Source organism: Bacillus arachidis (assembly GCF_030285945.1).
Classification (GTDB): domain Bacteria; phylum Bacillota; class Bacilli; order Bacillales; family Bacillaceae_G; genus Bacillus_A; species Bacillus_A arachidis.
The window spans coordinates 2,077,814-2,193,156 of sequence record NZ_CP127376.1; the positions used below are offsets into that span (position 1 = coordinate 2,077,814).

Consider the following 115,343-nt stretch of genomic DNA (forward strand, 5'->3'; position numbering starts at 1 on the left):
TGTCGCTGCAATTGGTAGAACGTTAGGGGTACATTTATTACTGGCAACGCAGAAACCATCTGGAGTTGTCAACGATAAAATTTGGAGTAACTCTCGTTTTCGTATTTGTTTGCGCGTACAAGATGACGCAGATAGTCGTGAAATGCTAAAAATTCCAGATGCATCTAAAATTAATGTTCCTGGACGTGGATATTTACAAGTTGGTAGTAATGAGATACTAGAACTCTTCCAATCAGCTTGGAGTGGAGCACCATATAGTCCAGATGAAGAGAAGGTTGTAGCGATCGTTGATTTCACAGAAGTAAAGCTTTCGGGTAAACGAATAAAAGTGAAAAAGCGACCGAAACCTATGACGAATAGTCCAAAGCAATTACAAGCATTTATTCGATATATACAAACAATATCTGAGAAAGAAAATATTAAACCATTGCCAGGACCTTGGTTAGCGCCTTTACCAGAGAAATTATTATTAAATCGATTCTATGAAATAGAGAATTGGAACATGGATTTATGGAAACAAAGAGAAGAAGATTTGCAGTTAACGGTAGGATTGATTGATGATGTCGCAAACCAAGCGCAATATCCTTTGAAATTGGATTTACAAGAGGGACATTTAAATATTTATGGCATGCCAGGAACAGGGAAAACCACTCTGTTACAAACAATTATTATGTCTCTAGCATTGTCTCATACACCAGAGGAAGTAAACTTCTATGTGGTTGATTTCGGTCGCATGTTTTTAGACTTTAGAGATTTACCACATGTGGGTGGAATTGTACAAGAAGACGAAATTGAAAAAATGAAACGGTTGTTCAGCTTTTTGAGGAAGGAAGTCACATATCGAAAAGAATGTTTTTCTGATATGGGAGCAAAATCTTTCGCGATGTATAACCGAATGGTAGAAACAAAGATTCCAGCTATTGTCATCATGATAGATGGTTATATTAGATTCCGAAGTGAGTATGAGAAGGAAAATGAAATTTTAGAGCAATTATTACGTGAATCAAGTACGTATGGTATTTATTTTTATTTTTCGCTCAACCAAACAACCGACATGTTTGACCGTGTTCGTAACAACATTCCGATGGCAATTTCGTTTGAATTACAAGATAGAACTGAATATTATAGCTTAGTTGGAAGACCGAACTTCCCATTAATTGATGTGCCATCTGGTCGTGGTTTAACAAAAGGACAACCGCCAGAATTATTCCAAGCAGCATTACCTTTCATTGGGGAGAATGAATTAGAATATTCCCAGCAGTTAAAAACAATTATTCAAAAAATGGATAGAGCTTGGAATGGAGAGAAAGCAAAGGCAATTCCAATGGTTCCAAAAGAGTTGTTCGTTGAAGAAGTGCTAGAGCAATCAGAACCTTCACAAATTTGTGTTGGTATTGAAACAGAAGATATTCGTTTACAAAGCTTTTCATTAGAAGAAATGACAAATATTTTTATTGGTGGAAGAATTGAAGGTGGTAAGACATCATTATTACAAACACTGATTTTTTCTCTTACCTACCAATATGCACCTGAAGAAATTGAATTAATAATGATTGATTTAAGCGAAAGAACAACAGGTATTTTGGCTTTAGGAGAATTACCTCATGTTAAAAAGCGCATAACTGATGACATGCAATTAAAAGAACTGTTAGATGAGTTACTTGAAATAATAAATAGCAGAGATGTCGTAACACCACCTTTGAATCCAAATGAAAAAATAGAGCTTCCATACTCGAGGATTATGATTGTTATTGATGATATTGATCAAATATTGGCGTTATTATCTGTTGATTTTGATGCGAAAAATAAAATGGAGCAAATTGTCCAAAACGGAAGAAATAAAGGAATTCATTTTATTACAGCTGCTACGACTTCAAGTGTAAATAGTTACTCTCATGAAAAATGGTTTGCAGAAATTAGAAAAAGAAGCTTTAGCTACTTATTAGGTACTACGCAAAATAACGACTTGTATTTCTTTAATATAAAACTACCACATGTAGAAATGGACCGAGAGCTAAGTAGCGGTGAAGGGTATTTTGTACGTAGGAAGCAGATTAAAATAAAATGTGCTTTTACGCCTTTACATTTGCTTCAAGATTTAAAGCAAAAGATTGCTAGAAAATGGATAGAATCGACAAGAAGAGTGTAAAACTTGGGTAATTTACAAAAAAATAGTATTTTTTTGTAAATTACCCCTTTAAATATTGTGTGAATATAGTTTATAATCTAATTGTTACAATATTAATTGATTGAAAGGGGAAATACAGGATGGAAATTAAAATTACGCCTGAAGAACTTGATCGAATTGCTGGTAACTTTATAAAAGCAGCAGGTGAAGCACAACAACAAATCAATAACCTTGGAAATGACATTGGTAATTTAAATGGTCAATGGTCAGGGTCAACACAAGCAAAATTCAATGCGAATTTTAATGAAGCTAAACAAGAAATGAACAAATACATTCCAATTCTACAACACATTTCTGATGAATTGAAAAAGATTGCTACTAACTTCCGTAACGTGGATAACTCATATTAATAGTAGAACAATTGCAAAAGGCCAGGAGCTATTGTTCCTGGTCTTTTCTTTAAAAATCGTCATATGAGAGTAAGGGGATAAAATGGGATTTCGACCAGAAGTAGGAGAAAAAATATCTTTTCATACAGATGTTTATTGCTTTACAAAACATCCAGCAGTTATTGGTATTGAAATGCCATATGGACAAGAAGGTAGACAAGGGATTGTATACCAGCTTCAGCATGAAAATAGTCCAGAAAGAATTGCATTAAAAGTTTTTAAAGAACGCTATCGTGATGAAAAACACCAGCTGGCATTTTTAAAGCCGCTTTCTCATCTAGTAGGGCTTAAAGTATGTTCACGTTACATTGTTACGAAAGAGGAACACACAGCAGCTATTGAGAAGTCAGAAGAACTTGCTAATAGTATTGTGATGCCGTGGATCGAAGGACCAACTTGGGCAGATATTTTACAAGAACAAAAATTCTTATCAAAGCAACAATGTTTTTCGATTGCCGAGGCGTTTCTTACAACGTTAAAAACAATGGAAGAGAATGAAATTGCACATAATGATTTATCATCTAGTAACATATTAATTCCTTATTTAAGTGAGAATCCAATTGAAGGTCAACATCATATTGAACTTGTTGACGTTGAGCAAATGTATGGTCCAAAAAGCAAAAGGCCTTCTCTGTTACCGGCAGGTTCAGCAGGCTATGCGCCAAAATTTTTAAAGGGTGGTGTATGGCAAAAAGAAGCAGATCGCTTTGCTGGAGCCGTTTTACTAAGTGAAATATTAGGTTGGTGTAGTGAAGAGGTACGAAATAAGAAATGGACAGATGCGAGCTATTTTAAAACGGAAGAAATGCAGACAGAATGTGAACGATATACATTGATTAAACAGGTATTACGTAATCAATGGAATGAGCAACTTGCGCAGTTATTTGATCAAGCATGGAATAGTAAGAATTTCATAGGATGTCCGAGTTTTGCACAATGGTACGATGCATTTAATAGTGTTAGAGATATGATTAAAATTGATGCGGAGAGAAAACTAGAAGAAGAGCAGTCTCTTTTTGTATCGAAATGTTTGGAAATTGCAAGATTACTAGAAGAGAAAGGCTTTAAACAAGCAGCGTTATTTGAGTATAAAACGATTTTCAATTCATCACATCCATCAACTGCTCTAAAACAAGAACTAGCTTATATCATTCGGACGATAGAGAGTCAAGAACCTGAAATGAATCACAAACGGGTGCTACATGGTTATTTGGAATTAGCTACTGAATTGGAGAGAGAAAACAATGCACATTTTGCTTGTTTCGTCTATTCACGAATCGTACAATTTCCAAACATTGATCAAGCGCTAAAACAGGAAATTGAGAGTATCATTGAAGAGATAACAGAACAACAAGAGGCAAATGTAACTGAAGAAGTAGCTGCTACAACAGTTCCAAATAGCATTTTGCAAAACCGTAAACAGACAAAGAAACAAGTTGAATATGATATAGATGATGAAATTTTAAATGCCAAAGCATCGAATCAACCGCTCACATTAACACATGAACAAAGAGAACCATCTGCATTCTCAAAATGGTGGGGGAAAAATAAAAAGCGTATACTCATTGTTGGATCCATTGTAATTGTAGTTGTTGGGGGGACATTGTCGTATTATTTCTACACAAAGAACTCAAAATACCAACAATTTATGGAACAAGCACAGCAAGCGTATCACGATAAAAAATATAAATTAGCAGAAGAAGCTGTAACCCATGCTATCGCAGTAAAAGGAAAAGATGAAGCGCATCTTCAATTAGCGACAGTTTATGTTGCGGAAGGAAAAAATAAAATCGCTATCGACTATCTTACTAAATTAATAAAAGATAGAGAAATTGATAAAGACAATAAAGAAGCAGCATATTTATTAGCCACAGCAAACTTTCGGATTGGAAAATACCAAGAAGCAGTACCGAATTTTGAACAGGCACTTGCGAACAATGCAAAAGGAATTGAAATGTATAAAAAAGATGCGATGCGTGACTTAGCCGTTAGTCACATGAAAATGAAAGAGTTTGAAAAGGCGGAAAATGTAATCGTTAAAATGAGTACAAATACAGACGAAGATAAGGCAATCGTTTCTTATTTAAAAGGACAGTTAGCAACTGTAACCGTCCAATTAGATAAAGCTGAAGCATTCTTTAAAGAAGCTATTAAGCAAGATGATAAAAATACTACATATGTAGTTGAACTTTCCAATCTATATGTACTTTGGAATAAGACGAATTTAATTGATAGTGCAAAAAAAGAAGGCAATTACCAGCAAGCATCACAAGTATTGCAAAATGCAATCCAAAAGAATCCCCAAAATATTGAGTTATTAAATCAATTAGGAATCGTTTACTACGAGGCGGGGCAGTTTTATGAAACGCGTGATGGTGGTAAGAGTAATGCTGCATATCAGGAGGCCTTAAAGGCATATAACGGGGTTGTAACTAGCGGTATGCGCGACATAAATACACTTGTTAATATAGGGATTTTATACGACAAAATAGGACAAGGAAATGAAGCAGAACGTTTTTTCTCTGAAGCATATTCGCAAAATGATGAAGACCCACATGTGAATTTTGCGTATGGAATGTTTAAAATTAAGCAAAAGAAATATGAAGAAGCAAGTCGATTCCTAAGAAAAACTGTACAAGCTAATGAAAACCAAGCTGAAGTACAAACGGCACAAGAAAAGTTAGCAGAAATGAAAACAAATGGCTGGATCCAATAAAGATGGGGAATGGGGAGAAAAGCGATATGGAAGAGAATAATAATTTAGGTAAGAAAGTAGCAATATCTATTATGTCAGCAGCTTTATTAGGTACATCCGGATATCTTATTTATGATAAAGGTTTCAATAAAGCTGACAAAGAAGCAGTAAAATTAGCAAGTAATACAGAAGAGAAAAAGGATGATCGTATTACTGGTGGAAACGGTTTACAATCTATGTTTCCTAATTTAATTAGTGACCCAGCAAAAAAAGATGAAAAGCCAGGAGAAAAACCAAATTTTAACTTAGCAGACCTAATTGGAAATAATAAATCACCAATTACACCAGTAACCTATAATCCAAACGAAGTGCAGATTGAAAAAAAAGATCCTGATATTAGGTTATCAGATGCGCCAGCACCGCCAAAGCCTGAGCTACCGACTAATATGGGAGGACCGGTGGTAGATCCGAATAAGAATTTGCCGGATCCAGTGAAGAATCCAACTACTATAGAGCCGCCGAAAGAACAAGAGGGTAATGGTAAACAACCAGGTGAAGATAAACCAGGAGGCGAAGATAAACCAGGAGGCGAAGATAAACCAGGAGGCGGTGGAACTACCGGGGGCGGTGGAACTACCGAAGGCGGTGGAACTACCGGAGGCGGTGGAACTACTGGAGGCGGTGGAACTACTGGAGGCGGTGGAACTACTGGAGGCGGTGGAACTACCGGAGGCGGTGGAACTACGGAACCAGAGAAACCAAAACCAGAGCCAGAGCCTACACCACGTCCAACGATAACAGTATCACCAAAAACAGGTGATATTTTAGTTGAGTGGATTGCTGGAGATGGAGAATATTACTCATCTGTATTCTTTAATGATTATTATGGCGGTCAAAAAGGACAGAATTCAAATGCATTAAATAATCTGACTAACTACAATAGCACAAAGAACGACTGGACGCTCGTTAGCCAATTGAATACACAATCAGAAGCAAAGGCGGTAGCTGAACATAAGTTAGCATTAGATAATTTGGACCAAATTCTGAATAATAATGACTACTCAAATCATAGAGAGTTATTCTATTTACGCAATCAAATTAATGTATTGAATGAATCGGTTACAACACAAACAGAGCTGCAATCTTATTTAAATGACAATAAGAAAGCGTACATTCAATCAGTTGCAAAAAAAGTGTATGAAACAGCGACAATAGAAGAACAGGATTGGCTTGATAATGGGAATACAGCATCTTTAGAACAAGCTTTAAGTAAATATTATTTGATTACATCAGTTTTTGAAAGTGTGGATCCTGAATTAGTAAAAGATGCAAATCAACGTGTAGAGAAGATTTTCTACAAGCTACTCGAAGAAGAATTGAAGAATATGGACATTCAAACGCCAGTGGTAGAAGAAACTTCAAAAGAGGCTGCTAAAGAAACAGGTAGCAACGAAGAAACAAAAACAAAAGAAGATAATACGGCAAAAACAGAAGCAATCGAAGCGTCTAGTGGGCATGAGGCAAAAGGGGAACTTGCGAAAGGAAAGACAGAGAACGAAGAGAGTAAAGGTACTAAGGAAGAAAAAGGTAACAAAGGCACAAGTGACCAAAAGAAACCAGAAAAACCAGATCCAATTCAGCAAGTAATTGAACAAATTGAAACATATTTCAACCCTGAAAATTTACAATATGAAAATGCTTTATTATTAGCGGATAAATGGATTGATAAAGCAAAAGATGAACAACAAGAGAAACTAACTGAGCAATTTAATACAGCTGTTGCGGGTCTTCAAGGACAAATGAAAGATCCTAACGTTTCCGCTACAGATGCGTTAAAGAAAGCGAATTTATTATATGGTACAGCAAGAATAGAAAAATCTGTTCAAGATGAAGCAAAACAATTGTTGATGCCACTTATGTTTGAAAAGAAAGCAAATGAGGCTGCAGCTAAAGGAGAATATTATACCGCTGTATTAAATATCGCGAATGCAATTCGTACACAACATCCATTTGAGCGCTCAAGAGAAGAAATGGTAAGTTATGCGAATCAACTATGGGAAAGTACAGAGAAAGACTGGAATGAAATTAATGGAACAACAGGCTGGCAAAAGAAAGTAGAGAAAACGGTGCTACCATCATACACATTACTGGCACAGTTAAAAGATATTGATAAAACAATTGAACAAATTAGCGGCATGAATATGATTGATCCTGCATCTAAAAGAGTAGAGGGAATTCAACTTATCCAAATAGCGAGTGCTGAAGCAAATAAAGAGGAACAAACGCATCTTAATAATGCTTTACATTATTATGGTCAAGCAGCTTCCCGTGGCGTTATTGAGACAAAAGGATTTACTAATGTTACAAATCGCGTATTAGATAAAGCGAAGCAGGCAGAAAAAACTAACTATGTATCAGCTTTAAACATTTATCAAAATGTATATAAAACACCTGGAATTGAAATAACTGGAGTTAAAGATCAAGTGAAATATGCGATTGAGTATTTGGGCACATTTGATGCTGCGAATAAAAAGGCAGTGAAAATAACTACTATTGAGGATTTAGCTTCAGTAATTGAATTAACTGATCAAGCAATGAAGCGAGGGTACCAAGAAAAGCCAGCAGTAGAATTTATGGCATCGGCCGCTACTACTATGCTGAAGACGGGAGAAACAGCCTTTGAAGGAAAAAATTTCAATGAAGCATATAAATGTTTTGAGTTTTTAACTCGTCCACAATATGCAACAACTATTGATGGAACATTACGTGAAAATGCAATGAAATATGTGGAACAAATTAAAGCCATGGATGCTCAAAAGTAAATGTTTGTGAAGTTCGCCATCTTATCTCAAGTAAGATGGCGAACCTATTCTCATTAAGGGGTGAAAGAAAATGAGTTTACTAGAAATTTGTCCGTTAGATGAGGCGCTAGTAGAAGCATTGCAGAACGAAGAAAAAAGAGGACATTTTTACGATGTTTTACAAAAATCAAATCTATACGTTGTCGCTTCTGTAGAAGGGGATACAAATACAGATGAAGATGGCAATTTGATTTCTACAGACAATACACAATTACAAATTCATTATTTTGAAATGGAAGAGGGATTAATGTTACCGCTTTATTCAGATTTAAAGCATTTAGAAACGGTGATTCCAGAAGAATGCCCTTATGTTTGTATGAATGCTGTTGAATTATTACAGACAGTAGATTTAGAGGCGAATGTGATTTTAAATCTAGGGACACCATTTCAAAAGTTATTTGTAAAGGAAGAAATCGAAGCCATTTGTGATGGTAGTATCTTTGATATTTTTTCTAAAGAAGTATAAGTAATAATGGATGCAGTTCCTGCTCTTTTTGGTATAAAATAGAGGAAGGTGGGAGAAGGTTTGGAGATTAAAGTCAAACCCGAACAACTCGAACAAATTGCCAAAAACATCTCAAAAATGCAGAGACACAGCCAGAATGTACAACAAGATCTTAATCAAGCGATGTTCAGTATTCAAATGCAGTGGCAAGGAGCAACGAGTCAGCGTTTTTACGGGGAGTATGTGCGATCGACGAAACTAATGGAAAGGTATATACATAACTTACAAGAAACAGAAAAAGATTTACGGCGCATTGCCCAAAAGTTTCGTCAAGCAGATGAAGAATATAAAAAGAAACGAGCAGAAAAGGTAAAAGAAACACCGAAAAAGAAAAAGAAAGAAGAAAAATCGTGGTGGGAAAAAGGGTTAGATGAAGCAGCTGAATTTTTCGGTGTAAACGATGCGATTAGAGCAGTTACAGGAAAAGACCCTAGCACTGGCAAAGAGCTATCTACAAAAGAAAGACTCATTGCAGCAGGCTGGACGATTTTGAACGTTATTCCGGTTGGAAAAGTCCTTAGTACTGCTGGAAAAGGAATTAAGTATGGCGGGAAAATAGTTATAGAAGCAATAGAAAAAGGCGGAAAAGCCCTTCTTGATGTAGCGAAGAAAGTACCAAGTAAAGTAAAAGAAGGCGTATCTTTCGTTGCTTCTAAAACGAAAAGTCTGGTTGATAAAGTAGGAGACCTGTGGAATAAAGGGAAAACGAAAGTTAAAAACGATTTTATAGAAGCTGGTAAGGCATTCCGTTATGGGCTGAAAAAAATGGGAGAGTATGTGCCGAAATTTGGTGGAGGCCCTATTCCTGTAATGGAAGGTGCAGGCAAGATTCCTAGTGGAGGAAAGAACCTGCTGAAAGATGCTTATCAGTATATGAAGGAGACTGGGGAGAAGGTTTTTGGTGGTGGAGGTAGTAATACTAACCGAACTATTATTAGTTCTGAAATGGAAGAGAAGATATTATATGGTCAAAGGAAAGCGCCACCTAAAAATGATTTCATAGGTGGACATTCCCCAAACATAAATAATACACATCCTAACTATGCAGTTGAAGAGATAACAGTTAATGTAGATGGAACGAGGAGTGTTAAATTCACTACCCAATTTTCTGATGGGAATTTAGCGAAAATTAAATCAAGCACTTTATTTCCAAGTACATGGAGTAATCAGCAAATTATTAATAGTATAAAAGAGGTTGGACGTATGCCTGCAATTGGACAAAGAGCAAGAGATGGTGCCACCCTTCATAGAGATACAATTAATGGTGTTCAAATAGAAGTGATTAAAATAGGTGATGAAGTTGTATCTGGATATCCAACTGGTGGAGGTGCTACACAGCTTTTAACCGGTTTTACTACACCTTAATATTATAGATAATTAAAGGAGATTTTTAAATGTATAAAGAATTTGAGGAGTATCTTTTTGGATATTTTACAGACGGCTATTGGTATGATCAAGGATTTTCAATTGCTCAAGAAATGTTACTGGAATTCTCTTCTCATGATTGGGAAGAATTACTTAATTCAGCAGTAACCAAACCTTTAGAGTGGCAGCGAAAATTAGCCTACTGTCTGGATAATGAATGTAGTATGAATGAATTGAAAGTGCTATTAAGAATGTTGGATACAGACGATAAAGAACTATTCGAAATATGCGTAGATACGTTGAGAAGTTTCACGAGTCCAGAAAGTAAACAGCTTATATTGGAAAATCCATCAATTATGCAGCGAGTAAGTGATTTAATTCCACAAGTTGGTGTGGCAACTAGAAAAATATTAGAAGACTTCCTTAGTAAGGTTCAATCGTAGTAACATAAGGGCCACGCTGCACATAGACAAAAGAAAGAGAATCCATGGAATTAATCCTCCTATGGGTTCTCTTTTTCAAGTAGACCGTATGCTGGCTTGTTGAAAATAGCTTACCTGTATTAAAATGCGGATTATATTAATTATCCAGAGAAATTAGAAGCTTTGTATTCATTAGGAATCCAACTTAAATTACTTGGAGCTACCTTGGCTATTTTTGAGGATGATAGAGAAATATCTTTAGAAATAGTGGAAAATCAGATTGAATCACATAAAAAAATATTGAAAAGATACAATGGTGATGGGAAAATTAATGGTAGGAGTGTAACAAGAGGTTCTGATGTGATTGATAATGTTACAAATGCAAAAATTATACTTAAAAAAGAAAAATGGTGAATTTCTTTTAACAGGTTATTCAATAAAATAAAGGAGGTTGTTGTATGGATGGCAGTTATGATGTTTTTGAAGAATTGGGCGATTTCTTAGGTGGAACATTTCATCAAGATATGAATTCGCCTGAAGAAGCATTGGAAGAGTTTATATGTGAATCTAGTAAGGAATGTTTGTTGTTTACAATTAAGTATTGTGAAGAGTTTTTAAACAGTGAAATAACAGTGCAAGAAAAGGGGGATTTTATAGAATCAAATGCGGAAATTTATTTTCCTGCAATCGGATTAACTCCGGTGCAATGGTTAATAAGTACAGTGGAACAAATGAAAAAAAGCTTATGATTTTTAATTTGAATATAAAAAAACATGTAAAGATGCATGGAAAATAAAGTATAGTTGAAGTGTACAGATAAAGAAATGATCATTTTGAGGAATATACTCCATGATAGTTATACCATCATAGAGTATATGTTGTAGGCCTATAAGAAAACAAGACACACGAGTCTAGGCGAGATGACATTTTACTGAACGACGAATATAAAGACATGGAATGAACATAAAACTAATGAACTCGTATAAGCTCGTAAGTTTTAATGTAATACTTGTCACGATATATATAAGGCGCCATACTGTTACTATAAAACTTACAAATTTAATGTTATTTAAAAGCATATGAACGTAAAGCACTTGATTATCTACAATAGAAAAAACGAGTGCTTTTTTGTATTTTAGAATGAAAACTGAAAATAGTATTATAATTTTATAAGTGCACTAAGGGTACGGATGATGCTACAGTAAAAAAACAAACTCCAAATCAAAGGAAATCGGAAATTATTCAAAATAATTTTGTTAAAGTTACATCTCGTACTAATATTTATAGTCCAAAAGATATTCCTAGTGTAAGAGATGGTGAATTTATTAAGTGGTTTGACAATATAACTTTAGATGAATTAGAGATAGCGTGGGCTAATCCTGAAGTGAAAAAAGTAATTTCTTCAAGATTGAGATCGCCTGGAAAATTACATGAATGGTTAATGATTGCAAGAGCACCTACTTTTAAAAGATGGGGTATAAGTGCTAAACAAATTCAAGAATTGAGAACACCAACAAAAGATGTTGAGTTTATTAATCCACCAGGAAAACATCATCGTGCACCGGGTTCTAAGCGAGCGCATAATGAGATATTAGAGATAATAAACACCATCACTTGACTATGATACATTTGTAAGAAGGTTACAGATGTGGTCTCATTATAGATACAAAGGTGGAGTAGAAGGGTTACCAGGTACTCTAAAAAAATGAGGAGTGATAATATGGAATATAGTGGAATGGTTTCAGTGTGGTTTGGAGTTTCTAAATCGTTTGAGAATCTTGAGGAGTATGTTGACATAGAATATACGGAAGATGGAGATTCAATAGACTCAAAGTTTGGGACAAACTTTGAATTTGGTTATTATGATGAAGATAACATTGAAATTTGTTTTTATGAAGATCCTAAAAATAATGTAGACGATATTTTAAATGATTTTTCTTATAGTGAACTAATTATCCCAAAAATAAAAGAGTTAATAAATGGTGATAATTTAGCATACAGTATTAATTCTGTGATTGTACTCTATGATTTTAAATACAATGAAGTGAAAAGTGGAGATGAATCCGAAAATATAGAAATTAAATTTATTGGTACTGTACCATACAAGTAGTTTGTACAAGTTCGTTAGTTTAAACGTACTATTTACCATGAAATACAAAAGATTTCATATTATCAGTATCAAATGATTGTACGTACAAACTTAAAGTGACTAGTGACTTGAAAACTTAGAAAACATGTGAACTTAAAGCACTTGATTGCTATGATAGGCAACAAGTGCTTTTTATTTTAAGATTACAACAAAGGGTACGGGTGAAGGTAGTAGGATTATTCCTGGTACTCCGGGTGTTGTAACAGGAGGAAACTCTACTAAATTAGGAAAAAATATGATGACAGAAATGGGGCTTAAACGTTCAACAAAATGGAGTGGATATCAAGCACAGCATATTATTCCTTCTGAAATGGCAGATAACCCTGTAATTAAAAAGATAGGTATGAACTTTGATGACTCATCAAACGGTATTTTTCTAAGGGTACCAGATGATAATATAAGTACAATGGCTAGACACAGAGGATATCATTCTGTTTACAATGAAGTAGTTGCAAGAGCGTTAAATAAAATGGATATTAACCAAAGTATTGATAGTTTACAACAGCAGGTATATAATTTGCAAAAAAATTTAAGAAAATTACAGGGGAATGGTTTACCATTGTACCCAAGCCAAGGTGCAACAGTAGAACTTTGGGAAAGAAAGCTAAAACAATTGGAAATACAAAATAAGTGAATATCAGTAAGGCGGTAAGGTGTAATGGAAAATAAAGATATTAGTTTGCTTGAAGAATTACTTTATAATACAAATAAAGAGGATACAATTAGCCGAATAAAGAATATAGATAATCCAATAATCCTTCATTGTTTTGCAGCAAATTATAATTGGAATAGTGGATTTGATATACCAAATGCAATTCTTGAAAATAAAGATTGCGACTTAGGAACGGGATTACTAATGTTTCATTATGCGGATGGATATCGACTATTAGAAAGTCCAGAGGAAGTTTCGAATTCTCCATTACAAGAATGGAAGGTATTTATATTAAAACTTCAAAATAAAATTATGAATTTGGAGTTTAAAACACAAAATATATCATTTAACCCTGAATTAACAAAAATTCAAATATTCAAGTTGAAAAAAAGTAACCCAAGTATTTCAGATATTCTTATTAGTGAGTCACCAGGAAATATAATTGATATTCCTAAAATATAAATAAACATTAAAAACTCATTACAGTAAATAAATGAGTTTGGTTATAGTGAGTTTATAAAGCTTACTAGACTAATTTGTATATATATGTACGGATATGATAAAGTTCGTGGTGCTAAATTTAAATACGCACAAGTGTATATGAATAAAAAATAAAGTATATGTGAAGTAGATAGAAAAAATAAAAGGGTGTTTGAAAATATATACTCCATGATGGTTGTACCATCATGGAGTACTGTGTGCAATGATAGGGTAGAAAAACGAAGTACAAGCTTGGGCGAGATGACATTTTACTGGGTGATGAATATAAACACATGGAATGTATATTAAACTAACGAACTCGTACAAACTCGTAAGTTTTAACGTAGTAGTTGTCATGATATACAAAAGGCGTCATACTGTTACTACAAAACTTACAAATTTAATGCTACTTAAAAGAAGATAAACTTAAAGCACTTGATTGTCAACTAAAGGCAACGAGTGCTTTTTTGTGTTTTAGCGTAGAAATAAGTTGGTACACGTATAATTTTATAAGTGTATTAAGTGTTAAATTTTATAGACTGTAATGGCTTTGTACAGTGTACGACAATACTAGAGAAAAAATGACGAAAATCAAACTGTTTTACATGTTTTGTTAGGGCAACGTAACAATGACCTAGAGGCAACCTATAAATTGTGCCAGAGGTTTATAGAAAAAGGTGTTAATATTAATGAAAAGGATAAAAATGGACAAGTAGCACTATACTATATAATCTGAATGAATAAAACTAATGAAGCATTGACTAATCTTTATGATTTATGGTTTTCTCAATTTAATCTAGATATAATCTCTAAAGATAAGACAGATTGTTCACCTTTGAAATATGCTGAGAAATATCCCTATAGGTCAAAACTAGTTGAAAAGATGAAAAGCTATGCCTCAAAATGAACCTGTTGAATTTATAAAAAATGCTGGTGCCTCTATTGTCTCTAAAAATATTTTAAGTGGTAAGGGGCATTTGAAATGGATACTGAGAGAAGAATCTATAGATAAAGTTGATAATGGATGGCGTTTTTTTCAGATATTGATAATAATGAATTTATTAATAATCTAGACAACCTAGCAGTATGTGATTTTAACACAGTTGCTAATATTGAGCCGGCAATAATTGGAATCTATTTATTACCAGTAGGTAGTGATTTACAATTAGTTTCTGAAGAAGGAAAAATAACTTTTTGGGACAATATGTCTGGTGAAGAAGTGGAACTAAATACCAGATATAATCTTTGCACCTGTATTGCAAATTTACTAGATTTTCAGGGTGAAGAATGTTTTAAAAGAACAAGATGAAATATTAAAGCAAACGGTGGGCATGTTAAGCTAGAGGTGCTAGAGGAACTGACTAAGGTTTAGCTATTTTGTGAGTTTCTCGATCAACGGTAAAGAAACATATCCATTTTAGAACGTTATTTAATGAAGTTTTTGTCTATACAATCTGAATTGGAAGATGTAATTAATCTTCCAGTTTTTTATTTTAAATAAAAAAATATATAATGAGTAGAAAGAAATATAAAAAAACTAGAAAAGCTATAAAACATTATTCAAAAGTTTCATCAAGCAACTGAATTTTTCTATGTAAACGACAGTATCAGGGTATTTACTGGTAGAGATCCCGTTATTGGAAATTGTAATTAAGTATGGCGGAAAAAAGCTGGAAAAGCCCTTCTTGATGGAGCGAAGAAAGTATCAAATAAGCTACATGAAGGCGTATCTTTCTTGGCATCAAAGACAAAAGGGCTAAGTAATAAAATAGGGGATCTATGAAATAAAGGGAAGACAAAGGTTAAAAATGATTTTCTAGAAGCTGGTAAGGCATTCCGTTATGGGCTGAAAAAAATTGGAGAGTATGTGCCGAAATTTGGTGGAGGCCCTATTCCTGTAATGGAAGGTGCAGGCAAGATTCCTAGTGGAGGAAAGAACCTGCTGAAAGATGCTTATCAGTATGTGAAAGAGACTGGTGAGAAGGTTTTTGGTAGTGGTGAGAAGGATGTTGTTAAGGGAGCTAACGGACTTAATAGTATTGTTAAGAATGTTAATCCTTCAGAAATTAGATTCAGCCAAACTTCTGTAAATGGTTCAGAAGAGATTATCGCTAGTATGAAAGTTAATGGCTGGAAAGGAGATCCGATTGATGTTGTTAGAATGACAGATGGAAATCTTACGACTATTGATAATACTAGGGTTGCTGCGGCTAGAGAAGCTGGAATAGAAGTTCAAGCAACGATTAGAAATTATAATGATCCACTTCCAGTAAACATGATTGATAGACTTACAACCAAAAAAGGTGTTCCTAAAACATGGGGAGAAGCATTAGATTTAAGAATTCAAAAACAAAAGTCAAGTTTTAGAAATAACAATCCAATGGGATCATATGACTTAGAAAAAATGAAATAGAAAGAAGTGATGACTACCATGAAAACTTTTTATATTGATGAATCTATTTATAAATATCCTGAATCTTATGAAAAGTTAATTGAGTTAAACTTAGTTGACTTTGATGTATGGTATTTAATTGAATCAGGACAAGCTACTAGAAGATACTATGATTTGAAGGAAAGATATCCTAATCGAAGTTTGATTCCTTTCGCTAGAAGAGATGATAGTGATGATATTGCTTGTTTTGAAATTGGTAAAGGAAGCAAGGTTCAACTTATTCACGATTTTACTTCTGAAGGTTTTGAACAAAGAAAAGAATTTAGTGATTTTTGGGAGTGGGTTGAAGTTGCTATGAAAGAAATGATTGATTATAATCGGGGTGAAGAAATTGAATGAAGAAAAATTCTATACAAATTTGAGCAAAGAAATTTCATACGCTCTACGTCATGCACCATGGGAATATGAATTAGAGTTAGACGAAAATGGTTGGGTATCTGTAGACCAGTTATTACATGCACTGCATCAATCAATTAAATGGAAAGGTGTAAGTGTAGAGGATTTAAAGACGATGATAGATAAATCAGAGAAAAAAAGACATAAGATAGAAGGAAATAAAATCTGTGCGATGTATGGACATTCTATTCCTATGAAAATAGTAAAAGAAGAAGCTATACCGCCTAGATTTCTTTATCATGGAACTTCTTCTCGATTTATAAATTCTATTGAATTGAATGGGTTATCTCCCATGTCTCGGCAGTATGTTCATCTTTCCGAGGATGTTGAAACTGCAAACTTGGTAGGAAAAAGGAAAGATAATCATCCTGTTATTCTGGTAGTAGATACTGAAAAAGCTAGAGAGAAAGATATTAAGTTTTACTTAGGAAATGAAAAAGTTTGGTTAGCAGACAGAATTCCTAGTGAATTTATCAAAATTTACAAGGATTGATTTAGCCTATTTTGCTAGATTCTGGGGATGAAGAAAGTAATTTTTAGAAGAGTAAGATAAATCGTTAAAGCAAACGGTGAACATGTTAAGCTGAAAGTGTTTGAGGAACCAGCCAAGGTGTGAGCTATTTGGTGAGTTTCTCAATCACCGGTAAGAAAACATATCCACTTTATAACGTTATTTAATGAAGCTTTTGCCTATACGATCTGAACTGGAAGATGTAACTGGTCTTCCAGTTTTTTATTGAACTAAAAAAAATAGATATAATTAAAAAGAAATATAAGATAGTTAGAAAAATGATGAAAATTTGTTTAGAAGTTTTAAATAGCAAATAAATTTTTACATGTAAACACCAGTATCAGGGGATATACAGGTAAAAGAACCCGTCACTGGCAAAGAACTATCCACAAAAGAAAGACTCATTGCGGCAGGCTGGACGACTCTGAACGTTATTTCGGTTGGAAAAGCTCTCCTTGATGGAGCGAAGTATCAGTTTACACTTGCCGATGGACAAAAGGCAATAATACGATGGCATGCACCAGACCCTGTAGCTGCCAGTAAGTATCCAGGATCAGCATCAGGTACTCGCTGGACAGCGCAAGTAAAAATAGGTAACAAACAATTAAAAATAGATGGGACTTGGACGAAAAATCAATCTTTAAATGAAGTTCATATTCCAATAAGGGGGAAATGATAATGAATCTAGAAGAGTACGAAAATTTACCTGATGTATTACCAGTTGAAACATTAGTATCAATGTTTCAAGGGGTATTGAATGATTTTGAACAAAAGAAAATAGATACAAAAAACTTTTTGCTCATTCTTAGTGAATTGATGGATAGACAAGTTATGACCTATGAGCTATTAGAAAGTGGAGTGAGAAACCATATAGACATGGTTCTTAGTGAATTATGGAATACAGATTCTTATGATGATGTGGATATAATTCTTTCACTTGTTGTAAATCTAGGATTGAAGAATTGTTTTCAAAAAATTAAGGATTGTATAAATCAAGATAAAAATATAGATAATCTAATATTAAAAGAAATATTGGAAACGATTGATGAGGTTGGAGATAATATATCGAATCCATATTATAATCTAGAAAGGTATAAGTAAAGATTTCAAAGAATTTTGTATAAAATTGGGCGATAACATATAAGTTATAAATCTTTACAAGTAGAGTTCTTGTATGATTATTTTATAGTATAAATTGAAAATCAATTCTTCTCTAGGAAACTAGCAGAATTGATTTACATAGAATGTTTTCCTACGAGTTAGGCTTTTGAGAATTTTAGAGGTTGAATGGTTACTCAATTTGAGGATGCATTTTGTATTTAGATAAAAGAAGAGGAAAATAAAATCAGTTGGAAGACGTATTTAGTCTTCCTTTTTTATTGACATGAAAAAATAATAGCAGGAGATTTAAATCTGTTAGGAAAGCTATGAAATATTATCAAAAGCCTTATCAAATAGTTGGAGTTTTAGTGTATATGGTAGTGTCAGAGCAGTTACAGGTATAGACCCACGTACAGGCAAAGAGCTATACACAAAAGAAAGACTCATTGCGGCAGGCTGGACGGATTTGAACGTTATTCCGGTTGGAAAAGTTGGAAAAGGAATTAAATTTATTGAAAAAAATTTGGAAACGCATTTCTTGATGGAGCGAAGAAAGTGTCAAGTAAGCTACATGAAGGCGTATCTTTCTTGGCATCAAAAGTAAAAGGGCTAAGTAATAAAATAGGGGACCTGTGGAATAAAGGAAAAACAAAAGTTAAAAACGATTTTATAGAAGCAGATAAGGTATTTCGTTATGGGCTGAAAAAATTGGGAGAGTATGTACCGAAATTTGGTGGAGGCCCTATTCCTGTAATGGAAGGTGCAGGCAAGATTCCTAGTGGGGGAAAGAACCTGCTGCAAGATGCTTATCAGTATGTGAAAGATACTGGAGATAGGCTTTTGGGTAGGGAAAGTAGTAAGATAAAATATTCTTATAATAGTTTACCAAAAGATCCAAGGGAGTTACTTAATCATGGGTGGAAAGATATAACACCTGAAGGAATGGCTAAAAACACCACTTCGAGAGAGTTTCTTGATCCAGATACAGGAATGAAGGTTAGATTTTATCCTGGGAAACCGGGAGCTAATGGCTTTGAAGGTAAAGACCATTATCATGTCCATAATCCTAATAGTACTGGTAAGGGTGACTATTATTAGGATGTTAACGGTAAGCCTGTACCTAAAGGTTCAAAAGCGTCACACATTATACCATAAGGAGGAGCTTTATGAAAATAGTTGAGTTTTTAGAAAACTATAATTTACACGATAGTGTTGTAGAGAGCATAACTTTTTATCAAAATGAAAAAAGAGTTGTGATGGATATGGACTTATGTAATTGGCTACAATCATTTTACGAGGATGGTGATCCAGAAATAAAGGTTGTTCAACTTGAATTTACTGAAGTAATATCATTCAAAACTGAACCAAAAGTATTTACAATTAATAGTAATGAAATAATCGATGTTTCAGTATTAAGAATTGGTTCAGAAAATGAAACTATTAAGTTTGTACTAACTAGTGAAGAGGATGTTATTATAGTAGAAATTGAAGCTGAAGGTGTAGATTGGTTTGAATGTGTAAATTAGAATTTACTCTTAAAGAATGTAAAATTGCTATTCTGCTAGATTTTAGGAAACAAAGAATTTTTAAAAGGATAAGATAGTCTAAATAGTGAACATGTGAATCTATAAAGTATTTGAGAGAATAAGCCGTGTTATTATTTTTATTAATTCTTTGGATGCCGAAAAAATAACATGCCAATAAAAGAAATTAACAGTAGTGTGAGAAAAGTGAAGTGACTGTTAGAAGTTTTATCGTGTTACTCGTTGGCTTATCTATATAATTTGAACTGGAAGATTAATTATATCTTCCAGTTTTTTATTGAACTGAAAAAATAGATATAATTAAAAGGAATAGGTGTAAGAAAAATATAAAAATATTTAAAAGTTTTGATTGGTAACTGAATTTTTCAATGTAAACGACAGTATCATTGCGGCAGACTGGACGCTTTTGAATGTTACTCCGATTGGAAGAATTGGAAAAGGAATAAAATATGTCGGGAAAAAGGCTGGAAAAGCACTTCTTAATGTAGCGAAGAAAGTACCAAGTAAGGTAAAAGAAGGCGTATCTTTCGTTGCTTCTAAAACGAAAAGTCTCGTTGATAAAGTAGGAGACCTGTGGAATAAAGGGAAGACAAAGGTTAAAAATGATTTTATAGAAGCAGATAAGGCATTCCGTTATGCTATGAAAAAATTAGGAGAGTATGTGCCGAAATCTGGTAGAGAACTTGCCTTTGCTACAGAAAGTGCAGGCAAGATTTCTGGTCGAGGAAAGAACCTGCTGAAAGATGCTTATCAGTATATGAAGGAGACTGGTGAGAAGGTTTTTGGTAGTGGTGAGAAGGATGTTGTTAAGGGAGCTAACGGAGCTGCTCAACGAACTCAGAAGGAACTAGATGATTTAGCTAGAGACCCATCTCATGGTGGGAAAATTACTGAAGGTTCTAAACTTGAGAGAGAGATAGGACTGGCTTTAGAACAACGGGGAGATTTAGGGAAAATTGTAAGAGATCCCAACCCAAAGGGAGGAGCAGAGTTTATTGATACGGTTACTGGGAAAAAATATGATGTGAAAAGTTTTGAGTCATATCCAAATGGCCATACGTCTCCTAAAAAAGGTGCATTTACAGTTGAAAGAGCCCTTAAAAATATGCAAAAAGAGTTTGATAAGGGATATAACGTAATTGTTAATACAAATAATTTAATACCACAACACAAATTAGATTTAATAAAAGTATTAAAAGAAAAGGGGCTTTTTGACAGAGTCATATTTTATCCGTAAAAAGGAGTAGAGTAAATGGACGAGAGAATGATTGGAAAACTAAAAAAGCACGGTTTGTTCGTGGAAACTACTGGAAAAGAAGGGGAAAAGCTAGTATTGGATGAATTTGATTTAAGAAATATAAATTTTTTAAATTTAGATTTATCGGAATGCGTTTTAACTGATTGTAATTTAGAGGGAAAAAAAATTACTAATATGGATTTTTATAGATCTGAATTATATTCATCAAATTTTAAGAATGCCACTATTATAAATAGTAATTTTTTTAAATCAAGGGCTGATTACACGGAATTTAAAAATGCCACAATAAGTAAAACAGATTTTTCTAAAGCAGATTTAATGGAAGCAGATTTTTCTGCATCTAGCATAGAAGAAACTAGTTTTGTTTTTAGTAATTTATATAAGGCAGATTTTAGTAATTCAGTGTTAAAAAATATAGATTTTGATTCTGTATTTTTAGAAGAAACAATTTTCTATCAATCTAGATTAATAGGTTTGAAAAATCTGGATAAGTCATTGGTGAAATCAGTAAATATAGGGACGGCAGAAAAACCTTGTATTTTAATAGATGAGGAAGCCAAAAGATGGTTAGAATTACAAATTTCCACGTGTTAAAATACCGCGGATCAAACAATTGTCTTTTTATGAGATACTTAAACTGAGCAATAATTACATGAAACAATGAATGATTAACCGTGTTGTTATTTGTTTTATGCTAATTCATTGTAAAGATAGAGATAAACTTTACGAAGAAAGCAATTCTACAACTATATGATATCTTCATTTATAGTAGTGAATAGTATTGTTAGTTTGCTAGATTATGAGAGTAAACTAATAAGAAAAGATGTAAAGCTAAACGATAGCAAAGTCAATTTAGAAAATGGATGAGAGTGTGTAAAGGTTATTCTAATTTTGTGAGTTCCTTAGACATTGTCCAAGGAACATGTTTGAAAAAGAAGTCAATAGTGAGAGTAGAAGAACGAATTGTTGTCGATTTGTTTTATTATTTTATTCTTTGGAGAATTTATCCATACGATTTGAACTGGAAGATGTAATTAATCTTCCAGTTTTTTTATTGAACTGAAAAAAATAGATATAATTAAAAGAAGAAAATATAAGACATTTAGAAAAACGATGAAACATTGTTTGAAAGTTTTAACTAGCAACTGAATTTTTCAATGTAAACGACAGTATCAGGGAAAGATCAGAAACTACTATCCATAAAAGAAGGACCCATTGCAGCAGGCTGGAAGGATCTGAATGTTATTCCAGTTGGAAAAGTACTTAAGTATGACGGAAAAATGGTCGTAGGAGCAATAGAAAAAGGCGGAAAAGCTCTTCTTGATGGGGCGAAAAAATTGTCAAGTAAGCAACATGAAGGCGTATCTTTCTTGGCATCAAAAGCAAAAGGACTAAGTAATAAAATAGGGGATCTGTGGAATAAAGGAAAAACAAAAGTTAAAAACAATTTTATAGAAGCAGATAAGGCATTCCGTTATGCGATGAAAAATATGGGAGAATATGTGCCGGAATTTGGTGGAGGCCCTATTCCTGTAATGGAAGGTGCAAGCAAGATTCCGAGTGAAGGAAAGAACCTGCTGCAAGATGCTTATCAGTATGTGAAAGAGACTGGGGAGAAGGTTTTTGGTAGTAGTGAGAAGGATATTGTTAAGGAAGCCAGCGGAGCTAATGTTCCAAAAGAAAATGTAGGAATTGTTCAATCGAGAATAAATATTGCAAATGGACCTACAAGGTTTAGTTCATCGAAGAATGCTGGTTTTGAACATGTTTTAGACAGACATTTTGATCCATTGAAAAATGCTGGTAATTTTACTATTAGTCCAGAAGAATTAAAGTCAATTTTACAAGCGAAAGAAACTGTAAAAGTGCCTGTACAAGTAATGGAGCAGTCTGGTAATTATTCAAGAATAATTAATATTGGAAAAGAAATTGGGACTATAAAGCCTAGCATTCCTAATGTTGGGGGTCAAGGAACTAATTATATGATGGTCATAACAGATAAAGCGGGAAATTTAGTTACAGCTTATCCTGTTCCTAAACCGTAGGAGGTATTTATGCGAAAAGAACTGTTAGAAATATATACTAATTTCTCTAATGAAAAATTAGAAACTTTTTTCGATGATTTGATAGGGATTGTAATTCAAAATCAAGAAATTTTTTCTAAATATCTTACAATAGACTTTTTTAATGAGATAATTAAATATAAATCTACTGATTTTATTATAGGACATTCTGATGATTTATTTAGTAAGGGTGTAGATTATTATAAAAAAAATATTGGGACCTTTTCGGAAGAACAGCTTGTAAGACAAGTAGCCACCCTAATATGGGGTTTGTCTGCATATATGTCGGATAAGCTTTGTCCTAATTGTCAACAAAGTAATATGAGATTATTAATGTCTGAAAATAGAAGTGATATTTATGAATTTTGTGAAGAATGTTTATTTACAATACTTGATGGAAATCCTGTAAACGTTGATGAAGAACTATTTCCAGCAAAGAAACAAGAAGTAATTCAATGTTTGAATAAAATAAATGAAAAATTGTAGTATTTTCTAGTTGATTATTTGTGATAAAAATATTAAGACAACAAATACACATTAAAAAATAGTGTTTTGTTGTCTTTTTGCGTAGTTATTTTTTTAAACTCATCAAATAAGATATCCATTTTCTTATTTAAGTGTTCAAAATATATGTAACGAATAAGGGAGAAATGCGAAATCTAGTATTTCGGGCTTGTTTTGACTACCAAATTTCAGAAGGAAAGACAAAAATCTAAGCAATTATTTGTATTAAGCGGAAACTCATCCAGATTATTTATATGATGATGAAGAAAAAATGGTGTATGAAAGTAAGTGTCAAAGTGTGTCCTGAAGGATTTCTTGTACGGAAAGGAGTGAAAAAAATGCGAGAAATTTATGCTTTGTAAGAGATGAGGAAAGGCCCTCGAAATCGGTATTCAGGTACAGGTTTCAAACCACCTTTGGGTGCTGCAATCAAAAGTTGTGGTACTGAGCGCAAATGGAAAAGGCTAACAGAGATTAGTCAGGTAAGTTATATAAACAAGGAGATTTTCAATTCGTTCTGGTGAAATTTGTTAACAAATGTTTTTGGGATGAAAAAATTAGTGAAATACCAAACCTAAGTATTGACAATATTACTGACTTTAGTTATTCAACGTGTTTCTCCTATTTTATACTACCGCTAGATGTGAATTTGCGTTTCGGTAGTGTGGAATTTAATAACTATGTTAAGGGACAATCCGAAGTTAACTGTGTAATGCTATTGATTTCCGCAATTGCACCATATGCAGTGATTAAATATTTAAGTTATAGTTATGAAAATGATGTAGTCAACCTTGTTGAGGAGTTCTCACCATACAATGAGGAATCTAAGAAAATAGGAGATAGCATTTTAGGATTTCTAAACAATAATGGAATAACAAGTATTGACTTAGACACGTTGAATACAGAAGTAGAAGATATTTCATTAGAGTTAAAAGAGACAGGAGTTACCGTATATAATTGTCTGTTTGAAGACGAGTATTGGAAATTACTATCTAATAAAAAATGAAAGAAGCATACTTTTTGTGGAGCTATCACAATAAGTATGCTTCTAAATTTATTTGGACATTTTTTAGAAAGAGCCTGAATATATTAATTAATTAGATATCATACTGTTCTTCTGATTCTATAATGGAGACAACGATATAAGTAAGGTGCGGAAAATGAGTGAAATTACTTTTAACGAGATTTAAATGAAACAACTAGAGAAAAATAAAAATGTGATGAAAGTAGCAGAACGTTCGATCAGCTATTATCCAGATTTTAAGGTAAGAGCTGTGAAAGAAAATCAAAAGGGAAAAAGTATCTTGATCCTATTTCAGGGGAGTTTTAACCACCAGGCATAGTTAAACCAAATAGTCCACATTATAATGAGGGATTAGCAAATAGTACTCATATTCCAATCCAGTCACCAAAAAAATAAAGGAGTAAAGCAATATGAATTTTGAAGAAAAGTTAAATAAAATATTGAATGACTCTAATCTAAACAAGCAAGAAAAATTAAGTAGTTTAGGAGCTATAGGAGATATTTTAGAATATGGGGATATCAGCAGAGATGAAGCAATTCAAGAAATGAATGTTTTAATAAAATATGTTGTTGAACAAAATGATAATGATATCAAAGAAGAGATTTTAAATATTATTTTGAATGGAGAAAATTCACGTAATGTTGATAAGGAATTAGATTTAGAACCAATTGTTTTGAATTTAAGTAAATTTAATGATGAATGTATTAGTTACATTTTATCAATGTTAGGGTATTCTGGAAAAGAAAAATACAGAAAAGTAATTGAACAATTTAAGAATAGTCCTCGATTGGAGGAAGATGTAGAAGATGCGTTATTCGAGTTAGATTATAGAGTGAAAAATCAAAAGTAAGATACCACTTTTTCTAGCTTCTGGGGACAATAGTAAGAAGTTGAAAGATTGAACTTCTCTAAAATACCTATCAAATAAGTAGTCAATAGCTATGTTATAGGAAAATGTGGTGTCTATTGGCTATTATCATTTATGGTAGTGAATAGTATTGTTAGTTTGTTAGATTATGAGAGTAAACTAGCAAGATAAGATGTAAAGGCAAACGGTAGCAAGGTTAATATAGAAAATGGCTGAGAATTTGAACTGGAAGATGTAGATAATCTTCCAGTTTTTTTATTTAAATGAAAAAATAGATATAATTAAAAGGGGAAATATGGAGAGGGAAATTACGCCGCATTGTTAAAAATTTTTATCAAGTAACTCAATTTTTCCATAAACGTCAGTATCAGGGGCTTTACAGGTAAAGACCAACGATCTACAAAAGAAAGGCTCATTGCGGCAGGTTGGACGATTTTAAATATTACTCCGATTGGAAAAGTTGGAAAATGGATTAAATTTGTTGGGAAAAAAGTTGGAAACGCAATTCTTGATGGAGCGAAGAAAGTATCAAGTAAGCTACATGAAGGCGTATCTTTCTTGGCATCAAAAGCAAAAGGGCTAAGTGATAAAATGGGAGATCTGTGGAATAAAGGGAAAACAAAAGTTAAAAACGATTTTATAGAAGCAGATAAGGCATTCCGTTATGCGATGAAAAAAATGGGAGAGTATGTGCCGAAATTTAGTGGAGGCACTATTCCTGTAATGGAAGGTGCAGGCAAGATTCCTAGTGGAGGAAAGAACCTGCTGCAAGATGCATATCGGTATATGAAAGAGACTGGTGAGAAGGTTTTTGGTAAGGGTACGGGTAATAGAGATGCTGATATTCTACCAGCCTTCAAGCAATAGGAATTTGCTAGTACATATGATTCAAGATTTAAGCAAACACCCGCAGAAACGAATTCAAAGGTCGTTTTTGAAGGGGATAGAGGTTAGTTTTTATGTACCCTAAAACCACCACCAGATCTTACGTTACAGAAAATCTTAAATGAAGCTGGTATTAATGGAATTGAGTATAAAAATGGAGTTCCTAATTTTTCACCTGTAGCAAAAGCACAAGTTGAGATTGATTATATGTTAGGTGGAAAAGGATCTAAAGGAAATGCTGCTAGAGGTTATAATTTTGAGCAAGCAAATGAAAGGGTAGCAAGTCAACTTAATAATTCACCAGAATTGGCACACCAATTTGCAATGGAATCTGGTGGAATTACAGCAAAAGACATAGAAAAATATCGAGTGAAAAATAAATTAACATGGCATGAGTTAAATGATGGAGTTACTATGCAACTTGTGCCAACAGAAATAAACGCCAAATTTGGACACCTTGGTGGAGTTGGTGAGATAAACACAGGAGCCTTTGAGCCTGGAGGATTTGCAAATAAATAATAAGGAGATTTTAAAATGACAATAAATGATAAAGTTTTTGGAGAACTTGATTACCAGTATAAATGGGTAGGATACAGAACCATAAAGCTTTTAGGAAAGGACACAGAGATAGCATTATTAGTAGGAGGTACAGAAGATGGGGATTTTGATGAAGGGCAATATGTAGCATATAATTCATTAATGGATAATTGGGAAAAAATCTAACATAACACACTACAACCAATTTTAGATTATTATAAACAAAAAAGGCATGAGCTTGGTTATGATGTTTCAATTAATGAAGATTACCCATTAATTGAAACAGTTGATCAATTAATAGAACATATAACATTAGTAGGTATTTCTATTCCGTATGATTTCCTTCGCGATGGACGTGATATAGGAGTATCATTTGACTGTTCGTGGGATGAGGAAAATAGTTTAGGGGTTCGTCTTATAAATGAAAAAGTAGATGAAGTAGGTTATCAAGACGTTACAATTTAAATATCACTATTACACATAAAAGATTAGTTCGTTTTGGAAGTTAACGGAAAAAACAGTAGAGATAAATACTAGAAATCTCTGCTATTTTTTATATGCAAACGGAAAAATTAATCTTGAAGGTTATTTCTATCGTACATACTATTTAATTGATTTAAAAATGCAATTTGTTTCAATATATGGAAAATACAAGATGTATCAGCTTGGCGGAAAAATGGCCGAGGGTGGGTATAGTTAATACTATAAAAAAAGAGCTAGGAAACATTGATAGGAAGGAATTAGAGAAGGAATTGGTATCTGAAGAGGTTGAGGATCTTTTGACCAGAATAAGTAATGTCAATCATAAACTTAAAAACGTAATACAGGACTATGATTCTAATGCTGATAATTATTAATAAATAGAGTTAGTGTTATTAATAGAATGTTGAAAGGGAATATGTAAAGAGAGAAATGCATTCATGTAGTTTCAATCGTGTTTAATAAAATGATTTCCTTTTATGTATAAATATCATAATTAAGAACATGTTATATACAAATATAATGGAGGTGTAATTATGAATATTCAAAGGCATGATAATAACTATAATGAAATTCTAATTTCTGGTGCTACAAGTGCAATCGAGCAGATGAAATATGAAATCGCTCGTGAATTAGGAGTTACACTGGGTCCAGAGACATCTGCACGTGCTAATGGTTCCGTTGGTGGGGAAATTACAAAGCGTCTTGTTCGAATGGGTGAAGAACAATTAATGGGACAATATAGATTACATTAAAATGGTACATATCCAATTAAAAAGAGTATCCTTTACTTCGTTAATTGGTATTATCCCATTTAGGTAGACAGTAAAAAAGAGTCCATCTGGTATGATGGACTCAATACTGTTTATCTGGAGGGGATTTTTTTATGGCGAAAAAAGGACAATCATTTCAAACATATACAGAAGAAGTAAAACAAGAAGCCGTTCGACTTCGATTAGAGGAAGGAAAAACATTACAATTCATTCGAGCACAGTTAGGAATTAAAAGTGACGCTCAAATTGTTGAATGGGTGAAACGTTACGAAAAAGGACAATCGTTTGAAGATCAACGTGGCATATGGAAGCGAAAGCATTTTAATAGTATAGAAGAAGAAAATGCTTATTTGAAAGCACAGGTGGAATATTTAAAAAAGCGCAATCCAAATCTACACGGGAAGGAATGGTCTTAAAGAAAGAACGTTTTTCGATTATCGATAGACTACGCACATTATATCCTCTTCGTTGGTTATTACAAATTGCCGAGGTATCGAAAGCTGGCTACTACAAATGGCGAAAAAACCGCTCCCATGTAGCGTTGCGCCGTCAAAAAGATACATGGCATAAAGAGCATATTTTATCTATCCATCGGAAACACCCGTATTATGGATACAAACGTATGACCCGCGCTTTGATTCGTGAAGGAATGTATATGAATCACAAACGCGTTAGACGTTTGATGCATGAATTAGGAATCCGTTCTATGATTCGGAAAAAACGTCCTTTTTACGGAAGGAAAGCATCGATTGTGTTTCAAAACCATCTGAATCGAGAATTTTATGCGGATAAGAGACATGTAAAATTAGTAACAGATATTACATACATAAGAATTGGAGAAGAATTTGCTTATTTGTCAGCTGTCTTAGATTTGTATAACAATGAAATCGTGGCATGGAAGTTATCACATCGAAACGATTTAGCGCTTGTACTATCTACATTAGAACAGTTAGAAGGAATCAAGCGTACTACTAAAACCCTTCTACATTCTGATCAAGGATTTCAATATACATCAAAAAGTTACGCAAAACAGTTAGAACGATTAAAGATAAAAGGAAGTCATTCTAGACGAGGGAACTGTTTTGACAATGCATGTATTGAATCGTTCTTCTCTCATTTAAAAACAGAGAAGTTGTATTTAGTGCGTCCAAAAACATATGAAACAGCTTATCGAGCAATCCAAGAATATATCACATTTTACAATCAAGAGCGATTCCAAGAAAAACTTCACGGCCTTTCCCCGATAGAATATCGGGAAAAGGCCGTGGCATAAAACTCTTTTTATTATTGTCTACTTGACGGGGATATGACCATATGGATACTTTTTTCTTTATTTTTACATTAAATTCAAAAATATAACATCCAGTCCGGAAATTGAATGCGTAGATTCATTTGTGTGGAACTTTAAATCTACGAATAATACCATAGGTATCTAAATGATTAAAATTCATCTATGAGAAAAATGAGCGGTTTGGTGTGCTGTTATTCGTGTGTAGGTTTAATTTAGAGCCAAAAGGTAAATTCGTCATAAAGTTCTTCATTTATCTATTTATCAATTAAGAAAGAATATAGTGAATTTGAAAATATTTCAATTTTATCTACAATAATTATAAGGGTGATCGGATTAGTTGATGGATTGTGAAATTTATTTGTATGACTTTAGCTCAAAATCAAATTTATGAACTGTAACGCAACGATTATCTTCAGATAAAAGATTAATTACCAAGTGCGAATAAACACAATATGAAACTATTTCTATTTATATAGATATACTGCCAAATTATTTTACTTATATTAATATTTGGGGTAGAGTTATTCAACAAATGGGGAGAATTAATGGGAGGACATTATGGAATTAATTGAATATGAAGAACGATTTAAAAAACAAGTAGAAAGCTATGAATTATCTGAGGAACAGTTACAATTTACAGGTACACCAAAAAAATGTGTAGAATTATCAAAAGCTGATACTGACAGACATTCTATATTATTTCTTGCAAATAATGAGCTTGTAACATTTTTCGTGCTTCATGAAAATGCAGGTGTAAATCCTTACTCTAAAAATCCAAAAGCTATGTTATTACGAGCGTTTTCAACGGATTATTATTATCAAGGAAAGGGATATGCCAAACAATCATTATTGTTACTACCTGACTTTGTACGCAAAGAATATCCACATATTAATGAAATTGTATTAGCGGTAAATGTGAAAAACATTACTGCACAGTTATTATATAAAAAATGTGGTTTTATTGATGAAGGTGTACGAAAAATAGGAAAAAAAGGCGAACTTATTATTATGAGCTATTATTTATAAGAGAGATATTGTGAAAGATTCGACAACCGAATTAAACAGTGTAGTTTAGTGTTTTCTAAATAAACTACACTTATTATAAAATATTTATAGACTAAAAGGGTGCTTTTTGTGGAAAAGTCGAGTAACTCCCAAATATACAATAAAAGTTGATTTTGGAGTTACTTGACGTTTACTTTATTACTCACAAAATGAAAGAATAGATTTTGCGCTTCAAACATATAACCTAGATGCCATTTTATTCCCGGCATATGTAGAGTCTACTCTTTCTGCAGAAGCAGGTTATCCATCAATTGCTTTACCAGAAGGATATATGGAAAACGGGCGTCCATTTGGTATTACTTTTGCTGGGACGGCATTTGGTGAGATAACTTTAATTAAGATTGGTTATGTTTTTGAGCAAGCAATAAAATTTCGGAAACCTCCTAGTTTAATATAGAAAGTATAGTTGTTTTTGATGTAAGAAAAGCAGAACTGATGAATAAAAATATGTATGGGTAGTGGTAAAGTGAAGATTGGTAAATTTGGAGAGGTCAATAAATTAAGTATTAATACAATTAGGCATTATATGGACTTAGGATTGATTGTACCTGAAAAGAAGGGAGGGCATTATTTTTTTGATGAGAGCTGTCAAAACGATTTAGAGATTATTTTGGAATTTAAAGGGATGGGATTTAGTTTAAACGAAATTAAACAATTTTTTCTATATAAAAATTTTGGTAAATTCACGGATTATGAAAATGATACGTACTATCAATCTTTATTTATGGATAAATATAAGCAGGTTGAGCAGGAAATAAATAATTTAGTAGAAATAAAGGACAATTTAAAGGCGAAATTAGATGAAATATTAGCGGAATCTAAAGGTTCAAGCTTAATGATGGGAATTGATTTAAAAGTACTTGATTTGCTGAAATGTTTAAGGTGTAGCGAAAAACTTATTCTTCAAGATGGGATCATTCATAGAAATCAAATTATGGAAGGAAAGTTAATTTGCGATTGTGGTGAAGAATATCTTGTTGAATCAGGTATTTTAAAAATTGGTAATGCATTTCAAGCAACTTCTGGCCCCCATCTTGAAGAATTTGTTCTTGAATATATACATGAAACTGATCCAGCTTATTTGGAAAATATGAAAAAAGTTGGAGAATGGTCAATGAGGAAACTAGGTCAATTAGACTTAAATAATAAAGTATTACTTGAGTTAGGATCCGGAGTTGGTTTTTTTCTGCGAAATGTTTTTCGGGAATTACCGGAAAATTGCTTGTATATTGCTGTTGATCGCAACTTAGAACGGCATCGATTTTTAAAAGGTGTATTAGAGAGAACAGGTTTAAATAGAAACATGCTCTTTATTTGCGCTGATTTTTTACATATACCTATACAGGATTACTCTGTCGATGTCGTGATTGATCATTCAGGTACTAGTAATTACAGCTTCGAACATGAGGAGTTTTTGATTCGCAAAGTGGATTTTCTATTTAAGCCTAATTGTTACATATTGGGATCATATATTGCTTTTAAAAATTTTAGCACGAAAAGCAAAATCGAAGCTAGATTTAGAGACAACTTTATAGCTAGAAAAATTAGGGGAAACATCACTGATTTAAAGTATATTCCTCTTGAGGAAAGGACTTCTGAATATATTGATCGAGGTGGAAAGTACGAAAATTTCTTTGTGCAGGGGGAAGAAATTTATTCATATTCATTTTTGGGAAAAAGATAGGGTTAACCCTATCTTTTTTCATTTTTTCCTAAAAATTTATGGATTACACCTATTGATATTGGGTTCACCCGGCAGCTTAACATTTGTTGTATAAAAAGTTAAGTGAGGTGGAGGATTAATGGAAGCACTACAAATGAGTGTAAGTAATGAAAAGAACAAAAAAGAAATGAAAAACCTATTTCTCTATTCTACAGGAAAAATTATCTCGATATTTGGTACGGCTATTTATAACTTTGCGCTAGGATTATACGTTTTAAAGCAGACGGGCTCGGCGTTAAGCTTTGCAGTTACTCTTATACTAGGAATTATTCCGATGGTTATCATCAATCCGTTTGCTGGGGTGATTGCGGATAAGATCAATAAAAAGACATTAGTTATTTGTATGGATCTTCTTAGCGGAATCTTGTTGGTTTCCGTTTATATATTATGTATGAAATATGAATTGAATTTACTTATCATTTACGTCACTACGTTCCTGTTGACGGTGTTTACTACTTTCTTTGGAATAGGTTTAGAAGCTGCGAAGCCAAACATTGTATCTGAAAAAATGTTGATGAATATTAATTCCATTAGTAAAATAATCGACTCAATCTCTTCAATTATGGGACCTATGTTAGGCGGAATTGTTTTTGCAATCTTTGATATGAGAACTTTTATTATCATAAATGGAGTTTCTTTTCTCTTTTCTGGATTATCGATGATGTTTATTCATTTCAAGCTTTTCAATCACCAATTAAATGAAGATCATTTAATTGGGAAAATTCATTTGATTAGAGATATGAAGGATGGATTTAACTATATATTTGAAAGAAAGAGTATTAAAAGCATGTTTATGCTCTTAATATTAATTAATTTTTTTCTCGGCTTTGCTGTGACTGTTCCATTACCGTATATGATTAATACAGTTCTAAAGTTTGGAGCAAAGGAGTTTGGTATGATCCAAGGGGCCTTTCCACTGGGGATGATTATAGGAGCTTTATTAGTAAAGAAAATCACAGAAAGAATTTCCTATTCCATTCTTTTAAAATATATAAGCATCGCTTTATCGATTCTTATGATTTTATTAGGAGTTCCAGTTATGCTGAAAAGCTTACAACTGAACTCCATCGTTTTTACCTGTTATTTCATTGCTGTCTTGTTCTTGTTTGGGTTATTCATAGCGCTAATTGATATCCCTCTCGCTTATTTTATGCAAAAAGAGATTCCAGATGAATATAGAGGTAGAGTCCTAAGCATTGGCATTAGTATCGCGAAAGTCATGCTTCCTATAGCGATGATTTCATCAGGAGCTCTATTAAATATCCTCCCTTCTTATGTCATGCCTATTGCAGGAGGAGTGTTATTCCTTCTATTAAATATGCGTTTAGCGAATAAGGTGAACTTTGAACTAACTTCAAAAAATATAAGTATTTAATTTGCTATAACGCCGGATTATTGTGTAATAAAAGTAGTGTTATAGTTGAAAAAATCCCCTTCCAGTATACTGAATAAAGAAATTTATCTTAAAGATAAAAGTGTGTTTGATCATTTATAGATCAAATTTTTGGAACGTATGAAAGAATGAAAAAGGAAAAGGGAAAGGGAAAGGTGTTAGAAATGAAAACGTATATTGTAGTTGGGGCTGGAATTCTCGGAGCATCTACTGCTTATCATCTTGCAAAAGCAGGAGCTCGAGTTACATTGGTTGATCGTCAAGATTTAGGGCAAGCAACGGATGCTGCAGCGGGGATTGTCTGTCCTTGGCTATCACTGATGTACAAAAATTAGAACAAGTTGCTGAGACATTAGAAAATCAAAAATTCCATTCTACAATTAGGGACAATGGGAATACATCTTTTATTGAAGTGATAAACAAAGGAAAAACAACAGTTGAAAATGCCTTTGTACAAGCATATAAACAGATAAAACATGCGATTAAAGCCTTACTGGATTATAAGTGGATTCCTGGAGAATAACCTTCTCTTTCACTAACAGGCGGAGGATCACACTTTCTGAAAGATGCTTATCAGTATACGAAAGAGACTGTGGAGAGGGTTTTTGGTAGTGGAGCTCTTAGATATGGAGATAGAAGAATATCGGATGAGCTGTACGACGAATTATGTAAGCAAACACTAACAGAGGAGTTAAGAGAATTAGTTAATAAAGATATTAATGATATGAAGGGAAACCTGATTCTGCACTAGGAGAAATTATAACCAAAAAATTAGAAGCAAACCACATTGTATCGGTGGATAAAATTGCTAGTATGGAAGGCTTTGAGAAACTAACTAAAGAGCAACAATTGCAGATTTTAAATAACCTAGATAATTTTATTGGAGGATAATTATGAAGAGTAATGCCGAAGCTTTTATAGATAGATTAGAAGAGTTGTTTGGAGAAGCAGATGTAATAAAAAAGATTAATACTAAAAATGGAGATACACCAATTCATGTGTTTTTTTATCGTGATTTACCTGAAGAAGGTATGATGACATCTATTACTTATGGACTATCAGAAGCAAACCATCCAAATTGGAAAAACGGAAAACCAGAAATTATTCTAACACTGGAGACTCAAGATGAAAGTTGGGGATTAGCAACAGCGTATTTTGCGTCACAATTTAAAGGAGAAAAAAATTTCTCTTACGGTTCACTGTTTACTTTAGATACTCCCATTTCAAAAGAATCTGAAATGGTTGGGTTCTTTGTCTTTGCTCCTTCAATTCTAAGTAAAGAATACTCGGAAATCAAAACACCTGAGGGATCAATACATTTAGTTGGTATGTATCCAATCTATAGTGAAGAGATTAAATTATATCAAACGATAGGACTGGAGCAGTTTTGGCAAAGGGAAGGTTTTGATTTATATAATGTAAAGAGAAAAAAATTAGTATAAATATGCTTTCTGTGATAATTATGAAGAAATTCAATACACACCTGAAGAATTTAGAAAAATGGATCAACAAATATGCACTGTAGCTATATTGCATATGTATATGTGAAAGAGAACATTAAAAATTAAATAACCAAAGACGATTCAAACTAAGAATCGTCTTTGGTTGCTATTTCAAGGAAAGTGTTACTTTATTATATTTATCAAAAAGTTATTTTGAAGCTATCATATAACTACTTTTTAAGATAATAATTTGGATTTCTATTCATTTTTCTTGAAAAATCTTCAAGAGAATGCGCTATTAAATCTCCCTCATAGTAAATCGGACAACAACCATCTGTATCTTCTTCATCTAAATTCATTACTAAACAAGAAAGTTCTGATACTTCATAAAATACTAATTCATTTTCATCTGTATAATCATCTAATCGAATATCATCCATATAAATGTCTTCACCATTAATAAAATCAAGTACACTACCAGGTCCCATTATTCTATTAAAACGCGATTCAATAGATTTACATACAAAACCATAACCTATCTCATTATAAAATTGCTTAAGCTCTCTTGGGAATTTTTTCCCCCATTCATTTTCGATTGATTTTATTTCGTCTGTTCCAGTTGGATAAAATACATGTTTATCATCAGAAGATATTTCTGTTCCAGGTAAAATCACATATTGTTTTAGAAAATGAAAATTACTCATATTTTTTCTCCCTTTTTTAATCTATCTTCCTAGAGGAATTTCTCTAGGCGGACTATCCGACCTATGAATAATATTTTAAAATTATATAGGAAAGAGAAGAGGTAGTGAATATGAAAATACTAATTATGTTTTAGAGAGATAGCGTTTTAACAAATGAGGTGCACTTCAAGGAACTGGCGTATATATTTGTTCATTTAATTATGCTTCATATGCCATGCTATCAGGAAAGTCTTCGTTTCTTTTGAGACATCGCACAATCCTAGTACATGCACAATTAAAATAATGTCCTCTCATTGTTTCTGAATCCACTGGAGCTTGCTCTAAGTCATAAAACATTCGTTCTTTTTTATTATAATACATTTTTCCTATTTTATCGGGGGATTCAGAAGGGTAGTATTGATAAACAACAATTTCTTCATCTTCCAATTCTTTAGTCATTAATAAACATACTGCCATATATAAAGACCTCCTTATTTATTCTTTATCTATTTTGGGCACATCCTATGGTCTACCAGATCTCACAGTGGCATCATGTGCTTCTCTATACGTTGTTTTAATTTAGTTACTTCCCACATATTGAAGCTAAGCTAAATAAAGTAATATAGTATTTAAGCAAATGAAATGTCATTTGGAAGATCAATATTTTTTAAATTTTTCATTCCACCATCATTTTCAATTTGTTTATGGATTTTAATGATACACTTATAGAACAATGAAATATGTTTTTTAGGTATGTCATCAAGTAAAACAAAACCTTCTTCGACAGTAAGTTTATCTTTTAAGAGCTTAAAACGCCATCTTTCATACATTTCTGGATATCCATTACACATTTCAATACTAGGGCCAAAACTATAAATGGCATAATCACTATTATCTAGCTCTTTTGTTATTACAATTGCAGGATATCTTCCCATTCTAATACACTCCTTGATTAATCAAATGCTTTATCTAAAGGGATTTTAAAATGTTCATCAAGCGGATACATAGGTTCTGTATCAGGAGCGTTCCAAGGTCTCCCCGATAACATTATGAACCGAGAGGATAAATACGTAAATATATAAATAAAGTAAAAATATATGTATGTAAATTAAAATAAGGTTTAAAACATAAAAAAGTGCTAACAAGTTTGCAAACGAACTTGCTAACATCTATTTATATATAGATAAAAAATTGGGGGGCTGTTTATGGTAAGCAAACTTTTACAGTTCAAACAGTTAAAAGTATGAATATATAAGGAGGAATCTGCTTTGTTCTCTATACGTTATAAAGTATTTTTTGATGAAATATATGATGATCATGAATTAAAAGGAGCAGACGGTTATTTTCAAATACAAGTGGACAATGAAAACTATGGATTATTACTTTCAGAGGAACTAGATGTGTTTTCTGTATCAGTATATTGGTGGTTTTATTATTTTTTAGAAGCAACAGAACTACTAAAAAATGAAAAGCAAGTGTATATAAGTGATATAGAAACTCCACAAGTTTGGATTGAGCTAAAAAAAACTAATAGTGATTATATTTCTATTAGCAAAGCCTATGCAAATAAACCAGAAGGAAGCCATGCAGTCGAATGTAGTAATATAGTTGGAATAACTTATCCTAGTTGGAATTCTAAACCTGTACCATTGGAAGATTTCAGAAATGAATTGTTAGAGAAATCTAAGATGTATGCACAAGACTTGCAGGAACTAAATGACGAGTCGCACCCATATATCTTAAAGCTAGAGTTTTTAATAAAAAAGGTTGAAAATTAATAGATATATTATGCTTATAAAGAATGTCACTGGGGAATTAATGTCTTTAAAGGTGCTTGTACGTAAAATTAGTCAGTTCCCTTGTGAAGTAGAATTACTATTAAATTCAGGAAAAGAAATGGTTATAAAGAGTGTAAGTATTGATAGTATTAGAAAAATACATTTTGTTTTAGATTTATTAGGGTAGGTGACAGAAATGGTTGGTAGAAGAATGATAGATAGATGGGAAGATGATAACAAGTCTTTTCTTAGTTTGAGTATTCAACAAAGAGTTTTACCCACAATATATGGAGGGATTATTGGGGATCTATTAGGTGTTCCAGTTGAATTTAGGAAAAGAGATACTTTTTACATAGACAATGTTAGTGGCTACGGAACCTATAATCAACCACCTGGAACATGGTCAGATGATACTTCTTTGACTTTGTGCTTAATGGAAAATTTAATAAAAGAAGAAAGTATATTTTGTTTAATGAACAAATTTATTAAATATAAAGAGGAGGGGTATTGGACTCCTTTTGGAAAAATGTTCGATATTGGAAGAAGTACAGATGAGGCTATTATTCGTTTTGAGGAAGGGTATCCATTAGAAAGATGTGGTGGCAAAGCTGAGTTTGATAATGGAAATGGCGCTATAATGAGGATAGCACCACTAGCCTTTGTACTATACAATGAGTTTGATTTTATCAAAAAAGTAGAAATGATAAAAAAATATACCGAGATTACTCATGCACATCCTCGTGCTATAGTAGGTTCTATTATTTATATTGAATGTTTGGTAAGACTTTATCATAATAATACTCCTCAAGAATCCTTAGAAGTAGTTAAGAGATTATTTGATAAAAATTTTGATAAAAGTCATAAATATCAAGAAGAACTAAAGCATTATTCAAGGCTTTTTGAAAATGATTTTTTTAGATTACCTAAAAATGAAATATTGTCGGATGGATATGTAGTACATACTTTAGAAGCTGCAATTTGGTGTTTTGGAAATTCAACAACCTTTAAAGAGGCTGTTTTAAAAGCGGTAAATTTAGGGGAAGATACAGATACTATAGCTGCAATAACAGGAACTTTAGCAGGTATGTACTATAAAATGGATGAAATTCCAGAAGAATGGTTAGGGCAAATAGTAAGAAAACAAGATATTGATGAATTGATAAATAGATTCAATAAATATTGTGCAGACAAAGCGATTATTGAGGAATATGGCAGTCTCTGAAAGATGATGTGTATCAATTTATGAAAGATACTGGGGAGAGGGGGTTGGATAGAAGGACAGGTAAAGTATATCCTACAAAACAAATTGATCCAGTAGCAGAAGCACATATAATTGTTAGAGTGAAAGAGCTAAGAGGGAAATTAACTAATGGATATAAAAAGTCTGGGAACTTTGCTTTAGCAGAAGTAGATGTCATGGGGCTAAATAGGAAAGAATTTTATGCTCAAAGTAGTATAAATGAATTAAGTGGTGTGTTAGAGGAAAGAGTGGCAGATATTATATTAAAGCTTAATAACACAACTCTAAAAGCTTCAATAGCAGCAGATAAGAATGGAATTGAGTACCCAAGAGAGTCTGATACTGAGTATAAAATTCTAAATGATATTGCTAACAAATTTGGAAATAATACTGAGACAAAAGGTAAAATAAAGTTATTTAGTATCATATTGTAAGTATAAATTGGTTATATACAAACTAAAAAATACATGAATTTAAAGCACTTGTTTACCAAAGGCAACAAGTGCTTTTTTACGTATTAGGGTAGATATGAGCAGGCACGTTATAATAGTATAAGTGCACGAAGGGTTAAAATTTTATAGATTGTAACTTCTGTAACAATGTTATTTTGGAATTTCGAGAAAATCTCCTAATATTAAATTAAGTATATGCACAAAGTAGGTGAAAAGTATGGGAGGATTTGGTTGTGAAGAACTTAATGAATTAACAATTGAAGATTATAATGATTTTTTTAATGGAACACCAAATCAAATTCCAAAAAAATAGGGTGGAAAATAATGCTGAATTTAAAAGATTTAAAAAAAGAGGATATTAACTATAATTGGAAAACAATATACATAGGTATAGAAGAGCGATTTTTTAATATCTCAGTTTTGACTGATTACGCAATTGAATTATTGGAAAAAGGAGAAGAAAGCCCCCTAATTAATGATTTAGCTTGGGATGTATCTGAAGACAACATATTTAATTTAATGTCAGAGATAAAAAAACAGTTTTTTCCTGATTTTGAAAAAGATAATCCAGAGTGGCAAAGAGAATATAGAAAATTAAGGTATGTCTATTTATCTAAAGTGAGAGGTAATACAAATGACAAACGTGAATTATTAAATAAAATAGCTAGTTTTTATGATTCTTTTGGGTATCCAGAAGATATGGTATCTCTCATAAATTATATGCATCAAAAAGAATTTTCTACTCAAGAGAGTTTATTAGAGAACTTTAAAACATTTCTTGAAGAAGAAAGGAAGTATCTAAAAAATTAATTTGACTATTTGGTTAGATTTTAAAGGTACATGATAAGTTAGAAGCAGTTCAGGGATATAAAAAGTCATTGACCTTTTGTGAGTTCCTTGTGCACTGACAAAAAAACATACCAAATAAAATAAATTAACAGTGATGTTAGAAAAATGAAGAGACTGTTGACCTGTTTTATCGTGTTATACGTTGGAGAACTTATCTAGACAGTTTGAACACACAGTTTTCTATAATCGATTTTAGATTATTACAAACAAAAGAGACGTTACTTAGGTTATGATATTGATTTTAATGAAAATTACCCTTTAATTGAAATAAAAGACCGAATGCTTAAAAAATAGATGTAGTTGGAATTGTCGTTCTATATGCATGTTCTTTTGAAGGTCGAGATATCAGAAGAATCTTTGATAGTACATGGGATAGAGAGAATGGACTAGGACTTCGTTTATTAAATGAAAAAGTAATTGAAGTAGGATATCAGGATGTTGTGATTTGAGAAACTGTTAAAAGGATTGGATAGAGAAAGATTAATGAAACATATTTTTGGCTATATTTTTGATGCTTTTAAAAGGTTGAGAGGACTGAAAAAAGAAAGAAGGTAAAATATGTTTCAAATTCGATATAAAATTTTAAGAAATATGTTGGATATAAGTGATGATTTAAAGGGAGAAGATGGATACTTTCGACTTATTGTAGATGATGAAAGTTATGGAATGTATATTGATAATGAGGAAGTAATAGACTTTTCATCTTCTGTTTTTTGGAATTTCAGTTATTTACTAGAGGTAATAATTCTTTTGAAAGAGCACAATGTAGTTTATTTAAGTGATATTGAAACACCTAGAAGTTGGATAGAAATAAAAAAATATGATAACGAAAGATTATTGATAAGTGAAGCAGATGCAGATAAACCAATAGGAAGCTGTGCAGTTGAAGTTGGTCCATTAACTAATGTAACCTATCCATATTGGAAAGACAAAGTTATACCTTTAAAAGATTTCAAACAAGAGTTGTTGAAAGAATCTAAGAAGTATGTAAAGGATTTAAAGCAATTAAATGATGAGGATCATTCTGAGGTATTAAAATTAGAATATCTAATAGAACAAGTTGAAAATAAATATAGTTAGGGAAATTATCTATTTTGCTAAATTATAAGGGTGAAAAAATTTAAAAAAAGAACAAGATAGAATGTTAAAGTAAACGGTGGGCATAGTATGCTAGAAGTGGTTTATGGAAGTTTAAAGTTATGGCTATTTTATAAGCTCCTTGGATACTTACAAAAGAATATGTCTAATAGAGTAAGCCAACAGTGATGTAAGAAAAGCGAAGCAGTTATTGATTTGTTTTAAGGTTTTATTCATTGGAGAATTTAGCTATGCTATTTGAACTGGAAGATATAATGAATCTTCCAGTTTTTTATGTCATCAAACTTAAATCGACAAATGCTATTTGTTTCAGTCTATCTGTTACCTTTTGAATGATAGAGATTTTGATTTTAATAATACTTGCACGTAATGTGATCAGAGCAGTTACAGGTACAGACCCACGCACAAGAAAAGAGCTATCCACAAAAGAAAGGCTTATCGCGGCAGGTTGGACGCTTTTGAATGTTATTCCAGATGGCAAAGTCTTCAGTGTTGCTGGAAAAGCAATTAAGTATGGCGGAAAAGTACTTCTTGATAGAGCGAAGAAAGTATCAAGTAAGCTACAGGAAGGCGTATCTTTCTTGGCATCAAAAGCAAAAGGACTAAGTAATAAAATAGGGGACATATGGAATAAAGGAAAAACAAAAGTTAAAAATGATTTTCTAGAAGCAGTTAAGGCATTCCGTTATGCTATGAAAAATTTGGGAGAGTATGTGCCGAAATTTGGTGGAGGCCCTTCTCCTGTAATGGAAGGTGCAGGCAAGATTCCTAGTGGAGGAAAGAACCTGCTGAAAGATGCGTATCAGTATATGAAGGATACTGGGGAGAGGGTGTTGGTAGTGGTGAGAAGGATGTTGGTAATGGAGCTAACGGTTTAAAAATTCCTCAGGGATTAACAGAAGAACAGTTTTCCAATATCAGTAACTTATTAAAGAGTGAATTAGGAAACATAAGTGATGACATTTTTGTACAAGGTAGTAGAGTAGGAGGAAATACAAAATTAACATCAGATATTGATATAGGTGTCCGTGTAAGTAAAGAGCAATTTGAAGGACTTGTAAAAAAATATTTTGGAACTCCAAATCCAGGTTCTGTAAAAGAAAGAACCATGCTTCATGCTTTAGAGCGTGGAAAAATTCAAGCGGGTGAAGCTAAATTGATAGGACTCTGAAAAGAAATAGAAAATCTATTAGGGATAGAAGCTGATGTATTTATAATTTTAGAGCGTGGAAAATTTGATAACCCACCATATATACCTATTAAATAAGGAGGAATATAGGTTGGAAGATTTATATTGTAAAGTTTTTATAAATACTATTCAATCAATTAAAGAGTTAACTGAAAAAATTTCTTTTTGTTTACATTTGGAACATGATAAATTTTTTTCTATAGAAGATGATTATTTCAGTGTTGATGTTATAAAAAATAAAGAATTTGATGAAGAAAAATCGAAAGAATTTCCAGATGGCTTTCTTTACTTTCCATATTTTTTAGATATTGATACATCTGATTATAATAAAAGCAGCGATTATAAAAAAGAAATCAGAAAATTACTTGTGTTTTTGTGGAAAGAGGGTTATCAAGTAGTTGCCTCATGTGATTTTGAAAATGAACTACCATGTAAAGGTGGATATAACCAAGGAATAAAATATTAAAATTTATAATTGTAATTGCTTATTTTGCTAGATTCTGAGGGGATAGAAATGTAGATGAAAAATTAACTAAGTGGGAGTTGAATACTATGTTTGAAAGTATTGATTTTAGACCAGGTGAAGTAGCTTATGATGGTTTTGACCGAAGGGTTTTAGAAGGATTTGATGAAGAAAGTGATTTATTGACAGATGATATGCTTTTAGTGAAGTATCCATTTAATTATGCAATTGACATAGGTTGGCACGGAGGTTTGAAAACATTTTTATTATATGTTACACAAAATTCCGATTGGGATGACCCTGTTGAAAAAAGGATATGTAGCGATTTAAATTCATTAAAAATAAATTTAATGGAGTGTATAAATAATATTAGAAGATTAGTTGATGAAGAAAAAACACTTCAAGATAGATAGTTCGATAATGCAGTTTGAATAGTATTAGAAAGCAGTCTTTCTCTGCAGCAGGTATATAGATATAGTTGTGGAGGGAAAGGGTTTAGAGAGCTTCGTGAAACTCCAAAGAGTAACTATGAATCAAAGTTAAAATTCGATTCGAAAAATGGATGATTTCCTGATGCAACTAAACAACCATAGGAGGAAAAAATGCTTAAAAATAAAATGAAGTCAATATTGAAAGAAAGAAAAATCAAGGCATTAAATGATGATTATGGAATTCAAGAATGTTGGAAAAAAATAACTGATACTTTGTCTGAAAATGAAAGTGAAACTATTCAATATTTAAAACAGTGTGGTAAAGAGGACTTGTATTGGATTAGCGAAGTATTTGAGGATATATCTGAAATTTTACAGAGTCCTCAATTTATTACTTGTTTGAGGACTCTAGATAAAACGTTTCCGGAATTAGATTTGACTCATGATATTGATATAGCTGAAAGCTATTTAGTAAAAGAATAATTTATTTCGAAACATTTAATGTTTCCTTTGATGGTGAGTATGGTAGAAAGTGTAGGAGAGTTTATATGGAACCCCAATTAAATAAATGTTTTTCGTTAGAATGAATCATATTTTGTTAAATAAAGATTACTATAGTGCAGAATTAGAACAAATTAAAAGATCTAAATTCATATAACATGAATGTTTTTGGATATTTTCATGACTCATTATTTATTCATAGTTAATTAAGCTTTATTTGATTAAATTAGGAAAACAATGAAAGATTATCAATTAAAGAAAGGGAATGAGGTATATTTTGAGAGAAATCAAGTGGTTATTTTCAGAAGAAATAGTAGATGAACAAATAATAAATAAAGTAGAGAAATCGTTTGGAGTAAACTTTCCAAACGATTATAAAGAATGTGTTAAAAAATATAATGGCGGATATCCAGAGCCAAATACTTTTGAATTTGTAACTGGGGGAGAAGGTGTAATAAATGATTTATTAAGTTTTACAAGTGAAGAAATGAATATAGGGATGTTTTACGATCCAATACAGCCTGAGATAGAGGGGATCATTCCTTTTGCGAAAGATCCTTTCGGAAATCTAATATGTTTTGACTATCGTGCGGATAAACTATCACCAACAATTGTATTTTGGGATCATGAGGAAGAAGGAGAAGCAGCTATAGAGATTATTTGTCATACATTTTCAGAGCTATTAGATGGATTACATGATGATTAAAAATCTAATAAAGTAATAGAAAAAAGTAAAGGGAATACATATGAATTTAGAATATACATGTATCTTCTAAAAAAGAACCTTCGTGGTAATATCGAAGGTTCTTTTTGCTAGAATAGTTATGATTCTTTCGCAGTGAATATTTGTTTGAATCGGTACGGATTTTCCTTTTCTTCTCGATTTTTTTCTTTTGATAAAACACTTAAGAGCAGTGGGTTTGCAGAATAATTACTGTCTTTTTCTAATAGGTGTTTCATACCTGACACCATCATATACAGATCTAAAATAACAATGGTAAATAATAAAACAGGACCAAAAACTATCCCAAAAGGTTAACTTAGATAGTTTTAAACAATGTTAAGTGCATCCATATAACTAATACTTGTAAATATTTGTTGATTTGGCCAAACATAAGATTTGGGAAGTAGATAGAGCTTTACGTGCAGTTTACCTATAAAAAAATCTCTTTTTCGACAAAAAAATAAATATCTTGCTTGACAGTCGTAAATATAATCGATATAATTCGTAGTAATTTCAAAAGAACTTATATTCAGAATATTAGATTGCGTTGAATAGGAGTAGTAAGGTCATGTGTTTGTACAGAGAGCTATGGGTTGGTGTGACATAGTCAAATAACATCCTGAACTCGCCTAGGAGCAGTAAGGTGGAACAGAAGTCTAATTCTTAGTAAATCTTAACGGTTAACCTTCGATAACAGGTTTGTAATCAAACGATTACTGCTAAGGTGGATTCATAATGGAATCAATGAGAGTGGTACCGCGTTAAGTAAATGGCTTAGCGTCTCTTTATATAAAGAGATGCTGGGCCATTTTTTATTATATATAGGAAGAAATGGAGGTTTTATTTGGATTGGTCAATTATATTTATTTATTAATATAAAAAGATTTAATTAGGAGGAAAATAAGATGAAACAGACGGAGCAATGGACTTCGAAATTAGGTTTTATAATGGCCGCAGCAGGATCTGCAATTGGACTTGGAGCAATATGGAAATTCCCTTATATTGCTGGGAAGAGCGGTGGAGGAGCATTCCTTTTAATCTTTATATTGTTTACGGTATTAATAGGTCTTCCGTTATTGATAGCTGAATTTATGATAGGGCGCAGTACACAAAAACAAGCAGTTGGAGCATTTAAAAGTATCGCACCCAATACAGGTTGGCACTGGATTGGACGCCTTGGCGTTGGAACATGTTTTATTTTGTTATCGTTTTATAGTATTGTTGGTGGCTGGGTATTAATCTATTTATTCAGAGGAATAACTGGACAATTGATTACACCGCAGCAAAATTACAGTTCTTTATTTACAGAAACAATTGGGGATCCTGTTTGGGCAATCGCTGGCCATTTTGCCTTTATGTTTATTACGATTTGGGTTGTATCAAAGGGTGTACAAAATGGAATTGAAAAAGCGAGTAAATATATGTTACCAGCATTGTTCGTTCTGTTTGTTGCTCTTATTGTTCGCTCTTTAACACTTGATGATGCGATGAAAGGGGTCAAATTCTTCTTACAGCCTGATTTCTCAAAAATCACATCAGAAAGTATTTTATTTGCAATGGGACAATCATTTTTTGCAATTAGTATAGGAATTTCAATCATGGTCACGTATAGTTCTTACTTAAATAAAAAAGAAAGTTTACCACGTTCAGCAGTAACGATTGTTGGGCTGAACCTGTTTGTTTCTCTATTTGCAGGGCTTGCTATTTTTCCAGCAGTATTTTCACTAGGAATGGAGCCAACAGAAGGACCAGGATTGTTATTTATTGTATTACCATCTGTATTTAGTCAAATTCCATTTGGAAATGTCTTTTTAACAGTATTTCTTGCGCTATTTACATTTGCAACGCTAACATCTGCATTTTCTCTACTTGAAACAGTCGTTTCAGCACTAGTGAATGGACAGCAAGAAAGAAGAATGAAATTGTCATGGATCATTGGATTTTTAATTTTCTTAATAGGTATCCCATCTGCACTTTCATTTGGTGTATGGAGTGATATAACAATCTTCGGCAAAAATATTTTTGACGCGGTAGACTTTTTATCTAGTAATATATTAATGCCACTTGGAGCTTTGTTCATTAGTATTTTCGTCTCATTTAAAATGGAGAAAAAGGTACTGGAAGCAGAATTTTTTGTTGGCGGGAATTACGGGAAATCAGTATTTATGTGCTGGGTGTTTTTACTTCGATATGTTGCGCCAATTTCGATTGTCATTGTCTTTTTGAATGTAATTGGGATTATTTAAATAAAAATAATTGAATATTAAGAAAATATTAGGGTATTTAAGGAAAAACCCAACCGTATTATTAAAAAATGCGGTTGGGTTTTAGCCTGTATAAGTAAATCAATTTTATTTATTAAAAGTTATTTTCCCTTTAACATGATTTACTTTTATTTTATCGCTTTTTGCGCCTAAGATGGTAACATGCTTTTCAATATTATTGATATCAGCTGAACCATCACCAATTTTCGCTCTTATAGATCCTTTTATATCCGTAATAACAACTTTGCCGTTATTATTATCAAGATTAATGTCAGACTTTGTATGCGCAATATCTACATCTCCATCTCTATTTGTTACACTTACAGTTCCATTAACGTTGGAAATGTTAATATTACCGTTGACATTAAGTATATTAATATCTGATTCGAGGTTAGAGACTTTGATATCGCCGTCTCTATGATTTTCGTTAAATTCTACTTTTATGTTCTTAGGTAATGATAGTTTGACATCAACCCAAGTTTCACTATTGCTAAAAAATTGTCCATCAAAAGAAGTGTTTAAAGTTGCAATTCCATTTTTGGCTGAAAGATCTAGTTTTAATTTATCCATGCTAATACCTTTAGCTTTTGCAGTAATAGAAGCTTCTATTTTATCTGATTTAGGATTTGTTGAAATATCAATATTGCCGTTACGGTTATCTAGCTTTAACGTTTTAACATCAGTAGCGGATAGCTCAAGTTGTTGTTCCTTTGTTTCAGTTTCGGAACTTGAACAACCAGTAAGAATTAAAGTTATTAACATACAGAAATAAATCAATCCTTTTTTCAATGTATTTCCTCCAGTCTTAAAAAAAGTTTAAGCGACATCTTTTTTTACGAATATAGGGTATGCAATACCATGCATGATGAATATATGAATTAAGATAAACAGTATAGAAAAAACGAAAGTCATACCTTCTACAGGAGGATTATCATATACGAAACTTGATAAATCCGTATGAGAGAAGATGAAATATTTTGTCCAACTGAAACCTTTTAATGAGATACTCATGACAAAACCCGAAATTGCTACTAAAAGAGAAAATACGATAGAGAATGTAGAACTTTTAAACGCCGCTGAAATCATAAATGCTAAAGTTGCAACAATAATTAAGTAAGGAATCTTAAATAATAAGCTGCCAATTAGTGCCTGAAGGATGCTTGTTTTTTGAACGACATGATCTTTGACAAATAAGTATTCACCATTTATTCCATCAAAGCCTAAAAGAATGCCACTAAATAGAATGGAAAGAAGAAACGTTATCACGATTAAGAAAAATCCAAATAATAACGTAGAAATATATTTAGAAAAATATATTTGTGTGCGAGTCGCGGTTCGTGTTAATAAAAATTTAATTGTACCGGATTGAAATTCACTTGCAACAATTTCACCAGCTATTATGAGTGTAAGAATAGAGATAGCTATTAAAAAGTTCGTACTTTGTCCAATTGTGAAGAACCATGCATTGTTTGTTGGTTTTATATTACTGTCGATGTAATAATTATTTAGTAGAAGTTTTTTTTCATTCTCCATTTTTTCAATAGGTAATTTTAGAGATTCTTTTTCAACTTGAAGCAATGCATTTTCTTCAATAAGAGATGTCTTCCAGTCATCCCCATAATTAACTTGACTGGAAAGCTTTACGTTTAGGAATTGAATGAAAATAAATACAACCATAACACCTACCATAATCCAAGTTCTTTTTCGTTTGAAAATTTTCATGTTTTCATTTTTTATTAGATTAATCATTGTGCACGCCATCTCCAGTCATTTCAATGAATTTGTCTTCTAAAGTTGTTTTCATGGTTTTAATGCCATAAACATTCACTCCATTTTTGGCTAATGTATCGCAAATTTCAGGTATATGTTCTTTACTTATTTTGATTGTAATGCCATTGTGACTTGTTATGATTTCTTCACCTATTACTAATTTTTGTAAGAGTGGGATTGCTAAGTCTGTTCGGTCTACTTCAAATTGCACAGCTTGCATCTGTTCTTTTGTAATATCCTTTATATCATGTATACCAACTAGATTTCCTTTGTCTATAATAGCAATGCGATCACACATCATTTCCATTTCGGCCATTAGATGGCTTGAAACAACAATTGCTACCTTTTCTTCTGTAGCTAGTTGTTTTAAATGAAACCTTAAATCTCTAATTCCTTGAGGGTCCAGTCCATTTGTAGGTTCATCTAAAATGAGAAGGGCAGGTTTGTGTACGAAAGCAATTGCAAGAGCAAGCCGCTGTTTCATTCCTAAAGAATAAGTGGAAACTTTATTATGAATACTTTTTTCTAGCCCAACTAAAGAAACAACTACATCCAAGCGTTCTTTTGGAATATTAGGTGTCATTCTAGAAAAGTGAAGGAGGTTATCATAGCCAGATAAAAATTTGTATAAATCAGGATTCTCAACAATCACCCCAACATCTTTCATAGCTTCTTTGAAGTCTTTGCTTGTGTCTTTTTTATTAATTGTGACTGTTCCACTTGTTTTAGAGATTAAGCCAACAATCATTTTAATTGTGGTTGTTTTTCCAGCACCATTGGGGCCTAGAAGACCAAGAATTTCTCCTTTTTGAGCATCAAATGATATTTGATTAACGAGTGTCCGCCTTCCAATTTTCTTAGTTAAGTTTTGTACATTTAAAATACACATATTTTGTTCACTCCCTTAATATTAGTGATGTGTTTCGGTTACAAACATAGCAAAAAGAATGTAATATAAGGCAGTGACAAAGTGTCATAACCTTGCTATGATGAAAATGAAAAAATAGGAAATATAGGGAAAAGGTATAATGTTCATTTGGATAGGAGGCATATGAAAGTTGAATGACATAAAAAATAAGTTAATTTGGCAGGAATGGCTAATGATACTCGTTCGGATTACTTGGATTGTTGCAATTGTTACTTTGACATATCAAGATAACCCAAACTTTCCACTTGAGATTGTTTTTATAAGTACAGTTTTGTCTTATGTCATACCTGTCATGTTATATAAATTACGAAGTGAATTATATGTAGTAACAGAAATTATCTTAGTGGGGGGACTTTCGCTTTATTTTGCTTATACGTATCATTTGGCTCAATTTTTATCTCCTGCAATTTTAACGCTTGCATTTTTTTGTCGTGGAAAACTAAATTTCTATACATTACCTGCAATGATAATTATCTGTGTATTGGGAGTTTTCTTTAATTTTGGGTTTGATCGCAATAAGCTGCTTCTAAGTATATTTGATGTTCTCTTTATATATGGCATAGGTCATTTGCTGCAAAGAGTTGTTTATTCTATGGATGCCATAAAGCAAAAATTAAATTTGATCAAGGATAAGAATGCAATTTTAGAACAATATTCTTCCCAGGTAGAAAGAATAACTCTGCTTGAGGAAAGGGATAGAATGGCAAGAGAATTACATGATACGATAGGCTATAAATTTACTTCGGTTATATTGAGTATGGAAACATTACGACCACATCTAGCAACCAAGGAGGGGGAGGAAAAATTACAAGAAATATTAGATATATCACGATCTGCATTAGATAATATTCGAAGACAGGTTCACGAAATGGATCCACAAGAAGAATCAAATTTAGATGTGTCTTTATTGAACTTAATAGAGGAGTTTAAAAGTAATACAAATGTTCATGTTGTTTTCCGTACGGTTGGAGAATATTATCCAATGGCTAAAAAACTAAAGAGAACTTTCTGTCGGTGTTTACAAGAGGCAATGACAAATGCAACAAGACATGGGGGAGCTGAAAAGATACAAGTTCTTTTACAATATCATAAAAATTATGTGATGCTTCAAATACAAGATAACGGTATAGGCATGGAAGTTATGCAGGAGGGCTTTGGTTTATCGGGAATGAGAGAACGCCTAAGTGAATATCATGGGAATTTGAGTATTGATTCGACTAAGGATACAGGGACAATTGTGACTTGTTTGATTCCGACCTTACATAAAGAAGAATCATCTGCCCAAGATAAGATTCATATATTAATAGTAGATGATCAACCTATTATTTCAGATAGTTTAGAACTTTTATTGGATAAATACGGTTTTCGCGTATCGGTTGCGAATAGTGGGGTACAAGCCTTAAAACAATGTGAAGAAAGGCAGCCAAATATTGTTCTTATGGATATACAAATGCCTGAGATGAATGGGATTACAACAATGAAGAAAATCAAGCATAGGTGGCCAGATACTAAAATAATTATGATCACAACTTTTGAGGATACTTCTAGTGTTTCTGAAGCGATTGAAGCGGGAGCAGAGGGGTATGTACTTAAATCTGTTCAACCAGAAGAGTTAGTAGCGGCTATTCGATTAGTACATTCAGGTGGGACAATGCTATCTCAGGATGTGGCGACTCGCTTTTTTAAAGAATATAGTCCAATGCCGAAAAAGCCTCCTTATGAATTGACTCCACGTGAAATGGATGTATTAGGATGTCTTAAAGAAGGACTTCGTTATAAAGAGATTGCAGCAAAGTTGTTTTTATCTGAAGGAACTGTAAGAAATTATGCTTCTTCTATTTATATGAAACTTCAAGTCTCAGGAAGAGGAGAGGCGGTGAAAAAAGCGGTGGATGAAGCTTTTTTATAAAAACGTAAAATCTAATTGGTACTATTTAAATTGAATGTAGCGTTTTTAAACGGAGGATAGAAAGGTGTATTGTTATATTACAGATACATAACGTGTACGAATTCGTGGCCCTCCTAATCGTATACGAGATCAAAAGATGAAAAATTGGAGGACAAAGAGATGAAACAAGAAAAGGAAGTATTATTACAAGGCGAAATGATGAAAGTACGTGGGAAAAAGCTATATGTGGAGACGTATGGATCAGGAGAAAATCATTCTGTATTGTATCTTCATGGAGGTCCTGGTGAGATGTGTTTTGATTTCACCTACCATCAAGCACATAGATTACAAGATACTTTTCGGCTTATTGCCATTGATCAACGTGGGGTAGGACGTTCGGATGAAATTGGGAAGCAAGAGCAGTTTGGATTGCAGGATCTTATCGAAGATTGTGAAGAGTTAAGGAAGATGTTACGAATTGAAAGATGGTCTGTTATTGGGCATTCCTTTGGTGGTTTTCTAGCGTTGTTATATGCAACAATGTATCCACAATCTATTCAAAAGATTATCTTTGAAGGCCCTACTTTTGATTTTGCATTAACAAGTAGAGCTTTATTGAAAAGGACAGGAGTTTTACTAAAGAAGTATGGAAAAGAAAAGCAAGGGAATGAATGTATGGCTATTGCAGAAAGTAATGCTAGTTCAGTAGAATTACTAGAAGCTTATTCGAAATTAAGCGATGAATTAGGGGATAAAAGAATGGAAATTTATAATTATGTCGAGGATGAAACGGATTATAGCTTATATAGTGAAGAAGAATGGGAAGAGTTTTATGATCGTTCCGAAATTCATTTTACAAGATTGAAAGGGGAAGGGGAAATTTATCAATCGATATTATCAAAATTAAAAGATGTGGAGAACCCGATGTTGCTCATCATAGGAAAACACGATGTGGTAACGTGTGAAGAACAAATTAAAACGTTCAAAAGAGACGTACAAAGTGGTAAAGTCATAGTTTTTGAAGAATATGGTCATACACCGCATTATGAAGCGGCAGATCGATTCGCAGAAACTGTCATTGATTTTTTGAAGTGAATTAGGAAAAGGTGCTTCCTAAAAATGAGAAGCACCTTTTTTCTTTATGTTTAAATTTCAGGATGGAAGATTGTAATGTTAGGCCATTTACTCTGCCAATTCTTTTTTTGTAATCTCGTTTCATACATATTTGTGAGCTCTTTCGTTTCGAGGAAATGAGGTGTTGGCTTCACTTGCAGTGTGAGAACGTCTTCTATTCCGCAAGGGGCAGTTAGCACCACATTATCTTGTTCATCTAATGTGACTCCAAGAGCAGTCGCTGTTTCTGAGAATTTAGAAATGGCATCGACTGAAGATGAATAAGGTGGCATGTTATTGACTACATGCATGCGAGCTTGATTTTTTACGGACCACGGAATTGTAGAATCTATATGTTTAAGCTTATTTTCTAATTTTTTTTCGGTGGATTCACTAATATGTAATGGATCAAAATAGATGATATCTATGTCTGGTGTTGGCGTTCTTACGTCATATCCATGAAGAACATCCCAAATTTTAGAACGAACAAATCCAGCGCAAACCCACCAATCAGGAAGTTGTAGGGTTTTTGCGGTCTGTAATATTTTCATCATCCAAGTATCGTTTTGTATGAGTTTAATAATATCTTGCTCTGTTTTAATATACATACATTTCTCTCCTTATTAAATATACTCTTCATTAAGTATTGTTTCTGTTAATCGAGCTGCCATAATGAGAAGCATCATTCACTGCGTAAGTTTAATAATCCATAAAATCCAATATGCACCAGGTACAAATATGAGCTGTGCTAATAATGTACCAAGAAATCTTGAAATCATAAGCCAACCAAACATCTTACTCATTGTATCAGCACCATTTTCTGATTGAAGCGCTCGCTCTGTTAAAAGGGCAATACGCGGATCTAGCAATACAGTTAATAAGATTGTAGCAAATCCATTAATAAGGCCAGAAGCCGTGATTGCTTTCGTTGCATAAGCCGGATTTAAATAAGAAGCATATAAGGCGGAAAGGACCCCCGCAGTATAAATTGCGGTTGCAAACATATTAATTAACATAATTCGTTTTGGAATGCCGCCCACTCGCATACGGTGGATCATTTCGAATTTTGGAAATCTAACATATTTTTTTGTATACTTCAATTTTTGCACATTGTTTGTTTTCATCATTCGAATGAATGAACCATCTGTTTCGAAGCTCTGAATTACATATCCAAAGAGTTTTGTTAAACTTGGATATAGAATAATTGCGAGCAGTGTACCGATAGAAGCGGATAATAAAACAAGGCGCATCGTACTTTCTAAATTAATTGAAGCGCCACTCTTCGCTTGATCGATAATACCACCAAGTAAAAAAGCTTGTAGCAAGTTGGATGTTCGTGAAATAAGTAATACCATCCCAACTACAGATAATGCAACGGCAATTTTCTTTAAACGAACACCTGCAAGCCGAATACTATAAGAACTTGTTTCGACTGCATGGATGATAATCGTGAAAGTCATTATAAAAATTAATGTTGTCATCATTTTTGGTCACCATGTTTCTATGAAATTATGCTCATCATACAATAGAACGATATCTACCTTTGAGTTGAGTAATAACGTGCACGAAAAAATAAAAGTTCAAAACGAATGAATATTTTGATAATATAGAAAGGATGGTGATTTGTCAATTAGGGGTGGAGAATTATGTATACAACTTTTCTATTTGATTTAGATGGAACATTAACAGATCCGAAAGAAGGAATTGTAAATTCGGTTTTATATGCATTGCGAAAAATGGGAATAGATGAACCGAATCAGAAAGAGCTAGATTCTTTCATTGGTCCACCAATTCAGCATTCATTTGCAGGTAGATACAGAATGGACGAAAAGCAAGTAGAGCAAGCTGTTACTTATTTTCGTGAATATCTAAAGCGAAGCGGCCTACTTGAGAATTGTGTATATGAGAGGATTCCGTATATTTTACAAGAATTAAAAGATGAAGAGAAACGATTATTTGTTGCAACTTCCAAACCTACTGTATTTGCAAAACAAGTGTTAGAACACTTTAATTTGATTCATTTCTTTGAAGAAATAGTAGGTAGTAATTTAGATGGAACCCGAATCAAGAAAGATGAAATTATTGAATATATTTTGCATGCAAATCCAGAGCTGCAAAGAGAAGAGGTAGTAATGATTGGGGATAGAAAGCATGACATGATAGGAGCGAATTGTAATGGAATTGATTCTATCGGTGTATTGTATGGATATGGGAGTGAAAAAGAATTACAAGAAGCAGGAGCGACGCATATTGTGAAACATGTCGAAGAGTTGCGAAGCTTTTGTGCAAAAGACAAAAGTTTTAAAATATAAAACAAAAAGAAAAATCCCTTTATAACGAGCGATAGTTAAATTGTTTTCCTTTAAAGGGATTTTTTATATGTAATAGAATAGTAATAAATATGCCATTTTAATCATAAAAATTTTGTTGGAAAAGGGGGAGGAATGTTAGGATTTGGAGTGTTATAAAAACGATATTTTGTAATACATAGAAGAAATCCAGGGTAAAAAGATTGAATTTTCAATTAAATAGGGGTGAGAGAAGTGGAACTAGTTATTATTTTATTAGCACTTAGTTTACTTATGTTTGTTGCCTATAGGGGATTTTCAGTTATTTTGTTTGCACCGATTTTTGCTCTATTTGCAGTATTCTTAACGGAACCTAGTTTTGTACTACCTTTCTTTTCGAATATTTTTATGGAGAAAATGGTAGGATTTATTAAATTATATTTTCCAGTTTTCTTACTTGGTGCGATCTTTGGTAAAGTAGTAGAAATGTCTGGAATTGCAGATTCCATTGCTAAGACAATTATTGAGATAGTGGGTGAAAAACGGACCATTTTGGCTATCGTTTTAATGGGGGCTGTTTTAACTTATAGCGGTGTCAGTGTTTATGTTGTTGTATTTGCAGTATATCCATTTGCTGCAAAACTGTTTCGTCAAGCGAATATTCCGAAGCGCTTAATACCTGGAACAATCGTTCTTGGAGCTGTCACATTTACAATGGATGCACTCCCAGGATCACCACAAATTCAAAATGTAATCCCGACAACATTTTTTAAAACAGATATTTATGCAGCGCCAATACTTGGTATTATTGGGGCTATTTTTGTCTTAACGTTAGGATTGATCTATTTAGAGAGTAGACGTAAGAAGGCGAAAGCAGCTGGAGAAGGCTATTTTGGTTTTGAAGATGGGAGTTCTGAAATGGCTGCATCACTAGAGATAGAGCAAAAGAATCATACTGCTCTTCAAAGTATTGAAATTTCGAGATTACAGCAAGTCGTAGCATTTATACCACTTATTTTGGTAGGGGTTATGAATAAGATTTTTACAATCACAATACCGAAGTGGTATCCAAATGGTTTTGATTTTTCTTCAATTGGAATGAAAGCGTTTGGTAAGGTAGAGCTAAGTGCAGTACTTGGTATTTGGTCGGTAGAATTAGCACTTATCATTGGAATTATAACAACGCTATTATTATATTGGAAGCGTGTGGTGACAGGGTTCCAAGCAGGACTGAATACAAGTATTGGAGGAGCGTTGCTGGCAACAATGAATACAGGAGCGGAATTTGGTTTTGGTGGTGTGATTGCAGCGCTTCCAGGGTTTGTAATTATGCGAGATAGCATTTCTGCAACGTTTACGAATCCACTCGTGAATGGAGCGGTAACAACAAATATTCTTGCTGGTATTACAGGTTCGGCTTCAGGAGGCATGGGAATTGTTTTAAGTGCTATGGGTGATAAATTTATTGCAGCGGCAGAACAATATCATATTCCGCTTGAAGTTATGCATCGTATTGTCTCTATGGCATCCGGAGGAATGGATACACTGCCACATAATGGGGCAATTATTACAATCCTTACTGTTACAGGATTGACACATAAACAATCGTATCGTGATATATTTGCTGTGACAATATTGAAAACGATTGCTGTATTTTTAGTAATTGCTTTTTATACATTTACAGGAATTTACTAATAAAATTATTAGTCTGGGAGGAAATAATAAAGCGAAGTAGAATATTAAATTTGATAATTTATGTAATAGAAGGTTCACATTATAAAATATTTAGTAGGGAAAGAAGGGGTGGGTTACTTGCAAGAAATCGCAGAATTTCGTATGCCAAAGAACGTTTTATATGGGAGAAATTCACTAGATAAATTAGGAGAACAAGCAATTAAGCTAGGAAAAAGAGCTTTCATTATCAGTGATTCTATTATGAAAAAGCTTGGCTATATCGATGCGTGCGTGAAACTACTAAAAGCAAAAAAAATAGATGTTATTACCTATGAAAATGTAAATGCCGAACCAACAAATATTCATGTTTCGGAAGCGTTAACGATATGTGCAGAGTCAAAATGTGATTTGGTTATTGGACTTGGTGGAGGAAGTTGTATTGATGCAGCAAAGGCTGTAGCAGTTCTGTTTACAAACGGGGGAGAGATTGAAGATTATGTTCAAAATCAAGTAGAAATAGAAAAGCAAGCCTTACCTCTTATTGCAATTCCAACAACATCTGGTACAGGCTCAGAAGTTACAAGTGTTGCTGTGATTACAAATACAAAAACAGATGTCAAAATGATGATTAAGCACCCAAATTTCACACCACAAATAGCGATTATCGATCCTTTGTTGACACGTTCTGTTCCGCAGAATATTACTGCAGCAACAGGTATTGATGCACTATGTCATGCAATTGAAGCATATCTTTCTAGATTTTCACAGCCGCTTACAGATGTATTAGCACTTGCGGCAATTGGAACGATTATGAAACATTTGCGGATTGCTTATGAAAATGGGACAAATATAGAAGCACGAGAAGCAATGATGATTGCTTCCTTACAAGCTGGCATTGCCTTTTCAAATGCGTCGGTCACTTTAGTTCATGGAATGTCACGTCCAATCGGAGCACTATTTCATGTACCCCATGGGATATCAAATGCGATGTTATTACCAGCAGTTTTAGATTTCACAAAGGTTTGTTGCGTCAAGCGACTTGCAGATATCGGACGGTACATCAATCCAGATTTACATTTACTTCCTGACGAAGAGGTTGCTAATCATGCGATTTTTGAAATAAAGAAACTTTGTTTGGATCTACGTATCCCGAATCTTAAAGAGTATGGAATTGATCAGGTTGAATTTGAAAATGCTCTTTCAAAAATGGCGAAAGATGCACTAGCTAGTGGGAGTCCGAGTAACAATCCACGCATTCCTTCTTATCATGAGGTGAAAAAATTATATCGTATATGTTTTGACTATCAATATGAAACTTCTGTAAGTATGTAGTGAAAATTCTGAATATCATTGAAATATTTCCGCGGAAATGAAAAGGGGTGCAGGAGATGGAATTAGTAATTATATTATTGGCTCTTTGCATGCTGATGTTTGTTGCCTATCGTGGTTTTTCAGTTATATTATTTGCTCCAATTTGTGCACTATTTGCGGTTTTATTAACAGAACCAAGTCACGTATTACCTTTTTTCTCTAATATCTTTATGGAAAAAATGGTTGGATTTATTAAATTATATTTTCCTGTATTCTTACTCGGAGCCATTTTCGGTAAGGTAGTAGAAATGTCAGGTATTGCGGAGTCTATTGCAAAAACTATTATTCAGCTAGTAGGTGTGAAACGATCCATGCTAGCAATAGTTCTAATGGGGGCTATATTAACTTATAGTGGTGTTAGTTTATTTGTAGTTGCTTTTGCGGTATATCCATTTGCAGCTAATTTATTTCGAGAGGCTAATATTCCAAAACGATTAATACCGGGAACAATTGCTCTTGGAGCGATTACGTTTACAATGGATGCGCTTCCTGGGACACCGCAAATTCAAAACGTTATTCCAACCACGTTTTTTAAAACAGACATTTATGCAGCACCATTTCTTGGAATTATTGGGGCAATCTTTGTATTTCTTGTTGGTATGTTGTATTTAGAAAGAAGACGAAAAAAGGCCGAAGAAAGTGGCGAAGGATATTATGGGTTTGGAGATGAAAATCCTGAAATGGCTGCTACAACAGAAACAGAACAAAATATAAAGCCAGTTATTCCTGCTTCTGAAATCACACCGCTTCGTCAAGTACTTGCTTTTGTACCACTTATTTTAGTAGGGGTAATGAATAAAGTGTTTACAGTATTGATTCCAACCTGGTATCCAAAGGGGTTTGATTTTTCATCGATTGGATTAAAGGCGTTTGGTAAAGTAGAGCTTACCGGTGTGCTAGGCGTATGGTCTGTGGAACTGGCTCTTTTAATCGGAATTATTACAACGATAATTTTAAATTGGAAACGCTTAGTTACAGGGTTTCAAGCTGGCTTAAATGCAAGTATTGGTGGTGCATTGCTTGCTGCTATGAATACGGGAGCTGAATATGGATTTGGAGGAGTTATAGCAGCATTACCTGGTTTTGGTGTCATTCGAGATAGTATTTCTACAACGTTCACCAATCCACTTGTAAATGGCGCAGTGACTACAAACGTCCTTGCCGGGATTACTGGATCAGCATCAGGAGGCATGGGAATCGCTTTAAGTGCGATGTCAGAGAAATATATTGCGGCAGCTGAACAATATAATATTCCATTTGAGGTCATGCATAGAGTTATTTCAATGGCATCAGGAGGCATGGATACATTACCGCATAATGGTGCCGTTATCACATTGTTGGCAGTAACTGGATTAACACATAAACAATCATATCGTGATATTTTTGCAATTACGATTATTAAAACATTGGCTGTTTTTGTGGTGATTAGTGTTTATAGCTTAACGGGAATTATATAATATTTGTGATATTGGATAAAACACGACTTTAAAGTTTAAGTGAAAGTCGTGTTTTATTGTGTGGAAAATATATAATAATAATAGAAAAATAATCTGTTATTCCAAACAAGGAGGAGAATAATTATGAAAGTGATGGGTCTTATTGGTGGAATGAGCTGGGAGTCTTCAGCAGAATATTATCGTATTATCAATGAAGAAGTAAAGAACAGGTTAGGAGGATTACATTCAGCAAAATGTCTTTTATATAGCGTTGATTTTGAAGAGATTGAACAATATCAATCTGAGGGTGATTGGGCACAAGCAGGAAGCGTATTGGGAGAAGCTGCATATTCTCTTGAGAAAGCTGGTGCAGACTTCATTGTTATTTGTACGAATACAATGCATAAGGTGATTGGTAATATTAAAGGGAAAGTGAGTATCCCTATTTTACATATTGCAGATGCAACAGCTATGGAAATAAAAAAACAAGGAATTCGATCAGTTGGTTTACTTGGAACGAAATATACGATGGAACAAGATTTTTACAAATCACGTATAGAAGAAAAGGGTATGAAAGTAATAATACCAAATCAAACAGATAGGGAAATAGTGAATAGAATCATATATAACGAGTTATGTTTAGGAAAGATTAATCAAACATCAAGAGATTCCTATAAAAAAATAATACATAGTTTAGTACAAAATGGAGCAGAAGGAATTATATTAGGGTGTACGGAAATAGGATTATTAGTAAAACAGGAGGATACTCAAGTTCCTTTATTTGATACAACTTTTATACATGCTGTTGAAGCTGTGAATATTTCCTTAGGTAGCTATTTGGATGCAGTACAAGAGAATAAAATGCAATAACATAATTTTATTATGTAAACTGATGTGATTGTATAGATGGAAAACATTCAGAAAATATTTTATAATGAAAGTGATTACAAAAAGGGGGAGTATGGATGTTTTCACTTCAGCCAATTGCTTTTGTACATAATGAAAGAAAAATGATAATGGATGATGAATGGGGAGATGTACAATCTCTTATTACGTTAACTGATGCATATGCAGAAGAGAGTATACAAGGAATTGAAAGTTTTTCGCATATTGAAGTAATCTTTTATTTTCATAAAGTGAAAGATGAACAGATTCAATATTCGGCTAGACATCCACGAAATAATAAGGAATATCCGAAAGTAGGTATTTTTGCACAGCGAGGGAAAAATCGTCCAAATCGATTAGGAGCGACAATTGCAAAAGTTGTAAGGCGAGAAGGAAAATCAATTGTAGTTGAAGGATTAGATGCAATTGATGGCACACCTATATTGGATATAAAACCTGTTATGAGAGAGTTTGTACCGAATGATGGAATTACACAACCCGAATGGGCAACGAACATTATGAAAGAGTATTGGAAAGGGAGCGGAACAAAATGAAAATATATGAAGCAAAAATTACAGATTTAGATGGATTAGCGGTTGTATTTAATAATTATCGTATGTTCTATAGACAGGAATCGAATGTAGAAGAAGCAAAAATGTTTTTGCGTAATCGCATAGAAAGAGAAGAATCTATTATTTTTGTAGCAGTAGAGGATGGCCAATACCTTGGATTTACCCAATTGTACCCTTCTTTTTCATCGGTTTCGATGAAAGAGTTATGGATATTAAATGACCTTTTTGTACAAGAAAGTAAACGCGGAGCTGGAATTGGAAAGAAATTATTAGAAGCAGCTAGAACCTTCGCATTAGAGAACGGCGCCAAAGGATTAAAACTGCAAACAGAAATAGATAACAAATCAGCCCAGCGATTATATGCTGAAAATGGTTATTTGAGGGATAATCGCTATTTTCATTATGAACTAACATTCTAAAGTTAATAGGAATGCAGGTGAAAACACAAACAGAACGCTATCATTCAACATATGTTGCTATTGTATAAGCTAACTCGTCTGTTCTTATAACTTATATATGATAGGGTGAAGTTGTTTTGCCACAGAATCCATACCTAAATCCACACCTTGTGATAAGCCAGTGCAATTGATTGATTTCTACATGAGCCCAGGAAATCGATATTTATTTTTTGCTGAAATGGTTGAATTATTAGGGGTTTATTTATGCGAATCATTTGGTTTTATCCCAGTTATTGTACCAATTTCTATGAATACAACGTACAATATTATTTGTGATTGTTAGTATATTTGTATATAAAAAATAAAAAGCTTAACATATTACGCTTGATTAATGTGTTAAGCTTTTTATGTGGTACTAATTGTTGAGAAGAAGGTTATTCTTTAAAATTGTATTATATGTTGCGGCAGAATCCAGTTGACAGCATCTTGAAAGTTTTCTGCAATATAATCTGGTTCCATATCAGCCCATTTATCGCGATATGTGTGCAAAGCATCATATCCAGCTCCGGTTTGAACTAAGATCGTTGTTGCATTCACATTTATACCAGCAACGATATCAGTCCAGCGATCACCGATGACAATACATTTTGTTAAATCTAGCACATGTTTTTCTGCTGCTTGCAAGAGCATACCTGTACTTGGTTTTCGGCATTCACATCCATCTCCATGTCTGTGAGGACAAAGGTATACATCATCAAAACCGAATGATTCCAATTCTTGAATAAAATCTTCTATAGTTGCTTTCCCATCAGCAATACCAGGTTGATTTGTAAAGGAAAATAGTTTTATATTCTGTGCTTTTAATGCACGTAAAGCGTCATGTGTAAAGGGAAATAAGGTAAATTCACCAGGATAATGTACGGTAGTATCTCCTCCAATGGTTCCATCACGATCGATAAATATTGCTTGAATGTTTGTCATAATAATAATTCCTTTCAACTAGTAGATTAAAAGTATTTTACAAATCGATAACCATTTACTTCGTAGCCTAATTTTTTATAGAACGGATGAGCTTCTTTTCTTTGTGTACCACTTACAAGCCATGTTCCAATACAGTTATGTTTTTTTGCTAGTTGTTCTGCATAATCCATTAAAATTTGGCCAATTCCTTTTCGGCGTGCTGACAGATCAACACTAATAATGGATATCTCCCCATATCGTGTTACATCTTCTAAGTTTTCTCGTATGCGAAATCCGAGGAATCCGAATATCACATTATCTTCTTCGTAAACATATAGGAAATCAAACGGACTCATTTCAACAAATTGTAAGCGGTTTTGCATGTCGACATGAGAAATATTAGAGCCTTTTAATTCTTTCGTGAGTGAACAAAGTGCTTCTATATCATTCACAGTCGCTTTTCGAATGTGAGATTCCATTCTCTCAACTCCATCTATAAATGTAAATTAACAACTCCAAATGTTAAATATTCTGTTAAAAATCGTTTTTTCCTGCTAATAATACGAATATGGATATTTAATATATTAGATATATAGAATGATATTTTAAGGGGGAATATGTTATAATTTCCCTGGAGTTTATTGTAAGTGGGAAGAGGGGAAGTAATTTGTTACAGGTCAATATTCAATCGGCGGGTTATGAAGCAGGAGAAAAAACAATCCATGACATAGCATTTTCAATTGGAAAAGGTGAATTAGTCGCTCTTATTGGTGCAAATGGCGCTGGAAAAAGTACGACGATTAAATCAATGCTTGGCTTGCTTGCGCATATGGATGGCGAAATTTTATTTGGTGAAAAAGAGAATCCGTATGCCTATGTACCGGAACATCCAACATATTATGATTATTTAACGCTATGGGAGCACATTGAATTGTTAATGGCTGCACGTGGGTGTGAAGCAGGGAGCTGGGAGGAGCGGGCACAGGAGTTTTTACATACATTTCGAATGGAGAAGCATAAACACGAATATTTATCGAAGTTTTCAAAAGGTATGAAACAAAAATCGATGTTGATTTTAGCGTTTTTAACGGAACCAGACTTCTATATTATCGATGAGCCGTTTATTGGATTAGATCCGGTAGCAACACGAGAATTTTTAAATTTCTTATATAAAGAGAAAGAGCGAGGCGCAGGAATTTTACTTTGTACGCACGTATTGGACACAGCCGAAAGAATATGTGAACGATTTTTACTTATTTCACAAGGTACTTTAGTAGCAAATGGGAATTTAGAAACGATTCAATCGTTAGCAGAAATGCCGGAAAGGCCATTATTAGATTGTTTTGATGCAATCGTAAGGCGGGAACAACATGATGAAACAACAATTTTATAAAAGGTTACGTTATGAATGGCAGAGGAAATGGAAATCGATTCGATCTGTTACGGATTGGACGGTAGCTCTCTATATTATAATTCCAGCGATTATATTTAGTGGAATCTATTACCGTTCATTATGGACACGAGAATTAACAGTTGAAGAACCTGCTTATTTTTTAATAGGTTTGTTTGTGTTTTTCTTTGCTACATATTCAAGAGGGATGCGTTCGTTTTTTGAACAAGCAGATAGCCTGTTTTTAATTCAACATCCAGTTCATATGCAAAAGTTAATAAAGTGTGGAATGCTATATACATGTATTCGAATAAGTATAATGAATAGTATTGTAACGCTCATTATGTTACCAATATTGGTTAAGAGTATGGGGGCTTCTCTTTTACAAGTTGTATTATTTTGGCTGTCCTTTACCGTTTTTCGGTGCATGTTATCACTATTGGTAAGATATATAGATGTGCGTGGTGGAAAGCGCTGGGTATTATGGATTGTAAAGATTATCGTATTTTTTATGAGTTTTATTTGCTTGGGAAGTGGTGTGTTTTTAGGGTTTAAACATCCAGTATATGCAGTGTTATTTATCATTGCATTGATTGGAATTAGTTTGATATTGATAAAACAAAAAATGAACTATCAACGTTTCTTTTTTAAGGAAGTTGAAAAAGAAAAGGAAGAGAGTATGCGCTGGACGAGGGAAATTATGCACTTTAGTGGTCAAACTACGAAGCCAAGTAATAATTCAAGACCATGGTTTTTTCCACGCTCGAAGCATATACTGGGAAAAAAATCGGATTCGCGTATTATTGAATCATTTATAAAGGAGTATTTTCGATCAGGTACTTCTTTAAGTTTTTATATTAAAATTATCTTGATGAGTGCAACATCTATAAAAGTAACACCATGGTGGATTGCGCTTATTATTATCGTATTTTCCTGTGTTGCAATTGCACGTTATTCTGGTGATCAATGGAATGAGTTTGCAAAGAAAATGTTTCTCCAATTGTATTGTGAGCAAGGGAAGTTATTATGGTTAAAAGGAAGGGCAACGATGTGTTTGTTTATTCCAGCTGTTTTGATTTATGGAACAGTTATACTCGCACAGTTTTATTTATTACCAGCTATCATCATTGGTATTTTCTTATTAATCGTAATAGGCTGGATTGTATTTTTGCCATAGAAAAAGAGCCAGGATGGCTCTTTTTTAATCTGTAATAGACTGGTAAATAAAATATAAGAGAACAAAAATGCTTACGACGGAGTACATGACATCTAGAGTCATAAAAAATCCTCCTCACTATAGTTGTATTTATATTGTATGAAATCTTACTATTCCATATTCAAATGAAAAAAATATGAAAATTAATAAATTTGTAAAGTGCAAAAATTAGCATCATTTTGTATAATGGAAGAAACAACCGTTATAGAAATATAAGTAGTGAAAGAGGAGGGAATAAAAAATGCCAAATTGGTTTAGAAAAACGTTAGTCGCATTAATTACTGTGTTTACATTTGGCTTAGTGACGCCTCCTTCTATTTTGCTTGATAATGCAAAAGCGGACAAGCCTACAAGGCAACAAAATTTGGAGCAGACGTCCTATACATATGAAGAAGATCGTGAGAGGTTAACCGCAGATACCTTTATCACATATGCAATGCAAGAGGCTGAAAAACAATCTATGCAAAAGTTTGGTTCTAAAATCGGTCCTGTCATTGAAGATGAGTTTAAAGATATTATTTTACCTAAAATAGAAGAGGCAATTGCAGAGCTTGCTACAGATTTACCAGAAGAGTCATTACAATCATTAGCAATTTCACAAAAACCAGCAGGTGGTAATAATGAAAAGATTTTTCATGTATATGACACAAAAACAGGAAACGACTTACTGCGTTTTCATGTAAGACGTGATCATCCACCGCAAAATGGATATTATTTCAATTTCCATTACCACCGCTTTGATGATGGTTATACAGCGCACCATGAGCTAGGAGATATTTATTGGAATACGAATATGCCGCCGAAATGGCTGTCTTAGTGAAAAAGAACAAGGGCGATGCCCTTGTTCTTTTTTGTTTTTATAGATGTGAAGGTGAAGTAGGTCTTAACAGCGAATAGAATGATGTTTAGATTTGTTTGAAAAAGAGGATAAAGGAGTATTCATTATGTTGAAATATATTGTATTTGACTTTGATGGTACATTAGTAGATTCACAAGATATATTTGTGCCTATTTATAATCAACTTGCCGAAAAACATGGGTATAAAACAGTAAGTGAAGAAGAAATTGAGCCTTTAAGAAAGTTATCTATTCCGGAAAGATGCAAACAGCTGCATGTACCACTGTATAAATTACCTGTATTAGCGCTAGAATTTTATAAGCTATATCAGCCAGCTATTAAAGATTTAGTTTTATTTCATGGAATGAAGGAAGTATTAGATGAATTAGATAGGAAGGGGTATAAAATAGCAGTAATATCTTCTAATTCAGAAGAGCATATTAGAACGTTTTTACATAATAATCAAATAGAAAATATTCAAGAAGTTTTTTGTTCGAAAAATCTGTTTGGTAAAGATAAAATTATCAAGAAATTTTTAAAAACAAAAAAAATAACAGAAAAAGATATGTTATATGTTGGAGATGAACAACGAGATATTGTTGCATGTAAAAAAGTTGGAGTAAATGTGATATGGGTTGGATGGGGATATGATGTCATAGAAACGGTCAAGGAAGATTCTCCAGATTATATGGTAAATACACCGAATGAAATTTTACATGTCGTTGAGTCAATGTATTAAAATGATAGAAAGAAAAGGGGATGCAGCAGTTTGAACCAGGTATTTATCACATTGAATTTTGGGTAACCAATATACAGTGGATTTTTATGATTCGAACGGGTTTGTCGTAGAAGTTTCTTATACGCCTAATGTTGAAATGTGGGCTCGGTTAGAACAATAAAAATAGAGGGAAGTATAGTACTCCCTCTATTTTGTATATCGGTATTTTTATTTTATTTTTGTAAATGCTAGAGGTTGTGTACTTAACATAACTGGTACGTGTAATTGAATCGTTTGGAATTCCCCATTTGTGTTCATCTCATAAGCAAGCAACACATTCATTTCTGTTTGGAATAAGTCTAATTTTGCACAAAACATATCGTAGTGATAATGCTGTAATTGGACTTTCATTTCTGTAAATTGTAAATATAACTCTTCATTTTGCTTATATACTTCTAGTGTTCCATAAGCTGGATGTTCAAATGTTCCAGTATAGTCTCCTAATGTATGAGAAGGCACTGTTCCTTTTACTTGCTCTGGAAGTGATTGGTTTACTTCTTTCATCATTTCCTTCAATTTAGCGGTGTCTTCTATAGCGCGCTTATGCCAATCAATTGTTTCTAATCCAAGGAGTTCATCATAAATTTGATTTGCAAGATAACTAGGAAGTAATGTATTTCCAGAGTTGGTTAATATAACAAGACCTATATTTTCTTTTGGAATGAATGAAACAAGTGCTGTAAAACCATCGATATTTCCGCCGTGATGGATCACTTTATAACCTCGATAAGCACTAATAAACCAGCCAAGACCATAACTATTTAATGGAGATTCAGGTGTAGATAAAATAGGTTGATCAGGAATTGTATTGTGCGGTGTATACATTTGTTGTAGTAGTTCAGAAGATAGTAATTCATGCTCTCCAATTTTTCCTTGATTTAGATGGAACAGCACCCAATTTGCCATATCTTCAATTGTAGAATTGATGCATCCAGCAGCTCCTACAGTGTCAATATTACGGAATGGTACTTCTTGTATTTTACCATCTTTCTCAACGTAAGGAAAAGCATAGTCATTTGTATCTTGTGAGTCTATGACAGAGAAGTTTGTTTGTTCCATTTGAAGTGGTTCTAATATATGTTCTTTGGCGTATTGTTCCCATGTCCGATCTGTAATGTTCTCTACCATATAGCTAATTGTTGCATACATTAAATTGTTATATAAGAAAGTGGTACGGAATGGAGCATCGAGTGATAAATGCTTTATTTTTTCAACGAGTTCTTTTCGCTTTAAGGAAGAGTTGTACCAAAGAGCATCATGACGACTTACGCCAGAGCGGTGGGAAGCTAAATCTCGAGCTGTAATTTGCGAGCTTGCAAATACATCGGATAAAGAGAATGTAGGAATATAAGCTTGGACAGGAGCATCCCAATCAAACTTTTTCTGCCCCGCTAATAAGCTTAAAGAAAGCGTACCAAACGCTTTTGTCGCAGATCCAATTGCAAAGTGTGTTTGAGGAGTAACCGGCTCTTTCTGTTCTAAATTTCGATAGCCAAATCCTTCTGAAACAATGACCTCACCATCTTTTATTACTGCTACAGCAGCCCCAGGGACGTGTAAATCTTTCATCATTTTTTCAATTGTTGTTTGTAATGTACAAACAACAGGGATTTTGGTTTTACTCATGCTTCTAACCTCCAAATATTATTTTATACTTCCGCACTATATTTTCTTTGATAAGAAGTTAAATCCCTCTGAAAAGATGAAAAGTTAAGAATTTTGTAAGATTCATTAAAATTGAGATTCCAAATTAAAATTCAGTTAATACTTATTATATTGAAATGTTTTTTTATATGTTTTACGGAGAGTTTTGCATGCAGAATTATTTTTTGTATGATAAACTCCATATAGGAAATAGATGCGAAAGAGGGTTTTTCTTACATATGAAACATGCTGAATATGAATACTTAAATTTATGCCGCCATGTTATGGAGCATGGTACAAAAAAAGAAGATCGTACAGGAACAGGGACTGTATCTGTATTTGGATATCAAATGCGTTTTAACCTTAGTGAAGGATTTCCTTTATTAACGACAAAACGTGTACCATTCCGCTTAGTAGCCAGTGAGCTTCTTTGGTTTATGAAAGGTGATACAAACATTCGTTATTTGCTTCAAAATAACAATAATATTTGGAATGAATGGGCGTTTAAAAACTGGGTGGAAAGTGATTCTTATAAAGGACCAGATATGACAGACTTTGGACTTCGTTCTCAGCAGGATGAAGAATTTAAGAAACACTATGATGAGCAAATGGAATTGTTTAAAAAGAATGTATTAGAAGATGCTGATTTTGCAAAGCAATATGGTTCTTTAGGAGATGTGTATGGAAAGCAATGGCGCGCGTGGAAAACAACAGCTGGAGAAACACTTGATCAGTTAAAAGATGTAATTGAAATGATTAAGAAAACACCAGATTCTCGTCGTTTACTCGTTTCTGCATGGAATCCTGAAGATGTGCCAAGTATGGCATTGCCTCCATGTCACACGCTATTCCAATTTTACGTAGCAGACGGAAAACTATCATGTCAGTTGTATCAACGAAGCGGTGATATTTTCCTTGGCATTCCATTTAATATTGCAAGCTATTCGTTGCTAACACATTTAATTGCGCATGAATGTGGCTTAGAAGTAGGAGAGTTTGTTCATACAATTGGAGACGCGCATATCTACACAAATCATTTCGAGCAAGTGGAAAAGCAATTAGCGCGTGAACCACGCCCATTCCCGACGTTGAAATTGAATGCAGATGTAAAGTCTGTTTTTGATTTTGAAATGGAGGATTTAACATTAGAAGGCTATGATCCACATCCTGCAATTAAAGCGCCTGTCGCAGTGTAAACATAAAAGGAGATGAAAATATGATTATTTCATTTATGGTCGCAATGGATGAAGATAAAGTTATCGGTAAGGATAATAAGTTACCATGGCATTTACCAAGTGAATTGCAATATGTTAAGAAGACAACAATGGGTCACTCACTTATTATGGGAAGAAAAAATTATGAAGCAATCGGAAGGCCACTTCCAGGAAGACGAAATATTATTGTAACGCGTAATATGAATTATCATGTAGAAGGTTGTGAAATTGCGCATTCAGTAGAAGAAGTATTTGAGCTATGTAAAAATGAGGAAGAAATTTTCATATTTGGCGGAGCACAAATTTACGAATTATTTTTACCATATGTAAACAAACTTTATATAACGAAGATTCACCATTCATTTGGAGGGGATACTTTCTTCCCAGAAATGAATATGAAAGAGTGGAAAGAAGTTTTTGTAGAAAAAGGCGTTACGGACGAAAAGAATCCATATACATACTACTATCACATATATGAAAAACAACAATAATTATAAAAAGATTGATGTGGGATGTTCACATCAATCTTTTTATTTGGATAACAAGATAAGACTTTATGGATGAACTTTCTTGGTGATATAATGGGAGAGGTTGTAAGTTTTAGGATTTTAGCAAAATTCTATAAAAGAAAGATTTCCATTTATAAATTCTTTGTTTAGCTAAAGGAGGAGAATCGATTGAAAAAATTATGGGGATTGCTTTTTCTTTGTTTTACACTCATGCTAGTAGGATGTGGGAAAGAAGAGAAGCCAGAACAAGCATTTGATACATATGCAAAAGCGTGGAATAAGCAAAAGTTTGCAGATATGTATGATCAATTATCAGAAAATGCAAAAAAAACCATTTCAAAAAAAGATTTTACAGAGAAGTATGAAAAGATTTATGCAGGTATTGAAGTTAAAAATTTAAAAGTAGAAACAGGAAAAGTTAAAGAAGATAAAGAAGATAAAGGACCAGTTCCTTTTAAGGTGAGTATGGATACAGTTGGCGGGAAAATTTCCTTCTCGCACGAAGCAAAACTTGTGAAAGAAAAAGATGGAGATAAAGAATCTTGGAAAATAGATTGGACTCCAGATTTTATTTTTCCAGGGATGACAAAAGACAGTAAAATACGTATGCAAACAGTTCAAGCGAAGCGCGGAGAAATATATGATCGTAATGGAAAAGGGCTCGCAACGAATGGAAAGGCGTCTGAAATTGGCATGATTCCAGGACAATTAGGAGACGCTGCACCGCAGACGAAAGAAATAGTAGCAAAATTACTTAATATGTCTGTAGAGGAAATTGATCAAAAGCTTACAGCTAAATGGGTGAAACCAGATTATTTTGTACCACTCGGTATTTTACAAGAAAGTGCAACGCAAAATGATTATATTGATTTACCAGGAGTCTCATCTCGTCCAGTAAAAGTTCGTACATATCCATTAGGAGAAGCTTCAGCACACTTAACGGGATACATGGGAAAAGTGAATGCAGAAGATTTAAAGACCCTTCAGAAAAAAGGTTATCAAGCGGATGATCCAGTTGGGAAAGCTGGATTAGAACAAGTATTTGAAGCTGAATTGCGCGGCGAAAAAGGTGGTCGTGTCTTTATGGAGGATGCACAAGGGAAAGAGATGAAAGACTTAGCTAAAAAAGAAGCAAAAGATGGAAAAAATATTACTTTAACAATTGATAGTACAGTTCAAGAAAAAATCTTTAATGAAATGAAGGGAGAGGCTGGTTCAAGTGCAGCCATCAATCCGCAAACTGGTGAAACAATTGCGCTTGTAAGTAGCCCTGCATATAACCCAAATATAATGGTAAGAGGTGCGTCAAAAGCACAACGTGAGGCGTGGGATAATGATCTGAAAAAGCCAATGACGAATCGCTTTACACAAGCATCGGCACCAGGTTCTGTATTTAAAGCAATTACAGGTGCAATCGGTCTTGAAACGAAAACAATTGATCCAAAAGAGGAATTGAAAATTGAAGGATTACAATGGACAAAAGATTCTTCATGGGGAAATTATTATGTAACACGTGTAAAAGATGCAAGTCCAATTGATTTTGATAAAGCAATGAAGTATTCTGATAACATTTACTTTGCACAACAAGCGATAAAAATTGGTAAAGATAAATTTGTGAGCGAAGCAAAGAAATTCGGATTTGATGAAAAATTACCAATTGAATACCCATTCCCAGTTTCAACAATTGCAAAAGATGGTATTAAAAATGATATTCAAATGGCCGATACAGGGTATGGACAAGGCAAAGTATTAATGACGCCTCTTCATTTAGCATTAACGTATGCACCAATTGTTAATGAAGGGAATATACCGTCTCCACACCTTATTAAAGACGATAAACAAGTTAAACCTTGGAAAGAAAATGTGATTTCTAAGGGAAACCAAGAGATATTAAAAAATGCGTTAACAAAAGTAATTAATGATGAAGATGGCACAGGGAAAATTGCTAAAATTGACGGTATGACTCTCGCTGGAAAAACGGGAACAGCTGAGTTGAAAGAATCGAAGGAAGCAGATGGAAAAGAACTTGGATGGTTCGCTGCTTTTGACGTAAATTCACCGAATATGATTGTTACAATGATGATTGAAGATGTGAAGGGCCGGGGTGGAAGTAATGTTCCTGGTGAAAAAGTGAAACATGTTTTTCAAAAGTAATACTTAAGAAAAAGCTATCTCCTTAAATGGGAGATAGCTTTTTTTTGTGTAGATTGCATAATGAAATGTGAAAATTTAATGAAAGAAGATGAAAGGTTTATTTACTTATGAAAAAAAAGTAACTATTTTTTATTGACAAAAAAAGAATGGTTTTGTATTATACTTACATAAGGTAAGTAATTTACTTTTAAATAAAAAATCTCAAATTAAAGATATTGATTAAGGGAGAGAATAAAAATGACAAAAGTACTAGTTATTACAGCAAATCCAAATTCAGCAGAAGCATCTTTCGGTATGGCAGTAGGGGAAGCATTTATCGAAACGTATAAAAATGAACACCCACAAGATGAAGTGGTAACAATTGATCTATTTAACACAACAGTACCAGAAATTGATGCAGAAGTATTTGCAGCTTGGGGGAAATTTGCAGCAGGTGAAGGCTTTGAAGCGTTAAGTGAAAGCCAACAACAAAAAATTGCAGCAATGAATACAAACTTAGAAACATTTATGACTGCAGATCGTTATGTATTTGTAACACCAATGTGGAACTTCAGCTATCCACCAGTAGTAAAAGCATACTTAGATAACCTATCTATCGCAGGTAAAACATTTAAATATACTGAAAATGGTCCAGTTGGACTATTAGAAGGTAAAAAAGCACTTCACATTCAAGCTACAGGTGGCATTTACTCTGAAGGAGCATATGCAGCAATGGACTTTGGACGTAACCACTTAAATGCTGTATTAGGATTTATGGGGGTATCTGATACAGAATACCTTGCAGTTGAAGGAATGAATGCAAATCCTGAACAAGCACAAGAAATTAAAGAAGCAGCAATTGCAAATGCACGTGAAGTAGCAAAACGTTTCTAATATAGAAAACTCAAAAATGTCCAAACGCTTGTCGTTTGGACATTTTTTCTTCTTTTTCCTTCGTTTGTCTAGTATAATTAATGACGGAAAGATAATAGGTGGGGGTTCTATATGATTCAAACATTTTTTAAAATCTTTTATTTAATCTTAATTGTAATTGGTATTACACCGAGGCTATGGCGTATAAAGCGTAAAGCAAATACGATGTCGCCACAAGAAAAAGATCGCCTTGTGCATAAAACAACAAGCTGGTTTGGTAAGAAAATGGTTCGTGTAGCCGGATCGACTGTACAAGTAAACGGACTTGAAAATGTGCCAAAAGATAAGCCTGTACTTGTTGTAAGTAATCATCAAAGTGACATGGATATTCCCGTTTTACTTGGGTACTTAAATAAACCAATTGGATTTGTTTCAAAAGCAGAAATTAAGAAATTTCCGCTTGTACCAACTTGGATGGAATTGATGAATTGTGTATTTATGGATCGTAGTAATCGTCGTCAGTCTCTTCAAGCCATTAAAGACGGAATTGAACTTTTAAAAAATGGTCATTCGATTGTAATTTTTCCAGAAGGAACACGCAGCAAGGGCTGTGAAATGGGAGAATTTAAAGCAGGGAGTTTTCATCTTGCGGTAAAGTCTGGTGTCGCTATCTTACCCGTAACATTAGATGGGACATATAAGATGTTTGAAGCAAATGGAAACCGCATGAAGCCTGCGCATGCAACGGTAACCATTTCCAAACCAATTACACCTGAACAATACGCAAGTATGGATGTAAAAGAATTAACGCAATATACGAAAGATATTATTGCAGCTCAACTACATAAGTAATAAAAAAATCTCAGCTTGTTCAAGCTGAGATTTTTTTATGCAACAGGCAATACATAAAACAATACACAGAAAAACATCATTGTGCTACCACCTAATACAAAAAGGTGCCAAATCGCGTGGTTGAAGGGGAGTTTTTCCCAAAGAAAGAATATAGCCCCTACTGAATATAAAATCCCGCCGGTTAACAATAGTGAGAATCCGTGCCCAGTTAAATTTTCATAAAGTGGTTTGATAGCGACAATAATGAGCCAGCCCATAATGACGTAGCACAGTGTTGACATTTTAATAAAACGGCGTACAAAGAAAATTTTAAAGATAATCCCACCGATAGCAAGCGTCCAAATAATTGCAAGTAATGTCCAACCAAGTGGGCCACGCAGTGTAATAAGTAAAAACGGTGTATAGGTGCCAGCTATTAATAGGTAAATAGCAGAGTGGTCTAAAATCGTAAATAATTTTTCTACTTTTGGATGATGGATGCTATGTAATAGCGTAGAAAATAAATATAGTAGAAACATGCTCACACCGTAAACAGTAAATGCAACAACAGCAGAGGCTGTGCCATGCTTCGAAGCATGAACAATTAATATGATAAGGGCAGGAATGCTTAAAATAGCACCAATGCCATGGGTAATCGCATTAGCAATCTCTTCTTTGACGAACTGTGTCATTCGTGTTATTTTTTGCGCCATGGTTTAAATCCTTTCTCAGTTAATGAAATAAGATGTATTTTCTTTACCTTATCATATACAAAAGAAATAGAAAATGAAAATTGTTTAAGTGATTATATTTTCAAATTTTTTTGACAAAAGACAGCGGATACATTGACGTTTACAAACTTTTTTGACAAAATAAAATTAAGTGAGATTAAGGGGGAAGTCATATGCCAAATATTGGGGTTCCAGGATTGATATTAATTTTAGTACTCGCTTTAATTATTTTTGGTCCAAAAAAGTTACCTGAAATTGGACGAGCTTTTGGGGAAACATTAAAAGAGTTTAAAAGGTCTGCAAAAGGTTTACACGATGATACAGATGAAAAAAAATAAATTTTGTTTCTATGCCGTATAGTGAATGGGGAATGTGGTGAGAAGAATGAACAATCAAGAGATGAGTGTCATAGAACATCTTGGAGAGTTAAGGAAGCGACTCATTATAACAGCGCTGACGTTTCTGATTTTTATTGTCATTGGCTTTTCATTTACGAAAGAAATATATAATTTTATCGTAAAAGATTTGAATATGAAATTAACCGTTTTAGGTCCGAGTGATATTTTATGGATTTATTTTGTAATTGCAGCTGTCTTTTCAATTGTCTGTACAATACCAGTTGCAGCTTTACAAATTTGGCTATTTGTAAAGCCAGCATTACATGAACATGAGCGAAAAATGACAATTCTGTATATACCGGCATTATTTTTATTGTTTATTGGAGGACTTTGTTTCGGTTATTTTCTTATTTTGCCATTTATTTTACAATTTTTAATGAGTCTCGGTGAGGATATGTTTCAGACAATGTTTACAACGGATAAGTACTTTTCATTTGTTATGAATATGACTGTACCGTTTGCAGTGATTTTTGAACTTCCCGTCATCGCGATGTTTTTAACAAGCATAGGAGTTCTCAATCCGATAGCACTACAAAAAGTGAGAAGATACGCATATTTCATTTTAATTGTAATTGCTGTTTGTATTACGCCACCAGACTTTATTTCTGATTTTTCAGTAGCGGTACCTCTTCTTGTAATTTATGAATTAAGTATTACAGCATCAAAGTTTGTGTATAAGAGGAAAATGAAACGAGAAATGAATAAAGAATCAAAAAGTGCCTCATTATGAAGGCACTTTTTTAATATATTTGTTATACTATACTTGTAATCGTATACAATATAAAGAAGAAAAAAATTATGGAATCCCCGAAATTTAGACAAACTTTTCACCAATGTAAGTTTATACTAAAGTTATAAATCCAACAAAAAAGAGGATTGATATCGTGATCATGAAAAGTTTTTATTTCACCCATTCAACAGGGAATTGTGTCAAAATATTTGAAATCCCTGTCTTACACGCACAACATCCGTTAGCATTTCTAATTCAGTCACGTCTTCAACTATTTATTGCTAAAATTCAAAAACAAAAACAACCGAGATTCTCATACTCTTTTCGCGAATATTTACAAAGTTGCTTAAAGTGGAATGATTATTCAAATGTGTATCAAACAAATTCACTTGAAAAAAATGCATAATCTAAAATAGAGACAGGGCAAATGTGCTCTGTCATTTTCTTTTTGGGCATAAAAACCAAAGAATTTTGTCGAAAATAAGCTCAAACTGTTGAAAGCATTGTGAATACTAGTATAATAACAAGGAGAGCGTATTGGAAAGGGAAGAAAAAAATATGCAAAAAATAAAAATTGTAACAGATTCAACGGCAGATTTATCACAAGATGTGATTGAGAAATATGATATTCATGTTATCCCATTATCTATTTCTGTAAATGGACAAACATATTTAGATCGTGTAGATTTACAACCTGATGAATTTATTGAGGAAATGATAAAATCAGAAGAATTACCAAAAACATCACAACCTGCTATGGGATCATTTGTAGAAATGTATGAAAAGCTAGGAGAAGATGGCAGTCAGGTACTTTCTATACATATGACAAGTGGAATGAGTGGTACAGTTGCAACGGCAAATAGTGCTGCATCAATGACAGAAACAAAAGTTACTGTTGTTGATTCTCAATTTATTACACATGCTTTAGCATATCAAGTAATTGAAGCTGCGAAAATGGCTCAAGAGGAGCGCTCGTTAGAAGATATTTTAAATCGTCTTGATGAAGTAAGAAAAAATACTCGTTTGTATGTAGTTGTGGATACGTTAGAAAATCTAGTAAAAGGTGGACGTATTGGAAAAGGAAAAGCATTCATTGGTTCTTTATTGAATATTAAACCGATTGCTAGTCTAGATGAGGGTGTATATAATCCTGTAACAAAAGTGCGTAGTCAAGGACAAATCGTAAAAACATTATCCAAACTATTTGAAGAAGAGACGGCAGGAAAAGTAATAAAGGCAGTTGCTATTCCTCATGCAAAAGCAATTCCGCTAGCAGAAAGCGTAAAAGCAGCTGTTGAAAAAATTAGTGGGTTTACACAATCAGAAATTTTTTATACAACTCCAGTTATTAGTACTCATACAGGACCAGGCGCAATTGGATTTATGTATTTAGCAGAGTAAAAAAAAGCTACTTGAATGAAATCATTCAAGTAGCTTTTTTTTACTAATATAGAAAATATGAGATAAGAAGAGTAATCAAGGCGCTTCCGCTAATGATGCAACGTTTTTGTAAATATTTTTCCATGAAAACACCCTTTTTGTTTTTTCTCTATATAATGTATTTTCAAAAAAAGTTGTTATACATTAAGATGTTTGAACGCTTGAGTATGCTCTTTTTTCTTATTTTTGGATGGAGTCGAAATATATGTCTGCCCAAGAAACAATACATGAAGTTGGTCCCACGGTAACATACGTAAGTTCCAGTTATTACGAAGTCGTGTAATTGCCTCTTTAGGCGTCTCATCAGCAAGTGCAAACGTACCGTAATGCATTGGGATGAAATGCATTGCTTTTACATCTAGAAAAGCTTGTACTGCTTCCTCTGGAGAAACATGTGATACTTTCATAAACCATTCTGGTTCGTATGCACCAATAGGCATTAAGGCAATATCAATAGAAAATTGGTTGCCAATTTCTTTGAATCCTCGGAAATAGCCGCTATCACCGCAAAAATAAATCGTTTCATCTGTTGTACCATTATTTAAAACCCACCCACCCCAGTGGGAAGTGTTCATATCAAACAATGATCTTCTCGTCCAGTGCTGAGCTGGTACGAAGTGAAAGTCTACATCATTAATTTTTGTGAATTCCCACCAATTATATTCTTCTACTCGCAGAAACTTTTTTTTTGTAAATAACTTTTTTAATCCAGTAGGTACTAAGTATAGAACATCTGAATTCAATTGACGAAGTGTGGCAAAATCTAAATGATCATAATGACCGTGTGAAATAAGGACAATATCAATTTGGGGCAATTCCTGTAATGTAAGGCCGGGATACGTTAACCTTGGCACAAGTTTTATTTTGTTTGACCATACTGGATCTGTTAAAATGTTGAGCCCATTCGTTTGTATAAGAAATGTTGAATGACCTATCCATGTAATCGTTGTTTTTTCAGTGTTCGTTCGTAAAAACTGAGTATGCTTGACAGGTGATTGTTCTACTAAATAAGAAAAATCTTTTTTGCTTTGTTTTCGTTCTTTACGCCAACGTAAAAACGAACGAATTGGTTTTTTTGTACTAACATTATCCATGTTTTCATACCGTTTTACCATGAACATCACCTCATTTAAAATCTCTGTAGTTGTATTGTACCGAAATGTTGTAAAGGAAAAAAGTAGGAAAAATTGATTGTCGATTAAAAAATTGTAAAAAAATAGTGCGGCCATCTTTACAAAGTGAGTGACTTATTGAAAATCGTTATGTAAAGAAGTAAGAAGGGAATGATATTAGTAAACAATGAAATAATTGTCTAGTAATTCGCTCAAAAATAGGAAGTAACATACCTAAATTCGTACGATTTCGTGAACAAATGCGATAAACAATTTTCTCATAGTGTTTACTTTTGTTATGATAAGCATGTCATACATAAATTAAAGAAAGAGAAGAGAGGTTTGAAAATGAAGCGTTATCAAAAGCTGATTGGTCTCATAGTTGTTTTTTGCTTCTTTATACTTGCAGGATGCGGCTCAGGATCAAAACTCCGTAAACCATTAAATTGGGATTTAGAAACTTTTGAATACATAAATCAAGACGGTAAACAGTTTGGAACAAAAGATTTAAAAGGAAAAGTATGGGTGGCTGATTTTATGTTTACAAATTGTCAAACGGTTTGCCCTCCGATGACTGCGAATATGGCAAAGTTGCAGAAGATGGCAAAAGAGAAAAAGCTAGATGTGCAATTCGTTTCATTTAGTGTAGACCCTGAACTTGATAAGCCAGAGAATTTGAAAACATTTATACAAAAATTCACAGAAGATACAAGTAATTGGAACTTGCTAACAGGGTACTCATTAGAAGATATCAAGAAATTCTCAAAGGATAATTTCCAATCACTTGTAGATAAACCAGAGAATGGGCAAGTTATCCACGGAACATCATTTTTCTTAGTCGATCAAGAAGGTAAGGTAATGAAAAAGTATAGCGGAATGAGCAATACACCATATGAAGATATTTTACGTGATATGGAACGGTTATTGAAATGAAAGAAGGATGCTGAGCATCCTTCTTTTTGTATATGGAAAAATATATAATGGTTAATCTATCGATAAAATGTCGTGCTGTTGTGGAAGTTTTGGAGCGCGGATTTCTAAAATGCCATTTTGATAGGAAGCTTTTGCGTTTTTTTTCTCAATTAAATATGGAAGTTTAATCATGCGAGAAGCTCCTGACATGGAGCGCTCACGGCGATAGTAATTATGTGAAACTTCATCTTTTGTTTCTTCCATGAAATCTTCCGTAACAGAGATTTTTAAGTATTCGCTTTGAATTTCTATTTGGATTTGTTCCTTTTGAACGCCTGGGAGTTCTGCTTTTATGACTAGGTCTTCGCCAGCTTCATATAGGTCTACAGGAAATGTTAATAAACGGTTTCCTTTTTGAAAAAAGTGATTCATGTCTGCAATTACATCACGCAATGGTGTTTGTTCAAAAAAATCATCGATTTGCTTTAAGTAACTACGAATTGGTGGACGAGACGAAGAATCTTTTTTTTCATCACTCATGTTTTTTGCCTCCTAGAAATCAATTTGCAATATCATATGACAAATGTGTGCAAATGTGAGTGCCTATTTTTCATGTTTGTTCAAAAAAATTGGGTAAAATGTGAAATGGAGTGATTTTTTTATAGTTTTTATCGCCATATTGAGTTGATTATGCTAGTATAAATAGGGTTGATATAGTAGTATAGAAACAGAATGAAAACTGAAAGAGGGTAAGAAGAATGTGTGGTTTTGTAGGATGTTTATGTGAAAACCCTAGAGAGTTTTCAGAAACAGAAAAACATCAATTTGAAAATATGAACACGATTATTTTCCACCGTGGTCCAGATGACGAAGGATATTTTCGTGATGAACATGTACAATTTGGCTTCCGCCGTTTAAGTATCATTGACTTAGAGGCAGGACATCAGCCACTAACGTATGAAAATGATCGATATGTAATTATTTTTAATGGTGAAATTTACAATTATGTAGAATTACGTGAAATGTTACTTGAAAAAGGCGCAACATTTGCAACACAATCTGATACAGAAGTTATCATTGCATTGTATGCACATATGAAAGAAAAATGTGTAGATTACTTACGTGGTATGTTTGCATTTATGATTTGGGATCGTGAAGAAAAGAAACTTTTCGGTGCACGTGACCACTTCGGTATTAAGCCACTATATATCGCGCAGCAAGGTGATACAACATTCTTTGCTTCTGAAAAGAAAAGTATTATGCATGTAATGCAAGACAAAGGGGTAAACCCAACTTCATTGCAACATTACTTTACGTACCAATATGGACCAGAGCCAGAAACACTAACTGTTGATATTAATAAAATTGAACCTGGTCATTATTTCGTAAAAGAAATCGGTAAAGAAATGGAAATTCATCGTTACTGGAAACCGTATTTCAATGCTTCAAGTGCAACGAAAGAGGAGCACATTCAAGCGATTCGTGATGTATTGTACGATTCTGTAAAAGTGCATATGCGTAGTGACGTACCAGTAGGTTCATTCTTATCTGGTGGTATTGATTCATCTATCATTGCTTCTATTGCAAGAGAAATGAATCCAAATCTTTTAACATTCTCTGTTGGTTTCGAACGCCGCGGCTTCAGTGAAGTTGATGTTGCAAAAGAAACTGCAGAAAAACTAGGTGTAACAAACCATAGTGTCTTCATTACAGCAAAAGAATTCATGAATGAATTCCCAAAAATCATTTGGCACATGGACGATCCTTTAGCTGATCCAGCTGCTGTACCATTGTACTTCGTTGCAAAGGAAGCTCGTAAGCATGTAACAGTAGTTCTTTCTGGTGAAGGTGCAGACGAGCTGTTTGGTGGATATAACATTTATCGCGAGCCAAATTCTTTAAAAATGTTCTCTTACATCCCTACTCCAGGGAAAAGCGTTTTAAAAGCATTAAGTGGTGCGCTTAAAGAAGGATTTAAAGGGAAAAGCTTCTTAGAGCGTGGATGTACACCAATTGAAGAACGTTACTATGGTAATGCGAAAATCTTCCGTGAAGAAGAAAAAGCTGAGCTAATGAAGTATTACAATGAAAGTGTAAACTATATGGATATCACGAAACCATTGTACAATGAAATTAAGGATTATGACGATGTTAGCAAAATGCAATATATCGACATGTTCACATGGCTACGTGGCGACATTTTATTAAAAGCTGATAAAATGACGATGGCAAATTCATTAGAACTTCGTGTACCGTTCTTAGATAAAGAAGTGTTTGACGTTGCGTCTAAAATTCCAACAGAATTAAAAATTGCAAATGGGACAACAAAAGCAATTTTACGCGAAGCAGTGCGAGGAATCGTTCCAGATCATGTATTAGATCGCAAAAAGCTAGGCTTCCCAGTACCAATTCGTCACTGGTTAAAAGATGAAATGCATGATTGGGCTGTTAATATTATTAAAGAAAGTAAAACAGAGCATTTAATCGACAAACAGTACGTATTAAACTTACTGGAAGCACACTGTGCGGATAAAGGTGATTATAGCCGTAAAATTTGGACAGTACTTGCGTTTATGGTATGGCATCAAATTTATGTAGAGCATAAATACGATACAAATGAGTTTCATGAAGAAACAAAGCGTGCGTATAGCTTAGTTTAAGTAGAAAAACCTTAAGGTCGTATACGACCTTAAGGTTTTTTTCATAAATATGTATTATGCCTGATACACTAATAATAAGAGGGTGGACAACATATGATTACGTTTGAAAAAGTGAATACAGAGACAAAAAGAGTTGTTGAAGAAATGTTTGCTTCTCATGGTTTCAATAGGAAAGAAGTTCAATATTGTATAAAAATTGACGATACATATATTGGTGTAATGGATTATACAGTACAAGGTGAACACGCTGTATTATCTAATTTAATTATTCATTTTGATTACCAAGGTTACGGATATGGAACAAATGCTTATTTTACATTTGAAGAAATGATGAAGCATAGAGATATAAAAGATATCCAGGTACTAAAAGGAGATCTAACTGAACAAGCTAAATCTTTTACAGAGGGACTCGGCTTTATATGGAATGGTGAAATATACATAAAGCGCTTCTAGAAGGAAAAAGGATACCTGAGATAAGAAATGAATATAAGGCAGGTGGATGTATGACGATGACGTCTGGTTTTTTACTAATAGGGGGTTGTTTTGTAGTGGCAGAACTATGCCAAATTTTCATTCGGAAAAAGATGCGTAAAAAACGCAAGCCGTATGAATGGCAATACATTCCGGTATTTTTTATTTTGTTTTTTACTTTATATTTATTGCAAAATACGATAAATTTTCCGCCAATGTTAAATATTTTTTTGAAGTTTGGCTTAATATATAGTGGCATTGGAATAGTTATTTTATTTTGTTTGTTTTGTATACGACATGTTCATTATCAGTCGTACATATTTATTTTAAATTGGCTTAATCGAGATGATGGAAACCGCCTTACATAAGGGGGTTTTTTTATTTGTTTTGTAACCAACTTTTTATGTTGTACATAAAATAGGACGAGCATAATTATATGCTCTATTAAATACAGAAAGGAAATGGCATATGAAATTAGTTATAGACGCAGGTCATGGTGGATACGATTCCGGTGCTGTTGGTAACGGTTTGCAAGAAAAAGATTTAACACTTCAAATTGCTAAGCGTGTTCGAGATATTTTACTTGCAAATTATACAATTAATATTAAGATGACACGCGATAGTGATGTCTTTATCCCGTTATCAGAACGTGCCAATATTGCTAATTCTTTCGGAGCAGATTACTTCATCTCATTTCATATTAATAGCGGCGGCGGAACAGGTTTTGAAAGTTATATTTATAATGGACTATCAGATAGTAGTTCTGCAGCAGCTAAACAACAAAAGATGCATGCGGCAGTTAATCCTGTTTTAACAAAATACGGTTTGCATGATCGTGGTGCGAAAAAGGCCAATTACGCAGTACTAAGGGAAACGACTATGGATGCATTATTAACAGAAACAGCATTTATTGATACAACCTTTGATGCAAATTTATTAAAAAATCCGCAGTTTATAGAAGATCTATGTCAAGCGTATGCAAAAGGAATCGCTGCAATTTTAGGGTTAACGGAAAACCAAAATCCTCCAAATCCAACTCCTCAAACAAAAGGGGTGGCATATATCCGTGGGCAGAACGTAAATTTAAGAAGCGGCCCATCAACATCATCCCCAGTAATTCGTCAGTTAAATTATCCAGAATCCTATGTAGTTTATCAAGAAAGTAACGGTTGGCTAGATTTAGGCGCAGGCCAATGGATATATAATGATCCATCATATATTGATTACGTGAAATACGGGAATAGTGATGGAAGCCCGATTGGAGTGGCAAATATTCTAGGAACGAACGTAAATTTAAGAAGTGGTCCATCGACATCATCATCAGTAATCCGTCAGTTAAATTATCCAGAATCCTATTTAGTATACGCAAACCCAAATGGTTGGCTAAACCTAGGAGGAAATCAGTGGATATATAATGATCCATCTTATATCAAATATAATCAATATTAAAATATAAAAAGATTATGAATAGAATCGAATAGTGCCCTGCCTCGAATGTCTTGCAGACAGAAGAATTTAGAGGGAGGGATTTTTTTGAGGAAATATATGCTAGAAAAGTTCTTTAAAATATATTGACAACATTTATTCAATACATTAACCTTTAAAATGTAAATGATAATCAATTTCATCTAGGAGGAAGTATGATTCGAACTAAAAATATCTTTATGCTCTGCATCGTAATGTTAATGGTTATGATTGCAGGGTGTGGCAAAGAAGAGAAGAAAGAAACGAATGAAGCAAAAGGAAAAGATTCGTATGTAATTAAGCATGCGATGGGAGAAACAACGATTACGGGGACACCTAAAAGAGTGGTTGTCCTAACAAATGAAGGCGCCGAGGCACTTTTAGCGGTCGGAGTTACACCGGTTGGTTCTACAAAACCAAGAGCTGGTGATGAATGGTATCCACATGTAGCGAAAGAATTGAAAGATACAAAAGTTGTAGGAACTGAGCGTGATGTTAACTTAGAGGCAATTATGAAACTAAAGCCTGATTTAATTATTGGGAATAAAATGCGTCATGAAAAAGTATATGAACAATTAAAAGAGATTGCACCTACTGTTTATGCTGAAACATTGCGCGGAGATTGGAAAGAAAACTTTACGTTATACACAAAAGCTGTAAATAAAGAAAAAGAAGGGCAAAAAGCTCTTGGTGATTATAAGAAGCGTATTGAAGGAATAAAAGAGAAACTAGGAGATAAAGTAGAATCTAAAGTTTCAATTATTCGATTCGTTCCAGGTGACGTTCGTATTTATCAAAAGAATTCATTCTCTGGTGTAGTGTTAAATGATATTGGATTTAAGCGACCACCACTTCAAGATAAGGATGATTTTGCGATAAAAGGTGTTACAAAAGAACAAATTCCGAATATGGATGGAGACTACTTATTCTATTTCACATCCGATAAAGATGCTAAGAAATCGAATGAAGGAAATACAATAGCGAAAGAATGGACAGAAGACCCACTCTTTAAACAGTTACAAGCTTCCAAAAATAATAAAGTATTTGAAGTAGATGAAGTTATTTGGAATACAGCTGGCGGCATTAAAGCTGCGAACCTTATGCTAGATGACATTGAAAAATACTTTTTGAAATAAGTAAAGTAGAGAAAAACACATCACTATTTAAAGGGTGATGTGTTTTTTTATATCTCAAATAACAGAAAATTCTTTCTGTTAAATAGGGAGAAGTTGTAAAATGGAATTAATAAAAGTAAAGGAGTGAAGAAATGATGAATGGTTCTCACAAAGATTGGATTTTGTTTAATGGTAAAATTGTAAATACCAAGGAAGAACAGCCAATGGTTGCATTAGAAGAGAGAGGTCTACAATTTGGGGATGGGATATATGAAGTATTTCGTTTATACAACGGGAAACCTCACTTGCTAGATTTACATTTAGAGCGATTTTTTAAATCTATGAAGGAAATTCATCTTGTTCCACCCTTTACAAAAGAAGAATTAATTCAGCAACTTCATCAATTAATTGAGAAAAATCAATTTCAAGAAGATGGTAATGTGTATATTCAAATTTCAAGAGGCGTGCAGCCGAGAAATCATATATACAAATCTCATTTAGAGCCAATGTACTTTGCAAATATTGTATCATTCCCAAGACCAATTACTACTATGGAAAAGGGTATCAAAGTAACAGTGGAAGAAGATATTCGCTGGAAATTTTGCCATATCAAATCTTTAAATCTACTACCTAATATTATGATTAAGAATAAAATTAATGAAGAAGGGTATCAAGAAGCAATATTAGTTCGAGATGGGATTGTAACAGAAGGGTGTCATTCAAATTTCTTTATTATAAAAAATAATAAGGTGATTACGCATCCTGCAGATCATTTTATTTTACATGGAATTACTCGTCATCATGTCATTTCATTAGCAAAAGCCCTACATATTGAAGTAGAAGAGCGCGAGTTTTCATTACAAGAAGTATACGAAGCAGATGAATGCTTTTTTACCGCAACACCTCTTGAAATATTTCCTGTCATTCAAATAGGAGCCGAGCAATTTGGTAATGGAGAAAGGGGGCCAGTTACGAAGCGGTTACAAGCTTCTTATGAGGAGAGTATTGCACCTTTTAAAGTTACTAATTGAACGTGAAAGGAAAGAGGAGCTGGTATTCTTCCAGCTTTTTTCTGTGGTATAATTGATCGTAAGGTGTGATTTCTGAAAACGCTATAAAAGGGGATTTTATGTATATGAAATATGAAGCATTTAAAGAAATAATTCACGGAAGACGAAGTGTCCGAAAATTCACAGAACAAGAAGTATCTGTTCGTGATATAGAAGAAATTATTGATTGTGCCCGTTACGCACCAAGTGATACGAATTCACAAACGTGGGAATTTATTGTCATTATGAATCGGGATAAAATTAAAAAAATTGAACAAATGACATGGGATGCTTTACATAAGTTGGCTGCACAAGCAACGGCAAAAGGTGAAGAAAAAGCAGGTAAATTACTTACACGTTCGTTTGGACCATATGCAACAGCTTTTTCTGATGCACCAGTTTTAATTGTATGCTTAGCTACACCATACGAATCTAAGTTTCGCGAAAAAATATTTGATCCGATTGACTTCGTTCCAAATTCAGTATGGGAAGAAGAAGGGATTAAGAGTAGCTGTTTAGCTGCGCAAAATTTAATGTTAGCAGCATATGCAAGAGGACTTGGGACTTGTCCAATGACAGGGCCTGTGTTATTGGCTCAAAATGAACTGCGACAATATTTACAAATTGAGCCTGAGAAACAAATCAATATGGTAATTTCACTTGGTTATCCGAAAGATCAAGCGAAAAAACTAGCGCGAAAAGAAGTTGAGGATATTACAAAGTTTATTTTTTAGAGTGCTGTGCGAAAAATTAGAAAAAGACATTGGTGCATCCAATGTCTTTTTCTAATTTTTCTAGAAGGGGATATTTTTTACTAATAATGGGGCTAAAATGAGGAATAAGAAGGAATTTCTAATTATTTCTTGAAAAAATTAATGATGTTAAAAAAGAAAATATGGTACAGTAATGATGAATAGAATGTTTGTTCACGGAAGTTTAAAAAAACTGAGCTTAGAACAGATAGTTATTTCTGTATAATAAATAAAGAATAAATTTACAGGGGGGATGAATTTTGAAAAAATTCATAATCGCTGGATCGTCTGCTTTGTTATTGGTTGGGTGTGGTGTCTCAAACGGAAAAGAAGAAACCCAGCCGATAAAAGAAGAACAAGTTGTGAATGCAAGTGAAGAGAGTGTAACGCCTTTTCCTGAGGGGACAATGCCGATTGGCGAGGGAAGAGTAAAAGTAATTACACCAGATGGCACTTCAGAGGGTGGGAATATACCAACTGTATTTGTAAAGAAAGACGCCCTCATTCAGCAAGTTGAATTAGAACTTACTCATTTTCAAAATGATAAAGAGACATTTGTATTCGTAGATAAAATATTTGAAGATAAACATCATGTTACTAACATGACGCAGACAACAGTAGAATTAAAACAAAGCACGTTAGAGACAGGCTATCATACAATAACGGCAGTTCAATTTGAAAATAATGATCCATCAGGAAAAGTTATTAATTTTGTGCAGGCTAAATTTGAAAATAAACCAGCGTTTTAAAATAGCTAACATGTTATGCATAATAAAAAGTACACTACTGAAAAAGTAGTGTACTTTTTGTTTTATCTGTTTTTCGTGAAATGGGATTGTCAAGCGAAAGGATCTTACTGGATGATAATAAAAAGTGCCATATTACCGACGTATTCCAATCGATATATCCAAATCAAATAAAAATGACAAATACCTGTATCTTATATATAAATGCTTCGTAGGGATTTGTTTGAAAATGTCGAATAAAATATATTGAGTCGTTAAAACTCGTTTTCTATTGTTTAGCGTGAAACAAGTAGGGAGGAGAATAAGTGATGAAGCGGGCGCTTATAAATATTGATTATACATATGATTTTGTAGCAGAAAATGGTGCTTTAACGTGTGGAAAGCCAGGGCAAGATATTGAAGAGCATCTTGTAGCGATTACGAAGGAGTATATTGAAAACGGAGATTATGTTGTGTTTACTATTGATAAACATGAAAAGAATGATTCCTATCATCCAGAGACACAATTATTTCCACCACATAATATAGCGGGTACAAAAGGAAGAGATTTATACGGAGAGTTGCAAGATCTGTATGAAAAATATCAAGATAATGAGAATGTATACTATATGGACAAAACACGTTATAGTGCTTTTGCTGGAACGGACTTAGAAATGAAATTAAGGGAAAGAGGAATACAGGAAGTGCACCTTGTTGGCGTATGTACGGATATTTGTGTTCTCCATACAGCGGTGGATGCCTATAATAAAGGGTTTCATATCGTTGTACACGAAAAAGCAGTGGCCTCTTTTAATGAACAAGGACATGAGTTTGCAATTGGGCACTTTAAGTCTTGTTTACATGCTACAGTGGAATGAAGAGAAATAAAAAATGAGAGTTATGTAAAAAAGACCTTTAAATAACAGGTCTTTTTTATATGTTCTGGTGTTCTATATGGATACAACTTGCTGTTGAATGAGCTTCTTAATAAATGGACTAATATTTTCTGGTAATTGATGCAAGCTGAAAAATTTAACTTCTAAAGATTCAATACCATCAGCTTGTAATACGCCACCTTTTATTTCTTTACACATATAAGCGATTGTGATGGGATAAAATTCATCACCGTTCGGTAATTTTACAAAAAACTCTTTTCCAGAAAAAACACTTACTAAATTAAGTTTCCCTATCTCAATGCCAGTTTCTTCGAAAACTTCACGTCTTCCTGCATCTTCTGCTGATTCACCTAATTCAATAAAACCACCAGGAACACCCCAAATATCACTTTGTCTTTTCTGAAGTAAAATTTGTCCTTGCTCATTTAGAACAGCAACAGTAACTCCTGCTAAATTAAGTGGATGTGGACCTACAATTTTACGTAAGTCTTCAATATACCCCATAGTGTTATCCTCCAAATGAAAATAGATTAGAAATTCCCAATTATGTATTCTATAGTGTATTACTGTATACCTTTCTACGATTTAACTTTTAATGCTGTGAAGAGACAATATACCTTTTAAATATTGAAATTTCACATGCCATACTATATTTAGATTGAAAAATACATGATTAAAATATCAAACAAATAATTCGACCCTTTTTGACTAATTAATTTAATAAAGACAGAAAGAGATCATCGTTCATTGATATCTATAAGAAGGAATAGAAAATGCGTAATATATTTCAAAAGCTAGTAAATCGTCAAAATGGTGTTGCTCAGTTTGGACTTTGATATTTTCTCTAAACCAATGAACATGAATAGTTTTAAAGTGGATGTTCCAAAGGATTCTGATCAATATGTTGTGCAAGCAGATTTACCAGGATTTCAAAAAGAAAACATTCAAGTCGATTTTGAAAGAGATGTATTTGTGGATCAAGAAAGAATTGCGGCAGCATTCAAAGACGGTGTTCTTACTGTCTCATTACCTAAACTGAAGCTGATGTATTTAGCTTCTTTTTTTGTTTGTAGTATTTAGAAATTTCTTAATGTTATAATGATAATTGGTGATGAACATGAATTATGATGAAAAGGAAATGCGGCGGTTAGAAGCATTGAAAGAAATTGCGGAGTTGTTAAATGAGGCAACTGATTTACAGGAAATGTTAGAGGAAGTATTACATACATTATTACAAGTGATGAATCTACAAACAGGCTGGGTATTTTTTATTGATGAAAAAGGAACGCACCGTATGCTTGTTGATAGGAATTTGCCTCCAGCACTCACATGGAATGAAAAAAAACCGATGTGTGAAGGGGATTGTTGGTGCGTGAATCGATTCGTAAATGGACGTTTAGAAAAGGCAACAAATATCATTGAGTGTAAGCGAATTGAAGATGCCATTGAATATAATTTGGGAGAGACGGAAGAGATTACACATCATGCGACGATTCCTCTTCGTGCTGGTAGCGAGAAGTTCGGTTTACTTAATGTTGCTTCCCCACATAAAACATATTTTTCAGAGGAAGAACTAGCCTTATTAGAAGCGATTGCATTCCAAATCGGAACAACAATACAACGAATTAAGTTAGTCGAGAAAGAGCGTAAATATGTAGTTGTAGCGGAGAGAAATCGACTTGCACGCGATTTACACGATTCGGTGAAACAATTGCTATTTTCTATAATGTTAACGGCTAGAGGTACTCTTGATATGACAAAGGATAAAGAATTGCAAGGTATGCTTAGTTATATAGGGGAATTATCGCAAGAAGCGCTAGAAGAGATGACATTATTAATTTGGCAATTACGACCAGAGGGATTAGAAAAAGGGCTGGCAGAAGCAGTGCAGAATTACGGAAAGTTATTAGGTATTCAAGTAACAATTCGAATTGATGGAGTTATTTCAATTGGTGATGAAATAGAAGAAGTGCTGTGGCGTATAAGTCAGGAAGCATTGCATAATTGTAAAAAACACGCTTCGTGTGAGAGAGTATCAGTTTACTTAAAAACAGAAAATAGTAAGTTGAACTTTCAAATTGAAGATGACGGCATTGGGTTTGTTAAAGAAAAAGTTAGAGATTCAGCGCTTGGTTTAAAAAGTATGGAAGAACGAATTGAACTATTGAAAGGAACATTTCGAATAAGAACGAAGCTAGGACAGGGAACAAAGATTGAGATTCAATTACCGGTTTGAAAGGGAGAAGTTCATTGAAAATTAAACTATTACTTGTAGAGGATCATCATATCGTTAGGAGAGGGCTTGTATTCTTCTTAAAAACGAAAGAGGAATTTGAAATAATAGGAGAAGCAGAGAATGGGGAAGAGGCGTTAGAGTTGATTCGAAAAGAAAGGCCAGATGTAGTATTAATGGATTTATCAATGCCAAAGATGGATGGGATTGAAGCGACAAAACGTTTGAAACAATATGACGCCACAATTAAAATACTTATGTTAAGTAGCTTCTCAGAGCAAGATTATGTTCTTCCGGCACTAGAAGCGGGCGCGGATGGCTATCAACTAAAAGAAGTACAGCCAGATCAACTGGTTGCTTCTATTATCGCTGTATATCAAGGAAATGCGAATCTTCATCCGAAAGTAACTCCTGCTTTGTTAGGAAGACCAGTAGTGAAAGAGGAAAAGCAGGATAGTTTATTTATGCTGACAAAAAGAGAAAAAGAAGTACTTTGTGAAATTGCGAAAGGAAGAAGTAATAAAGAAATAGCAGCAGAGCTTTATATTACAGAACAGACTGTAAAAACACATGTTTCAAATGTACTTGCGAAATTGCAGGTAGATGATCGGACACAAGCTGCGTTGTATGCTGTGAAGCATGGGGGTGTATAGGAAGGACCTATTATGGGAGAAGAAGTTATATTACAAGCGTCTTCTCCAGTTAGTGCAATGTCAATGTTCATGCGTTATCGTTCTCAAAAAGATGATACATTCCACGGAAAAGTTGCTTCAGCACTCCGAAATCAGTTTGGCGGACATGCTGTTGTGAAGAATGGTTAATTGATATATCAAGAACTCATACAAAAGTATGAGTTCGTTTTTTAACTTTCATACTATTTTCTCAAAGCTTTTCCCTCTTTTTGTTGATTTTCGCATAGAATATTCTGATATTATAGAGGTAGAACTTAAAACAAAGGAGAGAAACACACATGAAATTAGTCGTAATTAACGGAACACCACGTAAGTTTGGGAGAACTCGTGTCATTGCAAAATATATTGCAGAGCAATTTGCAGGGGAATTATATGATTTAGCAACAGAACAGTTGCCTTTATATAATGGGGAAGAATCACAACGAGAATTAGAAGCAGTAACGAAATTGAAAAAATTAGTAAAAGAAGCTGATGGTGTAATCCTTTGCACACCTGAGTATCATAATGCAATGAGCGGTGCGCTAAAAAACGCATTAGACTTCTTAAGCAGCAGTGAATTTGTCCATAAACCAGTTGCTCTATTGGCAGTTGCAGGCGGTGGAAAAGGCGGTATAAACGCACTTAATAGTATGCGTATTGTCGCGCGAGGCGTATATGCGAATGCAATTCCAAAGCAAGTTGTATTAGACGGTTTATACGTGCAAGATGGTGAGCTCAGTGAGGACGCAAAACCATTAATTCATGATCTTTTCAAAGAGTTAAAAGCATATATGAGCGTGTATAATGAAGTGAAAAAGCAATTAGGGGTGGAATGATAAGCGTTTGCTTTGTTACGAATCTTAAGATGAGTTTTTAGGAGTTAATGGTCAATTGTCCATTGGCTCTTAGGTAAATATGAAAACGATACCATTAAAACTGGTTGCAGATTCATAATATAAACGAATGAGTAGTTTGCTAAATTTATCGTATTGATTGAAAACACGGTGGGGGAATGAGGATGATTACACATTTTTCAGAGCTGAAATTACAGACAGTATCTATTCAGGGGGTAGAACAAGTATATGCAAAACGTCTTGGAATTCCAATTTTATCAAAAACAAATAAACAAATAAGTTTTAAATTAACTCCATATGTTTCATTAGTTTTTGAAGAATCATATGAACCACTTTCTCCTGCTCATTTTGCTTTTCAAGTACCATTTTCAAAGTTCTATGAAACAGTAAAGTGGATTCAAGAATCAGGTTTGCTTATTGTAAGGTGGGAAGACGGTCATGAAATTGACGAAGAGGATGGTCGATTAAATTTATATTTTCGTGATGGAGATGGAAATCTTCTTGAAATTATTGCACATAAATATATTGAAGAAGATGTTTTAATTCCATACACACCTTTGAACATTTTGTACTTAAGAGAAGTAGGATGCCCAGTAAAAAGTGTGCCAGTATATAGAGAGTGGCTAAAATCCAATTTATTTATGAAAACATTTGAAGATGGTGAAATATTTAACTTTGTAGTTGGTGGTACGGCTCATGTTGTTGCAAGTTGGAAAGGAAGACCTTGGATTCCAATTGCAATGAAAACTTTGCCGCCGAAAATGCATATTTCATTTGGGACGCCGAGTCTTGAGTTCATTCAAATGGTCCAGAAACATCTAAGAGGAAGCGATGTACCATTTCATTTTCATAATAATGAAATATCGTTTGTTCAAGAAGGATATTCTTTTTCTATACAATATACGCCTCATTTTAAAGCTGATATTCCTAAAAAGTTGAACTTACCACTTTCTATTTAAGTGGTATTTTTTGAGTTGTTATTATTGATGTGATTTTAAAAGGGATTAACCTAAAAACAGGTATTTTGATGTGAGTTCAAAATACCTGATGCTTAATTATTACATTAATGATTCGGATACGTCTTTTTCAAAAAATTTATAGATTGTTTGATTAGCACTTTTAGCACATTAATATCAATGTCTGCTACTTTATTAATGTATACACACGATTTCCCAGATGTATGTTTTCCAAAGTCCTTTAATAGGTTTTCTCGCTCAGGATCACCAGTTGCGAAGTATAAACTAATCTTGGCTTTTCGGGGTGAAAAGCCTACTAATGGCGCATCCCCTTCATGACCAGATGCATATTTATAATGATATGTACCAAATCCAATTATGCTTGGACCCCACATTTTTGCTGGATAACCAGTTGTTTCAGTAAATATATCTAATAACTGATATGCGTCTTCTCGTTTTTTTAGGCTGTCAACATTTTCAATAAACTCGATTACACTATTGTTGGTTTCTGTTGTTTTGAGTTTGTACATAAAAGAATCCCCCCTTTTTAGATATAGGTTTTATCGCATATTTCATTATAATACATAGTTTGAATCAAAGTTACAGAATCTCTTGTATTCTTAAAAGAAATAAAAACTTTTGAATAAAAATTTAATTTCTATTTTCATCAAAAAATAACACAAAATTATTTCATTTCATTTAACTTCTCTTTTTTTCTAAGTAAATCGGTTTTTGTTATATCTCTAGAAATAATAAATAAAAATAAGTTAACCAAGACTAAAATGACATCTATACAAATGACCCAAGAATCACTTTTTATAAAAGAATTAGTCATAACCAATATTAATAAGCTAATTCCTGAAATTAAACGTATTTTGTTTTGTCCTATTTTCAACATAAAATCATCTCCTTTTCACTATATTACAATATTCTTGTTGTATTTAATATATATCAAATTATAAACAGGTAATGAATGCACTAAATGTAACCTTTTATCCCGAATAAACGAGAAGGAATATCCTCACCTCAAGATGCAGAGAGAAACAAGGAAGTTGGGTGGAAGATCGACTACACGTAAAAGCCCGATTGGTTCAACTAACCAACAGTTGGGGATGAAGCGCCCCTACTGTTGGAAGTTTCACTTTCTTTTGATACCCCAAAAATATTCTTGAAATAAGGAGAAACTTCCAATAAAACCATTGTATGACGAGAGAGAAAATACAAAATCTATAAAGGAACCATATAAAAAGAGGATGTGAAACAAAATGGGAAAAACAAAAGCGTTAGGATCAGCGAAACATAAAGGGAATCAAACTCAGTGCCATACATCTTCTAAAAAAGGGCGTAATGCTCAAAACGCAGGACAACGCAGTCACTAAAAAATACTTCTGTCTCCCTTTCTTTTTCTATATAATATAAAGAAAGGGAGTGTAAGCTTATATATGAACAAATGGATACTATTTATTATCTTATTATTTCCACCATTATGCATTGTGTATATGACATATCGAATGAAAAAAGTTGCTTATGAAAAAGTAAGTGATAACGCTCCATATGTATTAATTTTAGGTGCAAAATTATTTGGGGATAAACCTTCTTTATCTCTTCAAAATCGGTTAGATGTAGCTTTAATGTATTTAAATTCTCATCCGGAAACAAAAGTAATTGTATCTGGGGGACAAGGTGAGGATGAGGATATTCCTGAAGCTCACAGCATGCGAAATTATTTAATACAACATGGAATTGAAGATGGACGTATTTTCATTGAAGATCGTTCGACAAGTACTTATGAAAATCTAAAGTTTAGCATGGAATTATATCATGTAACGCACGCGGTGGTTGTAAGTAATACATATCATCTATATCGAACAAAAATTATTGCTAAACGTTTAGGTATGCAAATGGAATCACTTGCAGCACCAACGCCAAAGCGCTCAAAGAAGAAAGCTTATATACGTGAATATGCAGCAATTATTAAAACAACATTATTCGACCATTAGAGCTCAAGTAAGAGCTCTTTTTTCATGAATAAAAAGCGTATCATTTGAAAAGAAGATAAGATTCTATCAGAATGAAAGAAATGATAATAAGGGAGTTGTATTTGTGATTCGATTTGAACACGTTTCAAAGGTGTACAATGGAACGAAAGTGGTAGACTCGTTGCATTTAGAAATTAAAAAAGGGGAGTTTTTTGTCCTCATAGGTCCGAGTGGTTGCGGAAAAACGACCACGATGAAAATGATTAATCGTTTAATTGAAACGACAGAAGGCTCAATTTCTATCGATGGAAAAGATATTCAAGAATACAATATTCATGAATTACGTTGGGACATTGGGTACGTTCTGCAACAGATTGCCTTGTTTCCTCATATGACAATTGCCGAAAATATTGCGATTGTACCTGAAATGAGAAAATGGAGTAAAGAAAAAGTTCGGGAGCGTGTGGATGAGTTACTTGATATGGTTGGATTAGATCCAGATGTGTACAGAAATCGTATGCCTGATGAATTATCTGGTGGACAAAAGCAGCGTGTAGGAGTTGTAAGAGCACTAGCTGCCAACCCGAAAATTGTTCTGATGGATGAACCATTTAGTGCGCTAGATCCATTAAGCCGAGAACAGTTGCAAAAGGATATTGTAAAATTGCAGAAAAAAATCCAAAAAACCATTGTGTTCGTGACACATGATATGCAAGAAGCGTTAACACTTGGTGATCGAATTTGTGTGATGAAAAAAGGGAAGATCGTTCAATTAGATACACCAGAAGGAATCATACATAGTCCCGTAAATGATTTTGTAGAAGAATTTATTGGAAATCGTGTGCGCCCTTGGTATGAAGGAAAGAGCATAGAAGATGTGTTGCCATTTGTGAGTGATAAACAAGTAGAAAATGATGTTATACCTCTATCGACAAATGCTTCACTGCAAGAAGCTTTGATTCGTTTGGAAGCAGAAGAAACTGTTCCAATTGAAAGAGATGGACAATGCATTGGGACATTAACAAGCCATCATATTGTGGCATATTTAGCTGGACAAATGAAGGAGATGGGGTAAATCGTGTCTGCATTATTACAAACGTTTCAAGAACGAAAGTTAGAATTACTTCGCGCTCTTATTGAACACCTTCAAATTTCACTTATTTCTTTATTTTTTGCAGTAATGATTGCCGTTCCGCTAGGCATTTTGTTAACGCGTCGAGAGAGAATTGCTGAATTCATTATAGGAACATCTGCAGTTATGCAAACAATTCCGTCATTGGCTTTACTAGGGCTTTTAATTCCGCTAGTTGGTATTGGAAAGGTGCCAGCAATTATCGCGTTAGTTGTATACGCGTTATTGCCAATTTTACGAAATACATATACGGGAATCCGTAAGTTAGATCCATCGCTTATTGAAGCAGCAAGAGCGATGGGAATGAACAGTTTTCGAAGGTTATGGAGAATAGAACTTCCACTCGCATTACCGATTATAATGGCTGGAATTCGTACAGCGATGGTACTAATTGTCGGAACAGCTACGTTAGCTGCTTTAATAGGGGCTGGGGGGCTTGGAAAACTTATTTTACTCGGTATAGATCGAAATGATCATGCTCTTATCGTATTAGGGGCTGTACCAGCCGCGTTGTTAGCTTTATTCTTTGACGGTGTACTTCGGATGTTTGAAAGCACTAGACGATCTCCTAAGCGATTTATAATGGCAATATGTATCATTATGGTTGTTATAGCTGCACCATTTTTAGGGAATACGCAAAAGAAGGATATCGTAATTGCTGGGAAGCTTGGGTCTGAACCAGAAATTTTAATACAAATGTATAAACAACTGATCGAACAAGATACTGATTTATCTGTAGAGCTTAAACCTGGGCTTGGGAAAACTGCATTTGTTTTTGAAGCTTTAAAATCGGGAGAAATTGATATGTACCCTGAATTCTCAGGGACTGCATTATCTACTTTTGTAAAAGAAGAACCAAAGAGTACAAATCGCAAAGAGGTATATGAACAAGCGCGCCAGGGGATGGAAAAGAAATATCAAATGGTGATGCTAAAGCCGATGGAATATAACAATACATATGCGCTTGCAATGCCGAGAGATATTGCAGAGCAATATAATGTAAAAACAATCTCAGATTTACGAAATGTTGCAGCAAATGTTAAGGCTGGATTTACATTAGAATTTGCAGATAGGGAAGATGGATATAAAGGGATGCAAAAGGTATATAACTTCCAGTTTCCAAATGTTAAAACGATGGAACCGAAGTTACGTTATAGTGCAATAGAATCTGGTGATGTTACTGTCATTGATGCTTATTCTACGGATAGTGAACTTGAGCAATATGAATTGCAAGTACTAGAAGATGATAAAGGATTGTTTCCACCGTATCAAGGAGCTCCATTGTTAAGAAAAGAGACACTTGAAAAGTATCCTGAACTTGAGAAGACATTAAATAAACTTGCTGGGAAAATCTCAGATGAAGATATGAGAAAAATGAATTATGAAGTAAATGTAAATGGTAAAAGTGCAGAAAAAGTAGCGAGGCAATTTTTAGAAAAAGAGGAGTTAATTCATTAATATTTACAAGAAATATACAATTTAATGATTGAAAATCGACCGTTCGTAATAAAATGAACGGTTTTTTTGTGCATACTTATACATTTTTTCAAAAAAGTATTCCCTTTTTGCTGATTTTCTTTTAGAATAAGTAATGTTTTCCTGAAAAAATATAATAGAAACGTCTATTAGAGAAAAAGGTGACTTTAATAGTTGAATGGATAAACATAACGCCTAGAATGACAGATGGGGTGGTACCAATAGAAAAGAAATTAGGATTTTTTCCATTAATTGCATTAGTAGTAGGAACAATGGTTGGCGGGGGTGTTTTTAGTTTACCGCATGATTTAGCAGTAGGCGCAAATAGTGGCGCAACGATAATTGGATGGTGTATTACGGCAATGGGAATGATTCCGCTTGCACTTGTATACCAAACGTTAGCAAGACAAAAACCAGAACTTGAAGGTGGGATTTATAGTTATGCACGTGCAGGGTTTGGTGAATATGTCGGTTTTAATAGTGCATGGGGCTACTGGCTTGCAGGGATTTTAGGAAACGTAGCTACGATTATGTTATTGTTTAGTACACTTGGATATTTTTTCCCTATTTTTAAAGGAGGAAACAACGTTGCATCCATCGTTGGTGCATCTCTATTATTATGGACACTTCACTTCCTTATTTTAATTGGAATTCGTGAAGCGTCTATTATGAACTTTATTGCAACAATTGGAAAACTTGTTCCGATTTTATTATTTATTGTCGTTATGATTACAGCGTTTCGCTGGGATACATTTACACATGATTTTTGGGGAGAGGGAAGTATTTCTATTTCTTCTGTCCTTGGTCAAGTGAAAAATACGATGCTTGTTACACTTTGGGTATTTATTGGTGTAGAAGGGGCAGTCGTATTATCTGGAAGGGCAAAAAACAGCAGGGATGTTGGAAAAGCAACGGTTGTTGGATTGATTTTAGTTATGTCCATCTATATTTTAATCTCAGTTCTGTCCATGGGAGCTATGACAAGACAAGAGCTTTCCGTGCTAGAAACGCCGTCAATGGGCCATGTATTAGAGCATGTTGTTGGACCATGGGGTGCAATTGCAATTAATATCGGATTGGTTGCTTCACTTATTGGGACATTAATTGGTTGGTTCTTACTCGTTTCTGAAATTTCACACGTAGCAGGGAAAGATGGCGTATTTCCAAAAGTATTTACGAAGACAAATAAAAAGCAGACACCACATGTTGCATTATGGATTTCAAATGGTGTGGCACAGACTTTGTTTATTATTGTATTGTTTTCGGAATCAACGTATCAAATGATGTATTTTATCGCATCTACATCTATTTTACTTCCGTACTTATTATCAGCACTTTATCAGTTGAAATTAGTTGTAACGAAGGAATTGAAACGGGCAAGACTGAAAAATGGAGTACTGGCTTTAATTGCCGCACTATACTCTGTATGGCTGATTTATGCAGCAGGTTTAAAAAACTTATTACTTGTCTCAATCGTATATGGTATTGGACTTGTTGTTTATGTGTTTGCTCGAAAGGAAAAAGGAAATCGCTGTTTTTCTGGCATGGAGAGATATGTCATGGTTGTAATCGTGATTGCAGCGGTAGTATCGCTTTATATGCTTGTAACAGGTAATATAGAAATGTAAAAAAGTCCTTCTGAAGGACTTTTTTCTTTGTATACAAGGAATTTTAGTTTATTTACAGAATATCTAATATATAAGATGTTTAGGAGGGATGAGAATGGAAGAAAAAGAGCAGCTGTTAAGAATTGTGGAATTGGCAAGTGATTTACGAAAAGTATTAGTGCAAGAATCATTTTTTAATCATCATCCCGAACTACGTGGAGTAATTGAGAATTTAGCTAGTTCTGTTGAGACCTTAGCAAGCCTGCAGCAGAATAAAGATGAAAATGCGGAGGATAAATTACGATACGTACTTGCTAAAATGAAAATTTCTTACAATGCGATTATGCAGGAGAAAAAAGCTTTTCCTTCTTAAATATAAATTTTATTTTTTAAAACCTGACGGAGTACGTCGGGTTTTTTTGTTTCTAGTTTTCTTTTGCAGTTCATACAATAAAAATAGTATGAAAAAAGAAGGTGAGTATAGTGAAGCTACATAAAGCTCTCCACCCAAGTTTTATAAAACGGATGTATCATATGAGGTTTCTTGGGAAATTTGTTGAAAGTCAGGAGGAAAATAAAGATACTTTTTCTGTACAATGTCTTTCACAAATCCCATCTGTTTTGAAATCACAATTTGAAAGTGAAACGTATTTGTTTGAAGGGCTATATGCCAACAAAAAAAATGAGAGAATATTTGCGGACTTAAAGAAAAAAAGGTTAGAAAGACAAATAGTATTGTTTCGACTTTATTATGAAAGAGGGCATTTGTACGTTGAATTAATATGTACAGAGCAACGGGAAATTGCGAATGCATATAAAATCATCCCATCGCCAAGATTAGCCGAGTATAAAAAGAGAGATTCGTTAGAGCGAAAACTAGGGAATGGATTTTTATCTTTTCTTATTCCTAAATTTCCACACGATTTTGAAGTACCACAGTTGTTATGGTGTGAAGGAAGATTATATGGGAATTTATCTTTAAAATCATCCATTAGTTCAATCGCGTATTGCGAACAAAAAAAAGAATGTAAATATATCGAAATGGATGATTGGACCAAATATATAGAAGTGAAAGCGGATGATCATTTGTATTTTGTTCGAGAAAATATGTATGATCAGCTTCTAAAGAAAATTCTAGAAGAGGGAAAAAAGGTGGAAGTAGTGGACATAAAAGTGCAAAAAGAAGAAACAGAATGGAATGAGCGTGAATCTACATTTATACAATATGTACAGGATGTCATCAATAATAAAGACTTGTATTTAGATGCAACGGATATTTTTAATTTTCATATTAGTGTAAAAACAAATCTATTAACAATTCTTGCTGGAATCCCAGGAATCGGAAAATCACGTTTGGTGCAGGCATATGCAGAAGCATTAGGATTAACATATGGGGAAGAATTGTTATGGATTCCGATTTCTCCATCTTATCAAGAACCACACGATATACTAGGCTATCTTCATCCAAATGGAACATATATCGAGAGTGAAACGAAATTAATTCGAACATTATTAAAAGCGAATGAGAATCCGAATCAACTTTATATGATTGTATTTGATGAAATGAATATGTCACATATTGAGCATTGGTTTACACCATTTTTATCTATTCTTCAATTAGAAAAGAAAAATCGTATTCTTTCTTTATATGAGGAAAGGACTGGGATAGAGAATATAGTTCCATCCAAAATTGAAATTGGTGAAAATATTATTTTTATCGGGACTGTGAATTTTGATGAAACAACGAAAGAGTTATCGGATCGCTTATTAGATCGGGCAAATCTCATTACGCTTCAAAAAATTCCATTTTGCGAAATCAATCTGCAGCAAAATAAAGGGACACAAATTCCGCCCTTACAAGTGACAACCGGAGAATTTCGTCTAAATTGGTTACGAAATAAAGAGATGATGGATGTGTTTTCGGAAGAAGAATTAGAGTTATTAGATAAATTACATGATTTAATATCATCACATGACGCATCGAAAGGCGTTTCTTTTCGATGTGCTGCTGCGATTGCAACTTATTTGCAAAACATTCCCCAAAAAGATACTCAATCATATATGATTAGCCGAGAAGAAGGTTTTGATTTACAAGTGAAACAACGTATTTTAACAAAATTACGAGGTACGGAAGTGACGATTGGTTCACTTCTTCGTGATGATGAGAAAAAAGGACGATCGTTAGTAGCGTTATTACAATCTCCACTTGCAAATTGTGTCTCCGCATTCGAACATTCTCTAGCTTATATAAGGCAAAAACGGCGTGAATTGGAGTTGTATGGGTATGCGAAATGAGGAGCAGCACGAGACGGAAATTGTAGACACAAATGATAAGCTCCCGTTTGTATTAAAATTAATTATTGGAACAGAGGGAAAGGGAGACTTTGTATTTCTGAATCGCCTTTGTAAATACACGACAACAATGACACATTGTGTTTATAAAGTACAAGAATTAAAAGCATTACGTTTGATGTTACATTATCAAAAACCAGTCCGTGTCACTTTTGTATGGAATAAAGTGTATGAAGGGCAAAAAGGTAAGAAAGAATGGCAATATGAATTGCATGAAAAAAAACAAAAAGTATTATTATATGAACATGGAAAAACAGATTTTTTTTATCCATGGCGCTGCGGCTTGTATCATTTCGAGGTGCAAGTGGAAGAAGATGTATATTATGGAGCGTTTCAAATTGTCCCCAAAAATTTTTTGGATGATCAATTTGAAATGATTCAAAATTATGTAAAATCAATTTTAAATGAAATTATGTTAGACCGTGGTTATTATAAAAAGACATTTTCAACACTAATTGATATTGAAGATTCTTCTTATTTAATGTTACTTCGCATGCTGCCACAAAAAATGAGAAAAATAAAACAGCTCTATAAAAAGGTTGAAGAGAACACGAAGTATATAGATAGATATGATTGGGAGGTACGAGAACGAAAAGCAACGATGAAAAGTGTAATAATGAGGGAGAAAAAGCTGGCTGCTAAGTATTATAATCGTAGATTTATCGAACAAACAAATAGTTTAGAGAATGCCTTTTTAAAATTTACAACGAAACAATTTTATCAATATTTGCTTGAAGCGCAGGCTTTCTTACACAAAACAATTGAAATACTAGAAGGAGTAATACATACTAAAAAAGAGGAATTCCAATCTGTGAAAATAATTATGCATACCATTGAAAGAAACGGATCTGTAACGGACAGGGAGAAGCAAAAATATCGAAATATTCATTTGTTAAAAGAGGCAGACTTGCGGAAAGCATCTGTGAAAATACAAGAGTATAAAATTTTAAATCATATTGTACACCAATCTATACTGTACTTTCAAAATTTGTTGAATTCTTCATTTTGGAGAGGGATTTCTGAAAAAACAAATATAACTATGCATGCTTTACCTGTTACACATCGGCAACTATTATATCATTTAGAAGTTCTACCACGTTATAATCAACAATCTCCAGCATTATTATTTGTTTATAAACCAACGTTTTTAGTGTATGAGTATTATGCATTCTTCATCATCATTTCTATATTGCAACAATTAAAATTTAAAGATGATATTCCACTTCGCGAACAAATTCAAACTTATTTTTACTTAGATGGTTTACAAGACGGTACGACAATTGTTTTAAATCGTGAAAATATCCAAATACATGTAGCGTTTAATGACCTTATTGAAACACATCCACTCATTGCACTTAGTAAAGGTAGCCATTTTTATAATGGAGAGGACACGAAAAAACCAGACATTCGTTTAGATTGTTATGTGAAACAAGGAGAGCGCTATGAGTACCAGTCTTCTATTATTATTGAAGTGAAATATAGCCCCATGTTTAATATTTTTCAGCCCGTAGGCAATACAAAAGCAACAGAACAGATGTATAAATATTGGTCTATTAAATATGTAGAAGAACAGGATGGAAAACATATTTTTCACCGAAGGGCGATCCATGAAGTGATTTGTGTATACCCAGGCAGTCATATGCATGGGAAGAAAATAGAAGCAGGTTGCGGAATCTTTCTGCAATTATATCCATATAAAACAAAGCAAGGAGAAGAAAAATTAGCTGGAAAGCATGGTCTTGTGCAAATTTTTGAGAAATGGCTAAAAACGGTAGTAACATAAAAAGACGGCACTGAAAAAGGGATTGCTTTGAAAAAATAACGTGCATTGTCTCGGTATGTTGAAAAATAAAGGGGTTCGTCGCCTGTATATAGTGGGTAATGGGCTCCTATTTCTTATGAAGTGGACTTTTTATGTAGGTGAAGTGAATTTGTGTATTTTATATGAAATGTTACACATACACTTAATAAGTAAAGAGAGTCCAGCATAAATATAAAGCATTTTTTATTCTTGTAAAAATTTTTTATAAGTCTAAAACTTGAATAGGAGAACATTTTATTTTATAGAATATGTAATGAAGTAGTGAATAGTTTTAGGTTGCATACGAAGGTTTGTTCTTATATGATAGATAGTGAAAGCGTTATCAAAAACTAGAACGGCGATGGGAAAGGCGGGAAAATATGTTCCAGCGTGTTCAAACAAAGGAAGAACATTTTTGGTTCGAGCAACTGTGGGGAGATTTTTGTGAAGAGAGAGATTTAATGTTTGTAGAGCGTAATTTAAATCCATCACGATTTTTATTAATAGAAGGCGGGCAATATATCGGTACAGTAGAATGTATTCGATATACGACACCTGAACAATCTAATTCTGAGTTTTTTTATCCGTTTTCTAAAAATGAGTTGGTGAAAGGATTAAAAAATGTTTATGAAATTGGAAAGTTAAGTATTGCGAAAACGTCGCGTGGAAGAGGGCATTTCAAAAGGTTAACAGCTATTTTATTTATACATGCTTTGGAAATGAAAGCTGAGTGGTATATTGCTGTTGTTACAAAAAGAATGTATATGTATTTACTTACACTAGGGTTTCCAATTGAACCAATTGATGACCCATTTCCTTTTCATGATGCATTACAGGGGGTGCCTGTTCGAATTCATGCTCGAAAAGGAGTAACGCATTTGTATTCTTTAAAAGAATTTCGGGATATTATTCAAGGGAATGCTCATGCACAGGCATTAATCAAAGAAAACAGTAAAAACATTATGTTAACAAGGTGAAGTGTCACAAATTTTTACAAATTATTGTGATTGATATCACATCCTTTTTTCTTCATGTATATTACGCTTTAGTTGTAATGATTGATTAGGAGAGGGTGGGATGATATGTTTTGCTATCAATGTGAACAAACGCCAACAGGCGGATGTAAAGTAATGGGTGTTTGCGGGAAGAATGAAACAATTGCAAGTTTACAAGATACAATTGTGTTTGGATTAAAAGGAATTGCGGCTTATCGTACCCATGCTGCACAGCTTGGGTATACAGATCAGTTTGTGGACGCTACGACTCATGAAGCGTTATATATGACATTAACAAATTCTAACTTTAATGAACAAGAACATATTGATATGGCTATGAAAGTTGGGAAATCAGCTTTACGGATAATGGAACTGTTAGATGAGGCACATACGAATCATTTTGGTGTTCCAGAGCCTGTTCAAATTACACAAAACCGTGTAGAAGGTAAGGCAATTGTTGTTACTGGCCATAATCTATTTGCATTAGAGGAATTATTAAGGCAAACAGAAGGAAAAGGAATTAATATTTATACTCATTCGGAAATGCTACCAGCGCATGGGTATCCACAGCTAAAAAAATATAAACATTTAAAAGGAAATATTGGTAAGGCATGGTATGATCAGCGACGCCTCTTTGAAAAGTTTACTGGTGCAATATTGGCTACAACGAACTGTGTTATGCCAATTAAAGGATCGTATTCTGATCGCTTCTTTTCATATGATATTGCAGGTCTTGAGGGTGTAGAGAAAATTGAAAATGATGATTTTGCACCATTGATTCATAAAGCGCTAGAACTTCCAGAAGTACATATGGAGTCGGAGGAACAGCTGGTAACAGGTTTTCATCATAATACAGTATTATCATTAGCACCAGAAATCATTCAAGCGGTAAGAGAAGGGGAAATTAAGCGTTTCTTTGTTATTGCAGGTTGTGATGCGCCAGGTAAAGCTGGAGAGTACTATCGTGAATTAGCAATGTCACTTCCGCAAGAAACAGTTATATTAACGACATCGTGCGGGAAATTCCGCTTTAATGATGTGAATTATGGTGTTGTACCAGGTACGGAAATTCCACGTTACATTGACTTAGGGCAATGTAATAATTCTATATCTACAATAAAAATAGCAGCTGCTTTAGCTGATGCCTTTCAATGTGAAGTGAATGAATTGCCAGTTAGTATTGTTTTATCGTGGTTTGAACAAAAAGCGGTTGCGATTTTACTTGGGTTATTTAGTCTCGGGATTCAAGATATTCGTATTGGTCCAAAGGCACCTGAATTTATTTCACCTGGTGTGCTTGATGTATTACAAGAAACGTTTGGTTTAAAACTTATTACAACTGCAGCAGAAGATATGAATATGATGTTATCGTAACAAAAAGGATGTCTTGTAATGAGACATCCTTTTTGTATAAAGTGACCTTTCCATCAGTGAAGCGCTTTATTCTTAGTACCGATAAGAATAAGTAAAAAAGCGCATGAAAATTGACCGGGGGGAGCCAATTTTCATGCGCGAACACACGATTGGAAAAGAACTAAAATCCGAATATACTTAAAATCATTTTACGACGTTTCGGCTTTTCTTCTCGTTCATATGTTGGCGTGATATCAGGTGTGATGTATATTTGTTCTTTTTTCTCAAGGGCAGCTTCTAATTTTTGAATTCTATCCATCATTTCTTCCATTTCTCTGCGATGTTGTAGCAATTGGTAATTGACGACATCATCTGCTTTATCATGCAGTTGTTCTTCTAAACGATTTAAACGGTGTGTAATTGTATTTAATTGTGTAACAAGTTGATCAAAATCAATTGACGGTTCTACTTGTGAAATGGTAGCTGGGGATGAAGGTTGTTCTATTTGAGAACGATGAAACTCTAACATTGTATCTAAGTCGTCTTGAGTAAAAATAAAATGACCGTATTTGTTTTTTTCTATGTTGAGATTCAATTGTTGTGCAATCCGAACCACTGCCTTTGGGCTAACACCTAACTTTTTCGCAATAATGGGTGTTTTATATTCCAAGGTAAATCCCTCCTATATATATCCTGTTGAATGATTTCGAGGTACTAAGCCTCTTCCCTGCATGGATGACAAAAGAAGTGAGGAATCGGCAAAGAAAGTGTTTTTTCACGAAAATTAGTTTTTTAACATATAAATATTTCTAAAAAGAGAAAACAATGTCTCTTTTTAGAAATTACTCCTGTTTGACGGAAAGAAGATAATTAGATTATCATAAATATAAATATCCTCTTTATGTATGCATATAATGTATAAAAAGGTGATAGCGAATGTAGAAACTTGTAAGATGATAAGAAGAGCTTTTTCGTTTGAATAAATTTAGTAGGAGGTGGCTTCCTTGCTTACAGGGTAAGTAAGGAAACGTATTTGGACATATATAGTATAAGTATGGTGATTGTTTTGATTGCCTTAACTGCATTTTTCGTTGCGGCTGAATTTGCAATTGTGAAAGTAAGAAGTTCACGCATCGATTTTTTAATTGCAGCAGGGAATAAACGTGCAGCTTCTGTGAAAACAGTCATTACAAACTTAGACGAGTATTTATCAGCTTGTCAATTAGGGATTACAGTTACAGCTCTTGGACTTGGATGGTTAGGAAAACCGGCGATAAAGCACATGTTTGACTCGCTTTTTGCAAGATGGGAAGTGCCTCCCCAGGTTGCTGATGTTTTAGCTGTGACTCTAGTGTTTATGTTCATTACTTTTTTCCATGTTGTTGTGGGAGAATTAGCACCCAAAACATTGGCAATTCAAAAAGCAGAACAAGTGAGCTTACTTGTTGTGAAACCGCTTATTTTCTTTTATCGAATTGCTTTTCCGTTCATATGGCTTTTAAATGGTTCAGCTCGATATGTAACAAAACTATTCGGTTTACAGACTGCAAAAGAGCACGAGGGAGTCCATTCAGAAGAAGAATTACGGTTATTAGTGTCAGAAAGCTATAAGAATGGAGAAATTAATCAATCTGAATTTAAATATGTAAATAAAATTTTTGAATTTGATGATCGTATTGCAAAAGAAATTATGGTCCCGCGGACAGAAATGCACATTTTAGATAAAGATATGTCTGTTAAAGAAGCATTGCAAAAAATGTCCAATGAGAAATATACAAGATACCCAGTTGTTGATGGGGATAAGGATCATGTTATTGGTTTTGTAAACTTTAAAGATATTTTCACAGATTTTGTGAAACATGGTGCTTTTAGTAAAGAAACAGTGCAGCAGTATATTCGCCCCATTATACTTGTCATTGAATCGATAGCAGTTCATGATTTATTTCTAAAAATGCAACTAGAGCGTACACATATTGCTATATTAATTGATGAATATGGTGGGACATCAGGTCTTGTAACGGTTGAAGATATATTAGAGGAAATTGTTGGTGATATTCAAGATGAATTTGATATAGATGAAAAACCAGAAATTCAACATATTAGTGAAACGAAAACAATTCTTGAAGGAAAAGTACTTGTTAGCGAAGTAAATACATTATTAGGTTTATCAATTGATGATGATGACGTTGATACAATAGGTGGATGGATTTTAACAAAGCACTTAGAAATCTCAGAAGGTGACATTGTTGAAATTGAAGATTATAATTTTTGTGTTAAGGAATTGGATGGTCACTACATTAAGCAAATAGAAGTGACAAAGCGAGTAGTTCCCATTCTAATTTCAGAAACCGAGCAGCCAATATCATTACAGGAACAGGTAAGTTCTTAAAAAATAACAAAAGGTACACTTGCTGTTTAAGCAAGTGTACCTTTTGTTTATAGTGTATTATTCCATCTCTTGTTTAAAAATAGTATCTTCAACATAAATTTGTTCTTTATCTACCGCTGTACTGTGTGCAAGAACTAAACCAATTGGTGTATGTGTACCTTTATTTTGAACGATTGTAAAAGGTACATTTTTTTCGTTTGCTAATTTAATGTATTTTGATAAATGTGGGTAAGAGATGCTGCCGTTTACAAATAGCTGTAATGATTGAGAAGTGCGCATACTGTTAGCTACTTCAGTATAAACGTTGCTTTGCATCACTTGACCGATCGTTAAAGCGATTTCTACACGCTCACGCAATGTGCTTAAGTACATATTGCGTTCTTCTGGTTTGTTTTGCTTTTGGCCATGAATGCCTTCTTGGAGATAATCATCCACATTTTTATTTACCATATTTTTCACACCTTTCATATCTTATTGTACGCAAGAAATGAAAAGTATGCAAAAAAAGTCATTTCAAATACCATATTCAAATTAACTTTATCAACAGAAATTAACAAAATGTGACAACAATCTCTTAACGAAATCTGTTTTTTGTGTTAATATTCAAAATATATAGGGTATTCGTCGCATGGAAATGGAGGAAATGGGGGTTTTTCCAATCGATAAGGATATTAAAGAAGTATTTTGTTCGCACTTGAAAAACAATAGGCATCAATTCGTAGAGAACTGGAAAAACAAAATGATAATCTCCGAAAAAGATCCATTTAAGCAAGAAGTAACTCGAAACGGTGAGAATGTATTAGAGTTAATTGTCGAACTTATTATGGAAGAAAGGGATATAACTCTACTACAACCGTTATGTGAAAAAATGGCAATTGAACGGGCGGGGGCAGACGCAAATATTGGAGATTTTGTTTATAACGCGAATGTAGGAAGAAATGAACTATTTGAAGCAATGTGCGAATTAGATGTAAAGGCTCGTGAGCTAAAACCAATTATAACAAAAATACATACTTGTTTTGACAGATTAATTTATTATACGGTTTTAAAATATTCGGAAATTATATCGAGAAATTTAGAAGAAAAACAGCAATATATAAATGAAACACATAAAGAAAGGTTGACGATTTTAGGACAAATGTCAGCTAGTTTTGTTCATGAGTTTCGAAATCCATTAACCTCAATTATGGGGTTTGTGAAGTTATTGAAATTAGATCATCCAAATTTATCATATTTGGATATTATTTCACATGAATTGGATCAATTAAATTTTCGTATTTCGCAATTTTTACTCGTTTCAAAAAAAGAAATGTGGAATGAGTCTGAGCGATTTTGGCTAAATGATTTGTTTCATGAAATTATTCATTTCTTATATCCAAGTTTAGTTAATACGAATGTTTCAATTGAAAAAAACTTACCGTATCCTATTTCATTTATGGGATACCGTAGTGAAGTGAGACAAGTTTTTCTAAATATTTTAATGAACTCAATCGATGCTCTAGAAGTGATTAAAGAAAATCGTAAAATTATTATCGATGTATGTGAAGAGGAAGAAAGGATTCATATCGTTATTAAAAATAATGGCCCAATGATTCCAGCAGAAAGTATCGAAACGATTTTTGAACCATTTGTCACGACAAAGAAATTAGGAACCGGTATCGGTTTATTTGTATGTAAACAAATTGTCGAGAAGCATAATGGATCAATTACGTGTCACTCTAATGCAGAATGGACAGAATTTCAAATTTCATTTCAAAAGTAAAGAGAAAAAATTCTACACCAACGGTTATGGTGTAGAATTTCTAATTTGTAAGAATCACTGCTTCTAACTTTGGAGATTGATTCGAATAGCCTACTAATGAGAATGTATAAATTGTGTTTGGCTCTACTTTGACATCTGGAATGGTTATAAGAACCTCTTTAGTATCAGCAAGAGAGATCTGAATATCAGCTGTTCCAGGGCTCACCTGTAAATAATCTGTTATTTGTTTAAATAAGACATTTTCAAATAAATGATCCCCACCTTTTATAGATATGTGAACAGCAGGAGTATCAGGTGAAAAATGTGAAAACCTTATTTTTGCTTGACCAGATTGTAAAGGCGTATTATCAAGTATTGGTTGCAATTGTATATGTGTATCAGTGCTAATTGCTGCAAGCGTATAGGAGTGGTTGCCTATCATAGGAACAAGTGCTGAGAAAATAGGTGTTTCGCTACCAACAGGAACAAGATCAACTCGGTACTGCCCTTGAGCTAAAGACAAATAAGGGCTGTATTGTTTGAAAGAAATGTTTTTAATTACCTTCTGTCCGTTTACTAAAAAATCAATAGCTGGTGTATGAGGAGAAGCGTGAAATATTCTCATATAGGATGGCAATGTTGCCTCTTGAGAATCACGTTTTTCATACGCATATACGAGTTTGGTAATCGCACTATGATATTTCATATATAATTCCATGTATTTTTTGGGATTGGTATATTGATAGTAACGAGCAAGTTGTTCATACAGGGCTGCTTCTTGTCCATATTTTTCAATTTCAGGTTGAGTCATGTAAATTCCTCCTTTTTTATCACTATCACTATATGCATTTCGGAAACGAGCTTATGCAACAAAAATGATTCGGAAAATGAAAATGGGACCGGATAGTGTATGTGATGTCATACATTTTACGCATATAAAAATCTCTAGCTGAGCTAGGGATTTTTTGATTTATAGGCAAACGCACATACAAAGTGATAGTTGTCCTACATAATTTATTAAGGAAAATTAATTTTTAAGTGGCGGGGGGAGTGGAACAAATTATGTGGGGATATGGATATCCTGGTAGTTACTGTGGATACGGTTATGGCGGCGGAGGTTGCGGTACAGGTTCTGGATTTGCGTTGGTTGTTGTATTATTTATTTTATTAATCATTATCGGGGCATGTTGGGTTCGATAATCACCAATAAAGGGCGTCATGCTGAACTGGTTAATGATTGTTAATCGGTTCCTTCTTTTTTATTTTCATATAAACTCGTATTTCAAATATCAGTTGGAACACTTTAACACAAAAAATAAATGTAGAAGTTGCAGTGGGATAAACTAATGATGGTAAAGGTTATCCAAAAGCTGTGAAGTTAATTGTTAAACATGTACTTAAAAATTTGAAATTACATTGAATGGAAGTATGTGTAAGATTACATAAGGTTGTATCTATGTTGCATATTAGGGTAGAGCCTTACTGCTCGCGAATAACGAGATAAAGAAAGGATAGCTAAAAAAGTTAATGGAAATGAAACATAAGAGGAGCGTTAGGTGTTAGCAATAAAAAATGAAAAGGATTAAATATAATACTTGTAAAAAAATAAAATATCAAAAAGAATCTTCCTGCCCTTTCTTAGGTAAATCGTACAGAAAGGACAGGAAGAAAAATGGTTTATACTATAATCAAATATATCTATTGATTTTGTATACGTTGTTCTGTATCAACATCGAAAAAGTGTGCTTTCGTTAAACTAAAAGCTAACGGAAGCTTATCGGTAGCTTTAATTTCTGAACGAGCGTTGATTCGTGCAACAAAGTTTTGACTTGCAAGTTTTCCATGAATCATCGTTTCAGCACCTAATAATTCAGCGACTTCAACTGTAATTTCGACAGTTGATTCAGGAGAAGACTGAAGAACAATTGGTTCATCATGAATGTCTTCGGGACGAATACCGAGTATGATTTCTTTTCCATTATATCCTTTTTTCTTTAATGATTTTAGTTGGCCATCTGGTATTCTAAAACGAATGTTTTCGATATGAAAATAGTTATCTTTTAATGTTCCAGTAAAGAAATTCATAGCTGGGGAACCAATGAATCCACCAACAAAAATGTTTTCAGGAGCATCATATACTTCTTTTGGCGTACCAACTTGCTGGATGATACCATCTTTCATAACAACAAGGCGTGATGCCATTGTCATTGCTTCTGTTTGATCATGTGTTACATAGATAGTAGTCGTGTTTAACCGGCGATGAAGTTTAGAGATTTCAGAACGCATACTTACGCGCAATTTTGCGTCTAAATTGGATAGAGGTTCATCCATTAAAAACACTTTTGCGTCACGAACGATAGCTCTTCCCAATGCAACACGTTGGCGTTGTCCACCTGATAATGCCTTTGGTTTTCGTTTTAAGTAATCTTCAAGTCCTAAGACTTTCGCAGCCTCTGTTACGCGGCGATTAATTTCATCTTTTGGAAGTTTGCGTAGTTTCAAGCCAAACGCCATATTATCATAAACAGACATATGTGGGTATAGTGCGTAATTTTGAAATACCATCGCAATGTCGCGATCTTTTGGCGCAACATCATTCATACGTTCTCCATCAATATAAAATGAACCATCAGAAATGTCTTCTAGACCTGCAATCATACGTAGAGTTGTTGATTTTCCGCATCCAGAAGGACCGACAAATACGATAAACTCTTTATCTTCAATATGTAAATTAAAGTCAGAAACAGCAGTTGTTTTATTATCATAAACTTTAAAAATATGATCCAATACAAGTTCTGCCAAGATTACTCACTCCTTTTTTGAATTAATTGAATTATAAGTTTTTTTAGAGTGTAGGTAAATTGGCAGGTTGCACAAAAAAATGATAGGTTTTTATGCAAGTTTACGAGATGCCCAAAGAAAGAAATGCCATATAAACTGCTACAGCGCCTTCAAATGTTTTGATATTAATTCCCGTTTTCTCAATGAATTTATCAATTCGATACTGCAAGGTATTGCGATGCAAATATAATTGTTTCGCTGCAAGTGATACATTTAAATTACATTGGAAGAATACTTTAACACTATCGATTAGCTCTTTGTCATTTGAAATGTGTGCTAATAATTGATACGTGTACTTTTCTCTTTCTTCTTTTGGTAATGAGATTAGTAATTGATAGGGGAGCAGTTGTTCAATGTGTGTAATTTTATTGGATAAATAGGGAGAAAGAAAAGAAAATAAATTTCGCTCCCATTGATACAGACGAGCAATTTCATTTGTTTGCGTATAGTGTCTTCCAATAAAGAAGGATAGAGATATAAAAAAATCTGCTTCTAATGTATCAAGGGCTGTTTGTAATATAGATTCCGATATATCTTCTTCTAAGACGAGAACGCCTGCTTGAGAAGTTTCCCATATCGTTGTAGTGGAGAAAGAAAACATGGATTCTAAAGCATCTTGAAACTCTTCTCTTTCTATTATAGATTGATTTGTGAAAAAATGTAAGAAACGAACAGACACGATAGGAATATCCTTATTTTGATATAACGCTTCATACCAAGACTTTTCTTTTTCTGTTTCATACATTGTATCAGTATGAATGGGTGTTAAGATTGATGAAAGTAATTGACATTCCTTTTGGTGTAAGCGGGATTTACGAATCCCTACTTTGTTTCCTTCAAATAAAAACCACCTATACTCTTCAGACAATACGGCTTCATTAATCTTTATATCTTTACCGTAATATGTTTTTAATTGTTGAATCATAGGAACACTCCTTTTCTTTTTATGAGATAAATAGAATTATATTATTCAGCTATGAATAAAAACGCTCATGATTTTTGAATAATCAGAAAAATAATCACGGAAGAAAAAGTTGTAATGGAATACTTCATAACAAATGGTAATGACAACATGATATCATGATTTAATGTGTTATTTATATAACAATATATCATGGAGAAGAATGTAGTTGCGGTGAGAAAGGGTGTTAAGTGGTGTGTAGTTCACTCCCAAATTCATTATTATTGAGGTCGTGATCACTGAACAAGGTGAATTATTTTTGAAACAACTTGAAGAAAGGTTGTAACACGCGGTGATGGACATCTATCAAAAAAGATAAATATTGTTCTAGCAGCGTTACACAATCATGTTGGGAGAGTGCTATAGATGGAGGTGTTCTGTAAGAGGAGAAACCTCATACAGAGGAATAGCAAATTTGTTTTTTCTCAGTAAAAAATATTTTGTAAAATGCAATAAAAGCATGTTTTTTAATAGAAATAAATAGATGACGAAAATTTTAAAAATAAATATATGAAAGAAACCTCCTATGATTGAGTAATCATAGGAGGTTTCTTTTTGAAAAATTTGTCTAATTTTGTTGAAAAATATGACGGATAAACTAAATAAATAGGAAGGAAATTGGCGGGAGTTTCGTCGAAGTTTACACAATGTCAGCAATTGAGCGAAGCTGATGGTATGGTAAAAAAATAATTAGGTAGTATATTTTTCAGGCATGTTTTTTATAGGGGGGAGGATTTTTTAAGAAGGATAAAGGGTGAGTCTTTTGTTGTGTTTCTGAATTTTTATTTTTTTATTTTAATTTTTAGCACTCATTTGTATATTTTATAATAGTTTTTTGATAAATTCACTGCGCTTGCAGAGGATTCTTTTTTATGAAAGAAACGTCAATTTTCTTCATATATATATACAAATTGGAGAAATGGGGGAGCGCTATGCGCGATTACTTAATTAAGCCACTTGTTGGTCAGCCGTATCCAATGATTTCACATGGAAAAGGTGTGTACTTGTATGATCAAAATGGTAACAAATATTTTGATGGTTCGTCAGGAGCGATTACGGCAGGTATCGGACATGGCGTAACAGAGATTGCGGAAGTGATTAGAAAGCAGGCAGAGGAGATTGCTTTTGTGTATCGCTCACAGTTTACGAGCGAGCCAGCTGAGAAGTTAGCAAAGAAGTTAAGCGATTTAAGTGTAGGAGATTTAAACTGGAGTTTCTTTGTGAATAGTGGTACGGAAGCAAATGAAACGGCTATGAAAATTGCGATTCAACATTTTCAAGAGCGCGGTATTCAAGGAAAACATAAAATTTTGTCACGCTGGATGAGTTATCATGGTATTACAATGGGAGCTTTATCAATGTCGGGGCATCCACTTCGTCGTCAGCGATTTGTATCTATTTTAGAAGATTACCCAACTGTACCAGCACCATATTGTTTCCGTTGTCCGGTGCAGAAAGTATATCCGACGTGTCAGCTTTCTTGCGCGACTGAGCTAGAACGAGCAATTGAGCGAATTGGTGCAGAACATATTGCGGCTTTTATAGCGGAACCGATTATTGGCGCGGCAGGCGGTGCAATTGTACCACCGAAAGAATATTATAAGGTCATTAAAGATATTTGCAGTCATTATGATATTTTATTGATTGCTGATGAAGTTATGACAGGTCTTGGACGTACTGGATCTTGGTTTGCGATGGAGCACTGGGGTGTGGAGCCGGACATCATGACGCTAGGAAAGGGACTAGGTGCTGGTTATACACCGATGGCCGCGACGGTTGTGAGTGACCGTGTGATGGAACCGATTTTAAGAGGGTCACGCTCTGTGATGAGCGGGCATACGCTTAGTGCCAATCCATTGTCAGCCGCGACAGCTTTAGCGGTTATTGAATACATGGAGAAACATAACCTGCCTGAGAAAACAGCAGAAAAAGGAGAATATTTAATAAAAGGTTTGCAAAAAGTTCAGCAGCAATCGACAATTATTGCAGATGTGCGCGGAAAAGGATTCTTGATTGGAGTAGAATTGCAACCGTTTACAAAAGCGTCTGAACTCATTTCAGTCGCGGCGAAAAATGGACTTCTTTTATATCAAGCTGTATCAGGGCAAGCAGGAAAAGAGGATAGTGCGTTGCTTGTTGCACCGCCGAT

121 protein-coding genes, 8 pseudogenes and 1 other annotated feature (2 of these 130 running past the window's edge) are annotated in these 115,343 nt (G+C 33.6%); of the genes and pseudogenes, 106 read left to right on the forward strand and 23 right to left on the reverse strand.

The genetic code is table 11. The features are described 5' to 3' along the window. From essC to QRY57_RS27155, 42 genes and pseudogenes are all read left to right on the forward strand, one after another. Positions 1 to 2,149: the 3' portion of a type VII secretion protein EssC gene (gene essC, locus QRY57_RS12110; protein ID WP_286017548.1), read on the forward strand. It extends 1,862 nt beyond the left edge of the window; the window shows 2,149 of its 4,011 coding nt (coding positions 1,863–4,011); its start codon lies off the left edge, out of view; it ends in the stop codon at positions 2,147 to 2,149. Between the two features lie 119 nt (positions 2,150 to 2,268). Continuing rightward, positions 2,269 to 2,538, forward strand: a complete 270-nt coding sequence (locus QRY57_RS12115) for a WXG100 family type VII secretion target (protein ID WP_026593078.1) — start codon at positions 2,269 to 2,271, stop codon at positions 2,536 to 2,538. A gap of 82 nt (positions 2,539 to 2,620) precedes the next feature. After that, a complete protein-coding gene (locus QRY57_RS12120) occupies positions 2,621 to 5,293 on the forward strand; it encodes a tetratricopeptide repeat protein (RefSeq protein ID WP_286017549.1) in 2,673 nt (890 codons plus the stop codon). Positions 5,294 to 5,319: 26 nt separating this feature from the next. Further along, positions 5,320 to 8,094, forward strand: a complete 2,775-nt coding sequence (locus QRY57_RS12125; RefSeq protein WP_286017550.1) for a hypothetical protein — start codon at positions 5,320 to 5,322, stop codon at positions 8,092 to 8,094. Positions 8,095 to 8,164: 70 nt separating this feature from the next. After that, the gene (locus QRY57_RS12130) at positions 8,165 to 8,599 is read left to right on the forward strand and encodes an SseB family protein (protein WP_098337103.1); all 435 of its coding nucleotides are present in this window, start codon (positions 8,165 to 8,167) and stop codon (positions 8,597 to 8,599) included. A gap of 60 nt (positions 8,600 to 8,659) precedes the next feature. Then, the gene (locus tag QRY57_RS12135; RefSeq protein WP_286017551.1) at positions 8,660 to 10,003 is read left to right on the forward strand and encodes a WXG100 family type VII secretion target; all 1,344 of its coding nucleotides are present in this window, start codon (positions 8,660 to 8,662) and stop codon (positions 10,001 to 10,003) included. A 29-nt stretch (positions 10,004 to 10,032) separates the two neighbouring features. Continuing rightward, the gene (locus QRY57_RS12140) at positions 10,033 to 10,446 is read left to right on the forward strand and encodes a hypothetical protein (RefSeq protein ID WP_026593057.1); all 414 of its coding nucleotides are present in this window, start codon (positions 10,033 to 10,035) and stop codon (positions 10,444 to 10,446) included. A 204-nt stretch (positions 10,447 to 10,650) separates the two neighbouring features. After that, positions 10,651 to 10,839, forward strand: a complete 189-nt coding sequence (locus QRY57_RS12145) for a hypothetical protein (RefSeq protein ID WP_286017552.1) — start codon at positions 10,651 to 10,653, stop codon at positions 10,837 to 10,839. 44 nt (positions 10,840 to 10,883) lie between these two features. Next, positions 10,884 to 11,174 (forward strand): contact-dependent growth inhibition system immunity protein, encoded by a 291-nt coding sequence (locus QRY57_RS12150; protein WP_286017553.1) that lies wholly within the window; start codon positions 10,884 to 10,886, stop codon positions 11,172 to 11,174. A gap of 635 nt (positions 11,175 to 11,809) precedes the next feature. Next, on the forward strand, positions 11,810 to 12,043 hold the full coding sequence (locus QRY57_RS12155; protein WP_286017554.1) for a hypothetical protein: 234 nt from the start codon (positions 11,810 to 11,812) through the stop codon (positions 12,041 to 12,043). Between the two features lie 102 nt (positions 12,044 to 12,145). Continuing rightward, positions 12,146 to 12,535 (forward strand): immunity 22 family protein, encoded by a 390-nt coding sequence (locus tag QRY57_RS12160; protein ID WP_286017555.1) that lies wholly within the window; start codon positions 12,146 to 12,148, stop codon positions 12,533 to 12,535. A 274-nt stretch (positions 12,536 to 12,809) separates the two neighbouring features. Then, positions 12,810 to 13,208: an AHH domain-containing protein gene (locus QRY57_RS12165; RefSeq protein WP_286017556.1), complete on the forward strand. Its 399-nt coding sequence runs from the start codon at positions 12,810 to 12,812 to the stop codon at positions 13,206 to 13,208. Positions 13,209 to 13,232: 24 nt separating this feature from the next. Further along, the gene (locus QRY57_RS12170; protein WP_026593053.1) at positions 13,233 to 13,688 is read left to right on the forward strand and encodes a DUF4274 domain-containing protein; all 456 of its coding nucleotides are present in this window, start codon (positions 13,233 to 13,235) and stop codon (positions 13,686 to 13,688) included. A 911-nt stretch (positions 13,689 to 14,599) separates the two neighbouring features. Next, positions 14,600 to 15,015: pseudogene (locus QRY57_RS12175) on the forward strand (DUF2185 domain-containing protein). A 558-nt stretch (positions 15,016 to 15,573) separates the two neighbouring features. Continuing rightward, the gene (locus QRY57_RS12180; protein ID WP_286017557.1) at positions 15,574 to 16,119 is read left to right on the forward strand and encodes a hypothetical protein; all 546 of its coding nucleotides are present in this window, start codon (positions 15,574 to 15,576) and stop codon (positions 16,117 to 16,119) included. Positions 16,120 to 16,137: 18 nt separating this feature from the next. After that, positions 16,138 to 16,497, forward strand: coding sequence for a hypothetical protein (locus QRY57_RS12185; protein WP_286017558.1), 360 nt, complete (start codon positions 16,138 to 16,140; stop codon positions 16,495 to 16,497). Next, the gene (locus QRY57_RS12190) at positions 16,490 to 17,047 is read left to right on the forward strand and encodes an RNA 2'-phosphotransferase (protein WP_098303170.1); all 558 of its coding nucleotides are present in this window, start codon (positions 16,490 to 16,492) and stop codon (positions 17,045 to 17,047) included. Before QRY57_RS12185 ends, QRY57_RS12190 begins: the two co-directional genes overlap by 8 nt. Positions 17,048 to 17,414: 367 nt before the next feature. Continuing rightward, positions 17,415 to 17,741: a pre-toxin TG domain-containing protein gene (locus tag QRY57_RS27145; protein WP_432804084.1), complete on the forward strand. Its 327-nt coding sequence runs from the start codon at positions 17,415 to 17,417 to the stop codon at positions 17,739 to 17,741. A gap of 2 nt (positions 17,742 to 17,743) precedes the next feature. Continuing rightward, positions 17,744 to 18,166 (forward strand): hypothetical protein, encoded by a 423-nt coding sequence (locus QRY57_RS12200; protein WP_286017559.1) that lies wholly within the window; start codon positions 17,744 to 17,746, stop codon positions 18,164 to 18,166. Positions 18,167 to 18,497: 331 nt separating this feature from the next. Continuing rightward, the gene (locus QRY57_RS27150; RefSeq protein WP_432804085.1) at positions 18,498 to 18,770 is read left to right on the forward strand and encodes a pre-toxin TG domain-containing protein; all 273 of its coding nucleotides are present in this window, start codon (positions 18,498 to 18,500) and stop codon (positions 18,768 to 18,770) included. Next, complete coding sequence (locus tag QRY57_RS12205; RefSeq protein WP_286017560.1) at positions 18,722 to 19,264, forward strand: hypothetical protein; 543 nt, start codon at positions 18,722 to 18,724, stop codon at positions 19,262 to 19,264. The genes QRY57_RS27150 and QRY57_RS12205 overlap by 49 nt, the downstream gene beginning before the upstream one ends. A 68-nt stretch (positions 19,265 to 19,332) precedes the next feature. Continuing rightward, positions 19,333 to 19,692: a hypothetical protein gene (locus tag QRY57_RS12210; protein ID WP_286017561.1), complete on the forward strand. Its 360-nt coding sequence runs from the start codon at positions 19,333 to 19,335 to the stop codon at positions 19,690 to 19,692. Positions 19,693 to 20,059: 367 nt separating this feature from the next. Continuing rightward, a complete protein-coding gene (locus QRY57_RS12215) occupies positions 20,060 to 20,947 on the forward strand; it encodes a hypothetical protein (RefSeq protein ID WP_286017562.1) in 888 nt (295 codons plus the stop codon). Between the two features lie 15 nt (positions 20,948 to 20,962). Next, positions 20,963 to 21,562: a pentapeptide repeat-containing protein gene (locus QRY57_RS12220; protein ID WP_286017563.1), complete on the forward strand. Its 600-nt coding sequence runs from the start codon at positions 20,963 to 20,965 to the stop codon at positions 21,560 to 21,562. Between the two features lie 776 nt (positions 21,563 to 22,338). Next, positions 22,339 to 23,013: a hypothetical protein gene (locus QRY57_RS12225; RefSeq protein ID WP_286017564.1), complete on the forward strand. Its 675-nt coding sequence runs from the start codon at positions 22,339 to 22,341 to the stop codon at positions 23,011 to 23,013. Between the two features lie 9 nt (positions 23,014 to 23,022). Next, on the forward strand, positions 23,023 to 23,517 hold the full coding sequence (locus tag QRY57_RS12230; RefSeq protein WP_286017565.1) for a hypothetical protein: 495 nt from the start codon (positions 23,023 to 23,025) through the stop codon (positions 23,515 to 23,517). Between the two features lie 730 nt (positions 23,518 to 24,247). Beyond that, complete coding sequence (locus QRY57_RS12235) at positions 24,248 to 24,541, forward strand: hypothetical protein (protein WP_243765444.1); 294 nt, start codon at positions 24,248 to 24,250, stop codon at positions 24,539 to 24,541. A gap of 184 nt (positions 24,542 to 24,725) precedes the next feature. After that, entirely contained in the window at positions 24,726 to 24,878 is a 153-nt protein-coding gene (locus QRY57_RS12240) for a hypothetical protein (RefSeq protein ID WP_286017566.1), read from the forward strand. Positions 24,879 to 24,969: 91 nt separating this feature from the next. Next, positions 24,970 to 25,410 carry a hypothetical protein gene (locus QRY57_RS12245; RefSeq protein WP_286017567.1) on the forward strand — a complete coding sequence of 147 codons (441 nt, stop codon included), beginning with the start codon at positions 24,970 to 24,972 and terminating at the stop codon, positions 25,408 to 25,410. A gap of 804 nt (positions 25,411 to 26,214) precedes the next feature. Further along, a pseudogene (locus QRY57_RS12250) lies at positions 26,215 to 26,832 on the forward strand (HNH endonuclease). A gap of 15 nt (positions 26,833 to 26,847) precedes the next feature. Then, a pseudogene (locus QRY57_RS12255) lies at positions 26,848 to 27,315 on the forward strand (DUF6985 domain-containing protein). Positions 27,316 to 27,515: 200 nt separating this feature from the next. Further along, positions 27,516 to 27,707 (forward strand): Imm3 family immunity protein, encoded by a 192-nt coding sequence (locus tag QRY57_RS12260; RefSeq protein WP_286017568.1) that lies wholly within the window; start codon positions 27,516 to 27,518, stop codon positions 27,705 to 27,707. A 159-nt stretch (positions 27,708 to 27,866) separates the two neighbouring features. Continuing rightward, positions 27,867 to 28,085, forward strand: a complete 219-nt coding sequence (locus QRY57_RS12265; protein WP_098303164.1) for an alpha/beta-type small acid-soluble spore protein — start codon at positions 27,867 to 27,869, stop codon at positions 28,083 to 28,085. A 131-nt stretch (positions 28,086 to 28,216) separates the two neighbouring features. Next, positions 28,217 to 29,376 (forward strand): IS3 family transposase gene (locus QRY57_RS12270; RefSeq protein WP_286015426.1). Its coding sequence is split into 2 segments (ribosomal slippage): positions 28,217 to 28,475 and positions 28,475 to 29,376, totalling 1,161 coding nucleotides; the frame shifts between segments, so codons are not numbered across the junction. A 576-nt stretch (positions 29,377 to 29,952) separates the two neighbouring features. Continuing rightward, complete coding sequence (locus QRY57_RS12275) at positions 29,953 to 30,420, forward strand: GNAT family N-acetyltransferase (RefSeq protein ID WP_286017569.1); 468 nt, start codon at positions 29,953 to 29,955, stop codon at positions 30,418 to 30,420. A gap of 172 nt (positions 30,421 to 30,592) precedes the next feature. Further along, positions 30,593 to 30,856 (forward strand): annotated as a pseudogene (locus tag QRY57_RS12280) (amidase); the annotation flags it as partial. Between the two features lie 69 nt (positions 30,857 to 30,925). Further along, on the forward strand, positions 30,926 to 32,143 hold the full coding sequence (locus QRY57_RS12285; protein ID WP_286017570.1) for a MerR family transcriptional regulator: 1,218 nt from the start codon (positions 30,926 to 30,928) through the stop codon (positions 32,141 to 32,143). A gap of 118 nt (positions 32,144 to 32,261) precedes the next feature. Further along, positions 32,262 to 33,557, forward strand: a complete 1,296-nt coding sequence (locus QRY57_RS12290) for an MFS transporter (RefSeq protein ID WP_286017571.1) — start codon at positions 32,262 to 32,264, stop codon at positions 33,555 to 33,557. A gap of 182 nt (positions 33,558 to 33,739) precedes the next feature. Next, positions 33,740 to 33,892 (forward strand): annotated as a pseudogene (locus tag QRY57_RS12295) (FAD-dependent oxidoreductase); the annotation flags it as partial. Further along, positions 33,883 to 34,098 carry a hypothetical protein gene (locus QRY57_RS12300; RefSeq protein ID WP_286017572.1) on the forward strand — a complete coding sequence of 72 codons (216 nt, stop codon included), beginning with the start codon at positions 33,883 to 33,885 and terminating at the stop codon, positions 34,096 to 34,098. The pseudogene QRY57_RS12295 and the gene QRY57_RS12300, both read left to right, overlap by 10 nt. A 370-nt stretch (positions 34,099 to 34,468) precedes the next feature. Beyond that, positions 34,469 to 35,017 carry a suppressor of fused domain protein gene (locus QRY57_RS12305; RefSeq protein WP_286017573.1) on the forward strand — a complete coding sequence of 183 codons (549 nt, stop codon included), beginning with the start codon at positions 34,469 to 34,471 and terminating at the stop codon, positions 35,015 to 35,017. A 28-nt stretch (positions 35,018 to 35,045) separates the two neighbouring features. Beyond that, positions 35,046 to 35,123, forward strand: coding sequence for a hypothetical protein (locus QRY57_RS27155; RefSeq protein WP_432804086.1), 78 nt, complete (start codon positions 35,046 to 35,048; stop codon positions 35,121 to 35,123). A gap of 124 nt (positions 35,124 to 35,247) precedes the next feature. On the opposite strand, the gene QRY57_RS12310 is transcribed toward QRY57_RS27155, so the two are convergent. The 3 genes from QRY57_RS12310 to QRY57_RS12320 all read right to left on the reverse strand — a co-directional run bounded on the left by QRY57_RS12310 (position 35,248) and on the right by QRY57_RS12320 (position 36,635). Beyond that, positions 35,248 to 35,721, reverse strand: coding sequence for an SMI1/KNR4 family protein (locus QRY57_RS12310; RefSeq protein ID WP_286017574.1), 474 nt, complete (start codon positions 35,719 to 35,721; stop codon positions 35,248 to 35,250). A gap of 198 nt (positions 35,722 to 35,919) precedes the next feature. Beyond that, a complete protein-coding gene (locus QRY57_RS12315) occupies positions 35,920 to 36,177 on the reverse strand; it encodes a hypothetical protein (protein ID WP_090689047.1) in 258 nt (85 codons plus the stop codon). Positions 36,178 to 36,329: 152 nt separating this feature from the next. Further along, positions 36,330 to 36,635, reverse strand: a complete 306-nt coding sequence (locus QRY57_RS12320) for a hypothetical protein (RefSeq protein ID WP_286017575.1) — start codon at positions 36,633 to 36,635, stop codon at positions 36,330 to 36,332. Between the two features lie 333 nt (positions 36,636 to 36,968). On the opposite strand from QRY57_RS12320, the gene QRY57_RS12325 reads away from it, so the two are divergent. The 12 genes and pseudogenes from QRY57_RS12325 (at position 36,969) to QRY57_RS12380 (ending at position 44,407) form a co-directional block, all read left to right on the forward strand. Beyond that, positions 36,969 to 37,478, forward strand: coding sequence for a hypothetical protein (locus tag QRY57_RS12325; protein ID WP_286017576.1), 510 nt, complete (start codon positions 36,969 to 36,971; stop codon positions 37,476 to 37,478). A gap of 40 nt (positions 37,479 to 37,518) precedes the next feature. Then, entirely contained in the window at positions 37,519 to 37,665 is a 147-nt protein-coding gene (locus QRY57_RS12330) for a hypothetical protein (RefSeq protein WP_286017577.1), read from the forward strand. A 9-nt stretch (positions 37,666 to 37,674) separates the two neighbouring features. Beyond that, positions 37,675 to 38,700: an ADP-ribosylglycohydrolase family protein gene (locus QRY57_RS12335; protein WP_286017578.1), complete on the forward strand. Its 1,026-nt coding sequence runs from the start codon at positions 37,675 to 37,677 to the stop codon at positions 38,698 to 38,700. Between the two features lie 20 nt (positions 38,701 to 38,720). After that, positions 38,721 to 39,152: a deaminase domain-containing protein gene (locus QRY57_RS12340; protein WP_286017579.1), complete on the forward strand. Its 432-nt coding sequence runs from the start codon at positions 38,721 to 38,723 to the stop codon at positions 39,150 to 39,152. Positions 39,153 to 39,494: 342 nt separating this feature from the next. After that, positions 39,495 to 39,980: a DUF2247 family protein gene (locus QRY57_RS12345; RefSeq protein ID WP_286017580.1), complete on the forward strand. Its 486-nt coding sequence runs from the start codon at positions 39,495 to 39,497 to the stop codon at positions 39,978 to 39,980. A gap of 225 nt (positions 39,981 to 40,205) precedes the next feature. Beyond that, positions 40,206 to 40,468 (forward strand): annotated as a pseudogene (locus QRY57_RS12350) (DUF6985 domain-containing protein); the annotation flags it as partial. Between the two features lie 109 nt (positions 40,469 to 40,577). Beyond that, entirely contained in the window at positions 40,578 to 41,099 is a 522-nt protein-coding gene (locus tag QRY57_RS12355) for a hypothetical protein (protein ID WP_286017581.1), read from the forward strand. A gap of 350 nt (positions 41,100 to 41,449) precedes the next feature. Beyond that, positions 41,450 to 41,995, forward strand: coding sequence for a pre-toxin TG domain-containing protein (locus tag QRY57_RS12360; RefSeq protein ID WP_286017582.1), 546 nt, complete (start codon positions 41,450 to 41,452; stop codon positions 41,993 to 41,995). 402 nt (positions 41,996 to 42,397) lie between these two features. Continuing rightward, positions 42,398 to 42,772, forward strand: a complete 375-nt coding sequence (locus tag QRY57_RS12365; RefSeq protein ID WP_286017583.1) for a hypothetical protein — start codon at positions 42,398 to 42,400, stop codon at positions 42,770 to 42,772. Between the two features lie 86 nt (positions 42,773 to 42,858). Next, positions 42,859 to 43,182, forward strand: coding sequence for a hypothetical protein (locus tag QRY57_RS12370; RefSeq protein ID WP_286017584.1), 324 nt, complete (start codon positions 42,859 to 42,861; stop codon positions 43,180 to 43,182). 189 nt (positions 43,183 to 43,371) lie between these two features. Next, positions 43,372 to 43,683 carry a hypothetical protein gene (locus QRY57_RS12375; RefSeq protein WP_286017585.1) on the forward strand — a complete coding sequence of 104 codons (312 nt, stop codon included), beginning with the start codon at positions 43,372 to 43,374 and terminating at the stop codon, positions 43,681 to 43,683. A gap of 295 nt (positions 43,684 to 43,978) precedes the next feature. After that, positions 43,979 to 44,407, forward strand: coding sequence for an SMI1/KNR4 family protein (locus tag QRY57_RS12380; RefSeq protein ID WP_286017586.1), 429 nt, complete (start codon positions 43,979 to 43,981; stop codon positions 44,405 to 44,407). 116 nt (positions 44,408 to 44,523) lie between these two features. On the opposite strand, the gene QRY57_RS12385 is transcribed toward QRY57_RS12380, so the two are convergent. Further along, positions 44,524 to 44,661 carry a hypothetical protein gene (locus QRY57_RS12385; RefSeq protein ID WP_286017587.1) on the reverse strand — a complete coding sequence of 46 codons (138 nt, stop codon included), beginning with the start codon at positions 44,659 to 44,661 and terminating at the stop codon, positions 44,524 to 44,526. Positions 44,662 to 44,963: 302 nt separating this feature from the next. Further along, positions 44,964 to 45,213: a binding site (T-box leader), on the forward strand. A gap of 117 nt (positions 45,214 to 45,330) precedes the next feature. On the opposite strand from QRY57_RS12385, the gene QRY57_RS12390 reads away from it, so the two are divergent. Further along, positions 45,331 to 46,671, forward strand: a complete 1,341-nt coding sequence (locus QRY57_RS12390) for a sodium-dependent transporter (RefSeq protein ID WP_286017588.1) — start codon at positions 45,331 to 45,333, stop codon at positions 46,669 to 46,671. A gap of 105 nt (positions 46,672 to 46,776) precedes the next feature. Here QRY57_RS12390 and QRY57_RS12395 read toward each other — a convergent pair whose 3' ends face one another. The 3 genes from QRY57_RS12395 to QRY57_RS12405 are packed head-to-tail and all read right to left on the reverse strand — an operon-like array spanning position 46,777 to position 49,348. Beyond that, positions 46,777 to 47,478, reverse strand: a complete 702-nt coding sequence (locus tag QRY57_RS12395; RefSeq protein ID WP_286017589.1) for a DUF4097 family beta strand repeat-containing protein — start codon at positions 47,476 to 47,478, stop codon at positions 46,777 to 46,779. 27 nt (positions 47,479 to 47,505) lie between these two features. After that, positions 47,506 to 48,438, reverse strand: a complete 933-nt coding sequence (locus tag QRY57_RS12400) for an ABC transporter permease (RefSeq protein ID WP_208018741.1) — start codon at positions 48,436 to 48,438, stop codon at positions 47,506 to 47,508. Then, on the reverse strand, positions 48,431 to 49,348 hold the full coding sequence (locus QRY57_RS12405; RefSeq protein ID WP_286017590.1) for an ABC transporter ATP-binding protein: 918 nt from the start codon (positions 49,346 to 49,348) through the stop codon (positions 48,431 to 48,433). The genes QRY57_RS12400 and QRY57_RS12405 overlap by 8 nt, the downstream gene beginning before the upstream one ends. 211 nt (positions 49,349 to 49,559) lie before the next feature. On the opposite strand from QRY57_RS12405, the gene QRY57_RS12410 reads away from it, so the two are divergent. Together QRY57_RS12410 and QRY57_RS12415 are read left to right on the forward strand one after the other, a co-directional pair. Continuing rightward, positions 49,560 to 51,296, forward strand: a complete 1,737-nt coding sequence (locus QRY57_RS12410; RefSeq protein WP_432804087.1) for a response regulator — start codon at positions 49,560 to 49,562, stop codon at positions 51,294 to 51,296. Positions 51,297 to 51,455: 159 nt separating this feature from the next. Further along, positions 51,456 to 52,370, forward strand: a complete 915-nt coding sequence (locus QRY57_RS12415) for an alpha/beta fold hydrolase (RefSeq protein WP_286017592.1) — start codon at positions 51,456 to 51,458, stop codon at positions 52,368 to 52,370. 50 nt (positions 52,371 to 52,420) lie between these two features. Here QRY57_RS12415 and QRY57_RS12420 read toward each other — a convergent pair whose 3' ends face one another. Both QRY57_RS12420 and QRY57_RS12425 read right to left on the reverse strand, forming a co-directional pair. Beyond that, the gene (locus QRY57_RS12420) at positions 52,421 to 52,996 is read right to left on the reverse strand and encodes a nucleotidyltransferase family protein (protein ID WP_286017593.1); all 576 of its coding nucleotides are present in this window, start codon (positions 52,994 to 52,996) and stop codon (positions 52,421 to 52,423) included. A 78-nt stretch (positions 52,997 to 53,074) separates the two neighbouring features. Beyond that, complete coding sequence (locus QRY57_RS12425; RefSeq protein WP_286017594.1) at positions 53,075 to 53,872, reverse strand: lipid II flippase Amj family protein; 798 nt, start codon at positions 53,870 to 53,872, stop codon at positions 53,075 to 53,077. A 162-nt stretch (positions 53,873 to 54,034) separates the two neighbouring features. Between QRY57_RS12425 and QRY57_RS12430 the strand changes: the two genes are divergently transcribed. The 7 genes from QRY57_RS12430 to QRY57_RS12460 all read left to right on the forward strand — a co-directional run bounded on the left by QRY57_RS12430 (position 54,035) and on the right by QRY57_RS12460 (position 61,033). After that, positions 54,035 to 54,700, forward strand: coding sequence for an HAD family hydrolase (locus QRY57_RS12430; RefSeq protein WP_286017595.1), 666 nt, complete (start codon positions 54,035 to 54,037; stop codon positions 54,698 to 54,700). 231 nt (positions 54,701 to 54,931) lie between these two features. After that, on the forward strand, positions 54,932 to 56,371 hold the full coding sequence (locus tag QRY57_RS12435) for a GntP family permease (protein WP_286017596.1): 1,440 nt from the start codon (positions 54,932 to 54,934) through the stop codon (positions 56,369 to 56,371). A gap of 108 nt (positions 56,372 to 56,479) precedes the next feature. Then, a complete protein-coding gene (locus tag QRY57_RS12440; RefSeq protein WP_286017597.1) occupies positions 56,480 to 57,682 on the forward strand; it encodes an iron-containing alcohol dehydrogenase in 1,203 nt (400 codons plus the stop codon). A 56-nt stretch (positions 57,683 to 57,738) separates the two neighbouring features. After that, complete coding sequence (locus QRY57_RS12445; protein ID WP_286017598.1) at positions 57,739 to 59,178, forward strand: GntP family permease; 1,440 nt, start codon at positions 57,739 to 57,741, stop codon at positions 59,176 to 59,178. A 123-nt stretch (positions 59,179 to 59,301) separates the two neighbouring features. After that, positions 59,302 to 60,027, forward strand: a complete 726-nt coding sequence (locus QRY57_RS12450; RefSeq protein WP_286017599.1) for an aspartate/glutamate racemase family protein — start codon at positions 59,302 to 59,304, stop codon at positions 60,025 to 60,027. A 95-nt stretch (positions 60,028 to 60,122) separates the two neighbouring features. Continuing rightward, positions 60,123 to 60,596, forward strand: a complete 474-nt coding sequence (locus QRY57_RS12455; RefSeq protein WP_026594281.1) for an SAM-dependent methyltransferase — start codon at positions 60,123 to 60,125, stop codon at positions 60,594 to 60,596. Continuing rightward, positions 60,593 to 61,033, forward strand: coding sequence for a GNAT family N-acetyltransferase (locus QRY57_RS12460; RefSeq protein ID WP_286017600.1), 441 nt, complete (start codon positions 60,593 to 60,595; stop codon positions 61,031 to 61,033). The genes QRY57_RS12455 and QRY57_RS12460 overlap by 4 nt, the downstream gene beginning before the upstream one ends. Before the next feature lie 420 nt (positions 61,034 to 61,453). On the opposite strand, the gene QRY57_RS12465 is transcribed toward QRY57_RS12460, so the two are convergent. Both QRY57_RS12465 and QRY57_RS12470 read right to left on the reverse strand, forming a co-directional pair. Next, positions 61,454 to 61,993, reverse strand: a complete 540-nt coding sequence (locus QRY57_RS12465; RefSeq protein WP_286017601.1) for an HAD-IIIA family hydrolase — start codon at positions 61,991 to 61,993, stop codon at positions 61,454 to 61,456. 26 nt (positions 61,994 to 62,019) lie between these two features. Continuing rightward, positions 62,020 to 62,451 (reverse strand): GNAT family N-acetyltransferase, encoded by a 432-nt coding sequence (locus tag QRY57_RS12470; protein ID WP_026594284.1) that lies wholly within the window; start codon positions 62,449 to 62,451, stop codon positions 62,020 to 62,022. Positions 62,452 to 62,639: 188 nt separating this feature from the next. Between QRY57_RS12470 and QRY57_RS12475 the strand changes: the two genes are divergently transcribed. The 4 genes from QRY57_RS12475 (at position 62,640) to QRY57_RS12490 (ending at position 66,155) form a co-directional block, all read left to right on the forward strand. After that, a complete protein-coding gene (locus QRY57_RS12475) occupies positions 62,640 to 63,365 on the forward strand; it encodes an ABC transporter ATP-binding protein (protein WP_208018727.1) in 726 nt (241 codons plus the stop codon). Further along, entirely contained in the window at positions 63,343 to 64,539 is a 1,197-nt protein-coding gene (locus QRY57_RS12480) for an ABC transporter permease (protein ID WP_286017602.1), read from the forward strand. The genes QRY57_RS12475 and QRY57_RS12480 overlap by 23 nt, the downstream gene beginning before the upstream one ends. A 280-nt stretch (positions 64,540 to 64,819) precedes the next feature. Next, positions 64,820 to 65,395 carry a YpjP family protein gene (locus QRY57_RS12485; RefSeq protein ID WP_286017603.1) on the forward strand — a complete coding sequence of 192 codons (576 nt, stop codon included), beginning with the start codon at positions 64,820 to 64,822 and terminating at the stop codon, positions 65,393 to 65,395. A gap of 127 nt (positions 65,396 to 65,522) precedes the next feature. Then, positions 65,523 to 66,155 carry an HAD family hydrolase gene (locus QRY57_RS12490; protein WP_026594288.1) on the forward strand — a complete coding sequence of 211 codons (633 nt, stop codon included), beginning with the start codon at positions 65,523 to 65,525 and terminating at the stop codon, positions 66,153 to 66,155. Between the two features lie 207 nt (positions 66,156 to 66,362). Here the strand turns inward: QRY57_RS12490 and QRY57_RS12495 are convergent, their stop codons facing one another. Beyond that, positions 66,363 to 67,820 (reverse strand): serine hydrolase, encoded by a 1,458-nt coding sequence (locus tag QRY57_RS12495; protein ID WP_286017604.1) that lies wholly within the window; start codon positions 67,818 to 67,820, stop codon positions 66,363 to 66,365. 257 nt (positions 67,821 to 68,077) lie between these two features. On the opposite strand from QRY57_RS12495, the gene QRY57_RS12500 reads away from it, so the two are divergent. The 5 genes from QRY57_RS12500 (at position 68,078) to QRY57_RS12520 (ending at position 73,419) form a co-directional block, all read left to right on the forward strand. Further along, positions 68,078 to 69,034, forward strand: a complete 957-nt coding sequence (locus QRY57_RS12500) for a thymidylate synthase (protein ID WP_286017605.1) — start codon at positions 68,078 to 68,080, stop codon at positions 69,032 to 69,034. Between the two features lie 20 nt (positions 69,035 to 69,054). Further along, complete coding sequence (locus QRY57_RS12505) at positions 69,055 to 69,543, forward strand: dihydrofolate reductase (RefSeq protein WP_090689116.1); 489 nt, start codon at positions 69,055 to 69,057, stop codon at positions 69,541 to 69,543. Between the two features lie 186 nt (positions 69,544 to 69,729). Then, positions 69,730 to 71,715 (forward strand): penicillin-binding transpeptidase domain-containing protein, encoded by a 1,986-nt coding sequence (locus QRY57_RS12510; protein WP_286017606.1) that lies wholly within the window; start codon positions 69,730 to 69,732, stop codon positions 71,713 to 71,715. A gap of 237 nt (positions 71,716 to 71,952) precedes the next feature. Then, positions 71,953 to 72,588 (forward strand): FMN-dependent NADH-azoreductase, encoded by a 636-nt coding sequence (locus QRY57_RS12515; RefSeq protein ID WP_286017607.1) that lies wholly within the window; start codon positions 71,953 to 71,955, stop codon positions 72,586 to 72,588. A 111-nt stretch (positions 72,589 to 72,699) separates the two neighbouring features. Further along, on the forward strand, positions 72,700 to 73,419 hold the full coding sequence (locus QRY57_RS12520; RefSeq protein ID WP_026594294.1) for a lysophospholipid acyltransferase family protein: 720 nt from the start codon (positions 72,700 to 72,702) through the stop codon (positions 73,417 to 73,419). 35 nt (positions 73,420 to 73,454) lie between these two features. Here QRY57_RS12520 and trhA read toward each other — a convergent pair whose 3' ends face one another. Next, positions 73,455 to 74,111 carry a PAQR family membrane homeostasis protein TrhA gene (trhA, locus tag QRY57_RS12525; RefSeq protein WP_026594295.1) on the reverse strand — a complete coding sequence of 219 codons (657 nt, stop codon included), beginning with the start codon at positions 74,109 to 74,111 and terminating at the stop codon, positions 73,455 to 73,457. Between the two features lie 191 nt (positions 74,112 to 74,302). On the opposite strand from trhA, the gene tatA reads away from it, so the two are divergent. The 4 genes from tatA (at position 74,303) to QRY57_RS12545 (ending at position 76,658) form a co-directional block, all read left to right on the forward strand. After that, a complete protein-coding gene (gene tatA / locus QRY57_RS12530; protein WP_026594296.1) occupies positions 74,303 to 74,467 on the forward strand; it encodes a twin-arginine translocase TatA/TatE family subunit in 165 nt (54 codons plus the stop codon). Between the two features lie 46 nt (positions 74,468 to 74,513). Continuing rightward, positions 74,514 to 75,257: a twin-arginine translocase subunit TatC gene (tatC, locus tag QRY57_RS12535; RefSeq protein ID WP_026594297.1), complete on the forward strand. Its 744-nt coding sequence runs from the start codon at positions 74,514 to 74,516 to the stop codon at positions 75,255 to 75,257. 154 nt (positions 75,258 to 75,411) lie between these two features. Further along, positions 75,412 to 75,663, forward strand: coding sequence for a DUF2535 family protein (locus tag QRY57_RS12540; protein WP_026594298.1), 252 nt, complete (start codon positions 75,412 to 75,414; stop codon positions 75,661 to 75,663). Positions 75,664 to 75,815: 152 nt separating this feature from the next. Continuing rightward, on the forward strand, positions 75,816 to 76,658 hold the full coding sequence (locus tag QRY57_RS12545; RefSeq protein ID WP_035415791.1) for a DegV family protein: 843 nt from the start codon (positions 75,816 to 75,818) through the stop codon (positions 76,656 to 76,658). A gap of 176 nt (positions 76,659 to 76,834) precedes the next feature. On the opposite strand, the gene QRY57_RS12550 is transcribed toward QRY57_RS12545, so the two are convergent. Next, positions 76,835 to 77,812, reverse strand: a complete 978-nt coding sequence (locus QRY57_RS12550; protein ID WP_286017608.1) for an MBL fold metallo-hydrolase — start codon at positions 77,810 to 77,812, stop codon at positions 76,835 to 76,837. Between the two features lie 345 nt (positions 77,813 to 78,157). On the opposite strand from QRY57_RS12550, the gene QRY57_RS12555 reads away from it, so the two are divergent. Beyond that, positions 78,158 to 78,742: an SCO family protein gene (locus tag QRY57_RS12555; protein ID WP_026594301.1), complete on the forward strand. Its 585-nt coding sequence runs from the start codon at positions 78,158 to 78,160 to the stop codon at positions 78,740 to 78,742. Between the two features lie 51 nt (positions 78,743 to 78,793). On the opposite strand, the gene QRY57_RS12560 is transcribed toward QRY57_RS12555, so the two are convergent. Further along, on the reverse strand, positions 78,794 to 79,261 hold the full coding sequence (locus QRY57_RS12560) for an Hsp20/alpha crystallin family protein (RefSeq protein WP_026594302.1): 468 nt from the start codon (positions 79,259 to 79,261) through the stop codon (positions 78,794 to 78,796). 218 nt (positions 79,262 to 79,479) lie between these two features. Here QRY57_RS12560 and asnB point away from each other — a divergent pair, with 218 nt between their 5' ends. From asnB to QRY57_RS12605, 9 genes are all read left to right on the forward strand, one after another. Then, positions 79,480 to 81,381, forward strand: coding sequence for an asparagine synthase (glutamine-hydrolyzing) (gene asnB, locus QRY57_RS12565; protein WP_003197399.1), 1,902 nt, complete (start codon positions 79,480 to 79,482; stop codon positions 81,379 to 81,381). A gap of 93 nt (positions 81,382 to 81,474) precedes the next feature. After that, positions 81,475 to 81,834, forward strand: a complete 360-nt coding sequence (locus QRY57_RS12570; protein ID WP_286017609.1) for a GNAT family N-acetyltransferase — start codon at positions 81,475 to 81,477, stop codon at positions 81,832 to 81,834. Positions 81,835 to 81,890: 56 nt separating this feature from the next. After that, positions 81,891 to 82,220 (forward strand): hypothetical protein, encoded by a 330-nt coding sequence (locus tag QRY57_RS12575; RefSeq protein WP_286017848.1) that lies wholly within the window; start codon positions 81,891 to 81,893, stop codon positions 82,218 to 82,220. Positions 82,221 to 82,320: 100 nt separating this feature from the next. Continuing rightward, entirely contained in the window at positions 82,321 to 83,301 is a 981-nt protein-coding gene (locus tag QRY57_RS12580) for an N-acetylmuramoyl-L-alanine amidase (RefSeq protein WP_286017610.1), read from the forward strand. Positions 83,302 to 83,492: 191 nt separating this feature from the next. Next, entirely contained in the window at positions 83,493 to 84,452 is a 960-nt protein-coding gene (locus tag QRY57_RS12585) for an ABC transporter substrate-binding protein (protein ID WP_026594306.1), read from the forward strand. 134 nt (positions 84,453 to 84,586) lie between these two features. Then, positions 84,587 to 85,462, forward strand: a complete 876-nt coding sequence (dat, locus tag QRY57_RS12590) for a D-amino-acid transaminase (RefSeq protein WP_286017849.1) — start codon at positions 84,587 to 84,589, stop codon at positions 85,460 to 85,462. A 104-nt stretch (positions 85,463 to 85,566) separates the two neighbouring features. Further along, positions 85,567 to 86,214 carry a nitroreductase family protein gene (locus QRY57_RS12595; RefSeq protein WP_286017611.1) on the forward strand — a complete coding sequence of 216 codons (648 nt, stop codon included), beginning with the start codon at positions 85,567 to 85,569 and terminating at the stop codon, positions 86,212 to 86,214. A 278-nt stretch (positions 86,215 to 86,492) separates the two neighbouring features. Continuing rightward, complete coding sequence (locus QRY57_RS12600; RefSeq protein WP_286017612.1) at positions 86,493 to 86,981, forward strand: hypothetical protein; 489 nt, start codon at positions 86,493 to 86,495, stop codon at positions 86,979 to 86,981. A 305-nt stretch (positions 86,982 to 87,286) separates the two neighbouring features. Then, complete coding sequence (locus QRY57_RS12605) at positions 87,287 to 87,835, forward strand: cysteine hydrolase family protein (protein WP_286017850.1); 549 nt, start codon at positions 87,287 to 87,289, stop codon at positions 87,833 to 87,835. A 72-nt stretch (positions 87,836 to 87,907) separates the two neighbouring features. Here QRY57_RS12605 and QRY57_RS12610 read toward each other — a convergent pair whose 3' ends face one another. Further along, entirely contained in the window at positions 87,908 to 88,357 is a 450-nt protein-coding gene (locus QRY57_RS12610; protein WP_286017613.1) for an NUDIX hydrolase, read from the reverse strand. Between the two features lie 269 nt (positions 88,358 to 88,626). Here QRY57_RS12610 and QRY57_RS12615 point away from each other — a divergent pair. From QRY57_RS12615 to QRY57_RS12640, 6 genes and pseudogenes are all read left to right on the forward strand, one after another. After that, positions 88,627 to 88,933: pseudogene (locus QRY57_RS12615) on the forward strand (alpha-crystallin domain-containing protein). Positions 88,934 to 88,970: 37 nt separating this feature from the next. Continuing rightward, positions 88,971 to 90,089: a GAF domain-containing sensor histidine kinase gene (locus tag QRY57_RS12620; RefSeq protein WP_286017614.1), complete on the forward strand. Its 1,119-nt coding sequence runs from the start codon at positions 88,971 to 88,973 to the stop codon at positions 90,087 to 90,089. Positions 90,090 to 90,103: 14 nt separating this feature from the next. Then, positions 90,104 to 90,739: a response regulator gene (locus QRY57_RS12625; protein WP_286017615.1), complete on the forward strand. Its 636-nt coding sequence runs from the start codon at positions 90,104 to 90,106 to the stop codon at positions 90,737 to 90,739. Between the two features lie 30 nt (positions 90,740 to 90,769). Next, positions 90,770 to 90,907: pseudogene (locus tag QRY57_RS12630) on the forward strand (phosphogluconate dehydrogenase (NAD(+)-dependent, decarboxylating)); the annotation flags it as partial. Positions 90,908 to 91,056: 149 nt separating this feature from the next. After that, positions 91,057 to 91,593: an NADPH-dependent FMN reductase gene (locus QRY57_RS12635; protein ID WP_286017616.1), complete on the forward strand. Its 537-nt coding sequence runs from the start codon at positions 91,057 to 91,059 to the stop codon at positions 91,591 to 91,593. A 182-nt stretch (positions 91,594 to 91,775) separates the two neighbouring features. After that, positions 91,776 to 92,570, forward strand: a complete 795-nt coding sequence (locus QRY57_RS12640; RefSeq protein ID WP_286017617.1) for a VOC family protein — start codon at positions 91,776 to 91,778, stop codon at positions 92,568 to 92,570. Between the two features lie 104 nt (positions 92,571 to 92,674). On the opposite strand, the gene QRY57_RS12645 is transcribed toward QRY57_RS12640, so the two are convergent. Beyond that, entirely contained in the window at positions 92,675 to 93,097 is a 423-nt protein-coding gene (locus QRY57_RS12645; RefSeq protein WP_090689156.1) for a DUF1801 domain-containing protein, read from the reverse strand. A 155-nt stretch (positions 93,098 to 93,252) separates the two neighbouring features. Then, entirely contained in the window at positions 93,253 to 93,465 is a 213-nt protein-coding gene (locus QRY57_RS12650; RefSeq protein ID WP_286017618.1) for a hypothetical protein, read from the reverse strand. Positions 93,466 to 94,009: 544 nt separating this feature from the next. Here QRY57_RS12650 and QRY57_RS12655 point away from each other — a divergent pair. From QRY57_RS12655 to hcp, 9 genes are all read left to right on the forward strand, one after another. Beyond that, a complete protein-coding gene (locus QRY57_RS12655) occupies positions 94,010 to 94,567 on the forward strand; it encodes a YdcF family protein (protein WP_098302505.1) in 558 nt (185 codons plus the stop codon). A gap of 103 nt (positions 94,568 to 94,670) precedes the next feature. Then, a complete protein-coding gene (locus QRY57_RS12660; protein WP_286017619.1) occupies positions 94,671 to 95,621 on the forward strand; it encodes an ABC transporter ATP-binding protein in 951 nt (316 codons plus the stop codon). Positions 95,622 to 95,624: 3 nt separating this feature from the next. Then, positions 95,625 to 97,136 (forward strand): ABC transporter permease/substrate-binding protein, encoded by a 1,512-nt coding sequence (locus QRY57_RS12665; RefSeq protein ID WP_286017620.1) that lies wholly within the window; start codon positions 95,625 to 95,627, stop codon positions 97,134 to 97,136. A gap of 218 nt (positions 97,137 to 97,354) precedes the next feature. After that, the gene (gene arcD / locus QRY57_RS12670) at positions 97,355 to 98,782 is read left to right on the forward strand and encodes an arginine-ornithine antiporter (protein WP_286017851.1); all 1,428 of its coding nucleotides are present in this window, start codon (positions 97,355 to 97,357) and stop codon (positions 98,780 to 98,782) included. A gap of 94 nt (positions 98,783 to 98,876) precedes the next feature. Next, positions 98,877 to 99,134 (forward strand): LemA domain protein, encoded by a 258-nt coding sequence (locus QRY57_RS12675; protein ID WP_286017621.1) that lies wholly within the window; start codon positions 98,877 to 98,879, stop codon positions 99,132 to 99,134. 110 nt (positions 99,135 to 99,244) lie between these two features. Then, complete coding sequence (locus QRY57_RS12680; protein ID WP_286017622.1) at positions 99,245 to 101,056, forward strand: McrB family protein; 1,812 nt, start codon at positions 99,245 to 99,247, stop codon at positions 101,054 to 101,056. Next, on the forward strand, positions 101,046 to 102,896 hold the full coding sequence (locus QRY57_RS12685; RefSeq protein ID WP_286017623.1) for a hypothetical protein: 1,851 nt from the start codon (positions 101,046 to 101,048) through the stop codon (positions 102,894 to 102,896). The genes QRY57_RS12680 and QRY57_RS12685 overlap by 11 nt, the downstream gene beginning before the upstream one ends. Positions 102,897 to 103,294: 398 nt before the next feature. After that, positions 103,295 to 103,891 (forward strand): hypothetical protein, encoded by a 597-nt coding sequence (locus QRY57_RS12690; RefSeq protein WP_026594325.1) that lies wholly within the window; start codon positions 103,295 to 103,297, stop codon positions 103,889 to 103,891. 105 nt (positions 103,892 to 103,996) lie between these two features. Next, a complete protein-coding gene (hcp, locus tag QRY57_RS12695) occupies positions 103,997 to 105,283 on the forward strand; it encodes a hydroxylamine reductase (RefSeq protein ID WP_286017624.1) in 1,287 nt (428 codons plus the stop codon). 160 nt (positions 105,284 to 105,443) lie between these two features. On the opposite strand, the gene QRY57_RS12700 is transcribed toward hcp, so the two are convergent. Then, entirely contained in the window at positions 105,444 to 105,932 is a 489-nt protein-coding gene (locus QRY57_RS12700) for a chromosome segregation protein (protein ID WP_286017625.1), read from the reverse strand. Positions 105,933 to 106,316: 384 nt separating this feature from the next. Between QRY57_RS12700 and QRY57_RS12705 the strand changes: the two genes are divergently transcribed. Beyond that, positions 106,317 to 107,651 carry a hemolysin family protein gene (locus tag QRY57_RS12705; protein ID WP_286017852.1) on the forward strand — a complete coding sequence of 445 codons (1,335 nt, stop codon included), beginning with the start codon at positions 106,317 to 106,319 and terminating at the stop codon, positions 107,649 to 107,651. A 57-nt stretch (positions 107,652 to 107,708) separates the two neighbouring features. Here QRY57_RS12705 and QRY57_RS12710 read toward each other — a convergent pair whose 3' ends face one another. Then, entirely contained in the window at positions 107,709 to 108,101 is a 393-nt protein-coding gene (locus QRY57_RS12710) for a YueI family protein (protein ID WP_286017626.1), read from the reverse strand. Positions 108,102 to 108,279: 178 nt separating this feature from the next. Between QRY57_RS12710 and QRY57_RS12715 the strand changes: the two genes are divergently transcribed. Continuing rightward, complete coding sequence (locus QRY57_RS12715) at positions 108,280 to 109,413, forward strand: BA2291 family sporulation histidine kinase (protein ID WP_349775674.1); 1,134 nt, start codon at positions 108,280 to 108,282, stop codon at positions 109,411 to 109,413. Between the two features lie 40 nt (positions 109,414 to 109,453). On the opposite strand, the gene QRY57_RS12720 is transcribed toward QRY57_RS12715, so the two are convergent. Then, on the reverse strand, positions 109,454 to 110,203 hold the full coding sequence (locus QRY57_RS12720; RefSeq protein ID WP_286017627.1) for a DUF4397 domain-containing protein: 750 nt from the start codon (positions 110,201 to 110,203) through the stop codon (positions 109,454 to 109,456). Between the two features lie 251 nt (positions 110,204 to 110,454). Here QRY57_RS12720 and QRY57_RS12725 point away from each other — a divergent pair, with 251 nt between their 5' ends. Continuing rightward, a complete protein-coding gene (locus tag QRY57_RS12725) occupies positions 110,455 to 110,592 on the forward strand; it encodes a YjcZ family sporulation protein (protein WP_035415787.1) in 138 nt (45 codons plus the stop codon). A gap of 498 nt (positions 110,593 to 111,090) precedes the next feature. Here the strand turns inward: QRY57_RS12725 and QRY57_RS12730 are convergent, their stop codons facing one another. Next, positions 111,091 to 112,194: an ABC transporter ATP-binding protein gene (locus tag QRY57_RS12730; RefSeq protein WP_286017628.1), complete on the reverse strand. Its 1,104-nt coding sequence runs from the start codon at positions 112,192 to 112,194 to the stop codon at positions 111,091 to 111,093. 100 nt (positions 112,195 to 112,294) lie between these two features. After that, a complete protein-coding gene (locus QRY57_RS12735; protein WP_286017629.1) occupies positions 112,295 to 113,158 on the reverse strand; it encodes a PucR family transcriptional regulator in 864 nt (287 codons plus the stop codon). A gap of 968 nt (positions 113,159 to 114,126) precedes the next feature. Between QRY57_RS12735 and QRY57_RS12740 the strand changes: the two genes are divergently transcribed. Further along, on the forward strand, positions 114,127 to 115,343 hold the 5' portion of the coding sequence (locus QRY57_RS12740) for an aspartate aminotransferase family protein (RefSeq protein WP_098302510.1). The gene runs 94 nt beyond the window's last position; only the first 1,217 of its 1,311 coding nucleotides appear in the window; it begins with the start codon at positions 114,127 to 114,129; its stop codon lies beyond the right edge, outside the window.

Coding starts and splice junctions, on each gene's coding strand:
- QRY57_RS12420 (WP_286017593.1), bottom strand. CDS start 52,996: ATGTATATTAAAACAGAGCAAGATATTATTAAACTCATACAAAACGAT.
- QRY57_RS12125 (WP_286017550.1), top strand. CDS start 5,320: ATGGAAGAGAATAATAATTTAGGTAAGAAAGTAGCAATATCTATTATG.
- QRY57_RS12570 (WP_286017609.1), top strand. CDS start 81,475: ATGATTACGTTTGAAAAAGTGAATACAGAGACAAAAAGAGTTGTTGAA.
- QRY57_RS12685 (WP_286017623.1), top strand. CDS start 101,046: ATGCGAAATGAGGAGCAGCACGAGACGGAAATTGTAGACACAAATGAT.
- QRY57_RS12170 (WP_026593053.1), top strand. CDS start 13,233: ATGGAAAATAAAGATATTAGTTTGCTTGAAGAATTACTTTATAATACA.
- QRY57_RS12345 (WP_286017580.1), top strand. CDS start 39,495: ATGCTGAATTTAAAAGATTTAAAAAAAGAGGATATTAACTATAATTGG.
- QRY57_RS12210 (WP_286017561.1), top strand. CDS start 19,333: ATGAAAATAGTTGAGTTTTTAGAAAACTATAATTTACACGATAGTGTT.
- QRY57_RS12430 (WP_286017595.1), top strand. CDS start 54,035: ATGTATACAACTTTTCTATTTGATTTAGATGGAACATTAACAGATCCG.
- QRY57_RS12115 (WP_026593078.1), top strand. CDS start 2,269: ATGGAAATTAAAATTACGCCTGAAGAACTTGATCGAATTGCTGGTAAC.
- QRY57_RS12245 (WP_286017567.1), top strand. CDS start 24,970: ATGAATTTTGAAGAAAAGTTAAATAAAATATTGAATGACTCTAATCTA.
- tatA (WP_026594296.1), top strand. CDS start 74,303: ATGCCAAATATTGGGGTTCCAGGATTGATATTAATTTTAGTACTCGCT.
- QRY57_RS12150 (WP_286017553.1), top strand. CDS start 10,884: ATGGATGGCAGTTATGATGTTTTTGAAGAATTGGGCGATTTCTTAGGT.
- QRY57_RS12505 (WP_090689116.1), top strand. CDS start 69,055: ATGATTATTTCATTTATGGTCGCAATGGATGAAGATAAAGTTATCGGT.
- QRY57_RS12410 (WP_432804087.1), top strand. CDS start 49,560: ATGATACTCGTTCGGATTACTTGGATTGTTGCAATTGTTACTTTGACA.
- QRY57_RS12450 (WP_286017599.1), top strand. CDS start 59,302: ATGAAAGTGATGGGTCTTATTGGTGGAATGAGCTGGGAGTCTTCAGCA.
- QRY57_RS12305 (WP_286017573.1), top strand. CDS start 34,469: ATGAAGAGTAATGCCGAAGCTTTTATAGATAGATTAGAAGAGTTGTTT.
- QRY57_RS12310 (WP_286017574.1), bottom strand. CDS start 35,721: ATGAGTAATTTTCATTTTCTAAAACAATATGTGATTTTACCTGGAACA.
- tatC (WP_026594297.1), top strand. CDS start 74,514: ATGAACAATCAAGAGATGAGTGTCATAGAACATCTTGGAGAGTTAAGG.
- QRY57_RS12315 (WP_090689047.1), bottom strand. CDS start 36,177: ATGGCAGTATGTTTATTAATGACTAAAGAATTGGAAGATGAAGAAATT.
- QRY57_RS12265 (WP_098303164.1), top strand. CDS start 27,867: ATGAATATTCAAAGGCATGATAATAACTATAATGAAATTCTAATTTCT.
- QRY57_RS12370 (WP_286017584.1), top strand. CDS start 42,859: ATGTTTGAAAGTATTGATTTTAGACCAGGTGAAGTAGCTTATGATGGT.
- trhA (WP_026594295.1), bottom strand. CDS start 74,111: ATGGCGCAAAAAATAACACGAATGACACAGTTCGTCAAAGAAGAGATT.
- QRY57_RS12705 (WP_286017852.1), top strand. CDS start 106,317: ATGGTGATTGTTTTGATTGCCTTAACTGCATTTTTCGTTGCGGCTGAA.
- QRY57_RS12595 (WP_286017611.1), top strand. CDS start 85,567: ATGAAATATGAAGCATTTAAAGAAATAATTCACGGAAGACGAAGTGTC.
- QRY57_RS12645 (WP_090689156.1), bottom strand. CDS start 93,097: ATGTACAAACTCAAAACAACAGAAACCAACAATAGTGTAATCGAGTTT.
- QRY57_RS12335 (WP_286017578.1), top strand. CDS start 37,675: ATGGTTGGTAGAAGAATGATAGATAGATGGGAAGATGATAACAAGTCT.
- QRY57_RS12460 (WP_286017600.1), top strand. CDS start 60,593: ATGAAAATATATGAAGCAAAAATTACAGATTTAGATGGATTAGCGGTT.
- QRY57_RS12495 (WP_286017604.1), bottom strand. CDS start 67,820: ATGAGTAAAACCAAAATCCCTGTTGTTTGTACATTACAAACAACAATT.
- QRY57_RS12405 (WP_286017590.1), bottom strand. CDS start 49,348: ATGTGTATTTTAAATGTACAAAACTTAACTAAGAAAATTGGAAGGCGG.
- QRY57_RS12610 (WP_286017613.1), bottom strand. CDS start 88,357: ATGGGGTATATTGAAGACTTACGTAAAATTGTAGGTCCACATCCACTT.
- dat (WP_286017849.1), top strand. CDS start 84,587: ATGAATGGTTCTCACAAAGATTGGATTTTGTTTAATGGTAAAATTGTA.
- QRY57_RS12140 (WP_026593057.1), top strand. CDS start 10,033: ATGTATAAAGAATTTGAGGAGTATCTTTTTGGATATTTTACAGACGGC.
- QRY57_RS12320 (WP_286017575.1), bottom strand. CDS start 36,635: ATGGGAAGATATCCTGCAATTGTAATAACAAAAGAGCTAGATAATAGT.
- QRY57_RS12445 (WP_286017598.1), top strand. CDS start 57,739: ATGGAATTAGTAATTATATTATTGGCTCTTTGCATGCTGATGTTTGTT.
- hcp (WP_286017624.1), top strand. CDS start 103,997: ATGTTTTGCTATCAATGTGAACAAACGCCAACAGGCGGATGTAAAGTA.
- QRY57_RS12465 (WP_286017601.1), bottom strand. CDS start 61,993: ATGACAAACATTCAAGCAATATTTATCGATCGTGATGGAACCATTGGA.
- QRY57_RS12165 (WP_286017556.1), top strand. CDS start 12,810: ATGATGACAGAAATGGGGCTTAAACGTTCAACAAAATGGAGTGGATAT.
- QRY57_RS12690 (WP_026594325.1), top strand. CDS start 103,295: ATGTTCCAGCGTGTTCAAACAAAGGAAGAACATTTTTGGTTCGAGCAA.
- QRY57_RS12635 (WP_286017616.1), top strand. CDS start 91,057: ATGAAATTAGTCGTAATTAACGGAACACCACGTAAGTTTGGGAGAACT.
- QRY57_RS12275 (WP_286017569.1), top strand. CDS start 29,953: ATGGAATTAATTGAATATGAAGAACGATTTAAAAAACAAGTAGAAAGC.
- arcD (WP_286017851.1), top strand. CDS start 97,355: ATGACAGATGGGGTGGTACCAATAGAAAAGAAATTAGGATTTTTTCCA.
- QRY57_RS12575 (WP_286017848.1), top strand. CDS start 81,891: ATGACGTCTGGTTTTTTACTAATAGGGGGTTGTTTTGTAGTGGCAGAA.
- QRY57_RS12545 (WP_035415791.1), top strand. CDS start 75,816: ATGCAAAAAATAAAAATTGTAACAGATTCAACGGCAGATTTATCACAA.
- QRY57_RS12500 (WP_286017605.1), top strand. CDS start 68,078: ATGAAACATGCTGAATATGAATACTTAAATTTATGCCGCCATGTTATG.
- QRY57_RS12425 (WP_286017594.1), bottom strand. CDS start 53,872: ATGATGACAACATTAATTTTTATAATGACTTTCACGATTATCATCCAT.
- QRY57_RS12735 (WP_286017629.1), bottom strand. CDS start 113,158: ATGATTCAACAATTAAAAACATATTACGGTAAAGATATAAAGATTAAT.
- QRY57_RS12415 (WP_286017592.1), top strand. CDS start 51,456: ATGAAACAAGAAAAGGAAGTATTATTACAAGGCGAAATGATGAAAGTA.
- QRY57_RS12605 (WP_286017850.1), top strand. CDS start 87,287: ATGAAGCGGGCGCTTATAAATATTGATTATACATATGATTTTGTAGCA.
- QRY57_RS12725 (WP_035415787.1), top strand. CDS start 110,455: ATGTGGGGATATGGATATCCTGGTAGTTACTGTGGATACGGTTATGGC.
- QRY57_RS12130 (WP_098337103.1), top strand. CDS start 8,165: ATGAGTTTACTAGAAATTTGTCCGTTAGATGAGGCGCTAGTAGAAGCA.
- QRY57_RS12340 (WP_286017579.1), top strand. CDS start 38,721: ATGAAAGATACTGGGGAGAGGGGGTTGGATAGAAGGACAGGTAAAGTA.
- QRY57_RS12385 (WP_286017587.1), bottom strand. CDS start 44,661: ATGAAACACCTATTAGAAAAAGACAGTAATTATTCTGCAAACCCACTG.
- QRY57_RS12470 (WP_026594284.1), bottom strand. CDS start 62,451: ATGGAATCTCACATTCGAAAAGCGACTGTGAATGATATAGAAGCACTT.
- QRY57_RS12375 (WP_286017585.1), top strand. CDS start 43,372: ATGCTTAAAAATAAAATGAAGTCAATATTGAAAGAAAGAAAAATCAAG.
- QRY57_RS12720 (WP_286017627.1), bottom strand. CDS start 110,203: ATGACTCAACCTGAAATTGAAAAATATGGACAAGAAGCAGCCCTGTAT.
- QRY57_RS12200 (WP_286017559.1), top strand. CDS start 17,744: ATGAATCTAGAAGAGTACGAAAATTTACCTGATGTATTACCAGTTGAA.
- QRY57_RS12160 (WP_286017555.1), top strand. CDS start 12,146: ATGGAATATAGTGGAATGGTTTCAGTGTGGTTTGGAGTTTCTAAATCG.
- QRY57_RS12400 (WP_208018741.1), bottom strand. CDS start 48,438: ATGATTAATCTAATAAAAAATGAAAACATGAAAATTTTCAAACGAAAA.
- QRY57_RS12710 (WP_286017626.1), bottom strand. CDS start 108,101: ATGGTAAATAAAAATGTGGATGATTATCTCCAAGAAGGCATTCATGGC.
- QRY57_RS12360 (WP_286017582.1), top strand. CDS start 41,450: ATGATAGAGATTTTGATTTTAATAATACTTGCACGTAATGTGATCAGA.
- QRY57_RS12580 (WP_286017610.1), top strand. CDS start 82,321: ATGAAATTAGTTATAGACGCAGGTCATGGTGGATACGATTCCGGTGCT.
- QRY57_RS12515 (WP_286017607.1), top strand. CDS start 71,953: ATGACAAAAGTACTAGTTATTACAGCAAATCCAAATTCAGCAGAAGCA.
- QRY57_RS12355 (WP_286017581.1), top strand. CDS start 40,578: ATGTTTCAAATTCGATATAAAATTTTAAGAAATATGTTGGATATAAGT.
- asnB (WP_003197399.1), top strand. CDS start 79,480: ATGTGTGGTTTTGTAGGATGTTTATGTGAAAACCCTAGAGAGTTTTCA.
- QRY57_RS12120 (WP_286017549.1), top strand. CDS start 2,621: ATGGGATTTCGACCAGAAGTAGGAGAAAAAATATCTTTTCATACAGAT.
- QRY57_RS12485 (WP_286017603.1), top strand. CDS start 64,820: ATGCCAAATTGGTTTAGAAAAACGTTAGTCGCATTAATTACTGTGTTT.
- QRY57_RS12330 (WP_286017577.1), top strand. CDS start 37,519: ATGTCTTTAAAGGTGCTTGTACGTAAAATTAGTCAGTTCCCTTGTGAA.
- QRY57_RS12585 (WP_026594306.1), top strand. CDS start 83,493: ATGATTCGAACTAAAAATATCTTTATGCTCTGCATCGTAATGTTAATG.
- QRY57_RS12715 (WP_349775674.1), top strand. CDS start 108,280: ATGGAAATGGAGGAAATGGGGGTTTTTCCAATCGATAAGGATATTAAA.
- QRY57_RS12490 (WP_026594288.1), top strand. CDS start 65,523: ATGTTGAAATATATTGTATTTGACTTTGATGGTACATTAGTAGATTCA.
- QRY57_RS12290 (WP_286017571.1), top strand. CDS start 32,262: ATGGAAGCACTACAAATGAGTGTAAGTAATGAAAAGAACAAAAAAGAA.
- QRY57_RS12640 (WP_286017617.1), top strand. CDS start 91,776: ATGATTACACATTTTTCAGAGCTGAAATTACAGACAGTATCTATTCAG.
- QRY57_RS12520 (WP_026594294.1), top strand. CDS start 72,700: ATGATTCAAACATTTTTTAAAATCTTTTATTTAATCTTAATTGTAATT.
- QRY57_RS12480 (WP_286017602.1), top strand. CDS start 63,343: ATGATGAAACAACAATTTTATAAAAGGTTACGTTATGAATGGCAGAGG.
- QRY57_RS12230 (WP_286017565.1), top strand. CDS start 23,023: ATGCGAAAAGAACTGTTAGAAATATATACTAATTTCTCTAATGAAAAA.
- QRY57_RS12550 (WP_286017608.1), bottom strand. CDS start 77,812: ATGGTAAAACGGTATGAAAACATGGATAATGTTAGTACAAAAAAACCA.
- QRY57_RS12455 (WP_026594281.1), top strand. CDS start 60,123: ATGTTTTCACTTCAGCCAATTGCTTTTGTACATAATGAAAGAAAAATG.
- QRY57_RS12220 (WP_286017563.1), top strand. CDS start 20,963: ATGGACGAGAGAATGATTGGAAAACTAAAAAAGCACGGTTTGTTCGTG.
- QRY57_RS12650 (WP_286017618.1), bottom strand. CDS start 93,465: ATGTTGAAAATAGGACAAAACAAAATACGTTTAATTTCAGGAATTAGC.
- QRY57_RS12675 (WP_286017621.1), top strand. CDS start 98,877: ATGGAAGAAAAAGAGCAGCTGTTAAGAATTGTGGAATTGGCAAGTGAT.
- QRY57_RS12240 (WP_286017566.1), top strand. CDS start 24,726: ATGAAACAACTAGAGAAAAATAAAAATGTGATGAAAGTAGCAGAACGT.
- QRY57_RS12655 (WP_098302505.1), top strand. CDS start 94,010: ATGAACAAATGGATACTATTTATTATCTTATTATTTCCACCATTATGC.
- QRY57_RS12560 (WP_026594302.1), bottom strand. CDS start 79,261: ATGAGTGATGAAAAAAAAGATTCTTCGTCTCGTCCACCAATTCGTAGT.
- QRY57_RS12235 (WP_243765444.1), top strand. CDS start 24,248: ATGCTATTGATTTCCGCAATTGCACCATATGCAGTGATTAAATATTTA.
- QRY57_RS12185 (WP_286017558.1), top strand. CDS start 16,138: ATGAAAACTTTTTATATTGATGAATCTATTTATAAATATCCTGAATCT.
- QRY57_RS12555 (WP_026594301.1), top strand. CDS start 78,158: ATGAAGCGTTATCAAAAGCTGATTGGTCTCATAGTTGTTTTTTGCTTC.
- QRY57_RS12620 (WP_286017614.1), top strand. CDS start 88,971: ATGAATTATGATGAAAAGGAAATGCGGCGGTTAGAAGCATTGAAAGAA.
- QRY57_RS12390 (WP_286017588.1), top strand. CDS start 45,331: ATGAAACAGACGGAGCAATGGACTTCGAAATTAGGTTTTATAATGGCC.